Here is a 110,364-nt window from a genome sequence, read left to right as displayed (position 1 = left end):
CCGACGGTGGTGCACTTCGACGCCGTTCCAGAACTGCTGCCGGTCGTCCACATGCCGACCGCCTGGCAGCTGAATGCGCGCATCGAGCACACCGTGTCGACGACGGTAGTCGAAGACCAACCCGGTGCGCTCATCGCAGATCAGCACGCCGGTACGGTACGCAGCGGCAGCCGTCGCCGAACGGCCGCTAGCGCGTGCGATCGGTGCGCGTGCACTCAAGTGAAAAATGGCCATATGAGTTCTCTCAGGGTGTCGGGGCGCAGCCCTGACCGCACGTAATCCTGCGAAGGGGGATTACTCTAAGTGCGCCCTTCGGGGGCAGGCCGTCCGTGCCTTTCTTCCAATAGCCATTCGCAATATGGGCCAAATGAACAGGGGCAATCAGTACCGCGCAGCCCCACAGATGGCTCGCCGATTCCTACACTTGTAATGAGCAAACGTATCCAGGAACGGCCATGACATCCAGAAGCATCGAGTCCATTGACCTCAAACTGCAGCAGCTCAGAAACCAACGGTCTCAACTGCTAGCAAAGCAGTGCGACAAAGAGCGCAAACGCAGTACGCGCCAAGCGATCATCATTGGCAAATGGATCATGACCAAACAGGCCGTGCTCGCGGCAGCGATCGCACAGGAGCTGGAGCGTGATCAAGATCGCGCGGCGTTCGGCTTGCCGCCGAAAGCTGAAAAGACTCCGCGGATCCCGGGCAATACGCACGTAGACATCCTGCTTCCGCTGGACGACCACCCCGCATCTCCATCAACAGGTGTCCAGAACCCCGAGTAACCGCAACGCCCAGCGCGCCGAATGCCGCAGCTGGGCGGTTACCCGCCGCGCCGGCCCGCGTCAGCTCGATGTGAAGCCCATCGCCGGCCGACGATGCTGCGCGCCGTCCATGCGAAGTGCCGGCCAGTCCTCCGCGTTCAGATGATCCCGTTGTGCCATCACGGCGTGTGCGAATGCGATCTCCATCGCGAGCTTGATGGATCGCGGACTCATGCCAGCAATCTGCCGGTCCAGCGCGTCGGGCAGCTCTGCCGAAAACTGCACTCTCATCTTGCGAATCAGCTCGGCCAGGATTTCCCGGGCGATCGTGTTGAGCTGCGTCGGCGATGGCTGTGCGATGTGGAACACGAGCATTCGCGAGCGCAGCGGGGCCGGTACCTCGCTCAGGTCGTTGGCTGTGGCGACGATCCTGAGATGGCTGGCGTCGAACTCCAGGTCTGGCAGCGATTGGTCGACGAAATGCTTTGCTGTGTGCTCTTCCAGTAACGAATACAGCGGCCCAAGCGTGCTGTACCCGATGGTGTTGGCCTTGTCGATCTCATCGAGGACCACCAGGCCATTGGCCACAGGCGCATGCCCAGCTCGGCCCCACGCCAGCGATTCGAACAGCTGACCGGGCGAGGAGTTCGACCAGAAGGTGCTTGAGCCCGCGATCGTGCTGGAGTTCGTCTCCGCCGCCACCGACAGGAACAAGGGCGGCGGCGTGCCAAGAAGATCAGCCAGCGCATTGGCGAAACGCGTTTTGCCGATGCCCGGACCGCCTACCAGCAGGAGGGGCGCCAGCCGATGGGGCAGCCCTTCCGAACATAGCGCAATGTGCGGACGAATCGCAGTCTCGATCGCTTGCTCGAAATTCGGAAAGCTCTCTACCAGAGCATCAAGCCGACGCTGCCAACTGGCTGGGATCGATGCCATTGGCCGGCTGAGGCCACTGAGCGCGAGACGCTCCAGGGTCTGCGCGATTCTGCGGCCGGCATCGCCGTCACGCCCTTTGACACGCTGTTCAAGCTGCTCTGCATTCTCGGCGAATCGGAACACATCGATGGGGTTGCACTGACGCGGCCCGGTGACCAGTCCTAGCAGGTCGAATTCGCCCTCGACCGGAGGCAGATCGAGGTCCGGCACGTCCTCCATCGCCAGAGGCTTGGCCTCGCGAATCTCGGCGGCGAAGCGTCGGTTGTGCAGTTCCTGCAGGACGTCGGCCAAGCTCGTGAGGGTCGTATGTTCGAGATCACCACGGCGTGGCGAGAAGTCGAACATGATATGGAGCGCGCCGCACACCTTCACGCAGTTGACGGTGGCTCGACGCGGTTGCCTTCGCCCCAGAATCAGCACACACGAGCGGAGGAACAGTTCGCTCAGTTGCCTTCCGTCGCGCGTGAGTGCGGGGTCGAGCCGAACACTCAGCCAATCGGGGCATTGGAACAACGGCAGTACCTCGGCCACGCCGACGGTAGTCTCAAAAAGGTTTTCGGTCATCAGCATCTCGCAGTTGGGCGGACGAAGTCCGCGATGACGCCGTCAAGTGCGGCGCGCCAACTGGAGGTATGAATGACCTATCTCCGCAATCTGCGTATTCGGCGACCAGACAGCCACTGGCCGGCTGCCGTGAAACGGCATGACGTCAGGGTGGCGGGGGTGGATCGCATTGCGTAGTGGAGTTGACCAATGCCGTCACTGTACGGGCTGCCGAAGGTCAACGCAAGAAACTGCCGCGCTACTGGCGGCACCACGGCAACTACAGATCGTCCGGATCTTTGAACTGTTCCGGATCGACCAGGTCCTTGAGCGGCACACCGACCGCGTCGGCAAGCAGCGCCATGTTGTCGATGGAAATGTTTCGCACACCGCGCTCGACGCTGCTCACATAGGCCCGTGTCAGGCCTGCGTCGAACGCCATGACTTCCTGGGTGATATCTCTGTTGCGCCTGGCGCGGCGCAGATTTCGAGCAAATACGGCTCGCGCAGTCAATGTTTTTGCTGTCTTCTTCATACAGAAGAAGCGTGTGTTGCAGGCGCGCAAACCTCCACTCACTTTGCTGTACATAATGACAACTTTAAGATTCAATAAGTTTTACAATAGATTCAAAAAACAAACTCCTGTTGTCTTCATGACGACTTTGGGGATCAACACACCGCATGTCCAACGCCGCCCGCCCTGAAGCCTTCGCCGAGGCCGCCAAATCCGGCCTCACCGCGGCCAACGCCGCCACGCTCGCGACCTGTACCCTCGTTGGCGGGGCGCTGAGCGTGTTCGCAGATGTCGCGCCATCGGGCTGGAGCCACGTGATGGGCTTCGTCGCACTGGCAAGCTGGCTGTGCAGCATCACCCTGGCGCTGTACCTGGCCGGCCGCAGCACTCGGCCGCAGGAGCCCCGAGGCCTGCTCACGGCAGTGGCGGACGGCGTGAGACTGGCTGCAGCCAAGCCTGGCATCGCGGCCATGGCCGTACTGATGACGGCGGGGGCTGCCTTCACGGTCTGGTCGAGGATGCATAGCGATCAGGGCAGCGTGCTGCGCTCGCTGGTGGCGACGCAGGAACGCGCAGCTGCAGCCGCGGAAACCGCAGCGGAGCGCACTGCCGCAATCCAGGCCGACACACAGTCAATCCGTTCGGCCGTCGGCCGGCCAGCGACTCCAGCGGAGCTGCTCGTCCAAATGGGATACGGAACGGGCGACAACGACGTGTGCCGCGCGATCAGCACTGCTGCGGTCAAGGCGCTGCAACTCATGCAGCAGATCGCGGAGTTCAAAGCACGCCTGTCTGTGGCGCTGGGTGGCGGGCAATACGCACTGTGCATCGAAGAAGCGCTGGCAGAGCCTGCCCGCGGGCCGGCTGTCGCCCTAGCCCTTCAGGAGATCGACATCAGCCCCGAAGACGTCAGCCGGCTGTATGTCGCTCAAACGATCGGCTCCAGCAACTCTGGGGCACTGCGACCGCTTGAAGTGCTGGCGAAGCTGGGAATCGAGCGTGATCCACGGGCGAGGCTGACATCGGCTCGGGCTACGCCGCTGATGTATGCGGTCTGGACCGACAACCTGCCTGTGGCCGAGGCCCTGCTTGCCAAGGGCGCAGATGCGAACCAGACCAGCCGCTTCGACTATGCCCTCGGAACCAAAATGACCAGCGTTGCCGTCTCTCCGCTCGCTGAGGCGCAAAGACTGGGCCGGCCGGCCCTGCAAGAGATGCTACGGGCAGCCGGTGCCCGTGTGGAGATGCAGCAACTCCCCTATTTCAGATGACGTTCCCCGTCAGCGCTTTTTGTTTCAACCATAAGGGGTCGTCATGATCGAATCGCTTCTTCTCGTCTTCTACGCGGCTGCGTCCGTCGCTCTGGCGGTGTGGGTCCGCCGCACGTTCAGGCTGCGGCTGGACTGGGCACATCCCCGCATGCGCAAGCCCATTTTCGATGGGCATGTGCGCAGCACCGGCGGCAATGGAGCCCTGGGCGCAGCTGATGCGGTCAGCACTGCGGCTCTGGCCAGTGCGTCGCCAAACGCAGTGATGGTGTTCGTCATCATCGTCGCGGGTCTCATCGGCGGTGTCATCGGCGCCGGCGTGCTTCCTGCTCTCGTCGGTGGCGTCGGGCAGCCCGGATGGCTGGGCATGATGGCTCTGGTGGTAGCCACCCTGGCCTGGGTCTGGATCGGCGGATCCCTCGCGCTGCCCATTCTGGCCCTGGCCTTCGGCCTCGCGCCGATCCTGGCCGGCCTGGCGATGCTCGGGTTCATCGGCATGATGCTCGGGCAAACTTTCGGCTCCGGGCATCCAGGCCTGTTCGCCTCCACCGGAACATGGCAAGCTGGCTTCGGCGCACGGATGGACTACAACCTCTGCGCGGCCGGCACGGCAATGATCACGCTGGGGAACCCACAGGAGATCGCGCGGAAATGCAAACAGAAGGTCGTCGGCGCGCACCCCGTCGAGGGGCGATTCGCCGGCGTCTACAGCTGTCAGCCAGGCCAGCGCGTGGCGGCGATCGTGGAGGTTCGCCCCTACGGCCCCTTCCGGGACGGACTGAAGACTGCCGAGTTCAGTTTCGGCGATCGACCTGAGGCCATGTTTCCGACCGGAATGTTTGCAGGCGTTATCCGCCCGAGCGGCGCTGTGGGCGAATTTCGATCGGACGAGCTCAAGTGGATCCAGAAGCCTACAGCCGGCTGGGGCAAGCCGGATCAACTGGCCATCACTGCACAGCCGGCTGGCGGCATCAGCGTGAAGCTCCTGAATACCCCCTGCACAACACTCCAGGCTCAGCGATGCGAACCCGCCGAAGCCGGGCGGATCCCCACCTGCGAGAAAGAGCTCGCGCGGCAAGGCGTCAAGCTCTAAACGCCCAGGACGTTGGATGAACTGGGCAAGGTGATGGCCGATCAGGAGGCTCGGCAGGCCCGTACCCGCTGAGCCTCGCCAGATCACGCAGCGTGACGCTGATCGTGTGGCGCTGGAGCTGGAGCTGAGTCTGGAGTAGCGCCAGTGGCGTTCCGGGCTTCGCGCAGCTTTGCGATTTCTAGCACCTGTTCAGCGCAGAGCGTTTTCAGAGCAACAACCTCCGTGGAAAGTTGCCACATCTTCTGCTGTGTCAGCAGGTGAGCTTCCTGTGCCTCTTTTTGCTCGTCTTGCAGACGCTGGCGTTGCGTCTCGATCTTTCTTTCGCGTTCAGAAGCATCGTTTGCCCATTTCTCCTGCTGCTTCGCTTGCACTACTGCCACCGCTTCTGATTGCCTGGCCCGGGCAAGGGTCTCCTGACTAGCTTTCTCGCGTTCCTGGGAGTCCTTCAGCGCCTCCTTGAGAGGGATCAGTGACTTCACAATCTGCTCAGAGGTAGCGAGCTCCAGGCGCAGCGATTCAATACACGCACGTGCTTGGGAGAGTTGTGCTTCGGCATCAGCGTCCGCAGCAGCCAAGGAATTGCGCAACCGCTCGTTCTCACGATCACGCTCCTGCAGTTGCACTTGGCACTGGAGCAACTGCGCCTGCGCCGCAGCCAGTTCTTCTGAGTGGGCCATGAACAGGGCATCGAACTCGCGCACGTGGGCTGCAAGTGCGTTGAGGCCATCTTCCGCTGCTTTGGCGCGCAGCTCGGACTGTTCAGTGGCTTGGGCCACTGCTGTCTCGATATCGAAGACCATCATGCTTTCGATGGCGGGATTGAGCTTGATTTTGCTTTCGCTCTTCGCCTTCTCTGCTTCATTCAAGACCCGAAGTTGTTCGGCCACTGCGTTGATGTCGCGTCCCAGGAATTTGCTGAGCGAGCGCACGGTTACCTTCCAGCCGTTCTCTTCAAAATGTCGTTTACCGGCATCCACTTCGATGGGGTTGAGAGCCATGGTCGTAATGTCTTTCTGGTTGAATAACGATTGCGTTATGGGTTGTTCTTGGTCCGGTGTTATGGACCGTTATGGGTTATGCCGTGTTATGGCCGTCAGGTGATTTCATGAAGCCCGCATCCGGTGGTCCACGCGACGAGCCCCGCCTACATGGGAATCGCGCGCACGGCCGCTCCTGCCGCGATGCAACACAACTTGCTCGATACGTCGCATGTCCCCGGAGATGCGTGCAGATACAAGTCATGCCATCTCCATGGACCGGAGGTACGCCAGATACCCGTCTCGACGCAAGCTTTCGACAACGAGCCCGGCGCGGTGCGAATCGGAGTCGGCGACGTGTTTCAGGCGCAGCTGTGTCAACACGACGGACGCTTGGACCTCGTCTTCGGGAGCGATGTACCTGTAGATCCCGCTTCCGGAAAATGCGGATTTGCCATCCTCAGCATCCCTGGGATACAGCGCGCTGCCTTCGATCGTGTCGGTGTCCTTCACCACGGCATCAATCTCATGCTGGAGGTGCCTGCCATCCGTGAAGGTGCTGCCGCCCTTGACATACAGCGTGGCGAGGGGCGCACTGTGGCGTTCGGTGAAGGGCGATGCGGTCCACAGCACGTGCGCGGCACTGACCAGTCCGAGTGACCTCAGCACGTCCAATGCAGCGGCAGCCCTTTCTTCCGGCGTCTCTTGGCGACGACTGGGCAGGTCTTTGAACAGCTCGTCCGCATACTCAGCACTGATGCAGGGGAAACCGTTTTCCCGGACCAAGACCAGGCAATCTCCATCGTTGTGGAACAACGGCATGACATGTTCAAGATCGCGGATCGGCCCACCCCCGCTGTACGGCGACATAAGGCTGCAGGCGACCCGGGGATCCACTCCGGCATGGCGCTCCAGGTCAAAGTGCCCCAGCAAAGCGCAGTACAGCAGCAGGGCGTCCGTGAAGGGCCTCCCCCCGCGACGGCCGACCTGGGCGTACATCATGCGCATGAAGTCCGAATTCACACCCTTGACACTCCGCCGCACAGGACGCTTATCCGCCCCGTGGTAGGGATCCAGGAAGCGCTGGTCGATGTCGACAAGGTCGTCGATGCGCTCCGGATCGACCAACCAAGTGACGGCATGCCCGGCGGTCTTTGCGCTTGCCTCTTCCAAGTCAGCAACCGCGGGTGGCCGCTGAAGCGCATTGATGCCCAAGAGTTCCTCCACAAGATCAGGCACGCTGCTCTTGCGACTCAGCCCAGTGCGGTTCTCGACGGCTTTGGCGCCGTGGGTGCAGGCCCTTGGGTATTCGGTGTTCGTGTGGTCGACACCTGCCGCGAGTGCGAAGTACGCTGCGACCGCCCGCTCGCAAGCGTTTTGGTTCACGTAGCGCAGACCTGAGAAGGAGATCTGGAAATAGACACGGTCTTCTGACTCGTCTTCCAGCACCCCTGCAACTTCATCTGGCGTTTCGGCTGTTGTCATGCCACTGCGCCCTTCGAAACCCTTTTTGTCGCTTCCTTTGTGTTGGGTCGCGAAAAACGATGTGCGCTGACTTCTTTCCTATGAGCAATTGATGCTTGGAAAAATGGAAGCCTTGATTCCTCGAATGCTTGAATCGTTGAAGTGGGAAGGAGTTCGGATTCAGCCGCTCGCAGTGCGGGTTTCAGCGCATTTTGGATACAGCGGAGAACCATCCGAAAGACCGTCAAATGCATGGCGGAAAACCATGTGCCTTTGGGCGTGTAGGGTGGCGGCGAGCCCAGACGGTGGGGTGAAAAAAACATGGATTGATCCTGTCGTACGACCGCGGAATGCAGTCGATGCATCGCAGTCTGCCGACCGGTCTAGACGGGATCAATGATTTTTCGAGCCACCCAAAACGCCGAGATTTCTTGATTTTCCGGAATTATGAGATTCACTCAAATGCGAGTTACCTGAAGTGACTCAACGACTTATCTAAAAATATGTGATGTTGCTCAATGGTTTATGTTGTACTTGCTACTCCATCGGCTTGTTAATGTAAAGACACGAATGATATGTTGCAATAAAACAACACACAATGATGGATAAGCGTTTTGTGACTCTTAGCTCTGATCAAGATATATTTTTCGCCTGCAACGATAAACTTTGTAGCTGAATCGAACCGCACAGGCGGTCACGTCACCCGGTTGATGCCGCGTCTCGCGCATGGCAACTTGACCAGCAGATCGAGACGTGGCCGATGGCGCCAACTGGCAGTGTTGCAAAAAAGCGTCACGCCTTTGATTCCGCAAGTTCGCATTTCTTGACCAGTTCACCCATGTATCCAGATACTGGCGGCGTCCTTGAGCGAAAAAGAACCTGTTTCGGCAATGTGGGTGCACGGATCGCAGCATGTAGTGAAAGGACTGACTAGTGCACTGACGACGTCAGGGGTAGCCCCCTGATCCATGACGGAGCCCGGCGAACAAGATCTCCCGGGGCAATGGACGGTCGGAAATTGATAGATCCGGTTCGTGTCCTCTAATTCTGGGTAGGGGGATCAGGAGCGCAAAGTTGCGACGGACGGTGACCCGGTTCTCTTCCCCTCGGGGATTTTGAACCTTGGATCACCATGCACGAATGCCAGAAATCGGCCGGCCTCCCGAGCCATATCCTTCCTGTCCGTCTGTCGCGCACTGCTGTTTCCACAGCAGTCAGCAATTTGCGCTGCAGTTCAGCGCTCGAATCACCTCGCCAGGGATTTAATTCGCCGTGGCAAGCGCAAGTCGAAGAACTTCAGGACGGAATGAAGCGCCGTCCCGAGTGGTCACTGGGCCAACTGAGCGAAGGGCTCACTCGATGAGCGCGGCCCAAACCCTGACCGTCGACGCTGCAACCGGATTCGTGACTGTGAAGAAGGCTGCCGAGTTGACCGGCCTCTCGGTTAAAGCCATTCGCCGCAAGCGCGAAGAAGGCATCTGGCGCGAAGGACGCGAGATCGTGGTCGGCCCTGACAAGCGGATCTACGTGGACATCGAAGCCTTCCAGAAGTGGGTTCGGGGGCTGCAATGAAAACGGAAACCTCAATCAAGAGCCTCCCCGGTGTGGAAAAGCGCGGCAACTCGATCCGCATTTCGTTCACAACCCGGAACGGAACGCGCCACAAGAAGACCTACAAGCTCGACGGCATCGTGATGGCACCTACCGGGCCCAACATGAAAGCCGCGATGCGGCTGGTCCAAGAGATCAAATCAGAGATCAAGCTCGGCGTCTTCGACATGTCACGACACTTCCCCGACGACGTGGAGGTGCTCGCCGCCGCGCAGGCCGAACAAGCCAAGCGCCGTACAGTGGCGCAGCAGCTCGACATCTGGCGCTCATCTCTGATCGTCGCCCCCTCCACTGCGGAGGGTTACGACACCGCCGTGCGATTCTGGAAGAAGGCGCCGGCTGCTGCCCCCCTGGAGGGGCAGACGTGGCAGGACATGCCACTGATCGGAGAGGTGCCTATTGACGCCCTCGTGCTGTCGCAGGTCAAGGCGGCCTTGGCCAGCAAGGCCCACCGTTCAGGCAAGACAACCAACAACTACATCAGCGTGCTAAAGCAGGCGCTGGATCTGGCTGTTGGCGATCGGCTCATCCCTGATCACCCGGTGGTCGGCAAACCGGTGAGGCGCACATGGCAGGCCGGTACGCCTGACCCATTCTCCAAGGCAGAAGCCAGCCTGATCGTGGCGAACATGTGGTCGCACTACCCTCCACAGGTCGCAGCCATGTGCGAGTTCTGGTTCCTCACCGGCTTGCGGACGTCCGAGTTGCATGGTCTGCGGTGGGGATCGGTCGACCTTCGGCAGGGGACGATCCACATCCACGAAGTCATGGTGCGCGGCAAGTCCAAGGCGACGACCAAGACGAACAAGGATCGGCAGATCAAGCTGCCCCAGCGCGCTCTGGATCTACTCAAGGCGCAGAAGGCCAACACCTATCTGCGTGGAGAGCACGTTTGGGATGACCCGCGCAACGACGGTGGCCCCTGGGTCGACGAGCGCCCCTTCCGCCGGTCGTACTGGACGCCGACCATCAAACGCCTGGGCATCCGCTACCGCAAGCCCTACCAATGCCGCCACACGAACGCCACGATGCGACTGATGGCCGGCCAGCGCCTTGGTTATGCAGCGCAGCAGATGGGGCACACGGTAGATATGTTCGTGCACACCTACACACGCTGGATCAACGACGGGCACAGCGCGCTGGAAGACCAAAAGCTCGAGCAATTCCTGGCGCTAGAAACGCCGGACCAAAAGGCAACGGGAGGTATCGCTTGACCGATGCGCCTTCTACAACATCTAAAGCCACCAATTTGGATCTTAGGAAGGCCTGCCACCGCGTGAAGCCATAACCGGACATCAAGCCTAAGACCCCTCCCTTCATCCCAGAGTTCCGTCGTCAGCTAGCCTGGTAGCCGCAGACGGGCTCCCCTCATATTCTTACCCTGTATGTCGAAAGCACTTCGTACACGTATCCGCCGAAATCTAATCAGCTTGATCGATAGCCAAGGCAGCGTCAGCCTCGCTGCTCTGGCCATCGGAGAAAGAGGTGTCGCAATTTCCGGCCTTCGTAACTCTAGGCCCAAAACCACTTTTAGGTTTGTGTTCACAACGCAGCCTGATTTCATTGAGCTGCATGAGCGACATGCTGGCGTCAATGAGCTACTGCCGTCAACGCCGTCACTGCATTTTGGCCTTGAGAAGGGCGAGCGGGAATCGACGGAAATTCGAATCCTAGAAGATATTGCTGACCTACCGACTGACGATCGGTGGAGTACACGCATTGCGAAGGGTTTACAAGACGGCGAGGACGATATTTGGTTGAATGACTGGCTATCCGCCCTGATGGATGACTGCCCGGAAGCTCAAAGCAGGATTCGACGAGCGCTGATCAAGACGATCGACGAGCGGATGCTTGAGGACATCGAAGACGCTATTGCAAACGGTCTTGCTGCAATCGCCGAACACCGGTACGCGTAGGCTGGATCTGAACCGACCCGGGGCGGTTCACCACAAGGCCTTGGCCGCTTGGTCGCTCATCGACAAGGCCCTATGAGGCAGAGATCTTGGGCCAAGCGTCTCGCCCCAATTTTCAAGAATCGCCGTCATCCATGGGATACCAAGACTGATACCGCCCGGACGTAACGGGAGCACCGTCGCGCTTTTCATGCTGATTGCAGCGCACACATAGCAACTGCAAATTAGTGATGTCGTTCAAGCCCCAGCTCGATAGCGGAACGATGTGATCGTAGTTCTCGACGTTGTCGATGTTCAGCAGACCCGTAAGATCTGTATCGCACAGCACACAACGCCCGCGGTCGCGGAAGAACACCGCTCGCCGCGCCCAACTTGGAGGCCGCACGCGCGCAAGCTTGCCACTGGACGTTAAAAGCGAACGATCAATGTCTTCTGCCAGATCCCAATCGCCAAGTTCCAGGATCCTCGACGCGAAGACATTGAACATCATCATGAGTTCGCGGTTCTGAAAGAGAACGTGGAAGACTTCGTCCACCGTTTGCTCGATCAGTTCTCCATAGGCGGCCGATATCCAAATCTCGTTCATGTATTCGTAGATATCGTCCGCATCGGCAGACTCGAACTTCTTGCCCTCGTCCTTCAGGAATTCGAAGAAGGTCTGATGATCGATTCCATGGTGTTTGAAGGCGTGCTCGATAGGCAACTTGTGCGGCTGCAAGTCCGCGATCGCGGGCGGGATGTCCTTGAAGTTCGCATAGATCGACTTTTGCTTCTCGATGTCGAAGTCGTCAGCCTGCTCCGAGTGCACCCCTTGGATCACGAATCCAATGAACAAGTGCAGCACCGATCGCTTTTCATAGGGCGCGAGCCAGCCAGCCCATTGCTCGTCGCAGTGAAATCCTTCCAACCAAAGCAGGTGGTCAAACGGCTGCTTCAGAAATCCGCTGACCACATCGCACATGTTGTAGGTCTCGTAGAACCTGGCCTTGAACTGCATGTTCTTCCCTTCTCGGCCATCGGTCGCTCCGTGGGGATGAGGCCCACCTCTCCTGGCGGTCTCTCCCGCGCCGCTCTCAACCCCATGCGACCCAGCAAGCCAAATACTCGCCAATCACGATGTGGGCATAGTTCCCGTGGCCTTGGCCAACCAAATAGCGATAGCGCCCCTCCTGCACATCCAGCCAGCCGTCGGGCATCTGACCTCCCAACGGCAACGCCCTGAGGAAAGCGCGGGACCCCAGCTCTGGCCAGACCGCCATGGGCCCCGGCTCAGGGCACTCGAAGAATTCGCGGCTCTCGGCCGTCAAGACCGAAAGCGGCGCGATCTCAAAGACATCAGGATCGTCCCGCTCCTGAACGCTGAGCTCGAAATGCAGATGGCCGCGCGCGAGCTTCAGGACCACATTGCGCACGCGATCCATGTCCGGGTGCCAAGTCTTGCCCCCATTTTCGTCGACGGTAACGGTGGACTGAATTTCCGCGGCTAACCTCGGCGTCTTTGAGAGGATCCTTTTGATGTTCTCGCGACGCAGCTCCTTCGGCTCGGTCGACCCCCACATGACGCACTCCAAAAAGCACGCTAGGTATTGCTCGTCCAGCGAAAAGGACTTGTTGCATGCCAAGCAGGCCTCAACCACTGGCAGATTGGGCGGATAGGGCTCGTCCAGCAGAACCTTCGAGGGGCAATGATCCCTCGTATCAGGCATCGTCCCGCAGTAAACGCAAATCCCCGTCAGCCGCTCGTCGACGAAAAGCTTTCCTGGGTCTTCCATCATTCCCTTCTTGTGCGCGTCCCGGCCAATCACCGCGGCCTCATTCCCTGCCTCAGGCTTGCGGCGAATTCCCCTGCTCGTACCCGGCGCGCCCACCGCCTTATTCGGTGTGAATCCGGGCATCTACGCCCTGCTGTCCGGTAGGTTTGTAAGCGCAAAAAGACAAACTGGCCGCATCGGCCCCTTGGGAAAACGAGTGCTTGGCCAAGACCAGCGCCTCACCAAAGAGGATGACGACGCGGTCGCCAATCATTTCGCGCTGTGCCTCGCCGACCGGCACTTCTTGGTACGTCATGCCATCATGTGTAATCGACGCCGTCCAACATTCAAGGAATCTCGCGTCCCGGCTCAATCCATGTGTATGTGCCGCGACAGTTTCAGTTGCTTAGCCTCGAAACGAAGATGTCGCGACATGGCTGACATGGATTGCTGTGATCGGCGGTGTAAGCTGATGCCGGCCAAGTAAAGCTGCAGTGTGCTCGCATCGCCGATGCACTGGTGAATGCGAGCGAGCAGCGCTTCGAAATGCGTCTACCCCTGGCAGTTGAGCGTGGCGGTCTTGCGATGCTGCTGATTGGCAGCATCACACGGAACTCCTGTCGTTCCGCCGTCGGAGCCAAGCGTCAGGCAACCGCAGTTCCTTCGTGCTTGACCTTGAGCTTGGATTTGCTGGCAGAACGAGCTGCCGACTTGCGAGCCACACCGGACGCGCGCGCGCGATGTGGCGTCGATGACTTGGCCAGGGAGCTCAGGCTATCAAGCATGATCACGGTCCCCGCGCCCGTTCTGACAGCCACGGCCAGTTCTCCGCCCATGGCTTCCACGTACTTGCGCAGCGTCGAGAGCAGCAGGTCCGAACGCTTCTCCAGCTGAGCCACGGCGTTTTGTTTGACATTGAGCACTCGCGCCACTTCGTCCTGGGTCTTGACCAATGCCGCGCGGACCTCGGCCAGCGAGTCCGCGTGGCGAACCATCTCTTCGGCCAGGACACTCGCCTTGCTCTGGATGAGCTTCTGATCCTCAGCAGAAAACTCTTCGATAATGCTTTGCAGTGTGGTGCTCATGGTGACTCTTTCTTCGCCTTGGCGAGCTTCTTCAGGTGGGCGTCGAACCGCTTGTCGGCAGTCTTGATCAGGGTTTTGTAAAACGCTGCCTCGTCCTGTCCCTGCTTATCGCCAGCCACCAGCACATAGGCCTTTCGCTGGGGATCGAAGGCGAAAGCCGCCCGCCAGATCTCCGAGCCGTTGTGGGCCTTGAAGCGCAACTCCTTCATGTTGTCGTGCTTCGAGCCATTGAGCGTGTCGACATGAGGCCGTCCTGTCTTCGGTCCTGCCAGCTCGATGGCCTTGGCAGCAGCAGCCAGTTCGCGGCGTACGTCCAAGTCGAACGCGCGGAACTCCGGCAGGAATTCATCGTGAAAGATGACTTCCCACTTCTCCGAGGGTGCCGGTACAGCAGGTTCGGACGCCAACGACGATTTCTTGGATCTTCCCGCCATAATAATTTTAACGTGATATCACTTTAAAATTATCCCACAAGCAGAGCATGGCTGTCAGAGATCGCGCTGTCAAGACAGGCCCTGCCCGCAGCCTGCTCGACTCAGGACAGAGGATTCCACCTCGAAGCGACATATTGATGGCGACAGTCAAAGGCGACATGCATCCCGCATGACGTATTGAGGCAGTGCCTGCGGGCGATGCTTGAGCGAGTCGATCTGCTTAGACGCAGCAAAGACCCGTCGAAGTCTGGCAGTCCGATGAGGCCACCAAAGCACAGGACAACCGTCAGCGATTACCGCTTCGCCCCTGGCGTGCCCCTGAAACGAAACAAGGACCCGAAGGTCCTTGTTTTTACTGGCATTTTTTGGGGTGGCTGATGGGGCTCGAACCCACGACAACAGGAATCACAATCCTGGACTCTACCAACTGAGCTACAGCCACCGTAGATTCATATTATAGCCCGAGATTTTCACGTCCCGGGCTTCCCGGCTTAATTTTCTGCAGTGACCTGCGCCGTGGTGTCTGGACGCGGTGCCTTGATCTGCACCTTGAAGCGCTGCTTGAGCAGTTCGTAGTACGCCAGGCCTTCGGCCGTGGTCCACCACTGCACATACTGCTGGCGCTCTTGCTGGGCGCGCTGCGCGTCCGGTGCCTGGCGTGGGACCACGCGGTTCACCTTGACCACCGCGTAGCCTTCAGAGCCCAGGTCAACACCGGCAAAGGCTGGCAGGCCGTCCGACGGCGCGCGCAGGGCGGCGTCGATCACCTGGCGCGACTGGCCCTGGGGCTGCTCGCGCGAGATCTCCACCGCCGCAGGCAGGCCGGTGGCAGCCGCGGGGTTGGCCTTCCAGGCCGCCAGCTTGGTTTCGCCTTCCTTGCGCGCCTGCTCGGCCGCGCGCTGGGCGATGAACAGCGACTTCACGCGTGCGCGCACTTCGTCGAGCGGCAGGGCACGTGCAGGGGTGTATTCGGTGATGCGGCCTGCAGCCATCTGGCTCGTGCCGACTTCAACCGCTTCGGTGTTGCGCTTGTTCTGTACCGAGTCGGCGGAGAACAGGGCCTCCAGGAACTTGCTGTTGGCCAGCGGGCCCTGGGCGCCGGGGGTGGGCGTGCGCGTGACGCCGGTGGCCTTTTGCACCTTGAGCTTGAGCTTGTCGGCCACGGGCTGCAAGCTGTCGGCCTGCTCGTACACGCCGTTGGCAAACGACTCGGCCACCTCGGCGAACTTGGCTTGCGCCTGCTGCTGCTTGAGCTCGGCTTCCATCGAAGGACGCAGTTCCTCGAAGGTGGGCTGGCGGGGCGTCTTGATGTCGGTCAGCTGGATGATGTGGTAGCCGAAGTCCGACTCGACCACATCGCTGATCTCGCCCTTCTTGAGCGCAAAGGCCGCGTCCTCGAACGGCTTGACCATCGCATTGCGGCCGAAGAAGTTCAGGTCGCCGCCAGCGACGGCAGAGCCCTTGTCGTCCGACGATTTCTTGGCCACCTCGGCAAAGCTCGACGGCGTCTTGCGCACCTGGGCCAGCAGTTCTTCTGCGCGGGCCTTGGCCTTTTCGCGCTCGGCCGCCGGGGCGTCCTTGGGTGCGTTGATGAGGATGTGGCTGGCGCGGCGCTCTTCCTTGCCCGACAGGCGCGCGAGATTTTCCTTGTAGTACGTGCGCAGGTCGTCTTCGCTCAGCGAGATGCCGGCACGCACGCTGTCCAGGTCAAGCACCACATATTCGACAGCGGCCTGCTCGGTTTGCTGGAACTGCGCGGTGTGGGCCTTGTAGTAGGTCTCCAGGTCCGCGTCAGCAGGCTCTGCCTTGGATGCGAAGTCTGTGGCCTTGAAGCGCAGGATCTGCACTTCGCGCCGCTCGTAAAGCGGGTCCAGCGCCAGCTTGATCTGAGCATCGGTACCAAAGGCCGAACCCATCACGCCGCCCATGACCTGGTTGACCGACAGGTCGCGGCGCACGTTGGCTTCGAAACCTTCGGGCGTGAGGCCCTGGCTTCCGACCAGAGCGCGGTAGGCCTCGGCGTCGAGCGTGCCGTCAGCGCGCTTGAGGCCGGCGATGGCAGGGATCTCCTGCAGGCTGCGGGCCAGGCGTGCATCGCTGGTGACGAGGTGCATGTCTTTGGCTGCTGCAGCCAGCACGCGGTCGCGCACCAGGCGCTCCAGCGTGGAATAGCGGGACTGGGGCGAGTCCAGCAGCTTGGGATCGACCGTGGGAGACTGAGCGCGGATGCGGTCAGTTTCCATGCGATGAGCATTGTCCCAATCGGTTTGGTTGATCTTGTGGCCATCGACGCGGGCAACCACCGGGCTCTTTTCAGAGAAGTAGTTGCTGTCGATACCTACCAGCACAAACGATGGAATGATCAGCAAGAACAATAAGATCATGACGATCTTGGAGTGCTTGCGGATGGATTCAAACATGGTCGATCTTTCAGAAGACAAAAAACAAAAGGCGAACTTGCGTTCGCCTTTGTTCGGTGGGTGGTGGGTCCTGACGGTCTCGAACCGCCGACCTACTCCGTGTAAAGGAGCCGCTCTACCAACTGAGCTAAGGACCCCGCCTAAACTGATCCTCAGTTCAAGGCATCTTTCAATGCCTTGCCAGGACGGAACTTTGGAACTTTAGCAGCTTTGATTTTAATCGTATCGCCAGTACGGGGATTGCGACCGGTACGAGCGGCCCGCTTGCCCACTGCGAAAGTGCCGAAACCGACGAGCGAGACAGTGCCGCCCTTCTTCAGGGTCTTCTTGACGGCCTCAATCGTGGATTCCAGGGCACGCGCAGCAGCGGCCTTGGAGATGTCGGCGTTGGTAGCGATGTGCTCAATCAGTTCGGTTTTGTTCACAAGAAGCCTCTCGGGAAAGAGTTGATGGAATGTCTCGCGGATATCTGGTCTTCACACGTCCCAAAGCGCAGCCTGAATGAGACTGGTTGAAGGCAGACGGGGGAATGACTGGCATACACAGCAGTGGCTGCTGCATCAGATTAAAGCCATCGAGTTTCCGGGTGTCAATACAACACGCTGTTTTGCGGCAGCGTAGCGGTCAATTCTAGTCGTATTTCATGCTGCGACTGGGCGTGCGGACCGTTTTGTCTCATACATGCCGTATGGGCAGCATTCCGTATTGACACCCCTCCTGCAGCAAGGCACGCGGACGCAAAAGGGGCTTGAAATCCAGCGTAGAAAGGCGTTTGTGGTGCACGTGGAGTGCGTATCGGGCGCCGCAGCACCATCCAGGGCGGACGCTCGCACCACGGCAGTGCGCAGCAGACCATGCGGCCGCATCGATCACCGGCATCACCCGCCACCATGCCGCATTGACAAGCGTGGCAGCAGCCCCAAGAACCGCTGCATGACTGAACTCACAGCAGCATCACCCGGCCAAGCAGGCGCAGGCAGAGGCAGCCGCGCCAGAACTACTTCACGCGGGCCCGGATCTCGGGCAGTGCCTTTTGCAGGTAGTACACCATGGACCACACCGTGAGCACGGCAGACGCCCAGATCAGCCAGGTGCCCCACACCCCGGTGTCGATCATGCCGAACAGCCGGGCGTCGTACAGCAGGAAGGGGATGGCCACCATCTGCACCGTGGTCTTGACCTTGCCGATCATGTGCACCGCCACGCTCTTGCTGGCGCCGATCTGCGCCATCCACTCGCGCAGGGCCGAGATGGCGATCTCGCGGCCGATGATGATCAAGGCCACGAACACATCCGCGCGCTGCAGGTGCACCAGCACCAGCAGCGACGCGCAGACCAGGAACTTGTCGGCCACGGGGTCGAGGAAGGCGCCGAAGGACGAGGTCTGGTTGAGCTTGCGCGCCAGGTAGCCGTCGAGCCAGTCGGTGGCCGCGAACACCACGAACATCACCGTGGCGATGAGGTTGCGGGTGGCAGGATCCAGCGGCGCATAGAACACCCCCACGATCAAAGGTATCGCGACAATGCGCGTCCAGGTCATCAGCGTGGGGATCGTCCAGAACATGGCGGCGATTGTGTCACGGCCCGGGGTGGCCCCACGCGCCGCGTTGCATGCACGCACCGCCTGCACGGCCAATGTGATCGTGCAGCAACGCTCCAGGTCAGCGCAGCGCCCGGTAGATCTCTTCCGCCAGCTCGCGCGAAATGCCGTCCACCGTGGCCAGGTCTTCCACGCTGGCCGACGCTACGCCGCGCACGCCGCCAAAGCGCTGCAGCAGCCGCGCACGCTTCTTGGGGCCCACGCCGGCAATCTCCTCCAGCTGCCCGCCGCCCACCCGCACCTTGGCGCGCGCTGCGCGCATGCCGGTGATGGCGAAGCGGTGGGCCTCGTCGCGGATCTGCGCCACCAGCATGAGCGCGGCCGAATCCTTGCCCAGGTAGACCTTCTCGCGGCCGTCGGCAAACACCAGCTCTTCCAGGCCGACCTTGCGGCCCTCGCCTTTCTCGACGCCGACGATGCGCGTGAGGTCAAGCCCCAGGGCCGTGAAGACCTCGCGCGCCACGCCCACCTGGCCCTTGCCCCCGTCGATCAGCACCAGGTCGGGCAGGCGCGCCACGCCCTTGGGCTTGACGGCCCCCACAGCGGCCTCGGTGTCGGGCGGCGGGGCGGCGGCAAAGTCGATGCCCCCGGCTTCGCGCGCGGCCTCCACCACCTTGCTGTAGCGGCGCGTGAGCACCTGGCGCATGGCGGCGTAGTCGTCGCCGCCGGTAATGCCTTCGATCTTGTAGCGGCGGTACTCGCTGCTTTGCATCTTGTGGTGGTGGAACACCACGCACGATGCCTGCGTGGATTCGCCCGCCGTGTGCGAGATGTCGAAGCACTCGATGGTGAGCTGGTCCAGGTCCTCGGGCGGCAGGTCCAGCGCTTCGGCCAGTGCACGGGTGCGGGCCTGCTGCGAGCCCTCCTCCGCCAACAGGCGGGCCAGTTGCAGGCTGGCGTTCTTTTGCGCCATGTCCAGCCACGCGCGGCGCTGCTCGCGCGGCTGGTGCACCGCCGTCACGCGCAGGCCCGACTGCTGGGTGAGGGCTTCCATCAGCGCCTTGTCCACCGGCTCGCTCGTCACCAGCAGGGGCGGCACCGGCACCCCGATGTAGTGCTGGGCGATGAAGGCCTCCAGCACCTGCACTTCCACCGGCCGCGCCGGGGCCGCCGCCGTGCTGTCGGCGGCATCGTCCTCGGCCTCTTCGGCAAAGATGGCCGCCGCGTCTTCCACATGCACCGGGAAGTACGGCCGGTCGCCCAGGTGGCGGCCACCGCGCACCATGGCCAGGTTCACACAGGCACGGCCGCCCTGCACCCGCACCGCCAGGATGTCCACGTCCTTGTCGTCCGCGATCTCGATGGATTGCTGGTGCAGCACGCGCGACAGGGCCTGGATCTGGTTGCGCACCTCGGCGGCCTGCTCGAATTGGAGCTTGTCGGAGTGCGCCATCATGCGCTTTTCCATGGCCTGCAGCACCTCCTGCGTCTCGCCGCGCAGCAGCGCCTCCGCATGCTGCACGTCCGAGGCATAGGCTTCGGGCGAGATCAGGTCGACGCAGGGGCCCGTGCAGCGCTTGATCTGGTACAGCAGGCAGGGCCGCGTGCGGTTGGCGAACACCGTGTCCTCGCAGGTGCGCAGCCTGAAGACTTTCTGCAGCAGCTGGATGGTTTCCTTCACCGCCCAGGCGCTGGGGTACGGCCCGAAGTAGCGGTGCTTCTTGTCGACCGAGCCGCGGTAGTACGCCATGCGTGGAAACACCTGCCCCGGCGCCTCGCCGCGCGCAGCACCGCCGGCCACGCCGGTGATCTTGAGATACGGATAGCTCTTGTCGTCCCTGAACAGGATGTTGAACTTGGGGTTCAACGTCTTGATGAGGTTGTTTTCGAGCAGCAGCGCCTCGGCCTCGGAGCGCACCACCGTGGTCTCCATGCGCGTGATCTTGCTGACCATGTGGCCGATGCGCGTGCCGCCATGGTTCTTGGTGAAGTAGCTCGACACGCGGCGCTTGAGGTGCCGGGCCTTGCCCACGTACAGCAGCGCGCCCTGGGCGTCGAAATAGCGGTAGACACCGGGCAGCGCGGGCAGCGCAGCCACCTGCGCCAACAGTTCTTCGGAATGCACATCAGACATGGCGCGTATTGTGGCCCCACATCCGATCGCTATGAAAATAATAGCTACCAGCGCTTTCCTATCCAGCGACGGCAGCCATTTTCAGCTCACATCATTCAGCTTCGATCTTCGACGTCTTGACCACACCGGCCCAGCCCGCCAAATCGGCCTTGACCTTGTCGCCCAACTGCTGCGGGCTCTGGTAGTCGGCAGTGGCGCCCTGCTCCTGGGCCTTTTGCTTGAACGCTGCGCTCTGCACCACGGTGCGGATGTCGGCGGTGAGCTTGTCCACCAGGGGCTTGGGCACGGCGGCGGGCACGAACACCGCAAACCAGGAGGTCGCGTCCACCTTGGGGTAACCGGCTTCGGCGGTGGTGGGCACATCGGGCAGGCTGGGCAGGCGCTCCTTGCCGGTGACGGCCAGCACCCGCAGCTTGCCGCTGGCGATGTGGGGCATGAAGGGCGGCGCGGTGCCGAAGGTCAGGTCCACCTGGCCGCCCAGCAGGTCCTGCAGCGCGGGGCCGGTGCCCTTGTAGGGCACGTGGACCATCTTGATGCTGCCCTGCTGCTCCAGCATGGCACCGGTCACGTGCTGCAGCGAGCCATTGCCCGACGACGCGTAGTTGAGCTTGCCCGGGTTGGCCTTGGCATAAGCCACCAGTTCGGCCAGCGTCTTCACCGGCAGGTCGTTGCGCACCACGATGATCTGCGGGGCCGAGATCACGTTGGCCAGGGGCTGGAAGTCGCCCTGCTCCCACTGCTTTTGCTTGGTCAGGTGGGGCGAGATCACGTGGTAGCCCGAGTACTGCATCAAGAGCGTGTAGCCATCGGCCTCGGCGCGCTTGACGGCCGCCGCCGCAATGCTGCCGTTGCCGCCGCCCTTGTTGTCCACCACCACGGACTGGCCCAGCACCGGCGTGAGCGCCTGGGCGAGCATGCGGGCCGACAGGTCGGTGGTGCCACCGGCTGCGGTGGGCACGACCATGGTGACGGGCTTGCTGGGGTAGGCCCCCTGGGCCCAGGCAGAAGAGGATGCACCGAGCGCCAAGATGGCCAGGGTGGTGGCGCCCAGGGCGGCCCGTGCCGTGAACGGCCTGCGAGAGAAGGTGGTCATAAAGGTTTTGTCTCCGTTGTTGTGACTGTCAAGAAATGGTGTCGCTGACGGGGGCCCACGATCGAGTCGGCGCCTATCAACTGCAACCGTTCACGCCGGGCTTGTCGAAGCGCCGCGCAGGGCTTCGACCAGCTCAACCCGAACGGTGGGTTCGAGTTCAAAGATGCCGACGCAACATGCGCGCGTGCCGGCCGGCGGTCGGCGTTTCAATCCACCGTGGCGCCGGTCTCCTTCACCACGCGCTGCCAGCGGACCAGATCGTCGCGCACCAGCGCGCCGAGCTGGGCCGGCGTGCCCTTGAAGGGCTCGCAGCCCACGGCGGCGAGTTTGTCGACCACGTCCTTGTGGTCCAGCGCCTTGGCCACTTCGGCCTGCAGCTGCGCCACCACGGGCGCGGGTGTGCCGGCCGGGGCGAACATCGCGTACCAGGGCGCCTGGCCGAAGCCCTTCAGGGTCTCGCCGATGGTGGGCGCGTCGGGCAAGGCCGCCACGCGCTTTTCATTGACCACGCCCAGCACCTTGAGCTTGCCGGCCTTGATGAACGCAATGGCCGACGGCAGGCTTTGCACCGACAGCGGCACCTGCCCACCCACCACATCGGTCGCTGCCGCGGCCGAGCCCTTGTAGGGAATGTGCTGCAGCTGGATGCCCGCGGCCTTTTGCAGCATTTCGCCGATCAGGTGATTCAGCGTGCCGTTGCCCGCCGACGCGATCGAATACTTGCCGGGGCTGGCCTTGGCCAGCGTGATCAGCTCGGCCACGTTCTTGGCCGGGAAGGATGGGTGTGCCACCAGCACGTAGCCGGCGGTGGCGATGGGCGCCACGGGCTCGAAGTCCTTGACCGCATCGAAGCCCGCGTTCTTGTACAGCGCCGGGCCGATGACGTGGGCGCTGTCGGCCGTCACCAGCAGGGTGTAGCCGTCGTGCTTGGCACGCGCCAAGCCCGCGGTGGCCAGCGTGCCGCCTGCGCCGGGGCGGTTGTCCACCACCACGCTCTGGCCCATCTGCTCGGACAGGCGCTGGGCCAGCACGCGGGCGATGGCGTCGTTGGCGCCGCCGGCGGCCTGGGGCACGACCAGCGTGATGGGTTTGGATGGGAACTTGTCTTGTGCGTGCGCGCCAAGCGGCGCGCCGCACGCCATGGCGCCCACGAGCGCGCCCAGCAACAGGGCGGCGTGTCGGCGGTGGAAGGTGTTGGTTTGGGGCATGGTTGTCTCCTGTCGTTGTGTTGTGGTCTTTGCCGCGGTCAGATCAAATCAGGTCACGCTCCGCCGCGCTCGCGCTGCAGCGCCCGGTCGCGGATGGCATCGAAATCTGCAGGCACGGGGTGCAGGTGCAGCCGGGCGCCGGCCTTCACGATCTGGCTCGGGATGTCGTGCCCGATCAACCCTGGCAGGCGTTCCGCCGCTTCCACCAGCGCGGCCAGGTCCACGCCGGTGTCGTAGCCCATGAGGCCGAGCGCATGCACGATCTCTTCGCTGCACACATTGCCGCTGGCGCCCGGCGCATAGGGGCAGCCGCCCAGCCCGCCCAGCGATGCGTCGAACCGGTCCGCGCCCGCATCGATGGCGGCCAGCACATTGGCCAGCCCCATGCCGCGCGTGTTGTGAAAGTGCAGCGTGAAGTCCACGCCCGGCCAGCGCGCACGCGCCGCCGCCGTGATCTGCGCCACCTGGGTGGGAAAGGCCATGCCCGTGGTGTCGCATAGCGTGATGCCGCCCACGCCCAGGTCCACGAACCGCTGCACCCAGCCGAGCACCGCAGCCTCGGGCACGTCGCCCTCCATGGGACAGCCGAACACGCAGGACAGCGACACGTTGACCGCCACGCCCGCAGCCTGGGCCACGGCCACCACCTGGGCCAGCGCAGCGAACGATTGTTCTTGCGTCATGCGCAGGTTGGCGATGTTGTGCGTGGCACTCGCGGACATCACGAGGTTCAGCTCGTCCGTGCGCGCCTCGATGGCGCGCTCGGCACCGCGCAGGTTGGGCACTAACGCGGTGTAGACCACGCCCGGGCGCCGCTCGATCTCGCGCATCACGATTTCTGCATCGCGCAGCGCGGGGATGGCGGTGGGCGACGTGAACGAGGTGACCTCGATCTTGGCCAGGCCCGTGGCCGACAGCGCGTTGACGAGCGCGATCTTGTCGTCGGTGGGCACGAAGGCCTGCTCCATCTGCAGGCCGTCGCGCGTGCCGACCTCCTGCATGTGGATGCGGCGGCCATGGCCCTGCCAGACGCTGGCGCCGGTCGAACGGGTAGTGGTGGTCATTGGATCACTCCCTTGCTGCGCAGCAGACCGATCTGCTCTGCCGTCAAACCGGCCTCGGCCAGCACCGCATCGGTGTCGTCGCCCAGGTGCGGCGCGCTGCTGCGGATGCTGCCGGGCGTGCCCGAGAGCTTGGGCACGATGCCCGGCACCTGCACGCTGTAGCCGTCGCGCGTCTGCTGGGTCAGCAGCATGTCGCGGGCCTGGTAGTGCGGGTCTTCGGCAATGTCCCGGGCTGTGTAGACCTTGCCCGCGGGCACGCGGGCACCGCCCAGCGTCTCCATCACCTGCTGCACCGAGCGCGCGGCGGTCCAGCTGCCGATGGCGGCGTCGATTTCTGCCACCCTTGCCACGCGGCCTGTATTGCTGCCCAGATCAGGCGCGTCGGCCAGGTCCTGCCGGCCGATGGCCGCCATCAGCCGCTTGAAGATGCTGTCGCCATTGCCGGCCACCAGCACCCAGCCGTCGGTGCAGGGGTAGGCGTTGCTGGGCGCGATGCCGGGCAGTGCGCTGCCCGCGGCCTCGCGCACCGCGCCGAACGCGCTGTACTCGGGGATCAGGCTTTCCATCACGTTGAACACCGCCTCGTGCAGCGCCACGTCGATCACCTGGCCCTGTCCGCCGTTGACCTTGCGGTGGTACAGCGCCGTCAGCACGCCGATGGCGCCGTGCAGCGCGGCCAGCGTGTCGCCGATGGACACGCCCACGCGCACCGGCACGCGGCCGGGCTCGGCCGTCAGGTGGCGCAGACCGCCCATGGCCTCGCCGATCACGCCGAAGCCCGGCAGGTCGCGGTAGGGGCCGGTCTGGCCGTAGCCCGAGATGCGCAGGATCACGAGGCCCGGGTTGAGCGCGTGCAGCTCGTCCGGCGACATGCCCCAGCCCTCCAGCGTGCCGGGGCGGAAGTTCTCGATCAGCACGTCGGCCTCGGCGATCAGGCGGCGGGCGATATCCTGGCCCTCGGCCTGGCGCAGGTCCAGCGCCACCGAGCGCTTGTTGCGCGACTGCACCTGCCACCACACCGACGTACCCTCCTTGATGAGGCGCCAGTTGCGCAGCGGGTCGCCGCCGGGCACGCCGGGCCGCTCGGGGTCGGCCGGGGCTTCGATCTTGATGATCTCGGCGCCGAACTCGCCCAGCGTCTTGCCGCAGAAAGGGCCGGCGATCAACTGGCCCATCTCGATCACGCGCACGCCGTGCAGGGCGGACGACGAAAAGGGTGAATCCATGGAAATAGGTGTCTCCTCGAGGGTGAATGCACGACGCGCCACGCGCCCCAACAACCCCGCCCGTTCACGCCGAGCTTGTCGAAGCGCGGCGCAGAGTACGGCTTCGCCAAGCTCAGTCCGAACGGCGGGTGTATGGGCCAGCGCCGGGCGTGGCTCTCTGTACGTTGGCGCGAATGATGCGCACAGCCTGCCCGTCTGCAAAACGCTGATGCACGAAGCTGCCATCGCAAACCGGCATGGTGGCGGAGCACCAGCGTTACCATCGACACCCCCGCCCACCCGCACCGCCATGAAGCTCGACCCCGTCTCCCTGCGCCTCTTCGTTGCCGTGATGGAAGAAAGCACCATCGCCGCCGCCGCCGCGCGCGAGCACCTGGCGGCCTCGGCCGTGAGCCGGCGCCTGGCCGACCTGGAGGGCACGCTGGGCGTGGAGCTGTTCACCCGCAGCAACAAGGGCACCGAGCCCACCGCGGCCGCCTACGCGCTGCTGAACCTGGCGCGCGGCGTGCTGAACGACCTGGACGGCATCGCCAGCCAGATGCGCGAATACGGCGCCGGCGTGCGCGGCCATGTGCGCGTGGTGGCCAACATCTCGGCCATCACGCAGTTCTTGCCTGCGCAGCTGCAGAGCTTCATGGCGCTGCACCCGCAGGTGGACGTGCGGCTGCAGGAGCAGATCAGCACGTCGATAGCCCAGTCGGTGGCCGAGAACGCGGCCGACGTGGGCATCCTGAACCAGGGCCAGTATGGCGACCGGGTGGTGCAGCTACCCTACCGCACCGATGAGCTGGTGCTGCTGGTGCCCACGGGCCATGCGCTGGCACGCCGCAAGAGTGCCCGCCTGGCCGACGCCCTGCCCTACGACTTTGTCGGCGCGCACCCCGGCAGCGCCATCAACAACCAGCTGACCCGGGCCGCGTCCGAGGCCGGCCTGCCGCTGCGGCTGCGCATGCAGGTCACCAGCTACGACGCCCTGTGCCTCATGGTGGCCGCCGGCCTGGGCGTGGGCGTGATGCCGCGCGGCAGCGCCGCCCTGTACAAGGGCACGCAGCCGATCCGCGTCGTGACACTGGACGAGCCCTGGGCGCACCGCCAGCTGGTGCTGTGCGTGCGGTCGGAAGAATCACTCTCCAGCGTGGCACGGCTGCTGGTGGACCACTTGCGCGCGGGATGAGGCGGCACCGATGATCTCGTCCCAACCCCCCACCTTGCCTGCCGATCCCGCCCTGCGCGCCCTGCAGTGGGACGTGTTTTGCCGTGTCATCGACAACTTCGGCGACATCGGCGTGTGCTGGCGCCTGGCCACGCAACTGGCAGCCCACGGCCAGCAGGTGCGCCTGTGGGTGGACGATGCCTCGGCCCTTGCGTGGATGGCGCCCGGCGGGTGCCCCGGCGTGGAGGTGCGCGACTGGCATGCCCCGCCGCCCGCAGCCGCCGAGCGTGCGCCCGATGTGATGGTGGAGGCCTTCGGGTGCGAAATTGCTCCTGAATTCATAGCTTACAGCGCGCTCTCAGCAAGCGGTAGCGGCCAAAAACCTGTGTGGATCAACCTTGAGTACCTTTCGGCGGAAGGCTATGTGGAGCGCAACCACCGCCTGCCGTCGCTGATCATGTCGGGCCCCGCGGCGGGGTGGACCCGCTGGTTCTTCTACCCCGGCTTCACGCCCGCCACCGGCGGCCTGCTGCGCGAAGACGACCTGATGGACCGGCACGATGCGTTCGACCGCAGCGCCTGGCGGGCGGCGCACGCAGCCGCCACGGGCTCGGCGCCTGCAGACGGGGCCGACGGGGCCGATGCCTGCTGGATCTCGCTGTTCTGCTACGAGCCCCCGGCCTTGCCGGCGCTGCTGCAGCAACTGACCCGGCGGGTCGATGCGCAGCGCGTGCAATTGCTGGTCGCCCCGGGTCGTCCGGCAGCAGCGGTGCACGCCGCGCTGGCTGCCGGCATCCAGGGTGAAAACGGGCCGCAGCGCTTGCCAGATGAGCGCGAGCAGCTATCCATTGCATACCTGCCGGCCCGCCCCCAGCCGGCCTTCGACCACATGCTCTGGGCCTGCGACCTGAACCTGGTGCGCGGAGAGGATTCGCTGGTGCGCGCCCTGTGGGCCGGACAGGCGCTGGTCTGGCACATCTACCCGCAGCACGACAACGCCCACCACGACAAGCTGCGGGCGTTCCTGGACTGGCTGGACGCGCCGCCCTCATTGCGGGCTTTTCATGCGGCCTGGAACGCCGTGGACGACACCGCGCTGGTCGTGCCCGACACGGCCACCCACGCTGAATGGACCGCCTGCGTGCGGGCCGCGCGTGCCCGGCTGCTGAGTCAGGATCACCTCGTCACGCAACTTTTGGGCTTTGTCGCCGAAAAACGGTAAAATCCAAGGCTTTGCGCAAAACAGGTGCGGCACATCGGTGCACAGCGCTTGCGCATTCCCGCCGCGGAACATGCATCGGCACGGCGCGCCTTCTGCCTTTCCCAGAGAAAGCTGAAAGCCACCGGCCCGCGCGTTGAGCGGCCCCAACCCAAGCAACTCGCTATGAAAATCGCTCAAGAAATCCGCGCCGGCAACGTGATCATGCACGGCAAGGACCCCATGGTTGTCCTGAAGACCGAATACGCCCGTGGCGGCCGCGGCGCAGCCACCGTGCGCATGAAGCTCAAGAGCTTGATCGGCAACTTCGGCACCGAAAACGTGTTCAAGGCCGACGACAAGATCGACAACGTGATCCTGGACAAGAAGGAGTGCACCTACTCCTACTTCGCCGACCCCATGTATGTCTGCATGGACACTGAATACAACCAGTACGAAGTCGAAGCCGAAAACATGGGCGACGCACTGAACTACCTGGAAGACGGCATGTCCCTCGAAGTGGTGTTCTACGACGGCAAGGCCATCTCGGTCGAACTGCCCACCAGCGTCGAGCGCGAAATCACCTGGACGGAACCCGCCGTCAAGGGCGACACGTCCGGCAAGGTGCTCAAGCCCGCCAAGATCGCCACCGGCTTTGAAGTGCCCGTGCCGCTGTTCGTGAGCCAAGGCGACAAGATCGAAATCGACACCCGCACCGGCGAATACCGCAAGCGCGTCTGAACGCCCGAAGCTGCCCTCAGCTCAGCGCAGCTTCGCTTCGGCCCACAAAAAAGGCTTCCCTCGGGAAGCCTTTTTTGTTTTGTGTGCGGCTTTTTCTGATCCAGCGCTTGGTGGGCAAGCGCTGGCAGCTATTTAACCATAGCAAATCAGACAGCCCGGGCGATCGTCACACCGGCACGGCCACCAGGTCATGCCCCTGCGTGCCCACGATGCGCGCACGGGTGAACTCGCCCACCTTCAGCTGCTTGCTGATCTTCTCGGGCGGCAGCAGGTGCACCACGCCGTCGATCTCGGGCGCATCGGCATAGCTGCGGCCCCGGCCGCCCTTCTTGCCCAGCGCGGGGGCGTGGTCCACCAGCACCTGCATGGTCGCGCCCACGCGGCGCTGCAGCTTGGCGATGGAGACTTCTTCGGCCACGGCCATGAAGCGGGCGCGGCGCTCCTCGCGCACTTCCATCGGCAGCATGCCGGGCAGCTCGTTGGCGGCGGCACCGTTCACGTCGCTGTAGGCAAAGCAGCCTGCGCGGTCGATCTGCGCTTCGCGCACGAAGTCGAGCAGGTGCTGGAACTCGTCTTCGGTCTCGCCTGGAAAGCCCGCAATGAACGTGCTGCGGATCACCAGCTCGGGGCACACCTCGCGCCAGCGCTGGATGCGCTCCAGGTTGCGCTCGCCGCTGGCCGGGCGCTTCATGCGCTTGAGGACATCGGGGTGGCTGTGCTGCAGCGGTACGTCGAGGTACGGCAGCACCTTGCCCGTGGCCATGAGCGGCAGCACCTCGTCCACGCTCGGGTAGGGATACACATAGTGCAGCCGCACCCAGGCGCCGTAGGGCTCGGCGATCTCGCCCAGCGTCTGCACCAGCTCCAGCATGCGGGTCTTGACGGGCTTGCCGTCCCAGAAACCGGTGCGGTACTTCACGTCCACGCCATAGGCCGAGGTGTCCTGGCTGATCACCAACAGCTCCTTCACGCCGCCCGCGAACAGGGCCTTGGCCTCGCTGAGCACATCGCCCACGGGGCGCGAGACGAGGTCGCCGCGCATCGACGGGATGATGCAGAACGTGCAGCGGTGGTTGCAGCCTTCGCTGATCTTCAGGTAAGCGTAGTGCTTGGGCGTGAGCTTGATGCCCGCAATGCCGAAGCCGCCCGGCACCAGGTCGACGAAAGGGTCGTGCGGCTTGGGCAGATTCAGGTGGACGGCATCCATGACCTCCTGCGTCGCATGCGGGCCGGTCACGGCCAGCACGCTCGGGTGCATCTCGCGCACCAGGTTGCCACCGCCCTCGGACGCGCGTGCGCCCAGGCAGCCGGTGACGATCACCTTGCCGTTCTCGGCCAGGGCCTCGCCGATCGTGTCCAGGCTCTCCTTGACGGCATCGTCGATGAAGCCGCAGGTGTTGACGATGACCAGATCGGCGCCGTGGAAGGTTTTGGAGGTCTCGTAACCCTCAGCGCTCAGTTGCGTGAGGATGAGTTCGGAGTCGGTCAAAGCCTTCGGGCATCCCAGGGATACAAAGCCGACTTTGGGTGTTTTCGTGGGGGAGAGTACTTCGCTCATCCCCGTATTGTCCCAGTTCCGGCGTTGCACCGGTGAAGGTATCCCTCCATCGCAGGATTTACGCTGCCAGGGGATGCTTAAAACGGGCACGATTCAGGCCAGTGCCACCGTGGATCCGGCTGCGCCGGTCCACCGGAGGCGTCCCCCTTGGGGGAAGCCGCGCAGCGGCTCAGGGGGTCTTATCTTTTAATTCCAAACGCCCCCAGCATCTGCTCCGTCTGCTTTTGCATCTGCTCCTGCATCTGCGTCAGCATGGACTGCGACTGCTCGACGTAGTTGCCCATCATGCCCTTCATCATCGGCGACTGCAGGCTCATGAACTGGGCCCACATTTCGGGCGTCACGCTCTGCGATTGCTCGGCCAGCTTGGCCTGGATGTCGGTGAAGGCCTGCACATTCTTTTCCAGGTAGGCGCCCATGAAGCCCTGCATCGCATGGCCATAGAACCGGATGATGTTGGCCAGTACCGCCTCGGTGAACATCGGGGCGCCGCCGGCCTCTTCTTCCAGAATGATCTGCAGCAGGATGCTGCGGGTCAGGTCATCGCCCGTCTTGGCATCGCGCACCACCACCTGCTCGCGGTCCATGACGAGCTGGCGCACTTCGGCCAGGGTGATGTAGGTGGACGTGTTGGTGTCGTACAGGCGGCGGTTGGGGTATTTCTTGATCACGCGCTGGGCAGACTTGGCGGCAGCGGCGCTTTGCGAATCGGGCACGACGAACTCCTCGGGGTGGTACCCCTTGTATTGCAGTGCAGCAGATTCTAGAAGTCGAACCCCTGCAGGCGGCGCAGGATAACCCTAATGGGGCGAAAGCCGCGCCGCATGGCGCGCACGGCGTGGCGATATCGGTCTTGGCTGACATGGCCAGGCCGGGTGATTCCCGACAATGCATCCAGACCACATCACGCGGGAAAGCATCACCATGGCTGACAGCACCACAAGCAAAGTCGACAAGGCCGAGAAGGAAATCGGCAACGTCCTGGCGGACCTGGAAAACGAGACCGATTCGGAAGTCCAGAAGATCGCCCTGGAAGACATGGTGGAAGTCGACCCATCGACCGGCAAGCCGGCGGTGCACAAGGGCGTGGATGTCACCGTCACGCCACGCCCCAAGCGGCAATGGATTCGCTAGGCATGCCATCCACCGGCCTATCCATCACGCGATCACACCTTCGGGCATTGAGCACACCTGCAGCCTGCTGCCTCCGGCGCCTTTGCGATGCTTGAGTTTCCATCGCTCACTCCCTGGTCATCCACAGGGCTCATCGCCCTCGCCGCGGCCTTGGTGGCCGCTGTCGCCCACCGCATAGCCGCAGTGGTGCTGCGCCGGGTGACCACCCCGCTTCCCCTGGTGCACACCGTGGTGGTGGCGTGCATCCCTGTCATGTGCGTGTTGCTGCCGCTGATCGCACTGCAGGCGGTCTGGCAAGGCGCCAGCGACGACCTGCCGCACATCGCAGGGGTGCGGCATTTGAACGGGCTGGCGCTCATCGCGGGCACCTGCTGGCTGGCCATCACGGCGATACAGGCCTTGGCCAATGGCATCGTGGCACGCCACCCTGCGGACGTCGAAGACAACCTCACCGCCCGACGCATCGCCACCCAGGCGCGCGTGCTGGCACGCACCGCCATGACGGGTGTGGTGATGGCCGGCGTGGCGCTGATGCTGATGACATTTCCGGGCGCGCGCCAGGTGGGGGCCAGCCTGCTCGCATCGGCCGGCGTGGTGGGGATCGTGGCGGGCATCGCGGCGCGGCCTGTGTTCAGCAACATGATCGCAGGGCTGCAGATCGCGCTGGCCCAGCCCATCCGCATCGACGACGTGCTCATCATCGAAGGCGAGTGGGGCCGCGTGGAAGAGATCACGTCCACCTATGTGGTACTGCGCATCTGGGACGAGCGCCGGCTGATCATTCCGCTGCAGTGGTTCATCGAGCACCCCTTTCAAAACTGGACGCGCACGAGCTCTGAAATTCTGGGCACGGTGTTTCTGTACGCAGACTACCGCCTGCCCTTGGAGCCTTTGCGGGCCGAGCTTCAGCGCGTGCTGGCTACCGCGCCCGAATGGGACAAGCGGGTGAACGTGCTGCAGCTGACCGACGTCACCGAGCGCACCATCCAGATCCGGGTGCTGGTCTCGGCACGGTCCTCCGGGCTGGCGTTCGACCTGCGATGCAGGGTTCGCGAAGCGCTGGTCACCTTTATCCAGCGGGAGTATCCGGACTGCCTGCCGCAGGTGCGCATTCCCGAGGCGCCACCAGCCAGCTTGCACACACCATCGGCACACGCAGAGCCGTCGCGTCAGGCCCCCACAGCGGGTTGACCTTGCGTTGTCATCACAACACCGCAGCGAGGTCGGCATGTTGGCTGGCAGAACGCCCCGCGGCCATCGCCTAACGTCAGGTTTTGAACGCTTTATCCCTACCCCAAGGAACGACGCCATGGAAACACCAGCCCCCTCCCCTGTCCCGCCATTCCCACCCGTCGACAACCCGCCACCGTGGTCCCCGGAATCCCCGCAAGGAGACCCACCCGCCCAGCCCGGAACCCCACCGGTGCAGGACCCTCCTCCACATTTCAATTGAAGTGACTGCAAGGAAAAATGCCAGCCTCACGGCTGGCATTTCTTTGGGATGGAGTGTCTATTTGACGCAGCAGACAGTTACAGATGCAAGCGCGTCGCTGATGGGCCCATGGCGCGCGTTGCACGGTACCTCATTTGGTGTGAGCACCGCCACTGGTCAAGGCCGCATGATTGATCGCAATCACCTGGGCGATTCCCAGAATGTCCGCACGGGTGATGGCCGCGGACGGGAACAACTCCGTGGCAAGACTCTGCGCCTCCTGGATCTGCGCCGAAGCCAGCACACACGATTGGTGCAATGTGCGCGCCAGCGCGATGTTCGAATCTTGGGCCATGTGGGTTCCTCCGTGAGTTGATGAAGCAGTATGACCGGGGACGGCCCGGTCGATCAACACTGTTCCACAACTCCGTGCTCACGCACTCAGAATTGGTAGCCCATCTTGAAGTACGCCACCATCAAGACCGCCATCACCGACGCAAAGGCGGCCAGCCAGAACACGCGAATGTCGTACATGCCCATCTCGGGATCAGTGTCTACAACGTTGTGGCCAGAAGTCTGTGGGTTGGTAGAGAGATTCATGATGTAACCCTTTAGTCTGTGTGAGCCTAGAAGGTAACTTCCCGCCCTTCCCCGCACTGTCAGACAAAAGCCAATCGTCACGAGGAGTTACGGCCGTCACCACGAGACGGACGGGACGGGACGGGACGGGACGGGACGGGACGGGACGGGACGGGACGGGACGGGACGGGACGGGACGGGACGGGACGGGACGGGACGGGACGGGACGGGACGGGACGGGACGGGACGGGACGGGACAGGCTCAGAGAGCGACATGCTCGACGACGTGCCATGCGACTCGAATCCCGGAAACAAAAAAGCCGCTCTGCGGGAGCGGCTTGAATTTGTATGCCAAATTTTCAGATTATTGAAGCCTGGTCTGCTTCAAAAGAAAACTTGGTAGGCGCGATTGGACTCGAACCAACGACCCCCACCATGTCAAGGTGGTGCTCTAACCAGCTGAGCTACGCGCCTGTCGTTGTTTAGACCACGATTATAGCCATAAAAAACAGGCGTTTTGAAATGTGCAGCGAAATCATTGCAAGGCTGCTGCCATCACTCATCAACGCCGACGCGCCGAACGCACCCCCGGCACACCCGACACGATGCCCAGCACCTTGTTCAGACGCCCCGAGTCGGCGACCTCGACCGTGAACGTCATCCAGGCCGTGCCTTTGACCGACTGGGTCTGCACGCCGATCACGTTGGTCTTCTCGCGCGCAAAGACTTCCGAGATGTCACGCAGCAGCCCCTGGCGGTCTGCGGCTTCCACGGCCACGTCGACTGGGTAGACGGCAGCCTGGGCGGCGGTTTTGGGCACGCCCCACTCCACCTCGATCACCCGCTCCAAGCTGCGCGCCGCCATCTCGCGGAAGTTGCTGCAGTCCGCGCGGTGCACACTCACGCCGTTTCCGCGGGTGACGAAGCCGCGGATGTCATCCGGCGGCGCGGGCTTGCAGCATTTGGCCAGCTGCGTCATCAATGAATCGATGCCCACCACCAGCACGCCGCCCTTGGGCGCCGATTCGTTGGTGCGGGTCTTCTTGAGCAGCAGGTAGTCGTCGGGCTGCCGCACCGGCTCGGGCGGGCGCAGCACGGTCTCTATGTTGCGCAGCGAAAACTCGTCCTTGCCCACCACTTCGAACAATGCGTCGGCGGACTTGAACCCAAGCTGCGCCGCCAGGTCGTCCAGCCTCATGGCCGTCCTGCCTTCGCGCTGCAGCAGCTTCTCGACCGCTTCCCGGCCGCGGCCGATGGTTTCATGCGTGGCCTGCGCGTTGAACCAGGCGCGCACCTTGGCCTTGGCGCGGTGGCTGGTCAGGTAGCCCAGATCGGCGTTGAGCCAGTCGCGCGACGGGCGGCCTTCCTTGACGGTGGAAATTTCGACCGTCTGCCCGTTTTGCAGCGGGGTGTTGAGTGGCACCATGGCACCATCCACACGGGCGCCACGGCAGCGATGCCCCACGCTGGTGTGCACGGCATAGGCAAAGTCCACGGGGGTCGCGCCCTGCTGCAACTCGACCACAGCGGCGTCGGGGGTCAGCACGTAAATGCGGTCTTCGAAGAGGCCGCTGTTGGACTCGGTGGTGCCCGACAGGTCCCGCTCCCAGGCCAGCAACTGGCGCAGCACGGCGATCTTGGCGTCGTACTCGCCCGTGGCGGACACGCCCGCATAGCCCTTGCTGCCGGCCTCCTTGTAGGCCCAGTGGGCCGCCACGCCGTGCTCGGCATGGTCGTGCATGCCCTGCGTGCGGATCTGGATTTCGATGGGCTTGCCGTTGTCGTCGCGCACGATGGTGTGCAGCGACTGGTAGCCGTTGGGCTTGGGTTTGGCGATGTAGTCGTCGAACTCCTCGACGATGGGCTTGAATTGCTGGTGCACCCAGCTGAGGGCCGCGTAGCAGTCCTTGACCGTGGGCACGACCACGCGCAGCGCGCGGATGTCCAGCACCTGGTCGAAGTTGAGCGACTTGCCGCGCATCTTCTTGACGATGCTGTAGATGTGCTTGGGGCGGCCCTGCACGCTGGCGCTGATGCTGTGCGCGCGCAGGTCGGCCTCGACGCGCGAGCGCAACTGCACCATGTAGACCTCGCGCTCGCCGCGTTTCTCGTCGAGCAGACGGGCGACTTCCTTGTAGGTGTCCGGCTCCAGAAACCGGAACGACAGGTCTTCCAGCTCCCACTTGATCTGCCAGATGCCCAGGCGGTTGGCCAGCGGCGCAAACACCTGCAGCGACTCACGCGCCAGGCTGGGCGGAACGGGCCGCTTGCTGGCGGCATGAAAGCGCAGCGTCTGCAGGCGCGAGGCCAGGCGCAGCATGACCACCCGCAGGTCGCGCGAGAAGGCCAGCAGCATCTTGCGCACGTTCTCGGTCTGCAGCGCCTGGCCATCCACACGGTCCCCGGCGCGGGCCTGCTGCTGCACCCGCATGAGCTTGGTGGTCTCTACCGCCAGCGCGGCGAAGTTCTCGCCAAACGCTTTGGAGATCACGTCGTGCGGCTTGGCCAGGTGAATGCAGGCATGCACCAGGTAGCTGGCCGCCTGCATGGCTTCGGAGCCGCCGATGCCTTTGAGGATGGCCGCCACGGCGTCGGCATGGGCCAGCGTGTTCTCCCCCGAATCGAGGGTTTCGCCCGCCATCAACGGCTCGGCAAAGGCCCTTGCGCGCACCAGCGCATTCACCTGCTCCGGCAGCGTGTGCGCCGTGGCCGCGATGAGCTGAGGAACGGCGTCTGGCTGGGGGGATGCGGTCGCAGCAGCGGAAAGGTTGGTTTTCATTCCGCCGCCGCACCTTCTGCTGCCAGCAAGAAACCCGTGACGGCGGCGACCTGGTCAGCTGCCACCAGCGTGGGCGCATGCCCCACGCCTTCGAACTCCACCACATGCGCACGGGGACCGCGCTGCGTCATGGCCTGCGCCGTATCGCGGGACAGCAGATCGGACTGTGCTCCACGCAACAGCAGCGTGCGCGCCGTGATGTGGTCGTACAGGTGCCAGAGCGCCGCTTCGCCCGCAGCCGCCGAGTCTTGCGTCAATGTCTTGAAAGGCACGGCGATCTGGGGGTCGTAATGCAGCGTCACGCCACCGTCCGGCAGGGGCCGCACCATCGCCCGCGACAGATCGAGCCACTGGGCCTCGGTGTGCGGCCCGAAGCTCGTGGAGATCGCCCACATCGCCTGGGCCGCCTGCTCCACCGATTCAAAGCGGGCCATCTGCCCCAGGTACTGCCCGATGCGCTGCAGCGCCTGCCACTGAATGACGGGCCCGACATCGTTGAGCACCATGCGGCGCACTGGCACCGGCAAGGGCAGGCCCGGCTGGCCCGCAATGCCCATGCCGATGAGCCCCCCCATGCTGGTGCCCACCCAATCCAGGGTGCTGATGGGTGCCTGCTGGTGCAGTCGCGCCACCAGCGACAGCATGTCGGCGGCGTATTGGGGAATCTGATAGCCCATGGGGTCTGCCAGCCAGTCGCTGCGGCCCCGGCCCACCACGTCGGGGCACACCACGCGCGCATGGCGGGCGAGCTCTGCGGCCAAGGTATCGAAGTCGCGCCCCTGCCGCGAAAGACCATGCACGCAGACGATCACGTGCGGGTGCGCGGGGTCGCCCGTCGCATTCCACTCCCAGTACGCCATGCGATGCTGCTGTGCAGGAGCAGGCGCTGCGCCTGCTGACACCGGTGCGGCCGCAGGGCCGGGGCACAGTACGTAGTTCAGCGTAGGTTCAATCATGGGGGGCGGAATCCGGGAGCAGCGCTTGATAATCAGCTGCGTTGCATCGTAATTCATTCGGGAGAGACTCTCATGCTGAAAGGCAAAACCGCCCTCGTCACCGGCTCCACCAGCGGCATCGGCCTGGGCATCGCCAAAGCCCTGGCCCGCCAGGGCGCCAACATCGTGCTCAACGGTTTCGGCGATGTGGACGGCCCGCGCGCCGAAGTGCTGGCCGCCGGCGAATCTGCAGGCATACAGGTGGCCTACCACGGTGCCGACATGAGCCGCGCGGCGGACATCGAAGACATGATGAAGTACAGCGCCTCGCAGTTCGGACGGGTGGACATCCTGGTCAACAACGCAGGCATTCAGCACGTGGCCAACGTGGAGGATTTCCCCGTGGAGCGCTGGGACGCGGTGATGGCCATCAACCTCTCCAGCGCCTTCCACACCTCGCGCCTGGCGCTGCCCGGCATGAAGAGCGCCAACTGGGGCCGCATCATCAATGTGGCTTCGGTGCACGGCCTGGTGGGTTCGGCACAGAAATCGGCCTACGTGGCCGCCAAGCACGGCATCGTCGGGCTGACCAAGGTCACCGCGCTGGAGAACGCCACGACGGGCGTCACCTGCAACGCCATCTGCCCCGGCTGGGTGCTCACCCCGCTGGTGCAAAAGCAGGTGGACGCCAAGGCGCAGGAACACGGCCTGTCGAACGAAGACGCCAAGAAGCTGCTGCTGGGCGAAAAAGAGCCCTCGATGCAGTTCACCACCCCCGAGGAGCTGGGCGAACTGGCGGTGTTCTTCTGCTCCCCCGCCGCGAACAACGTGCGTGGCGTGGCCTGGAACATGGACGGCGGCTGGGCCGCGCAGTAAACCCGGCAGGCCTGCGGGTCGGGCGCCGTGGCGCCGTCCCAGAAAAAAAGCGCCAGCCAAGATGGCCGGCGCTTTTTCCTTGTTCCATTTGGCTTCACCCCCACGCGCCTTCAACGCCTGGTGGCGGGCCGTTCCGTCAACGCATCTGCACGGAGCCGGACACGTTCACGATGACCTGGGCCTTGCCGGCTTCCACCGGTACCGCGGAATCCGAGAACGAACCCATCTTGGCCTCGGCAGCCATCATGCGCGGGCGAGGACCAGGCATCGACTCGTTGCTGTTGACCGCCACTTCGCGCAGGCTGTAGTTGCTGAAACCAAAGCCCTTGGCCAGTTCTGCCGCACGCGCCTTGAACTGCTCGATGGCTTGCGTCTGGGCCTCGCCCTCGACCTTGGCACGCGCCTCCCGCGACAGGCCGAAGGCCACCTGGCTGATGGACATTGTCTGGATCTTGCCGGCAGTGGTGGTGATGCGCGAAAAGTCACGCCCTTCCAGCACCAGCTCCGCCCGGCCCTGCCAGCCATTGATCTTGCCGTCCTTGCCATAACGCGGGTACAGGCCGAACGGGCCCGTGCGCACATCCAGCTGGCCGGGCTGCGCATTGCGCTTGGCTTCGGTCAGGGCCGTGTCAAGCGCCTGCTTGAGCTGGGTCTGCACGGTGGCTGCGTCGGCTGCCTCCTTGCTGGTGGCCAGGTTGAGCACCAGCAGGTCCTGCTGCACTTCGACCGCGCCTGTGGCCGACAACTGCACCACATTGCGCGGCTCGGGCACGGGCGCAGCGGTTTGAGCAAAAGCGGCTCCAGCGCAAGCCAGCAAAGCGCTGGCAGCTATCATTTTGGTAGTTTTTTTCATGGTCTGAATGTCCTTCAAGGCAAAACACAGCCTCCATGCGGGCATGTGCGGGCTTCACCATAACCGCACGGGATGGCAGCACGTTTGAACCACGGCGCACCAGCGTGCGAAGCTGGGCAAAACTTGTAACAGTTGGTCAAACCACCCCCCAAAACCCGAACTTCGGCGTTCCAAGTGGTCAGAATCGGCTCTGTTACAAATTGGACTTGAGATCTACATGGCCACAACAACCAATCGCACCGACAAAGTTCTCGTGGTGGACGACGACGCCCGTATCCGTGATCTGCTGCGCCGCTATCTGACGCAGGAAGGCTTCGAGGTCATGGTCGCTGAAGACGGCAAGGCCCTGAACCGCCTGCTGCTGCGCGAGACGGTGGACATCATCGTGCTCGACCTGATGATGCCGGGCGAAGATGGCTTGTCGATCTGCCGCCGCCTGCGCGCCGCCAATGACCGCACCCCCATCATCATGCTCACGGCCAAGGGCGAGGACGTGGACCGCATCGTCGGCCTGGAAGTGGGCGCCGACGACTACCTGGGCAAGCCCTTCAATCCCCGCGAACTCTTGGCCCGCATCCACGCCGTGCTGCGCCGCCGCCCCGCGCAGGAAGCCCCCGGTGCCCCGTCGGGCGACAACGAGGTCGTCACCTTCGGCCCATTCACCTTCGACCTGGGCACGCGCGCCCTGCAGCGCAATGGTGAAGAACTGCCGCTGACCACCGGCGAATTCGCAATGCTCAAGGCGCTGGTGCGCCACCCGCGCCAGCCGCTGTCCCGCGAAAAGCTGGCCCTGCTGGCACGCGGCCGCGAGTTCGAGCCCTTCGACCGCAGCCTGGACGTGCAGGTTTCGCGCCTGCGCAAGCTGGTCGAAGTCGATGCGGCCGCGCCGCGCTACATCCAGACGGTGTGGGGCGTGGGCTACGTGTTCGTGCCGGACGGAACCAGCTGAGCCCCTCTTCATGCGAAAGAATGACGGCAAGCCGAGACCCCCTTTCCGGCAATCCGTGACCGCCCCGCCCGACGCCACCAGCCCCGCGCCGCTCGAAGCCCTGCGCCTTGCGCGGGAGCAGCGCGCGCGCGTGGGGCTCAACCTTTTCTGGCGCACCTTCTTCCTGCTGGCATTGCTGCTGGTGGGCAGTATCCTGGCCTGGCTGCAGACGCTGCGGGCGCTGGAGTTCGAGCCGCGCACGCTGCACACGGCGCAGCAGATCGCATCGCTGGTCAACCTGAGCCGCGCTGCACTGGTGCACTCGGATGCGATTGCACGCGTCTCGCTCATCAAGACCATGGCGGACCAGGAAGGTGTGCGCATCCTCCCGCGCGAGCCCAAGGACAAGTTCGAGCTGCTCGAAGGCACGGCCCTGGGCAACCGCCTCACCGACGAGCTCACCCAGCGCCTGGGGCCCGACACCATCGTGGCCCAGAACGTGAACGGCGAGACCGGCCTGTGGGTGGGTTTCAACATCAACGGCGACCCCAACTGGCTGCTGATGGACCGCTCGCGGTTCAGCCCGGCTGGCGGCCGCACCTGGCTGATCTGGCTCATCACCGCGGGCGCCCTGTCGCTGGCGGGTGCTGCGGCCATCGCGCGGCTGATCAACCGGCCGCTCAAGCAGCTCTCGTACGCTGCCAACCGCGTCAAGGACGGCGACTTCGCAGCCAGCCACCTGGATGAAGAGGTGGTGACCAGCGAAATCCGCGAGGTCAACATCGGCTTCAACCGCATGGCGCAAAAGCTGGCCAAGCTGGAGCAGGACCGCGCAGTGATGCTGGCCGGCATCTCGCACGACCTGCGCACGCCCCTGGCGCGCCTGCGGCTCGAAACCGAGATGAGCGTGAACGACGAGGTCGCCCGCGAGCACATGGTGGCGGACATCGTGCAGCTCGACGCCACCATCGACAAGTTCCTGGACTACGCGCGGCCCGACCACGTCACGCTCACCCCGGTAAACCTGCATGCCGTGGTGTCGTCGTGCGTCTACGCCGTGCAGGACCACCGCGAGCTGCAGATCACGATGTCGGTCCCCGAGGACCTGAACGTGCTGGCCGACGAGGTGGAACTGGCGCGCGTGATCTCCAACCTGCTGGAAAACGCGCGGCGCTACGGCAAGGCGGAGGACACCGGCATCACCAACGTGGACATCGCCGCCAAGGGGCGCGAGAACTGGGTGCTGGTCAAGCTGCGCGACCACGGCCCGGGTGTTCCGCCCGAGCAGTTGTCCAACCTGACCAAGCCCTTCTTCCGCGGCGACTCGGCGCGCACCGCAGCGGCGGGCGCGGGCCTGGGCCTGTCCATCGTGGACAAGACCGTGCAGCGCATGGGCGGCATCTTCGCGCTGGCCAACTCCAGCACAGGCGGCCTGGTGGCGCACTTGCAGTTGCAGCGCGCCACAGGGCTACCGGATGGCGCCGACCCCAAGCAGCGGCTGCAACGCCCGTCCGTCAAGCGCCAGTTGCCCCGGCGCCGGGCCGAAGACCGGACGGCCTGATCGGCGCTCTTTCCCCAATGCAAAAAGCCCCGGACTTCGGGGCTTTTTGCATTGTGCCGTGCCGCACCTGGGCTGAGGTGGCTCTTTACGCTTTGCTCAATGCCGCGAGTGCGACACGACGGGGTGACGACGCACCAGCGTCTACCGTTCAACGCACCATGCACGGCGATTTGTTGTTGAACTTCCAGCCCGGAATCAGGTACTGCATGGCGATCGCATCGTCGCGCGCGCCCAGGCCGTGCTCCAGATACAGGCGGTGGGCCCGCTCGACCTCGTCCATGTCCAGCTCCACGCCCAAGCCGGGCTTTTTGGGGAGCTGGATGAAGCCGTCCTTGATCTGGAACGGCTCCTTGGTCAGGCGTTCGCCGTCCTGCCAGATCCAATGCGTGTCGATGGCCGTCACGCGGCCGGGGGCGGCGGCGCCCACGTGGGTGAACATGGCCAACGAGACATCGAAGTGGTTGTTGGAATGCGAGCCCCAGGTCAGGCCGAAGGCCTGGCACATCTGCGCCACGCGCACCGACCCGGCCATGGTCCAGAAATGCGGGTCGGCCAGGGGGATGTCCACCGACTGCAGGGCCAGGCTGTGGGCCATCTCGCGCCAGTCGGTGGCCACCATGTTGGTGGCGGTGGGCAGGCCCGTGGCGCGGCGAAACTCGGCCATCACCTCGCGGCCCGAGAACACGCCTTCGGCGCCGCAGGGGTCCTCGGCATAGGCCATCACGCCGTGCAGGTCGCGCGTGATGCGGATGGCGTCCTTCAGCAGCCAGCCGCCATTGGGGTCCAGCGTCACACGCGCTTCCGGAAAGCGCTCGTGCAGCGCGCGGATGGCCTCGACCTCTTCCTCGCCGCGCAGCACGCCGCCCTTGAGCTTGAAGTCGGCAAAGCCGTAACGCTCGTATGCGGCCTCGGCCAGGCGCACGATGCCGTCGGCGGTCATGGCCTTCTCGTTGCGCAGGCGGAACCAGTCGTTGTCGGCACCGGGCTCGGTGCGGTAGGCCAGGTCAGTCTTTTGGCGGTCCCCCACGTAGAACAGGTAGCCCAGCATCTGCACCGATTCGCGCTGCACGCCATCGCCCAACAGCGCGGCCACGGGCACGTTCAGGTGCTGGCCCAGCAGGTCCAGAAAGGCTGATTCCACGGCGGTGACCGCGTGGATGGTGATGCGAAGATCAAACGTCTGCAACCCGCGCCCGCCTGCATCGCGGTCGGCAAACTGCGCGCGCATGGCGTTGAGCACGGCGTTGTGGTGCCCGATGGGGCGGCCCACGATCAGCGCTCGCGCATCCTCGATGGTCTGGCGAATCTTCTCGCCGCCGGGCACCTCGCCCACCCCGGTGTTGCCCGCGCTGTCACGCAGGATGAGCAGGTTGCGCGTGAAGAACGGGCCGTGCGCGCCGCTCAGGTTCATGAGCATGCTGTCGTGGCCCGCCACGGGCACCACGCGCAGTTCAGTGACGACGGGGGTGCTGGCGGCAGAAGGGTTGGAAGAGGTGGTCATGGTGTTCTGGAATATGGGGGGAGCGCCCCCCGGTTCTTTCGTGTCAAAGCGGCTCACAAACCTCGGCGAAGCGGTTCTGGCCAGGCGCTACGTCGCAGGCAATGCGAGGAGCACGACAAGACGGAGCAACAACGCCACAAGAGGTTTTTGAGTCGCGCTCAATCGGCAGTGATCTTGCGGGTCTCGATGACTGTCTTCCAGCGCGCGAATTCGCGCGCCTGGTAAGCGGTGAAGGCTTCGGGCGTGCTGGCCACGATCTCCAGGCCCTGGTCGAGCATGCGTTTCTTCACGGTCGGGTCGTTCAGGGCGGCGATGGCTGCGTCCGAGAGCTTCTTCTTGAGCGCTGGCGGCAGGCCCTTGGGCGCGGCCATGCCTTGCCACGAGTACACCTCGGCACCGGCCACACCGGCCTCGGCCAGGGTGGGCACGTCGGGCAGCACCGGGCTGCGCTTGTCACCGGTCACAGCGATTGCATGCAGCTTGCCGCCGCGGATGTGCTGCAGCACGGCGTTCACGTTCTGGAACGAGAACTCCACCTGCCCGCCCAGCAGGTCGTTGATGGCCGGAGCGCCGCCCTTGTAGGGGATGTGCAGGCCTTCGGTGCCGCTTTGCTGCCAGAACACTTCGGCCGAGAGGTGGTCCGACGAGCCGTTGCCCGAACTCGCAAAGCTCACCTTGCCGGGGTTGGCCTTGAGCTGGGCGATCACTTCCTTCACGGTGCGCGCCTTCTGGCCAGGGGCGGCCACCAGCACGTTGGGCGCCTGCACCGGCACGGTGATGTAGTCGAAATCCTTGAGCGCGTCGTACGGCACGCTCTTGAGCAGGTGCGGCGCTACGACGAAGGCGCCCAGCGAGGACACCAGCAGCGTGTAGCCATCGGCCGGCGCGCGCTTGACCATGCCAGCGCCCAGCGTGCCCGTGGCACCGGGGCGGTTGTCCACCACGAAATTCTGGCCCAGTTTGTCGCCCATGTGCTGCGCCATGGCGCGGGCCACCATGTCGGTGGAGCCGCCGGCCGGGAACGGCACGACGATGGTCACGGGCTTTTCAGGCCAGGCTGCGGGTGTACCGGGCGCGGCCGTCTGGGCCGATGCGGCGAAAGCAAAAGCCAGGCTGCACGCGCTTGCGGTCAGCAGCAGTTTCTTGATGAACATGGTGGATGTCTCCGAAGTTGGATGGTTGACACAGCCCTCTGCGGGGCCTGGGTCGGGTCTTGCGTGGAACGGGATGGGGTCGGGCTGGGCGCGTAGTGCGGTTACTGCGGGCCTAGCTTGTCGATGAGCGCCTTGAGCTCTTCCATCTCGCTGGGCTGCAGGTCCGTCAGCGGCGCGCGCACCGGGCCGCCGTCGTGGCCCACGATCTTGGCGCCCGCCTTGATGATGGAGACGCCATAGCCTTCCACCCGGTTGCGGATGGCCAGGTAGGGCATGAAGAACTCCTTGAGCAGCTTGTGCTGCGTGGCGGTGTCGTCCGCCGCCACGGCCTTGTAGAACTCCATCGCGGTCTTGGGGATGAAGTTGAAGACGGCGGACGAATACACCGGCGTGCCCAGCGCCTTGTAGGCAGCCGCATAGACCTCGGCCGTGGGCAGCCCGCCCAGGTACGAGAAGCGGTCGCCCATCTTCATGAAGATCGAAGACATGGTCTCGATGTTGCCCACGCCGTCCTTGAAGCCGATCAGGTTGGGGCAACGGTCGGCCAGGATGGCCAGGGAATTGGCCGTGAGCTTGGTGCGGTCGCGGTTGTAGACGATGACGCCGAACTTCACGCTGTTGCACACCTGGGCCACATGCTCGATCAGGCCTTCCTGGCCGGCTTCGGTCAGGTAGTGGGGCAAGAGCAGGATGCCGTGGGCGCCCAGACGCTCGGCTTCCTGGGCATGGGCGATGGCGGTGCGGGTGGGGCCGCCGGCACCGGCAATGATCGGCACCTTGCCGCGGCAGGTGTCCACCGCGGTCTTGACCACCTGGCCGTACTCGGGGCCCGACAGCGAGAAGTACTCACCCGTGCCGCCGGCGGCGAACAGGGCGCTGGCGCCGTAGGGGGCCAGCCACTCCAGGCGCTCGATGTAGGTCTTGGGGCGGAATTCACCCTGCTCGTCGAAGTCGGTGATGGGGAACGACAGCAGGCCGGAGCCCATGATGGATTTGAGTTCTTGCGGGTTCATGGTCATCCAGTCAGATCAGATCGGTGGGTGGGAGATGGCAAAAAAACAGGCATCAGCAGCAGCGTCGTCGGCCGCGGCAGAAGTCATACAACCGCCTTGACGCGTCCGCACGTACCTGGGAGATACGCTCGATTTGCATTTTTCAAGCCAAATGTTAACGTTAACAAAATCATTCGATACTAAGGTTAACCCTTAGTCATGGGATCTCTTTGGCTATGCCGTGAAGCCTCCCAAAAAATGCTTTGCTATATTTTTAATAGCTTAAAACGCTTGACCATCAAGCGGTAGCAGCCATGTTTATTCAAAATCGCAGACAGTCAGGCAGCGGAAATCACCCTGGGGGACGCTTTCTGGACGCTGACCCTCACAGCGGCAGCTACGCCGGCCAATGCCACACTGAGTCGCGCCAGGCTCACCGCCGACCCCGTCCACGAGGCAATTCCATACTGCTTGTCGATAGACTCCGACCATGCAAGCCCCCCCCACTCCCGCCACAGCATCCCCCGCACCGCGCGACCGCCCTGCGGTCACGCTGCGGGAGGTGGCCGAGCGCGCGGGCGTGTCGATGATCACCGTCTCGCGCGCCATCAACACACCGCACCAGGTGTCGGAGGCGACGCGGGTGCGCGTGCAGGAGGCCGTCTCCAACATGGGCTACGTGCCCAACCTGGTGGCCGGGGGGTTGCGCTCGGCGCGCAGCCATGTGGTCACCGCGCTGGTTCCTACCCTGACCGGGCCGCTGTTTGGCGAGATGGTGCAGTCGCTCACCGATGCGCTGGAACTGCGCGGCTTTCAGGTGATGGTGGGCCAGGTCGGCTATGCGCACTCGCGCGAGGACGAACTGCTGCGCGCCATCGTCGGCCGGCGCCCCGACGGCATCGTGGTCACCGGCGTCATGCACTCGCCCGAGGGGCGCCGCATGCTCATGGCATCGGGCATCCCCATCGTGGAAACTTGGGACTTCACCGACACCCCCATCGACATGCTGGTGGGCCTGCGGCACGAAGCACTGGGCGCCGCCGTGTGCGAGCACCTGGTCGCCAAGGGCCGGCGCCACCTGGCGCTGCTCAGCGGTGGTGACGAACGCGCCGCCCGCCGTGCCCGCGGCTTCCAGGCCGCGGCCCTGCGCCTGGGGCTGCGCGAGCCGGCGGTGCGGCTGGGCAAGTCCCCCACCACGCACGCCGACGGTCGCGACGGCCTGGCTGCACTGCTGGCCGACGCGCCGGACATCGATGCCGTGTTCTGCAGCTCCGACATGCTGGCGTTGGGTGTGCTGACCGAGGCACGCGTGCGCGGCATCACCGTGCCGGGCCGGTTGGCCGTAGTGGGCTTTGGCGATATCGACTTTGCGCAGACGGTGAGCCCCAGCCTCACCACCGTGCGCATCGACGGCACGCGCATGGGGCAGATGGCGGCTCAGTTGATCGCCGACCGTGCCGACGGCAAGTCCGTGGCGGAGCCGGTGGTGGACATCGGCTTTTCCATCGTGGAGCGGGAAAGCGCATAGCCGCATCCGCCCAGGCGGCACATGCAATTTGTGGTGTATTGTATTGACATCATGCGCAGCACCGCCAGCTCTCCGCCGGACCTCGACCAGTTCCTCGACCACTTGGCCCACAAGGCCCAACCCGGCGAGCGACTGCCCACCATCCGCGAGCTGATGAAGCGCTTTGGCGCATCACAGATGCTGGTGCAGCGCGCTTTCCAGGGTCTCAAGGACCGGGGCCTGATCGACTCGCAGGTGGGGCGTGGCACCTACTTCCGCGGCACCGGCGCGCACCCTGCCGCAGCAGCGCCGGCCGACGGCGAGCGCCCCCGGGCTCACGCGGCGGGCGCCGCCCTCCCCACCGTGAAATCGGTGCTGCTGCTGCGCCGCTCCATCAGCATTGCGCGCGGCCGGGTACTGGTGGAAGGGCTGCAGCGCCGCCTGGCGGCCGAAGGACACCGGGTGCTGGAGCTGTCGTACAACGACCCGGACCATGCACTCACCGTGCTCAAGGGCCTGCCGCGCTTCGATGCCTGCGTGGTGCAGTCCACCTTCAAGGCCATTCCCATTGCCCTGCTGGCCGCGCTGCGCGACAAGTGCGAGGTGCTGGCCGTTGACGGCGCAGCCCTGGTGGGTGCCGACGTCGAGGCCGTCGGCACTGAATGGGGCGAACCGCTGGCCGCCGCCATCGAACAGCTGGTGCAGCAAGGGCACCGGCGCATCGCCTATGCCACGACGGCCCACCCCTATCTGGCCACGCAACTCGGGCGGCGCCGCTTTGCCAGCCTGCAGCACACCCTGCCCGGCGTGGAGCTGATCGAGATCACCCAGGACCAGCTCCCACACGAGGACTACGCCACACGGCTGGTGCAGCAGTTGCAGGCCAGCGCCGGTGGCAGCGGCGCCCTGCCCTTCACCGCGCTGGTGGCCTGGGGCATCGAGGACGGTGCCCTGTTTCAGCGCCTGCTGACCCATTCCGGCATCGCCGTGCCCGCGCAGCTGAGCGTAGTGCTGCTGGGCCGCACCGACCTGGCCAACGAGCATGCCGATTTCTTCGACGTGGTGGGCTGCAGCGTGGCCGATCAGGTGGAGGCCCTGCACGGCGCCATTACCGCGCGCTGGGCGGATGCCGACAGGCCCTACGGCATCCACCTCACGCCTGTGGTGCGTCGCGTGGGCACATCGGTGGCGGCTTTAGCCTGACAACCTGTTCACGAGCTGCCTGAGGTCTCTCATCGGCGAACTGGCTCCAAGCAGCCGGGTGCCACACGCGCCACCGTCTGCACCGTGAGCGCCGCCGACTCGCCCACATAGGTCTTTGCATCCAGCGCCCGCAGCAGGTCGGCCGGCAGGGCACCGCCGTCAAACGGTGGCAGCGCACGGATCGCCTCCACGAAGGACACGCCCTCGGACTGCGCGCGCTGCGCTGCCGCGTAGAGCAGGCGGTGCGCTTCATGCCGGCCCATGCGCTGGGTCAGCCGCATCATCACGGCTTCGGATGCGATCAGGCCCTGCGTCAGCCCCAAATTGCGCGCCATCGCCTCTTCGTCCACGACCAGGCCGCGGGCCAGGCGCGCCAGCGTTTCCGTGACCGAGGCGGCGATGATGGCGATCTCGGGCAGCAGGGCGTCCGCCACGTTGGTGGCCGATGAATCGCCCTCGTCCATGCGCACCATCGTGTCCTGCGCGGCCTGCACGCGGGTGCGCAGCATGCGTGCCAGGCTCACCAGCAGCAGCGCGGTGGAGGGGTTGCGCTTTTGCGCCATGGTGGAGCTGCCCACCTTGCCCAGGTGGAACGCCTCGGCCACCTCGCCGATCTCGGTGCGCTGCAAAAAGACGACATCCTGCGCGATCTTCTGGGCCGTGCCAGCGAGCAAGCCCAGCGCAGCCAGGTAATCACCTGCCCGGTCGAAGGACGACCGCAGCGGCAGCGGCGCTGCCAGCAGCCCCAGTTGCGCCGCCAGCCGTGCCTGGACCGCCGGCCCCAGCGGCCCGGTGGCGGCAAAGGTGCCGATGGCGCCGCCCATGCTGGCCGGGAAGCATGTGGCCAGCCGCTCGGCCAGGCGCTGGCGGCTGCGGTCGAGCTCGTCCACCCAGCCCGCGAGCTTGAAGCCCAGCGTCATGGGCAGCGCATGCTGGCCATGCGTGCGCCCTGCCATGGGCGTGGCCTGGTGCGCCAGGGCCAGCGTGGCCAGCGCATCGATGGCGCCATCCAGGTGCCCCGCCAGCAGCGCGTGCGTGCGCTGCATCTGCAGCGCGCTGGCGGTGTCGAAGATGTTCTGCGTGGTGGCACCCCAGTGGATGTAGCCGGCTGCCGGCTCGCCGCACAACTGCTCGAAGCGGTGCAGCACCGGGACCAGTGGGTGCTGGGCAAAAGCGATGGCCTCTGCGAGCTGCGGCAGGTCGAACAGCTCGGCACGGGCGTTCGCGGCAATCACGGGCGCCGCCTCGGACGGGATCACGCCCAGCTCGGCCTGCGCACGGGCCAGCGCGGCCTCCACGTCCAGCCAGGCTTGCAGCGTAGCGCCATCGCTCCAAAAGGCCTTGGCCTCGGCACTGAACCAGTGGCCCGTGATGAAGGATTCGAACATTCCGACCGCCATGTGTGCTCCGTTCATACAACCTAGGGTATGTCCCTGGATTGCACTTGTATTGTATTGATTTGATTAGAAAAATCTGAATAGATTCAGCATCGAATAGCACCAGGCACGCCTTCGATTGAGTTGCATTGTATTGCATTACAAAAAATCAATACATACAATTTGACTGTCAGCTACAAACCCCATCCCATCGGAGACAAGTCCATGACAAGGTATTCCCCGGCAGGTGCCCCCGCCTGCTCCACCTCTCTCGCGCTGTTACTGGCCTTCGCCGGCCTTGGTGCCTGCGGTGCAGCGCAGGCGCAGTCCTCGCTCACCATCTACGGGATCGTCGACCAGGGCCTGGCCCGCGCCAACGGCGGCACCACGCCGGGCGCGCTGCTGCCCGGCCGCGGCGTGACGCCCCTGGTGTGGACGCTCAAGGCCGGCAACACCTCGCGCCTGGGCTTTGCGGCGCGCGAGGACCTGGGTGGCGGCCTGTACTCGCGCTTTCAGCTGGAGCACCGCTTTGCCGCCGACACCGGCGCGCCCAGCAACCCCAATGTGTTCTGGCTGGGCCGCTCGGTGGTGGCCGTGGGCAGCAAGGATTGGGGCGAGGTGTATGCGGGCCGCGAATACTCGGCCGCCTACACCGTGGCGCTGAACGCCGACCCCACCTACTGGAGCTATGTGAGCCAGCTCGGCTCCGCCTACACCTATGCCAACTACACGCCGGTGGCCGCCACGGTGGAGGCCTCCAACATCCGTTGGGCCAACACGGTCGGCTACAAGTCGCCCACCATTGCGGGCGTCAGCGCAGAGGTTGCCGCAGCACTGGGAGAGGGCACACGCAGCAACGCCACCTCGGGCAACCTGCAGTACAAGAACGGCCCGGTGTGGCTGGGCGCCGCATTTGACCGGCTCGACGCCAGCACCCACTTGGCACTAGTGGCGGGCGGATACGATTTCGGCGTGGTGCAGGCCAAGGCCAGCGTCAGCCGCGCCAAGGGCGGCCTCAACGGCGATGCCACTGCCTACAGCGTCTCGGCCCTGGTGCCGCTGAGCTTCGGCCGCACCTATGTGATGTACGGGAAGCTCAACCCAGCGACGAACCTCGATTCGCAGATGATCGGCGTGGGCCTGCAGTACGACCTGAGCAAGCGCACTTTGCTCTACACCAACCTGGGTACCGCCCAGCGCGACGGGCTCACACGCACCACGGCGATCGATTTCGGCGTGAAGCACACGTTCTGAACAGGAGGCATGCCATGCAACGCAGAGAACTCCTGAATCAAGCTGCCGCCATCGCAGCAGGCGCACTGGCCCCCAGCCTTGCAGTCCATGCCCAGGGCGACAGCAAACCCATCTCGCTCATCGTGGGTTACTCGGCCGGCGGCAGCGCCGACCTGGTGGCGCGCGTCGTGGGCACAGAACTGGGCAAACGCCTGTCACGCACCGTCATCGTCGAGAACGCGGCCGGCGCCAGCGGCATGCTGGCCGCTCAACGCGTGCTCAACGGGCCCACCGACGGCAGCCTGCTCTACATGGGCGGCACCGACACGGTCGTGGTGCCCATGGTCAACGCCAAGGTCAAGCTCGACTGGGAGAACGACCTGGTGCCCGTGGGCCGCATGAGCACCGTGCCCATGATCTTCGCCGTGCCCAAGGCGGCCCCCTATGCCAGCCTGGCCGACCTGGTGGCGGCACTGCGCAAGGGCGGCAAGGACAGCATCAACTTCGCCACGCCGGGCATCGGCACCATGCAGCACCTGTACGGCGCGCTCATCAACAAGCAGGCCAAGGTCGCCATGCTGCACGTGCCCTACCGCGGCGGCACGCACATCACCAACGACCTGGTGGGCGGCCAGGTGGACAGCGCCATGCTGGTGCTCTCTACCGCGATGCCATTCCTCAAGGACGGCAAGATCAAGGCCCTGTCGGTCTCCGACACCGTGCGCGTACCCCAACTGCCCGACGTCAAGCGCATCGGTGAGGAAGACGGCTTCGCCGGTATGGCTTTGCCGCTGTGGCAGGGGTTGTTCCTCAAGGCTGGCACACCCGCCACCACCGTGGCCGCATACGACAAGGCCCTGAAGGAGACGCTGGCCCAGCCCGAGCTGCGCCAGAAGCTGCTGGACGCAGGCATCACCGTGGCACCCATGGGCGGGTCCGAGTTCAAGGCCTTCATCAAGCCCCAGGCTGCGCTGTACCGCGACATCGTGACCAACTCCAAAATCACGATGGAGTGACGGCAGACAGCAAGGCCGCCGACTGTTTGCGCAAGGCACCGCACCCTCCTGGTGGCGCTGGCGGTGCCTCCTTCGCCATGGCGGGTGGGACGACGGGGCGGACTCAGTTGCGCACCGCGCCCGCCAGTTTTTTCACCACCGGCGCCGTAGGCTCTCGTATATCGGTCACTGCGCTTGAAGCACCCGAATGCTGTGACAAGGCCTGGTGCGTGTCGTCGAAGCGGCACGCTGATGCTGCAGGCACAACGCCCGGTCACATTACCCGTCCAACACCGAGCGGCCGTCGGTTTTGGCGCGCAGCGCCTCAGGCTTTGTAGATCAGCGCCGCGGCCCGCGCTTCCATCGCCAGCCCCTGACCCACGGGCCCCAGGCGTTCGGCGGTCTTGGCTTTCACATTCACCTGGCCCGGCTCGATGGCCAGCGCCTTGGCAATGCACTCGCGCATGCCGGGAATGTGCGCAGCCAGGCGCGGGGCCTGGGCCACCACGGTGCTGTCCACATTGCCGATGGTGTAGCCCGCCGCGCGCACGCGGCGCGCGGCTTCCGCCAGCAGCACGGCAGAGTCTGCCCCGCGGAACTGCGCGTCGGTGTCCGGGAAATGGGTGCCGATGTCACCCAGGCCCGCCGCGCCCAGAATGGCGTCGGTGATCGCATGCAGCAACACGTCGGCATCCGAATGGCCCAGCAGACCCATGGTGTGGGGGATGGTCACCCCGCCGATCACCAGCGCGCGGCCTGGCACCAGCGCATGCACGTCCCAACCTTCTCCAATCCTGAAATTCATGTGTGCCTTTCGTTAGCGACTTACCCAGCTCTTGTGGCGTCGTTGCCCCGCCGTGCCGTACGTGCGTACTGCCTGCGGCCAAGCGCGTCGCCAGAACCGCAGGGCTGAGCTGGTGAGCCGCTCCTGTTCCGCTGCGTTGATAAATCCGAGTCTCGCACCAGCGAATCCGCGCGCGATGTGCTTCAAAAAATAGTCTTGCGCCCCGTCTCGGTGGCGCCCTGCCCGCGCTCGCCGCCGAAGCGCGCCAGCGTGGTGCCGTGGCCGCGCTGGGCCAGCACGGCTTCGGCCAGTGCAAAGTCGTCGGGGTAGGTCACCTTGAAGTTCTGCGCGCCGCCAGGCACCAGGCGCGGGTGCAGGCCCATCGCCTCCATCGCGCTGGCTTCGTCGGTCACGTTCGTTCCCACCTTCGCCAGGGCATCCTGCAGCGGGCCGATGCGGAACATCTGCGGCGTCTGCGCCAGCCACTTGTTGCTGCGGTCCACCGTGGAGGACACGCGCACGCCGCCCGGGCCGTCGGTCGATGTCTTGAGCGTGTCGGCCAATTGGTGCGCCAGCAGGCCGCCCACGCTGTCGTGCGCGCACACGTCGATGAGCCGGTCGATCTGCTCGGCCGTGACCAGGCAGCGCGCTGCATCGTGCACCAGCACCCAGTCGTCGCGCTGGGCGCCCCGCGCCTCCAGCGCTGCCAGCCCGCCCTGCACCGTGGCGGCGCGGGTGGGACCGCCGCAGTCGACCACAAAGAACGAGGGATGCGCGTGGGCCTGCAGAAAATGATCCCCAGGCGCCACGGCGACCAAGATGCCGGCCAGGCGGCCCACACCCGCAAATGCCGCCAGCGTGTGCATGACCATCGGGTAGCCCGCCACCAGGTGGTACTGCTTGGGCAGGGGTGGCAGCGCGGCTGGCTCGCCCGCCGCGGCAGCCAGCGCGCCGAAGGCCGACACGGTGGAGCCCGCCGGCGCGGCAGGCGGTGCTGCCACCGCCCGCGACCCGGTGCCCGCGCAGGGCACCAGCGCCCAGAACCGCCCCGGCGCCACTGGAGGGGCGTGGGACGTGGCGAGCGAGGATTGCAGCAGCGGATCGATGGTCATGAGGGTGCCATTTTAGGAGGGGCGGGATGGTGCACCGTCCACTGCGTCCTGGGCGCTGCCGCAGGCGGCGGCGGGCAAGCGCGTGCGCGGGCCCGGCAGAGTTCATGCGCAGGTCCTAGAATGCTCCGTTGCCCCCGAAACAGCCCGTGCGCTTTCTGCGCCCAACGGGTGCGGCGGGCCCACCGACGACACGTACCGTCCGCATGGAACTGCCCAAACTCTCCCCCGGAAAACGCTTCACCCTGCCCCGCCCCGTGGGCAGCGCCGATTCGCTGCTGCTGGCCCGCCTGGCCGAACGCGACAAGGCCGCCGGCCGCACCACCGCCATCGTCACGGCCGACGCCACCGATGCGCAGCGCCTCATCGAGGAAATGGCGTTCTTCGCGCCCGGGCTGCGCTGCGCGCTGTTCCCGGACTGGGAGACGCTGCCCTACGATACGTTCTCGCCCCACCAGGATCTGATCAGCGAGCGGTTGGCCACCCTGTGGCGCATCAGCCAAAAGGACAAGGACACCGGCGCCGACGTGGTGCTGGTGCCCGCCACTACGGCGCTGTACCGGTTGGCGCCGCCGTCCTTCCTGGCGGGCTACACCTTCCACTTCAAGGTCAAGCAAAAGCTCGACGAGGCCAAGTTCAAGGCCCAGCTCACGCTGGCGGGCTACAGCCACGTGTCGCAGGTGGTCAGCCCCGGCGAATACGCGGTGCGCGGCGGGCTGATCGACCTGTTCCCCATGGGCTCGCTGGTGCCGTACCGGGTGGACCTGTTCGACGACGAAATCGACAGCATCCGCACGTTCGACCCCGACAGCCAGCGCAGCCTGTACCCCGTGCCCGAGGTGCGCCTGCTGCCCGGCCGCGAATTCCCCATGGACGACGAGGCACGCGCCAAGTTCAGGAGCCGCTGGCGCGAGATGCTGGAGGGCGACCCGACCAAGAGCCGCATCTACAAGGACATGGGCGCGGGCGTGGCCACGGCCGGTATCGAGTACTACCTGCCGCTGTTCTTCGATGACACAGCGACGGTGTTCGACTACCTCGGGTCAGAGGCCACCGTCGTGCTGCACGGCGACCTGGAGCCCGCCTTCCAGCGCTTTTGGCAAGACACGAAAGACCGCTTTCGCCTGGTGCAGGGCGACCCCGAGCGTCCGGTGCTGCCGCCCGAGGAGCTGTTCCTCTCGGCCGACCAGTTCTACACGCGCGCCAAGGAGCATGCGCAGCTGTCCATCCGCCCTGGCGTGGAGGACATTGCCGACAACCCGCACTTTCAGAAGCTGGGCGACCTGTCGGTAGTGCGTGGTGCCGAAGACCCGCTGGCCCGCCTGCACGCCCACATCCGCAACACCCAGCACCGCGTGCTGCTGCTGGCCGAAAGCGCGGGCCGGCGTGAGAGCCTGCTCGACTTTCTGCGCGCCAGCGGCGTGAACCCGCCGGCCTTCGACTCGCTGGCCGAGTTCCAGGGCACGGCCGACGAAAAGGTGGGCATCGCCACCGCCGGCCTCACGGTGGGCTTCAGTTGGATCGAGGACGGCATCGACTTCGTCACCGAGACCGAGCTCTTCGCCGCCGGCCCCACCACGCGCCGGCGCAAGAAGCAGGAGCAGGTGAGCGACGTCGAGGCCTTGATCAAGGACCTGGCCGAGCTGAACGTCGGCGACCCCGTGGTGCACAGCGCGCACGGCATCGGCCGCTACCGCGGCCTCGTCAACATGGACGTGGGCAACAAGAACCCCGACGGCACGCCCGCCATGCAGGAGTTCCTGCACCTCGAATACGCCGACAAGGCCGTGCTCTACGTGCCCGTGAGCCAGCTGCAGCTGATCAGCCGCTACACCGGCGTGAGTGCCGACGAAGCGCCGCTGCACAAGCTCGGTAGCGGCCAGTGGGAAAAGGCCAAGCGCAAGGCCGCCGAGCAGGTGCGCGACAGCGCGGCCGAGCTGCTCAACATCTATGCCCGCCGCGCGGCGCGCGAAGGCCACGCCTTCCGCTACAGCCCGCAGGACTACGAGACCTTTGCCAACGACTTCGGCTTCGAAGAAACCGCCGACCAGAACGCCGCCATCCACGCGGTGATCCAGGACATGATCAGCCCCCGCCCCATGGACCGCCTGGTCTGCGGCGACGTGGGCTTCGGCAAGACCGAGGTGGCCCTGCGCGCGGCCTTCGTGGCCGTCACCGGCGGCAAGCAGGTGGCCTTTCTGGCGCCCACCACCCTGCTGGCCGAGCAGCACTACCAGACGCTGGTGGACCGCTTCAGCAAGTGGCCGGTGAAGGTGGCCGAGGTGTCGCGCTTTCGTTCGGGCAAGGAGATCACTGCCGCCATCAAGGGCATCGGCGACGGCACGGTGGACATCGTGGTCGGCACGCACAAGCTGTTGTCTGAGTCCACCAAGTTCCACAACCTGGGTCTGCTCATCATCGACGAGGAACACCGTTTCGGCGTGCGCCACAAGGAGCAGATGAAGGCCCTGCGCGCCGAGGTGGACGTGCTGACGCTGACGGCCACGCCCATCCCGCGCACGCTGGGCATGGCGCTCGAAGGCCTGCGCGACCTGTCGGTCATCGCCACCGCGCCGCAGCGGCGCCTGGCGATCAAGACCTTCGTCCGTAACGAGGGCACGGGTGTGATCCGCGAGGCGGTGCTGCGCGAATTGAAGCGGGGCGGGCAGGTGTACTTCCTGCACAACGAGGTGGAGACCATCGAGAACCGCCGCCAGAAGCTCGAAGAGATACTGCCCGAGGCCCGTATCGCCGTGGCCCATGGCCAGATGCCGGAGCGCGAACTGGAGCGCGTGATGCGCGACTTCGTGGCCCAGCGCTACAACATCCTCTTGTGCTCGACCATCATCGAGACCGGCATCGACGTGCCCACGGCCAACACCATCATCATGAGCCGCGCCGACAAGTTCGGCCTGGCGCAGCTGCACCAGCTGCGCGGCCGCGTGGGCCGCAGCCACCACCAGGCGTACGCCTACCTCATGGTGCCCGACACCGAGGGCCTGACCAAGCACGCCGCGCAGCGGCTCGACGCCATCCAGCAGATGGAGGAACTGGGCAGCGGCTTCTACCTGGCCATGCACGACCTGGAGATCCGCGGCGCCGGCGAGGTGCTGGGCGAGAACCAGAGCGGCAACATGCTGGAGGTGGGCTTCCAGCTGTACAACGAGATGCTCAACGAAGCCGTCAAGGCACTCAAGGCCGGCAAGGAGCCGGACCTGCTCAGCCCGCTGAGCGTCACCACCGACATCAACCTGCACGCCCCCGCCCTGCTGCCCGACGACTACTGCGGCGACGTGCACCTGCGCCTGTCGTTCTACAAGAAGCTGGCCACCGCCAAGACGCCCGACCAGATCGACGGCCTGCTCGAAGAGATCGTGGACCGCTTCGGCAAACTGCCGCCGCAGGCCCAGACCCTCATCGACGTGCACCGCCTGCGCGTGCTGAGCCAGCCCTACGGCGTGGTGAAGGTCGATGCCGCCCCGGGCGTGATCAACATCACCTTCAAACCCCAGCCGCCCATCGACCCGATGCGCATCATCGAGCTCATCCAGAAGAACAAGCACATCAAGCTGGCGGGCAACGAGAAGCTGCGCATCGAGCGTGAGTTGAAGGACCCGAAGGACCGCGCGCAGATGGTGCGGGATATCTTGCGCTCGCTGGGGCAGCCGGTGGCTGTGCCGGCTTGACGGGTTGCAGACTCTCCTCGCGCTGCGGGCAGTGGTGAATCCATGTTGACCGACACCGCGCGCAGGGCGTGGTCCGCCGCGTGGGCGCTGCTGCTGGTGCTGTGGGTGGTTGCAGCCTGGAGCGCGCAAAGCGGGTTCTCGTCCAGCGGCCCGATGAACATTCATTGGTCGCCCGGGTTTTTGGTGGTTATCAGCATCCCGGTCAGCGTGCTGGCCCCCCGGGCTGCCCTCAAGCTCGGAGCCCGGTTGCATCGAGCGGCCGCATCTATGGTGGTGGCGCTCACGTGCTGGTGGCAGTTCTGGCTACCCGCCACGATGAGGGACATCGGCTATTCAGTCCGCTATGACATCCCCGACCCGTACATCTGGCCAGGCACGCCGGGCTCTGCCGCGCTGGCTCTGAGCGTGGCGCTGTGGCTTTTCGCTCCGCTGGCGCAATGGACCGGGCGGCGGTGCTTGGTGAGCGGGGCGGTGGGTGCGGCGTGCACCGCCGCGGCAGTGCTGGCACTGGACGGGACGAATTGGTCGTATGTCCCGTGGCCGGCAGCTCTGGGCGGCGTCGTGGGGATCATCGTGCTGGTTGCGGCACGGCACCGCGTGTGGCCCGCATACCCGATGCTGCGGTGGCTGAGCCTGTGGTGTGCCGGAATGCTGGGGCTGATCGTGTTCTGGTTTGTCACCGAGGCTGTGGCGGGATGGGTCCCGCATTCAGTGAATGGGTGGTTTACAAGATGGCTGTACTCCTGAGACAAGGCCCTGTCTCTGCAGCAGTGTTTCGGTCAACCACGCCCGGTGGGTACCGCTGGGCAGATTAGACCCAAAAAGGCCGCTACCGCTGACCGTCCCGGGCCGAGTTGCTCAAACCTTCTTCCAGATGCCACTGCATGAAAAAGGTCAGGGCCAGGCCCAGAACGATGCCCGAGCCCCCCATCACCGCCGAAAAACGCGCCCGAACACTTCGAAACGGCGAAACCCGGTTCAAAAACCTGTTGATCATGGCGCCCCTCCAGGAGAACCATTGTGAGTCGCGATCGCCAAATCGCTAAGCGTTTTGTTACACGCGCGACGTGCGCCCGAAAGACTTGACGCAAGTCAAGGAAAAATCCCGCCACCGTCCGCACACTCGCCGCCTGGCACGACCAGGCCGCGATGCGCGGAGTTCCACGTCAGGACGACGTCAGAGGCTGGCCGTAGGATGCGCGCTTTTTGGAGCCTGGATGGCGCCGCGCACAGCGCCGCAGCAGGCAGTACGCAGATTGCACTTGCCGGTGCCTACAACGAAACCCAGAATGGGCAGTGCATGAACACGAGCATCCTCATCGTTGATGACAATTCCGCCATGATCCAGGTGATGGCGGGCATGCTCAAAGGGGTTGCCCAACTGCGGTTTGCCACGCGTGGCGGCGACGCGATGGAACAGATGGCACGCAGCATTCCCGACCTGGTGCTGCTGGACGCCGAGATGCCCGGCATGAGCGGCTATGAGGTCTGCGCGGCCATGAAGGGGGATGCCCGGCTGGCGAATGTGCCCGTGATTTTTGTGACCGGCCACGGTGAGACGGAATCCGAGGTCCGGGGCCTGGAGGCCGGTGCCGTCGACTTCATTACCAAGCCCGTGAACGCGGCCTTGCTGCTGGCGCGCGTACGCACGCAGTTGCGCATCAAGAGCCTCACCGACGAACTGCGCAATCTGGCCACGACCGACGGGTTGACCGGCGTGAGCAACCGCCGCCATTTCGATGAACTGCTGCTGCGGGAATGGCAGCGGTGCGCGCGCAGTGCCACGCCCTTGTCGCTCCTGATGGTGGACGTGGACCATTTCAAGCGCTACAACGACCACTATGGACACCCTGCGGGTGACAGTTGCCTGAAGGCCCTTGTGCAAGTCCTGCTGTCCGCGGGCCAGCGACCCGGGGATCTGGTCGGCCGCCTGGGCGGTGAAGAGTTCGCCATCATGCTGCCCGAAACGGATGCGGCGGGTGCGCAGGAGGTGGCAGAGCGCACCGTACAGGCGGTGCGCATGCTGGGACTGCCGCACGCAGCATCCCTTCATGCAGACCATGTGACGGTGAGCGTGGGCGTGGCGACCCGCTCGGCGCACGCACAGTCCCAGGCCGAGCCCGTGGATGACGAAGACCTGTGGGGGCTGGTGGGCCGCGCCGACAAAGCGCTCTACGCCGCCAAGAACGATGGGAGAGACTGCTGGCGCGCGTGGCGCCCAGGGTACTGAACCGATGGCTGCCGACCCGCGCCAGTCCAGCCAGAATGCCACCAACGTGGCGAGGATGTCGATCCTCGTGGCGTTGGTGGTGATGTGCATCACCCTGGTTGCAGCCGTGGTGGCCTACGACCAGCAGGTGCAGCAAAACCGGGAGGCCCTGGACAAGCGCTTCGACGGGCTCAAAGGCCGGGTCATGGAAGAGATCGCCGTGCGCATGCGGCAGTATGAGTACGGCCTGCGCGGCACCCGGGGAGCCGTGGCGGCGGCGGGCGACGACCTCGACCACAAGGCCTTCATGCGCTACAGCCAGAGCCGGGACTTCGCGCGCGAGTTCCCGGGGGCCCGCGGCTTCGGGTATATCCACAGGGTCGCCAGACAGGACGAGGTCGCCTTCGTGCGCAAGGTGCGGGCAGAAGACTGGATCGATTTCAGCGTGCACCAGTTCGAGCAGCATGCTGGCGATCTCTACGTCATCCAGTACATCGAACCCCTGGAACGCAACAATCCGGTGGTGGGGCTGGACATCGCTTCAGAGCCCTTGCGCCTGGCCACCGCTGTGACGGCCATGCGCTCCGGACAGGCCACGTTGAGCGGCCCCATCACGCTGCTGCAGGACGCGGGCACACCCTCCCGAGGCCTGCTGCTCATGCTGCCGGTCTACCGGTTTGGTGCCGCAACGGACACGACCGAAAGCCGTGAGCAGGCCCTGCGGGGTTGGGTGTATGCGCCGCTGCAGATGGACGAGGTGCTGCGCGGGCTCGATGTGGAGTCGGGGCATTTCATGCTGCGCATCCGCGACCGCCTCGCACCCGAGGGCCAGTGGCTGTACAGCAGCCATGCCGAGATGCCGGCCGAGCCAGGCATTGGAAGGCTGACCGCCCTGCCCCTGTTCGGCCGCGAGTGGGAGGTCGACATGCGGCCCACTCCCGCATTCGTTGCATCGCTCAACCTCGCACCGCCGCAACGCGAAGCGGTCATGGTCGTGCTATTGGGCCTGGCCGCGACGGCGCTGGCCATCGCCGTGCTGCACCTGGTGCACCGCTCGCGCAGCCAGTTGCTGGAACAGGCCAGGCGCGCGGCCATCGTGCAGGGGTCCGACGATGCCATCATCGTGCAGACCTTGCAGGGCATCATCACCGACTGGAACGACGGGGCCAGACGGCTCTTCGGGTACGAGCCTGACGAGGTGCTGGGCCACACCGCGCAGGAGCTGCTGGTACCCGCAGGGCGCGAGGGCGAAGACGAGTCCATGCTGGCCATGGTGGCCAAGGGGCAGCGGGTCAAGGCGTACGAGACATCGCGGCGCCATCGAGACGGCACGCTGATCGATGTCTCGGTCTCCGCCAGCCCCATCGAGGACAGCCATGGCCGCATCGTGGGCCTGGCCAAGACCTTGCGCGACGTGCGTGAAGTGCGGGCTGCAGCACTGCGGGTCATTGAACTGAACGCCACCCTGGAAGACCAGGTGCGCGAGCGCACCAGCGACCTGGAATCCGCAAGGCACGCCCTGCAAACCGTGCTGGACGCGATGCCATCCCAGATCGGCTACTGGGGCCCGGACCAGCGCAACCGGGTGGCCAACCGGGCGTATGGCGAATGGTTCGACATGGACCCCGCCCTGGTGCCGGGCATGCACCTGCGCGAGCTGATCGGCGAGAGCATGTACGAGATGTCTGCGCCCCACGTCCAGGCGGCGCTGCGGGGCGAGGCCCGCATGTTCGAGCAGACGCGTCGCGGCAACGAAGGCGAACGCCAGCGGCACTCTCTCGTGCACTATCTGCCGGACATTGCCGAGGGCCAGGTCAAGGGCTTCTACGCCTTCGTGCACGACGTGACGGAACTCACCGAGAGCCGCCTGCAGCTCGCCGCCGTCCAGCGGGACAATGCGGCGCTGCTGGAAACCCTCAACAAGCACACCATCGTGTCTGTCGCCGACCGCTGGGGCCGCATTGTGGATGTGAACGATGCGTTTTGCCGCATTTCCGGGTTCGAGCGGGACGAGCTCATGGGGCGCAACCACCGCATCGTCAACTCCGGTACGCACGCGGCGTCTTTCTGGGTGGACATGTGGCGCACCATCAGCGCGGGCCACAGTTGGCGGGCAGAGGTGTGCAACCGCTCGAAAAGCGGCGCTCTGTACTGGGTGGACAGCGTCGTGGCGCCGTTTCTGGATGCCCAGGGCCGGGTCGAAAAATACGTGTCCATCCGCACCGACATCACGGACCGCAAGCGCACCGAGATGCAGTTGCAAAGCACCCTCACGCTGCTGCGCACCGTCCTGGAGGCGTCCACACAGGTCGCGATTGTGGCCACCGATGCGCAGGGCGTGGTGACGGTGTTCAATCGCGGAGCCGAACTGCTGCTGGGGGAGCCAGCGCAGCAGATCATCGGACACCGCAATGCCTCGGATTTCGTCGAGAACGGCGATCAGGCCTCGGACCCAGGACCTGCGCCGATGCGGCAAGACCCCATGGACAGCATTGCTCCCGAAGTGAGAATGGCCCTGATCCACACCGCCAGCCAAGACCCCTTGCGCCAGTGGCGCCTGGCGCGGGCCGACGGAGGCCGGGTGCCGGTATCGCTGGCGGTGACGCGCATGGCCGATGCGACGGGCTCGTTCGTCGGGTATCTGGGCATCGCCCATGATGTGAGTACGCGCCTGGAGCAAGAGAAATCTCTGCGCATTGCCATGCAACAGGCGCGGGAGGCGAGCGACGCCAAGAGCCGCTTTCTGGCGAACATGAGCCACGAGATCCGCACCCCGATGAACGCGGTGATCGGACTGTCCTACCTGCTGGCACGCACCGCGCTCGACGGCGAGCAGCAACGCATGCTGCAGCAGGTGCAGGTGGCAGGCAAAGCCCTGCTGGCCGTCATCAACGACGTGCTCGATCTGTCCAAGATCGAAGCGGGCGAAGTGACGCTGGAGACGCTTGCGCTGGACATGGGCCAGGTGGTGCGCGATGTGTCCGCATTGATCGAGCCCCAGGCCCAAGCCAAGGGCATTGCCTATGTGGTGGATGGCGCAGGGCCGCCCGACATCGCGCTGGAGGGCGACAGCACACGCCTGCGCCAGGTCCTGATCAACCTGTTGAGCAATGCGGTGAAGTTCACCGACCAGGGTGAAGTGCGGCTCGAGGTGCGCTTTCAAGAACTGACTGCCGACACGGTGGAAGTCCGCTTTGTGGTGAGCGATACCGGCATCGGGATCTCCGAGGAATCCAGGCAGCGGCTGTTCGCGCCTTTTGTGCAGGCGGACACGTCCACCACACGCCGGTTCGGCGGCACCGGCCTGGGCCTGTCCATCGTCAAGCAGTTGGTAGAGCTCATGGACGGGCACATCGAACTGCACAGCCAGATCGGCCAGGGCAGCCAATTCATGGTGGCGCTGCCGCTGCACCGCGCGGCAGGCAGCCAGCCCGCAACGGCACCGGACGCCCCTGTGCCTGAGGGGCAAGGACTGCGCGGCATGTCACTGCTGGTCGTGGACGACAACGAGGTGAACCAGGAGGTGGCTGCCCGCATCCTGACCAGCGAGGGTGCCCAGGTGTCTGTCGCCCGGCATGGGCAGGCGGCGCTCGACCTGCTGGCACAGCATCCGGACCGCTTCGATGCAGTGCTGATGGATGTGCACATGCCGGTGCTCGACGGCCTTGATGCCACCCGCCGGATCAGGACCTCCCTGGGCCTGCTGCAACTGCCGGTCATCGGACTGACGGCCGGAGTCTCGTCGGCCGAGCGCGAAGAGGCCCTGGTCGCGGGCATGAACGCGATTGTGGGCAAGCCGTTCGATCCGCCCATGCTGGTGAGGACCATTCGCCGCCATCTGCCGGGCCACGATGACCTGGCCGTCCAGCACGCACTGCCACCTGCCGCTGAGCCCCCCGCCGACTGGCCGCGGGTGGAGGGGGTGTCCGCGCAGCTGTCCTTTTCTCGGCTTCAAGGCTCCACCGAGCTTCTGTGGCAAATGCTGCAACGCATTTCCGCCACGCTGGACAACCTAGCCGGGGCGCTGAACACAGCCATGCCGGAGTCCGCCACCGACGCCCGTCTAGCGGCTTCCCGGAATGCGGCCGCAGTGCTGCACGACCTCAAGGGCATGTCCGGAACGGTGGGTGCCGAGCAGATGCATGCCTTGGCCTCGCAAGCGCAAGCGTCGGCGCGCCGTGGCGACACCACAGGCATTGCTGTGCTGACGGCGCAGATGCAGGACATGGCCCGTCAGTGGGCGCTGGACCCCACGATCAGCGTGCAGCGAGATTCCACAGTTGCGCACGGCCACGCGGCGGCGCTGTCGCCTGGCACCTGGGAGCAGATCATGTACCTGCAGCATCTCCTGGCCACCCAGGATCTCGACGCTCTTGAGTGGACGCGCAAGCTCGAACCCGTGCTCACCGCGCAACTGGGAACGGCGTCGCTGGCCAGCCTGCAACGCCACATGGCCGACCTCGATTTCGCCAGTGCCAGCGCCTTGCTGGCTCGCGTGGCGCCACCATCCGCAGCACCGGAGCGGGGGGCTTGAGCTGTCGGCCAAATGACCCACAACCGGCCGCACCGACATCACCCCTGCATGCTGATCGAGCCCTCTCGGCGGGACCGAGCGCTCAAAGCACTGTGAGCGCGCCCCTGGAAAGCGCTGAATGCTATAAAAACAGAAGCAACTGAAGCGTGAACAGGTCGGCGACCGACGCAATGCCAGCCTCTGGTGCAGGAATTGCTTGAGAAGAAAACCCGCGGCAAGCCCGCAAGCAGCAGAGGCTTACCTGCCCAGCAGCGGCTTTCCCCCACTTCCCTACCGCCTCTTTGGTTCATCTTCTGGGAGTTGTTCATGCAATTTCGGCGTCTCATTCCGGCCCTGGCCTGCACCTGCTTTGCGGCCCTGTGCACCACCGCACCTGCCATCGCGCAGGGCGCCTACCCCGACCGCCCGGTCAAGGTCATCGTGGCCCTGCCCGCCGGCGGCAGCGCCGACATGATCGCGCGCGTGGTCACGCAGAAGATGGCGGCCGAGCTGGGCCAGCCATTCGTGGTGGACAACAAGGCCGGGGCATCCGGCCAGATCGGCACGCCGCTGGTCTCGCGCGCCGCGCCCGACGGCTACACGCTGATGGTCTCGCCCGCGTCCTTCCTCACCACCAACAAGAGCATCTTCAAGACCCTGCCCTACGACCCCGAGGCGGACTTCGTCCCCATCACCAAGTTCGTGAATCAGCCCATGGTGCTGGTGGTCAAGGACAAGCAGAAATTCCCCACCGTCGCCGCGGTGATCGCTGCGGCCAAGGCGGCGCCCGGCAAGCTCACCTACGCCTCGTCCGGCGACGGCAGCCCGCAGCACCTGGCGGGGCTGATGTTCACCACCCGCACCGGCACCGACCTGCTGCACGTGCCCTACAAGGGCGGCGCCCCGGCCATCAACGACGCCCTGGCGGGCACGGTGGACATGTTGTTTGCGGTACTGCCCGAGGCCTTGCCGCACATCCAGTCCGGCAAGCTGCATGCACTGGGCCTGATGGCCGCGCAGCGCACCGGCACGCTGCCGCAGACTCCCACCATGGCCGAGGCGGGCGCGCCCGAGATGAACCTCTCGGCCTGGGTCGGCCTGCTGGCCCCGGCCAAGACGCCCCAGCCCGTCATCGACCGCCTGCAGCGCGCTGCGCATGCGGCCCTGGCCGACCCCGACACCCGTGCCAAGCTGGCTGCCAGCGGCATGGAAGTGGCGCCGGGCAGCAGCCAGCAGCTCAAGGACGCGATCTCGCACGAGATCAAGGTCCATGCAGAACTGGTGAAGGCGGCTGGGCTGGTGCCACAGTGAGCGATATTGCTGGTCGGTGGCACCGCCGCGTAATCGTGATCGAAGGCACCGCTGCACGCCACGCGCCCACAGGCTGCCCCGCTCAGCGTCAGCGTCCGGGCCTCTGACGCAGACCACTCAGCAGCCTTCAGCCCACCATTTCAGCGGCCGCCGAAGGCTTCCGACAGAAATTCCGCCGTGGCCCGCACCCGGGCCGTGCGCTGCAGGTCGGGGTGCATGACCTGCCAGACCTCGTGCTCGCTGGCGCGGCGGCGCTGCGGCCATACCCGCACCAGGCCTTCGCGTTCTCCCAGGTGCACGGGCATCTCGCCCAGGCCGATGCCCGCCGCCACCGCCTTGCGCAACAGCAGGCTGGAATTGACGGCCATGGCAATCCTGGCCTGGCGGGCCGGCACCTCCACCACCGTGGGAAACGGACTCTGGTCCAGGTACGGGCGGTAGGCCACCAGCAGGTGGGCGCACAGCTCGTCATCGGGCACGGGCTCGCCGAAGCGCGCCAGGTAGGCGGCGCTGGCAAACAGGCCCACCGGCCAGGCGGCGACCCGGCGCACCACCAGGTCCGGCGACTCGGGCCGCACGTTGCGAAACGCGATATCGGCCTGCCGTCGCGTCAGGCTGAGCACCTGGGTCGAAATCTCCAGGTCCACGCGGATGGTGGGCCAGCGCTGCTGCAGCCGCTCCACCGCCGGCAGCAGGAATTCGATGGCGATCGAATCGGAACTGGTGACGCGCACCAGCCCGCCGGGGTTGTCGTCCTGGCCTTCGATCTTGGTGCGCAGGTCCAGCGCCGCGCTTTCCATGCGCCGCGCTGCGGCCAAAGCGGTCTCGCCCGCGGCCGTCAGCAAGTAGCCGTCTTTGGCACGCAAGAACAGCTTGGCGCCCAACTCGGCCTCCAGCGCGTTCAGTCGCCGCCCCACTGTGGCCTGGTCGATGCCCAGGCTGCGGGCCGCGGCGCGCAACGAGGGTGCGCGGGTCAGCGCCAGAAAGATGCGGGTGTCATCCCAGTTCATGGTGGTTTTGGTGATGCAAATTTGCATCACTGTAGAGCGAAATCGCTGCATTTCAAAGGTGTCGTGGCGACTTAACCTTGAGGCATCGACATCCATCCAACGCAAGGAGCCTCCATATGCCTGCACCCACCCTGCCCCCTGCAGCAAGCCAGCCCACCATGCAGGCCATCGTGTTCGACGACTTCGGCGGGCCCGAAGTGCTGGTGGCCCGCCAGATCACGGCCCCCGAGGTGCGCCCCCACGACCTGCTGGTGCGCAACGCCGCCATCGGCGTCAACCGCGCCGACCTGTCGCACCGCAAGGGCGCCTATGGCCGCGCCTACTTCGGCGATGCGGACACCATGGGCCTGGAGATCGCCGGCACGGTGGTCGAGGTCGGGCCGCAAGTGCGCGGCTTCAACGTGGGCGACCGGGTGATGGGCATCGTGGGCGGCGGCGCCTACGCCGAGCTCTCGCGCATCGACCACCGCATGGCGATGCACGTGCCCGCGGGCCTGGATCTGATCGCTGCGGGCGCGGTGGCCGAGGTCTTTGTGACCGCGCACGAAGCACTGTTCCACCTGGCCCGCCTGCAGCCCGGCGAGTCGGTGCTGATCCACGCCGCCGCCGGTGGCGTCGGCTCGGCGGCGGTGCAGTTGGCCCACGCAGCCGGTGCCCGCGTGTTCGCCACGGCCGGGGGCGACAAGCGCGGCGCGGTCGAAGGCTTCGGGGCGGATGTCTGCATCGACTACCGCAGCGAGGACTTCGCGGCCGTGGTTGCCGAGACAACGGGTGACCAAGGCGTCGATGTGGTGATCGACTTCATCGGCGCGCCGTACCTGGAGCGCAACGTGCGCTCGCTGGCCGTGGGCGGGCGCCTGGTGGCCGTGGGCCTGCTGGGCGGCGCGCAAGGGGCCGCACTGCCGATGGACGCGGTGCTGTACCGCCACCTGCAGATTTTTGGCACGGTGATGAAGTCGCGCCCGCCCGAGGTCAAGCAGGCCATGGTCCAGCGCTTTGCCCAGCGGTGGCTGCCGGCGCTGGCGGACGGCAGGATCCGGCCCGTGATCGACAGCACCTACCCGCTGGCGGAGGCCGCGCAGGCGCACCGGCGCATGGAGTCGGGCCTCAGCGTGGGCAAGATCCTGTTGCTGCCGGGTGGCACCGGCCCATGACATGCACCCAGGCCTGCATTGCGCGCCCTAGCCCAGGGCCAGGCTGTCGGCATCGAAGGACGGGGGACGCAACAGGTCCTCGTCGATGCCCATCACCTTGCTGGCGCGCTCCAGCGCCTGCCACAGGGGCGCAGGCATCTGCAGGATGTCGTCGGGAGAGGCGGAACGCGCAATCCACGCGCTGATGTCCACGTGCTGCTCGGCGGTGAGCAAGTCCAGGTGCAGCATTTCGTCAATGGTCTTCATCTGTGGCCTATCGGTGGAGGGTCTTGCCGGCGAATGCCCAAGGCTACCTGACAAACCTCCACATGCGGCCAAAACCGCCCATGTCAACCGCAGGCCACGTGAGCTGCACCGGTGCTCATCCGCGCTTCCACGCCGCATGAAAGCCGAACGGCACCACCTGCGGCAGGTGCAACGTGGCCAGGCACTGCATGCTGGACGGGTCGATCACGCCGATCACCGTGCCCTCGTCCCCCTCGGCCAGGGTCGGCACCAGCAGCACGCCATCGTCCTCGGCGGTCGAGCCGGGGCGGTCCACGAACAGGGGCTCCAGCTGCACGGCCGCCTTGCGCTGCCAGGTGCCGGCAATGCGCCCGGCGTCCAGGTCCAGCTTCACCGTGCGGTCGAACAGGGGTGCCTGGCCCTCAGGGTCGAAACCTGCGAACCACGCGTGGCGCGACCGCTGGCGCCCCCAGTACGCGCCGTGCACCGAGGGCAGCTCCACGCTGGCCCCGTCCACCAGCGTCTGCGGCTGCGCGCCGCTGTGGCCGGGCTGCAGCCGGTAGCGCTGCACGCGGTGTGTCACACCCACGGGCTCGCCGGCACGCAGGCGCGCCAGGCCCAGAGCGCTGAAGATCTCGGGGCCATTGGTGGTGCACAGGTCCAGCACCAGCGTCGCGGGTGAGCGCCCGCCGGGGCTGGGCTCCTCCCAGGCCTGCACCGCGTGGAAGCTGGCCATCGCGGGTACCGCCCAGCTGCGCACGCTGCCATCCACCAGCGAGATGGCATCGATGCGCGAGCCTGCGGCAGCGTTCCACTTGAAGTTGTCGATGAAGCCCTTGCCCGACAGCGCCAGCTGGATGGCATGGACCCGCAGGGCCGGCTGCCACACCAGCGCGTGCGTGGGCGTCATCGCAAATGCGTGCAGGTAGCCGGCCTGGCGCACGGCCCAGCGCGCAATCACCTCGCGCGTGCGGCTGCCCGCCACGATCTTGAACAGCTTGTAGGTGCACTGGGGGCCCATCTCCACACCCACGTTCCAGTAGGTGCCTTGCGCATCCGTCATGCCATGGGCCGACATCACGTGGATCACCTCGGCGTCGTCGTACTCGATGCGCCCGGTGGTCCTGAGCGTGTCGGGGTCGAAGCTGGTCAGCAGCGGCGTCTCGGTCTGCGCCACCCACTGCGAGCCGATGCGCGCCATCACCACCGCGCCGTTGTCGGTGACCACGGGGTGCCGCAGATGACGCAGCCGCTGGAAGAAGCCCCTTGGGTCCGGGGTGCCAAAGGCTGCGCGCGCCGGCTTGCGCGCGGCCAGGCTCTCGCGCAGGTCATCGGTCTGCAGATAGCGGCTGCGGTAGGTTGCACTGGCACCGCCCATGTCGCCCGGCGCGAACCGGATGCGGTGCAGCATGGCCAGCCCGTCGAACCAATGCTGGTAGCTGCCGTGCGGCAGGTCCCACAGCGCAGGGCCGTTGAGCAGCAGGCTGCCGCCCAGCAGCCAGGGCGGTATGTGCCCGCGGATTTCCACAGGGGCGTCGGTGAGTTCGCGGGCTTCGGACTGCAGGCCGCGCAGGCGGGTGGCAAACCCCGCGGGCGCAGCGCGAACAGCCGTGGAGGCAGTGGTCATGGGGCGTTTCAAGCAACAGGCAGACGGCCTCCATCATGACCCAGGTCCCGCCATCGCCCCAGCGCTGATTGGCCACTGACAACGGCCAAGGACGACCGCGCCGCGCCGCAAAGCAGTTCAAACAACCCTGTGGGCGCGTCTCCATGACGACCCGCCATGAAATCCGGGAGCGGGTGTTCATTATTTGCAGAATCAACTGCACAGGGTATTAACACCCACCATTATTGAAAGCCAAACGAAAGTCAATTGAAAGGATTCTCAATTCCCAGGGTTCCTACCGATCTTCACCTGCAAAATCACTACAAACATATTCCATCCAATGCATTAACCTTGCACCCACCGAATACTTCCAGGCGAATCAGCCTGCAAAGCATTCCGGTTTGCAAAAATAATGACAGGAGATATTGAATGGTGAATATGAACGCTGCGCACAGCCGCCGGCAGTGGCTGGCCGCCGGCGGCCTGCTGCTGGCACAAGCCCATGGCCTGGCCGCACCGCCTGCTGCGCAGGCGCAGGGCGGCACCCGCAAATCGCCGCTGGTCTTTGCCGTGATCACGCCGCGCGGGGCCGATGCCGCGGTGGCTTCGTGGAGTTCATTCATCCAGCGGATTGCGCAGGAACTGGGGCAGCCGATCAACCTGCGCACGTGGGAATCGCCGGACTCCAGCGCCCTGGCGAGCGCATTTGCCAGCGGGGAGATCGACCTCGCCTGGGTGGGCAATTCCACGGCGCTGGCCGTGGTCGAGCGCGGAGTCGGCGAGGTCTTCGCGCAGATGGTGACCGACACCGGCAGCACCGGCTACCACGCCATCATCGTCACCCACAAGGACAGCGGCCTGAAGACTCTGGACGCTGCCCAGCAGCCCGGCAAGGGCCTGATCTTCGCCGACGGCGAAACCAAGAGCTTCTCGGGCCACCTGGTGCCGCTGTACTACGCGTTCGTCAAGCGGGGCATCAACGACCCGGCCAGCCTGTTCAGGGAAGTGCGCCGTGGCAGCCATGTCGAGAACCTCACCCTGGCAGCGCAGCGCAAGGTGGATATCGCCACGGCCAACGACGAAGAGCTGGCCATGTTCAAAGCAAAGAATCCCGCACTGGCCGGCCAGCTCAGCATCTTGTGGACATCGCCGCTGATACCGCAGTCTCCGCTGGTATGGTCCACCGCCCTCCCCCTGGACCTGCGCCGCAGGCTCCAACACATCGTCACCTCGTTCGGCAAGGACAACGCCCTGGACGGGCAGATTCTCAAACAGGTCAACAACCTCTCGGCGTTCAGAAAATCCAGAAACTCGCAGCTGATCACCGCCGGAGACATCGACATGTTCGTGGCCTGGCAGCAGGTCAACCGCAGCAAGGACCTGTCGGACGCGGACAAGGCGCACCGCATACGGGCCATCAGCGAGCGGGCCTCGCGGCTGGAACTGCGCCTGAAGCTGCCGCCGAGCGTGTCATAGGCACCGGGGCAACGTGCGCGTGAAGCGCGTGCAGCGCAGGGGTGCGGAGGCGTGGGCGATACCATTGCGGGTTTGCGGCCACGCCCAGCACCTTCTTTCTTCCAAGCCATGACCCACGCCACCGAATTCGCCCCCGGCCTTGTTGTCCAGGGCATCGAGCCCCCGCTGTCCCTGTCGAGCTACAAGCTCATCGCCTTCGACATGGACTCCACCCTCATCAACATCGAATGTGTGGACGAGATCGCCGACGCCGCGGGCCGCAAGGCCGAAGTGGCCGCCATCACCGAAGCCGCGATGCAGGGCGTGATCACCGACTACAAGGAAAGCCTGCGCCAGCGCGTGGCCCTGCTCAAGGGCGTGACGGTGCAGCACATGGAGCAGGTGTTCACCGAGCGCCTGCGCTTCAACCCCGGCGCCAAAGAACTCATCACCGCCGCCAAGGCAGCGGGCCTGACCACGCTGCTGGTCTCCGGCGGCTTCACCTTTTTTGCCGACCGCGTGAAGGCGGGGCTCGGTATCGACTTCGCCCGCTCCAACATGCTGGAAGTGGACGCCGGCCTGCTCACCGGCCGCATGGTGGACCAGCCCTGGGGCGACATCTGCGACGGTGCCGAAAAGCGCCGCACCTTGCTGGAAGTGGCGTCGCTCATGGGCATTGCCCCATCGCAGGCCATTGCCGTGGGTGATGGCGCCAACGACCTGCCCATGATGGGCGCCGCCGGCCTGTCCGTGGCCTACCACGCCAAGCCCGCCGTGCGCGCGCAGGCCAAGGTGGCCATCAACGAGGGCGGGCTCGACCGGCTGCTGGAAGTGCTGCGCTGAGCAACGCCTGCTGAAGGCCCTGGATGGGGGTATGCGACAGCCTGCCTCGGGTGTTTGCAGGACACCGAAAATACGCTGCAGCCAGGAGCGCCAAACCGCCCCGGTCGCGCTGACGCTGCTGCAGCCTGCCGCTGTGCGCGGCTACTTGTCCTTCTTGGTGCCGGGCGTGAAGAACAGCGCCACGCCCACCGCAATCAGCGCCACCGGCCACCACACCCGCAGCAGCTCGCGCAGGCTGATGCTGATGAGCCCCAGGTTGGTCAGCAGAAAAAACACGCCCAGCACGACCAGAACGATCGCAGCAATATTGCCCTTCATGTGCATTCCCTCGGAGTTGTTGGTGTGGTCTGAGCGCGATTATGGCGGGACTGGAAAGCGCCGCGCCTACGGTGCAGGCCGACCTGCGGCGCCGGCGCGCAGCGGCGTGAGCAGGTCGGACAGGCCGTTGTGGTCGATCTCGCGCATCAGCGCCAGCAACTGCCCGAGCTCACCCTTGGGAAAGCCCTCGCGCGCAAACCAGTGCAGGTAGTTGCCGGGCAGGTCGGCCAGCAGCGTGCCTTTGTACTTGCCGTAGGGCATCTGCACGGTGACCAGGCGGTGCAGCTTGTCGGGGTCAATGGTCTGCATCGCTCACCTCGTGGGGTTGTTGTGCACGTGTTGCTGCAATCGGCCTCGCGCATTCTGCGCGCCGTGCCAGGAGATATGGGTAGCTTGCCATGAGGGAAGTGAGGCGTTGGTCAGCTTTCAAGATTAACGCCCGCAGGCGAGGAATCTCGCACTTTTGTCGAGAGCGGCAAGGCGGCGCGCGCAAAGAGCTGGCCGCAACGCGCGTGATCAAATAGGCATGGGCTGGAAAATGCTACAAGAAATTCCCCGCCGGTCTATTGCAGCCGACCCTCCGCGTTCTCAGATCTCGCCATGAATACTCCTTCGGACCTCACGCTCTGTGACCAAGAGCCCATTCGCATACCCGGCGCCATCCAGCCGCATGGCCGTATGCTGGTTCTTGACGGTGAAACGCTGGCCCTGCAAGCCTGGAGCGCCAACTGGTTCGATGCAGCTGCCGATGCCCTGGCTGCCATGGACCATCAGGCCCTGCATGCCACACCACCCGGCGGCGTGTCCATGCAGGTGGGCGTGCTCCACATCGATGCCCAGATGCACTCCTGCTGGGCGCATCGCAACGCCACACAGCTGATTCTGGAGTGCGAGCCCACCCCTCCCCAACAGCGGCCGGAGGAGCCCATCTATGGCGTGGCTCGCGATTTTCTGCCCCGTCTTCAAGAGGCCGACACGGTCCAGGCACTGGCCCAGCTGGCCGCGGAAGAATTGCAGCGCCTGACGGGATTCGGTCGCACCCTCGTCTACCGGTTCGACGCAGACGGCCATGGCGAGGTGCTGGGTGAGGCCGTAGCGCCGGGGTACGACAGCTATCTGGGGCTGCACTTCCCCGCGACGGACATTCCGCAGCAGGCCCGAGCGCTCTATCTGTCCAACCGGTTCCGGCTGATTCCGGACGCCAACTACCAGGCGGTCCCCCTGCTGGCCGTGCCCGGTGGGCCGACGGCACACGATATCGATCTGTCCCAAGCGTTCCTTCGCAGCGTGTCGCCCGTGCACCTGGAGTACATGCGCAACATGGGCACCCTCGCGTCGATGTCGGTATCCATAGTGGTGGACGGCAAGTTGTGGGGACTGGCCTCGTGCCACGACCACGCGCCCCGGTATCTGGACTCCGGCATGCGCGCGGCCTGCTCGCTGCTCGGCCAATTCCTCTCCATGCAGATCGATGCCAAACAGGCCACCGCAGAAGTGGCGGCGCGGCTGGAGCTGCGCAAGCTGACCCTGCAGTTGGTTGCGCACCTGTCGGACAGCGACGCCAGCCTGCGCCGCATCGTGGACGAGCCGTCGCTCCTGCTGCGCCTGGCCCGTGCCACGGGTGCGGCCGTGGTGCTGGACGACCAGGCATGGACTGCGGGCGAGACGCCGCCCACCGATGCGCTGCTGGATCTGGCGAACTGGGTCGCGGGCATGGGCCATGAGGTCTATGAAAGTTCGCAGCTCACCGCCCACTACCCGCAGGCAGCCGAATGGCAGACCACCGCTTCAGGCGTCTTGGCCATTTCCATTTCGCAGGTACATCGCCACGTCATCTTGTGGTTCAGGCCCGAGCTCGTCCAAACGGTGACGTGGGCAGGCGATCCGCGCAAAAGTCGCCAGCCCGATGCGACAGGGCGGATCCACCCCCGCCACAGCTTTGCAAGCTGGGTGGAGCAAATCGGCGGCCATTGCCTCCCCTGGTCCGCGGCAGAGATCGGCACGGCCGGTGAACTGCGCCAGGCGCTGATCGGGGTCGTGCTGCGCCGCGCAGAGGAGTTGGCCGCCATCGCCAGCGAACTGGGCCGCGTGAACAAGGAGCTGGAGGCTTTTTCGTACACCGTATCGCACGACCTGCGGGCGCCCATGCGCCATATCGCTGGCTATGTGGACCTGGTGATGGAAACCGAAGGCACGGCGCTCACCGCCCGTGCGCACCGCTACATGGGCCATGTCAAGGATGCGGCGGCATTCGCCGGCCAGTTGGTGGATGCCTTGCTGGATTTTTCCCGCATGGGCCGCACGGCGCTCAAAATCAAGCGGGTGGACTGCAACAGCCTGGTGGAAGGGTTGGTGCGCGAAATCTCCCGGCACGAACGCGATCGGACCATCGAATGGCGTGTGGACCCGCACCTTCCCGTGCTGATGGCCGACCCGCTGCTGCTGCAAGTGGCGGTGCGCAACCTCATGGGCAACGCCGTCAAATACAGCCGCGACAGCAAGCCCTGCGTGGTCACGGTGCGGGCCGTTCGCAACGCCGAAGGACAGGGCCTGGAGGTGCAGGACAACGGCGTCGGCTTTCAGATGCAATATGCAGCCAAACTGTTCCAGGTATTCCAGCGCCTGCACCAGGCCGAAGAGTTCGAGGGCACGGGCATCGGGCTGGCCAACGTGAAACGCATTGTGGAGCGGCACGGGGGCCGCGTGTGGGCCCACAGCGACGTAGGACATGGCGCCACTTTTGGGTTCGAGATCCCCGAGCCCGGGCACAATGCTGCCAATTTTCAATCTGTCGGGAACGAGTCCGATCATGCTTAAGCCGATTCTTCTGGTCGAGGACGACCTGCGCGACCAGGAACTGACGCTCCTGGCCCTGGAGCGAAGCCAGCTGGCCAACGACGTCGTGGTGCTGCGCGATGGCGCCGCAGCGCTCGACTACCTGCGCCGCGAAGGCGAATATGCAGACCGCGCCGAAGGCAACCCGGCGGTGATCCTGCTCGATCTGAAGCTGCCCAAGGTCAACGGACTGGAGGTGCTGGAAGCGGTCCGCCAGAGTCCGGCACTGCGCAGTGTTCCGGTGGTGATGTTGACCTCTTCGCAGGAAGAAAGCGACCTGTTGCGCAGCTACGAACTGGGTGTCAACGCGTACGTAGTCAAGCCTGTCGAATTCAAGCAGTTCGTGTCTGCCATCGCCGATCTGGGCGTGTTTTGGGCAGTGCTCAATGAGCCGCCCCCAGGGTCCCTGCGCACCAACCGCAGGTACGAGTAGATCTTGGGCACCATGGTCCGATCGGAGCACCCGCTGAGGGTCGTGTTGCTGGAGGATTCCGCGTTCGACGCTGAACTGCTCCAGGAATTCTTGCTGGGTATCTACCCCCGCGCCCACATCGTATGGGTTCGCAATGCCCAGGGCTTTGCGGGCGCGCTGGAGCGCGGCGGTTTCGACGTCATCCTGTCCGACCACGAACTGGGCGGCTTTACCGGCACCGAGGCGCTCGACCTGGCCCGCGAGCGGATGCCGCTGGTTCCCTTCATTTTTGTATCCGGGGTGATCGGCGAGGACAACGCGGTAGAACTGCTCAAGCGCGGCGCGACCGACTATGTGAGCAAGTCGAGGTTGCCACGGCTCGCGTCCGTGCTGGACCGCGCGCTGCGCGAGGTGGCAGAGCGGTCAGCCCGCATCGCGGCAGTGGCCGAGATGCAGACCGCCAAGGAAGAAGCCGAACGGTTGACGGTGGAGCTGGCCCAGCGCGTGCGCGAAGTGGAAACAGGGCAGGCGCGGCTGCGGGCCGCCACCGATGCTGGCGAGCTGGGCGTATGGCAACTGGACCTGGCGCGGCAAGAGCTGATGGCCTCAGGCCACTGCAAGGCCAACTTCGGCCGCGACGAATCCCTGCCGTTTACCTACGCCGAACTGCTGGGCGCCGTGCACCCCGATGACCTGGCACGCATGCAAGCCTCGGTCGCCCACACGATCGCGACCGGCGAGGACTACCGCATCGAGTACCGGATCGTGCGGCCGGATGGCCAACTGGCGTGGGTGCGGATCATGGGCCGCCTGGAGCGTGACGCGGAGGGCCAACCCGCCTACATGGCCGGCATCTCGCAGGAGATCACCGACATCGTGCTGGCCGGCCGGCGTGCGCAGCTGATGGAGCTTCTGGAACGCGATGTCTATGGCGTCCCGCACGAGCCGCATGAAATCGCCTACCGCGCCGCCGAGGCCCTGGGCCGGGTGCTGGACGTGAGCCGTGCTGGCTACGGCTTGATCGACCGCGAGGCAGAGACGATCACCATCGACCGCGACTGGAACGCGCCGGGCATTGCGACCTTGGCAGGCACGCTTCATTTTCGGGACTTCGGCAGCTACATCGAAGACCTCAAGCGGGGCGAGACGGTGGTATTTGCCGATGCCCGCACCGACCCGCGCACGCGCGATACGGCCGATGCGCTGATCGCCATCAGTGCGCAGTCGGTCATCAACATGCCGGTGAATGAGGAAGGCGGCTTGGTGGCATTGCTGTACCTGAACCATGCCACCTTGCGGCATTGGACGGCGGACGAAATGAGCCTCATCCGCGAGGTGGCGCACAGAACCCGCCACGCGGTGGAGCGCCGGCGCGCCGAACAAAACCTGCATGCGCTGGCGAACTCGCTCGAACGCAAGGTCAAGGAGCGCACCGCTGAACTCATGCGGACCGAAGCCGCACTGCGGCAGTCCCAGAAGATGGAAGCCGTGGGCCAGCTGACCGGCGGCCTGGCGCATGATTTCAACAACCTGCTCGGTGCGATCTCGGGCAGCCTGGAGCTGCTCAAACGGCAGGCTGGCAAGGAATCTCCGTCCTTGCGCTACATCGAGATGGGCCAGACCGCGACCAAACGGGCAGCCGCGCTCACGCACCGTCTGTTGGCCTTCTCCCGCCAGCAGACGCTCGAGCCCAAGGTCGTGCAGGTCAATCAATTGATCGGCGGGTTCGAGGACCTCATTCGCCGCTCCATAGGACCGCAGGTTGCGCTGGAAGTACTTGCCGGGACCGGCGTGTGGCCGGTGCTCGCCGACCCCGGACAGCTCGAAAATGCGCTGCTGAACCTGTGCATCAATGCCCGCGATGCCATGCCCGATGGCGGCCGCCTGGTGGTGGAGACCACCAACCGGTCCATCGATGAACGCACCGCCAGCGACGAAGGCATGCGGCCGGGCCAGTACGTGTCGATTGCCGTGACCGACGACGGTACCGGCATGCCCGCCGAAGTGATCGCCCGCGCGTTCGACCCCTTTTTCACGACGAAACCCCTGGGAATGGGGACCGGCCTGGGTCTTTCCATGGTCTACGGCTTCGCGCGCCAGTCAGGGGGGCAGGCCAGGATCCACTCGGAAGTGGGCGCAGGCACCACCGTGTGCATCTTCTTGCCGCGGCACCTGGGTGAAGACACTGTCCGCAGTGAGCACACCGCGCAGACGCCACCGCTCGGTAACACCGGGCTGGGCGAGACCATTCTGGTGGTCGATGATGAAGCCTCGGTCCGCGCGTTGATGGCGGAGGTCCTGCGTGAGATGGGCTACCGCGTGCTGGAGGCAGAGGACGGGCTTGGCGCGGTCGAGCTGCTGCAGCACGACCCCTCCGTGACGCTGCTCGTCACCGACGTAGGCTTGCCCGGCGGAATGAATGGCCGCCAAGTGGCCGACGCGGCCCGCACGACGCATCCGGCGCTCAAGGTGCTGTTCGTGACAGGATATGCCGAAAATGCGGTACTCAGCCACGGACACCTGCCCACCGGCATGCAGGTGCTGACCAAGCCTTTCGAGTTGCATGTGTTCGGCCAGAAGGTGCAGACGCTGGTCAAGGCTGCGTTCTAGTCGCCGCGCTCCGCCGCCCCCGCCGATCCGGTCGTCGGCGACGCCGGCCTTAACCGCCCGCGCGCTTGACCTTGTGGCCCAACTTCTGCAGCGCGGCCATCACGCGGTCCACGTGGTCGCCCTGCACTTCGATCACGCCGTCCTTCACCGTGCCGCCGCTGCCGCAGGCGGCCTTGAGCTGCTTGCCCAGCTGCTCCAGCGCGGCGGCGTCGACCAGCACACCCTTGACCAATGTCACGGCCTTGCCGCCGCGGCCCTTGGTCTCGCGCGACACGCGCACGATGCCGTCGCCCGTGGGCAGCGGCTTGTTCTGGTGGCAGACGCACTGCGCCACAGGCTGGCGGCAGCCCGGACACATGCGCCCCGCGTCGGTGGAGTACACCAGCCCGCCCAGGTCCGCGAACGACTTCATCGCTTGTGCTCCACTTCGTTCTGCAGCATGTGAAAGTCCAGCAGGCGCGTGGCCAGCAGCGTTTCGGTCAGAAAGCACACGAGCGCGAGCAGGAATGAGGCCACCCCTGCCAGGAAGCCCGCCACCGCCAGCCGGTTGGACTGGAAGTTCGTCGTCTCGCCCAGGAACAGCAAGATGATGGTGATGCCGATCAGGAAAGCGCAGAACGTGAGCAGCCCGATGCAGCCATTGGCCAGCCGCCCGCGCAGCCGCAGGTCGGCCAGTTCCTTGTAGGCACGGGCCAGGAATTCGGGCTCGGTGTTGGCGCGTGCGCGGTCTTCCACCACACGCGCTCGGTCGATGATGCGGGCCAGGCGGCCGGCCACGGCGCCGATCATCCCGGAGACGGCGGTGAGCAGGAACACCGGCGCCACCGCGAGCTGGATGCCATGGGTGATGTTGGACGGATCGAGGGTCAGGGCCATGGTTGCGAAGAAGAAGTGACGAAAAAGCAGGCGGCCTGATTATCGGTGCCACCGCCCGCAGCCGGGCAGCCCCTGTGCTTGCGCCGCAACTGCGGCGACAATGGCGCCTTCCCTTCCTCCACGCGCAGCGCCCTTCGGCCCCTTCCGGATGTGCCTTGAGTGCGCCCGCCCTGCCCCCTGCCCATGCCCTTTGCTTCCCTCGGCCTGTCCCCGGCCCTCGTCCATGCCGCCACCCAGCTGGGGTTCACTGCGCCCACGCCCATCCAGGCCGAGGCCATACCGGCCATTTTGCAAGGCTCGGACGTGCTGGGCGCCGCGCAGACCGGCTCGGGCAAGACCGCCGCCTTTGCCCTGCCGCTGCTGCAGCAGCTGGCGCTGGCCGCCACCCAGGGCCCGCGCCGCGTGCGTGCCCTGGTGCTGGTGCCCACGCGCGAGCTGGCCGCGCAGGTGGGCGAGGTGCTGCGCAGCCTGGCCCAGCACCTGCAGCAGCCGCTGAAGGTGGCCATCGTGTTCGGAGGCGTGTCGATCAACCCCCAGATGCTGGGCCTGCGCGGCGGCGCCGACATCGTGGTGGCCACGCCCGGGCGCCTGCTGGACCTGGTGGAGCACAACGCGCTGCGCCTGTCTGCCGTGGCGCACCTGGTGCTGGACGAAGCCGACCGCCTGCTGGACCTGGGCTTTGCCGAAGAACTGCAGCGCGTGCTGGAACTGCTGCCTGCAAAGCGGCAGAACCTGTTTTTCTCGGCCACCTTCCCGGCCGCGGTGCAGGCGCTGGCCGATGCACTGCTCAAGAGCCCCGTGCGGGTCGAAGTACCCCACACGCCGGGCAACGAGCCTTCCATCGAGCAGCGCGCCATTGCGGTGGATGCTGCCCGCCGCACCCAGCTGCTGCGCCACCTGGTCAAGGAGCACGGCTGGTCGCGCGTGCTGGTGTTCGTGGCCACGCAGTACGCGGCCGAGCATGTGGCTGAAAAGCTCTACAAGGCCGGCATCTTCGCCTCGCCGTTCCATGGCGGGCTGAGCCAGGGCGCCCGCAACCAGGTGCTGCAGGAGTTCAAGGATGAACGCTGGCAGGTGGTGGTGACCACCGACCTGGCCGCACGCGGCATCGATATTGCGCAGTTGCCCGCAGTGGTCAACTACGACCTGCCGCGCTCGGCCGTGGACTATGTGCACCGCATCGGCCGCACGGGCCGCGCGGGCGAAAGCGGCGTGGCCGTGAGCTTTGTGACGGCCGAGGCCGAGGCGCACTTCCGGCTGATCGAAAAGCGCCAGCACCTGGCCCTGCCGCTGGAGCAGATCGCAGGCTTCGAGCGCACCGAAACGGCCCCTGCGGCCGCGCCCGATGCGCAGTCACCCGCCGGCACGGGCGGCATCAAGGGCAAGCGCCCGAGCAAGAAGGACAAGCTGCGGGCCGCTGCTGCCGCGGCGGCAGCAGCCGGCGACGCCGAGCACGGGCCCGGCAAGGCATAAGCGCCTGCACAAAACAAAAAAAGCGCTGGGGCATGCCTCCAGCGCTTCGTGATACGACCCTGTCACCCAATTTGAGCGGTGACCCGGTGACCGGGCCACCAAGCGGTCAGGGGTTCATTGGGGCCAGTCGGTCAGGCCTCTTCGTCGTCCATCCCCTCATCGCCCTCGCCTTCAGGCTCTGCGCCGGGAGGCCGCGCCTTGCGCTGGCCGGGCTTGGCAAAGATCTCGACATAGAACTGCGGGCCACCCTCGGCGGCCACCGCGTTGATGCGCTCGGTCAGCGCAGACAGGTGCACCACCTCGGCGTCGTCTTGGGTGCGGCCGAAGCGGCAGTCGAAGTCCCAGTAGTCGGCGCCTTCAGGCAGATCGCGGCGGCGTTCGCGCTTGATGTACTTGCGGATTTCGTGCTTGACGGCATCCAGGATGCGGTCCGGATTCTTGCCTTCGGCGTGGAGTTGAAAAGTTTTTCTCATGGCTGATGGTAGCGCCCCCGGCACAAACCCATTCCCAGTTGAAAACCCAGATGCCACAATGGCGTACAACATCTGGTGACAAACCACACCCATGCACCCCTCCATCGATCTGCTGCAAGCGCTGCCGGCGGCGGTATTGGTCACGCAGAACGGGGCCATCCGTTTTGCCAATGCGGCGGGTGCGCAGTTGCTGGGGTTTGACAGCCCAGAAGGCCTGATCGGTCAGGTGCTCGCCGAGTTCGTGCACCCCCTGGATCAGCGCCGCTCCAACCGGCGCGTACAGCAGGTGGCGGGGGCCGAGCAGGCCCGCCGGCCCAACAAATCCTCCGAATTCCGCGTGCGCACGCAGCAGGGCCAGCTGCGCATGGTGCTGGTGAGCAGCGTCGCCATCGACTGGGAGGGCGCCCCCGCCGTGCTGATGACCGGCCTGGACATGACGCACCAGAGCGAGATCGAGGCCGAGCTGCGCGAGAGCGAGCAGAGCTATCGCCGCCTGTTCGAGAACATGCAGGACGTGTACTACCGCACCAATGCGCAGGGCGTGGTGCAGCACGTGGGCCCGGCCGTGCGGCGCGTGCTGGGCTACGAGCCGCACGAGATCGAGGGCCGCACGGCCGAGTCGTACTACCCGCAAAGCTCCGACCGCGATGCGTTCAAGGCGGCCATCCTCGCGCAGGGCGAGGTCTCGGACTTCCCCGGCCAGATGGTGCGCCGCGACGGCCAGGTGATCGACATCTCCATCAGCAGCCACGCGCTGTACGACCACGCCGGCCATTTTGCGGGTGTGGAGGGCATCTACCGCGACGTGACGCAGCGCAAGAACCTGGAGCGCGAGCTGCAGCGCCTGGCCACCACCGACATGCTGACCGGCATGGCCAACCGGCGCGCGTTCCTGGAATGCGCCGAGTCGGTGTACGCGCATTCGCTGCGCAATGGCGAGCCCATCACCCTGCTGATGCTGGACCTGGACCACTTCAAGTCCATCAACGACCGCTTCGGCCACCTGGAGGGCGACCGCGCCCTGGCGGCGTTTGCCCAGGCCGTCAAAAGCCAGCTGCGCGCGAGCGACGTCGTGGGCCGCCTGGGCGGCGAGGAATTCGGCGTGCTGCTGCCGCTCACCGCCATCGACGAGGGGCTGGAGGTGGCCACGCGCATCCTCGCCAGCATCCGGGCGCTGCAACTGAGCGACGATGCAGGCCAGCCCTACGGCATCACCGCCAGCATGGGCCTGGGGGCCTTTCGGCAGACCGACCGCAGCCTGCGCGATGCGCTCGACCGTGCGGACCAGGCGCTGTACCTGGCCAAGCACCGGGGGCGCAACCAGATCGCATCGCTGGAGCCCACCGGTCCGCAGCCAGAAACGCCGGGCCACTGACCGCACCCTCCGGCCGCGCGGCCATCGCCGCCGGGCCACGGCGGGCCACCGCGGGCCCCGGTCAGATCCGCATCCGCTCCTGCTGCAGGTTCCACAGGCAGGCCGCGATGCGCAGCAGCATCTCCATCACGTGCTCGGCGCCGCCGTGCGACAGCTCCAGGTCGTCGATGATCATGGCCAGTTGCGCGATGGCGTCTTCGGGCGTGGCGGCGCCGCCCGTGTGGGCGATCTCTGCAATGGCGATGAGGACGTCCGTCCGGTTCATGGGGATGGGCACGGGGTGGTCGGCGCGGGTGTTCACCGGGGCGCCATGGACAGCCGGGGCCGTACTGCTGTGTCCGCGCCGGCCAGGCGCAGCGGCTCGTCGCCGGCTGCGCCAGCCTGCGGGCCCAGCTGAAACTGGCGGATCACATCCAGCAGGCGCCGGGCCTGGTTCTTCATGCCGGTGGAGGCCGACGAGCTGTCGTCCACCAGCGCCGCATTCTGCTGCGTGGCCACATCGAGCTGGCGCACGGCCTCGCCGATCTGCGCGATGCCGCGCGCCTGCTCCTGGCCCGCGCCCTGGATCTCGCTGATCAGCTCCACCACCTGGTCCACATGGCGCACGGTGTTGGCCACGCGCTCGCCCGCCTGGCCGACCAGGGTGGAGCCGCGCTCCACACCCCGCACGCTGGCGGTGATGAGGCCGCGGATCTCACGCGCCGCGGTGCTGCTGCGCTGCGACAGACCCCGCACCTCGCCCGCCACCACCGCAAAGCCGCGCCCCTGCTCGCCCGCCCGGGCCGCCTCCACCGCGGCATTCAGCGCCAGCAGGTTGGTCTGGAAGGCGATGTCGTCGATGACCTTGATGATGTCGTTGATCTTGCGCGACTGGGCGTTGATCTCCTGCATGGTGGCGATGACGTCCTGCATCACGCTACCGCCTTCGTTGGCGACCTTGCTGGCCTCTTGCGCCAGGCGCGTGGCGCGGCCTGCGTTGTCGGTGTTGTGCTGCACGGTGGCGGTCAGCTGTTCCATCGATGCGGCCGTCTCCTGCAGGCTCGATGCCTGCACCTCGGTGCGGCGGGCCAGGTCTTCGGCACCGCCCGCGATCTGCACCGCGTCGCGCGCCACGGTCTCGGTGCTGTCGCGCACCTCGGTGATCACGCGCACCAGCTGGCCGTTCATCTCGCGCAGGGCGCCCAGCAGCTCGGCGGTCTCGTCGGTGCCGCGCACCTCGATGCGCGCGCTCAGGTCGCCCCCGGCCACCGTGCGCGCCACGGCCACGGCCTGCTGCAGCGGCCGCGAGATGGACCGGGTGATGACCACCGCCATCGCCGCGCCTGCCAGCAGCGCCAGCGCGGTGGCCGCCAGCATCCACACATGGATGGTCTCGCTCATGGCGCGTGCAGCGCCGAATTCATCGGCCGCCACGCGCACCTGCAGTTCCACAAGCCGCTGCACGGCGTCCTGCACCTTGGCGGCGTGGGGCCGGATCTGGTTGATGTACAGCTCGGAGCCGTCGTCGTACTTGCCGCCCACCAGCGCGGCGGCGGCGGGGATCAGCCCCTGGTCGAGGTAGGTGACATTGGCCTGTGCGAACGCGCGGGCCAGTGCGTCTTCTTCGGCACCGAGCGGCTGGGCGGTGTAGGTCTTCCACAGCGTGCGGATGCGCTCCACGTTCGCTGTGAGCGCCGCGTGGGTGGCCTGGTTGGCAGTGCCCGGGTCCATGAGCATGTCCATCACCAGCACGCGGTTGCGCTGCGTGAGGTGGCTGATCTCCGCCAGCACGCCCAGCGGCACCGTGCGGTCGCCATACAGCGCCGCGCTGCGCTCGGTCAGGCGCTTGGCGCCGCTGATGCCGCCTGCGGCCAGTGCCGATAGCAAGAGCAAAAGCACCGCGAACGCCAAGGCCAGGCGGGTGCCGATTTTCATGGTCTGGAGCATGTGAACTTTCTGGTCGACCCGGCGGACTGGCAGCCTTGGGAAGCGGCTGCCTGTGCGACATATCCGCCGGTGTTCAGATACTATTTGTTTCAAGTGACAAAATCATGACTTGGTATTCATTCGCCCCTTGATAATCCATTCACGATAATTTCATTATCTTGAAATTGATTATCTGCAACAAAGCAATGCACCGTACCTGGCATCTACGCCATGTAGCATGACTGCACAGGCAGCGGTTCCATCGCCAACGCCCGGCCAGCACCGCACTCCACGATAATTCGCACTCACAGAAAATATCCCGGGCACCATGGAAATCGAATTCAAGTTCTGCATTCCCCCAGCGCAACTGGCCGCCGTCACCGCCGCCGTTCGCCGCGGCCGGCACACGCCCATTCGCATGGAGGCGCGCTATTTCGACACGCCCGATGCCGCCCTGTCGTCCCGCGGCATCGCGCTGCGCCTGCGGCGGGAAGGCGACCGCTGGGTGCAGACCGTGAAGGCCCTGGGCGAGGGCCCGCTGGACCGCCACGAGCACAACGTGGAGCGCGGCGCGGCCAGCCCGGCTGGCGCACCCGCGCTGCAGCCCGACCTGCATGCGGGATCGCCGGCCGGAGACATCCTGATGCGCGCGCTGCAGGGCGCGGCCGGCCCCCTGGCAGAGACGTACGGCACCGAGATGGACCGCATCACCCGCGACATCCGCTTTGCCGGGGGCATGGCCGAGCTGGCACTCGACACCGGCCGCGTGGTGGCCCGCCGCGGCACCCCGCAGCAGCAGGAGGCCCGCATCTGCGAGCTGGAGCTCGAACTTAAAACAGGCCCCGTGGCCGGCCTGGCCGGGCTGGCCGACACCTGGGCACGCCAGCACGGCCTGGTGCTGAGCACCATTTCCAAGGCTGAACGCGGGGAGCGGCTGCTGGCCCCGCAGTGGGTGCGCCCGGCGGTGTCGGCCCGCCCGCTGCGCGCGGGCAGCGCCGCGCCGTTGTTGCTGGATGCGGCCCACCTTCAGCGCACCGTGCTGTCCCACTGCCTGGTGCAGATCCTGGCCAATGCCAGCGAAATCGTCGAAACCACGCTGCCCACCACCGACCTGGCCGAGCATGTCCACCAGCTGCGCATCGGCATCCGCCGCCTGCGCACCGCGCTGCGCGAGCTGGACGCCCTGGCCCCCGGGCGCTTTGCCCCGAACTGGGAGTCCGCACTGCGGGACGTGTTCCAACGCCTGGGCAGCCTGCGCGACCGCGAGCAGATCCTGCGCGGCTTCAACGCCGAACTGCGCGATGCGGGCGCACCGGCCTCGCTGCTGATGCCGCTGGGCGACGCCCCAGGCCATGCCGCGGCGGACATCGTGCGCACGCCGGCCTTCCAGTCCGCGCTGGTCGAGCTCATGGGCTTCACCGCCGACAAGGCGGAGCCCACCGACGGCGCACAGGCCCTGCCCCCGAAGGACGTGCGCCGCACACTCCAGAAGAAGCTCCAATCGCTGCGCACCCAGGTACTCGCCGACGGGCGCCGCATCGACACGCTGGCCGCGCCCGCGCAGCACCGCCTGCGCAAACGCTTGAAGCGCCTGCGCTACCTGGCGGAGTTTCTGGTGCCCGCCTTCGATGGCGACGAGGGCGATGCCTTTCTGCAGAGCCTGCGCCCCGCCCTGGCCGCGCTGGGCCGGCTGCACGACGAACGCGTGGCCAGCGACCTGTACACCGAGATCGCCACCCGGGACGCCCGCGCCTGGTTCGGCGTGGGCTGGCTGGCCGCCCGCCTCCCGCGCACCACCACGGCCAGCCGCCAGGCGCTGGCGCGCATCGCAAAGGCGCCGCGACTGCACAAGCCCAAGACCCCGAAGGTCCCGAAGGCAGCAAAGGCGCGCAGGCCCTGACCCCGCCGCCGGGCACCGGGCACAATCCCCAGCATGACGGCCCCCACCCCACCCCGGCGCGCAGTCGCGCACGGGCAGACCCAGACCCCTTCCCCCACCACCGCCGACACCGCCGACACCGCCCCCCACGGCCGCGCGCACCCATCGCACCACCAGGCCATCCCCGGCAAGGAGCAGATCGCCCTGCTCGACGCCTTCGAGCGGCTGGGCATGGACAGCATCACGCTGGTGCGCACGCCGGAGCAGGCCGACCGCGCGCGCGACGCGCTGTGCGCCGCCACGGCCTGGGGGTTCGACACCGAATCCAAACCCACCTTCGTGCAGGGAGAAGCATCGGACGGCCCGCACATCGTGCAGCTGGCCACGCTGGAGCACGCCTGGGTGTTTCAGTTGCAGGATGCCGGATGCCGTGCGCGAGTCGCCGAGCTGCTGGCCCTGCGCGGCGTGACCAAGGCAGGCTTCGGGCTGGGGGACGACACCAAGCGCATCAAGGCCAAGCTGGGCGTGGAGCCCGCCGATGTGCTGGAGCTCAACACCGTGTTCCGCCAGCGCGGCTACCGCAAGGACATGGGCGTGAAGGCCGCCGTGGCCGTGCTGTTCAACCTGCGCTTTCTCAAATCCAAGAAGGCCGCGACGTCCAACTGGGCCAACGACCGGCTGACCGAAGCGCAGGTGCTCTACGCCGCCAACGACGCCTGGGCAGCGCTGCGGGTGTTCCATGCGCTGCAGGTGCCTGCCGCACCCGCTGCCTAAGACGTAGCAGGCCAGACGCTATAAAAACAATAGCTGCTAGCACTTACCTATCAAGCGGTAGGGCCGTTTTTTTACTAAATCCACTGCCTGAACCGCCCGTGGCGTCACCCTACTGAAGTAGCGTGGTGGGTGCCAGCCCCATCACAACCGCGCAGCCAGCCGCGCCGCCTGGTCGATGGCGCGCTTGGCATCCAGCTCCCCCGCCTCCAGCGCACCGCCGATCAGGTGCGGCTTGCGACCCTGGGCCTCCAGCGCCTGCGCGAGGCTGGCCAGCGGCACCTGGCCCGCGCACAGCACCACGGTGTCGCAGGCGATCCAGGCGGGGTCCTCGCGCTTCTCGCCGTACGACACCAGCAGGCCTTCGTCGGCAATGCGCTCGTAGTTCACGCCACCCACCATCTGCACGTCCTTCATCTTGAGCACCGTGCGGTGGATCCACCCCGTGGTCTTGCCCAGGCCGCCACCGAGCTTGCCCTTCTTGCGCTGCAGCAGCGTGACTTGGCGCGCCGGCGGCGTGGCGTGCGGCCCGGCAGGTGCCAGGCCGCCGCGCGCCTCGGCGGGGTCGGTGATGCCCCATTCGGCCTGCCACGCGGACACGTCGAGCGTGGTGGACGGGTGCTCGCCGTGCGTCAAAAACTCGGCCACGTCAAAGCCGATGCCGCCCGCGCCGACAATGGCCACCCGCTCGCCCACCGGCTTGCCGTGGCGCAGCACGTCGATGTAGCTCAGCACCTTGGGGTGGTCCTGCCCGGGGATCTGCGGGTCGCGCGGCAACACGCCCGTGGCCACCACCACCTCGTCGAAGCCAGCCAGGTCCGCAGCCTCCACCGCGCGGTTCAGGTGCAGCTGCACGCCGGTGTCCTCCACCCGCGTGGCCAGGTAGCGCAGCATCTCGTGAAACTCCTCCTTGCCCGGAATCACCTTGGCCATGTTGAGCTGGCCGCCGATGGCCGGCGCTGCGTCGAACAGGTGCACCTCGTGCCCCCGCTCGGCCGCCACCGTGGCCGCCGTCAGGCCTGCAGGCCCGGCGCCCACCACGGCGATGCGCTTGCGGGCCGACGGTGTGGCGATGGGCCGGTAGACCAGTTCGGTCTCGTGGCAGGCGCGCGGGTTGACCAGGCAACTGCTGGTCTTGTTCTGGAACACATGGTCCAGGCAGGCCTGGTTGCAGGCGATGCAGGTGTTGATGCGGTCGGCCCGGCCCTGGGCGGCCTTCTTCACGAAGGCGGCATCGGCCAGCAGCGGCCGCGCCATCGACACCATGTCGGCGCAGCCGTCGGCCAGCACGGCTTCAGCCACCTCGGGCGTGTTGATGCGGTTGGAGGTGACCAGCGGCGTGGCAATGCCTGCCGCCGCGAACTCGGCCTTCATCTTCTGCGTGACCCAGGCAAACGCCGCGCGCGGCACGCTGGTGGCAATGGTAGGCACCCGCGCCTCGTGCCAGCCGATGCCGGTGTTGACGATGTTCGCCCCGCCCGTGGCCACGGCCTTGCCCAGGGTGACGATCTCGTCCCAGCTGCTGCCGCCGGGCACCAGGTCGATCATCGACAGGCGGTAGATGATGATGAAGTCCGGCCCCACGGCCTCGCGCATGCGGGCCAGAATCTCCACCGGCAGGCGCATGCGGTGGCTGTAGTCGCCGCCCCAGGCATCCTGGCGCAGGTTGGTGGTCTGCGACAGGAACTGATTGATGAAGTAGCCCTCCGAGCCCATCACCTCCACGCCGTCGTAGCCGGCCTCGCGCGCCTTCACGGCGCAGTTGACGAACGCGCGGATCTGGCGCTCCACCCCGCGGGCCGACAGTGCGAACGGCGTGAACGGCGAAATGGGCGACTGCAGGCGCGAGGGCGCCACCGCCAGCGGGTGGTAGGCGTAGCGGCCCGTGTGCAGGATCTGCAGCGCGATCTTGCCGCCCGCCTCGTGCACGGCCCGCGTGACCATCTGGTGGCGCCGCGCCGCGCCCGACGTGGACAACGTGCCCGCAAAAGGCTTGGCCCAGCCCGCGATGTTGGGCGCAAAACCGCCGGTCACGATCAGGCCCACATCGCCCTCGGCCCGCTCGCGGAAATACGCCGCCATGCGCGACAGGTCGCGCCCGTCCTCCAGCCCCGTGTGCATGGAGCCCATGAGCACGCGGTTCTTGAGCGTGGTGAAGCCCAGGTCGAGGGGCGCGAGCAGGTGCGGGTACAAGGCTGCGCCGGGCGTGGCGGCGGCGGCTGCAGGGAAGGCTGTGGGAGCGGCGGAAGAAGACTGCATGGGCACCATCGTGAACTAGAAATATTTTCTAGAACTTTATTCTAGAATTACATGCCATGGCAAGCCGCACTTCCCCCAACCCGCCCGCCCCTCCGACCGAAGCCACCGCAGACCGCCGCCAGGACATCCTGAACGCCGCCCTCGCCTGCGCGGCCGAAGGCGGCGTGGACGCCGTCACCATCGACGGCGTGCGCGCCCGCTGCGGGGCCAGCGTGGGCAGCATGTATCACCACTTCGGCAACCGCGACGGCATCGTGGCGGCGCTGTTCTTCGACATCTTTCACGACCAGTCGCGCAGCGTGCAGGCGCAGCTCGATGCCTCGCGCGGCGTGGAAGCCGGTGTGCGCGCCCTGGTCACGGGGTATCTGGACTGGGTGGTGGCGCAGCCCGGGCGGGCGCGCTTCATGTTCCAGGCCCGGGGCGCCGTGGCGGCGGGCCCGCGCTCGCCCGACCTGGCCGAGGCGGCCCGTCGCCGCAACCAGGCGCTGGTGGCCTGGTTCGAGCCGCAGCGCCGCGCCGGTGCGGTGCTGGACTTGCCGTGCGAGCTGATGCCGTCGCTGGTGATGGGGCCGGTGCAGAGCTACTGCCGGGCCTGGCTGTCGGACCGCGCCGGGCCGGGCACGCTGCCGTCGCCCGAAACCTACCGCAGCGAGCTGGCCGCGGCAGCGTGGCGCTCGGTCAAGGCGTAGCAGCGCGGCCCTGGCGGGTGTTGCGACTGCCGGTCAGCCCGCTGCGCCCGCCTTGCGGCGCCAGGCCCAATGCACGGCCCCGGCCAGCAATGCTCCCGCCGGGCCGATGATGACAAGGTTCCACAGCGGCATGAACAGCAGGCCCAGCGCTGCGGTGGAGCCCGCCGGGGCCACGAAGACGCTGTAGTGCATGTACACGTCTGCCACCAGGCACGCGGCAGCCGCCCCCAGGGCCCACGCCGCCCAGCGGCCCCGTGCCAGCCAGGCAGAGATGGCGTACGGCGCGCACGAGAAGACCCACAGGCCGATAAGGAATGCGCTGGCACCGGCGCCCTCCTCGCCGCCCGCTGCCTTGAACACCACCGTGTAGAGGTGCAGCGCCGCGCCTGCGCCGCACAGGGCCAGGGCCGATGGGGTGAGCATGGAGGAAGGCATGGGCGACCTTTCTGCGTGGAAGCGCGGTGTACGGTGTACGGCGGAGTGGGCCTTTGGTCGTCAATAGTGCGGCGGCAGCTCGTCGCGCGGGTTGCGCGGTGCCGCGGCGCCACCGCCCTCCGGCGCTTGCTGGCGCAGCTCGATCACCTCGCGCGCCAGCCGGTCGATCAGCTCCTGCTGGCGGTAGATGGTCATGTTGAGCTGGTCCAGCAGGTCTTCGGTGAAGCTGGCCTTGATCTCCAGGCTCTCCAGCCGCTCGATGATCTGCTGGTGCGCGTGGTCGTCCATCACACCGCCTGGCCCAAGCGCGCCACGCCTTCGCGGATCTTCTCCACATCGGCCGTCGCGAACGACAGGCGCAGCGTAGCGTGGTCGGGGTTGGCGCAGAAGAACGGCGTGCCGGGCACGAAGGCCACGCCCTTTTCGATGGCGCGCTTGGCCAGCACATTGCCGTCGGCCACCTTGCCGCCCGCGCCGGTCAGGCGTGCCCACACGAACAGGCCGCCCTGGGGCTGCACGAACTCGATGGCGTCGCCCAGTTCCTTGCGCAGCGCATCGCCCATGGCCTGGGCACGCTCGGCGTACACCTTGCGCACGTTGGCCAGCGTGGCGGGCATGCGGCCGGCCTTGAGGTACTGGGCGGCCGTGGCCTGGGCGAAGGTGCTGGTGTGCGCATCGCTGAACTGCTTGCACATGGTGGCCTTGGCCAGCAGCTCGGCCGGGGCGATCATCCAGCCCACGCGCAGGCCGGGCGACAGCACCTTGCTCAAGCTGCCGCAGTGCACCAGCAGCTCGCGGCTGCCGGGCACGCTGGCCGACAGGTTGAGCAGGCTGGGGGGTGGCGCGTCGCCAAAATACAGGTCGCCGTAGGGGTCGTCCTCGACGATCAGGGTGTCGTGCTTCACGGCCATCTCCAGCACGGCCTTGCGGCGCTCGGCGCTCAGCATGGCGCCGCTGGGGTTGCCGAAGGTGGGGATGAGGTAGACGAACTTGGGCTTGTGCTCGGCGATCAGCTTTTCCAGCTCGTCGGTCTTCACGCCGTTGGCGTCTATGGGTGCGCTGATGAGTTCGGCGCCGTACAGGCGAAAGCACTGGATGGTGGCCAGGAAGGTCGGGCCTTCCACGATGACCTTGTCGCCGGGGCTGATGAGCGTCTTGCCCAGCAGGTCCAGCGCCTGCTGGCTGCCGGTGGTGACGATAAGGTTGTCGGCCGCGACCGCCGTGGCACCCTTGGATGCCATGAAGGCGGCCAGTTGCTCGCGCAGCGGGTTGTAGCCCTCGGTGGCGCCGTACTGCAGCGCGGCGCCGGGTTCTTCGGCCAGCGCGGCGTTGCTGGCAGCGCGGATGCCATCCACGTCGAACATCGCGCTGTCCGGGAAGCCGCCCGCAAAGCTGATGATGCCGGGCTTGCCCAGCAGCTTGAAAAGCTCGCGGATGGCGGAGGTTTCTACATTGTTCAGGCGGTCGGCGAATTGCATGGCGTCAACAAGGTGGGTGGCAAAGAATCTGCCATTGTCGCCAATTGCCGAGCAGGTTTCCTGCGACGGGCAAGGTGTTTACGATGCAAGGCGCCGCGTTGTCGGCCATCACCCGACTGAAAGACCTGCCCCATGCCCCTCGAAATCCGCCAATTGCCCCGCATGCGCCTGGCCTACATGCGCCAGACCGGCCCCTACGGCCCGTCGCTCACGCACCTGTGGGACCGCTTTGGCCGGTGGTGCCAGGCCCATGGCCTGGCCGAGCCGCGCCCCAAGTACTACGGGATCAGCCTGGACAACCCCGCCTGCACCCCGCCCGAGCAGTGCCGCTACGACGCCTGCGTGCAGGTCGGCGTGGGCTTGCGCACGGGCACCGAGGCGATGGTGCAGGACTTTGCGGGCGGCGACTACGCCTGCCTGCAGTTCGTGGGCACCGGGCCCGAGATCGGCGCGGCCTGGGCGGGCATGATGGCCCCGGGGCAAATCCCCGCCGGCTGGGAAGTGGCCGCGCAGCCCGCCGTCGAGGTCTATGACGAGCACTTTGCCGTCAACCCCGCCACGGGCGCGTTTGCCTGCTGGCTGTGCCTGGCGGTGCAGCGCACGGCCTGAGCACGCCCCCCGCGCCCCAGCGCGCCCGCCTTCTTGATCAATCGACGCGGATGTCCGCCCGCGCCGCCACGGCGCGCATCAGCGGCAGTTCACGCTCGATGCGGGCGCGCAGCGCGTCGCCGTTGCCCCAGGCCGGGGTCATGCCGATGTCCACCAGCTTCTTCTTGAATTCGGCAGACGCCATGGTGTCGGCCAGGGCCTTCTCCAGCTTTTTCTGCACCGGCGCGGGCAGGCCGGCGGGCGCGACGAACGCGAACCACGAGCCCATGTCGAAGCCCGGGTAGCCGCTCTCGGCCACCGTGGGCACGTTGGGCAGCAACGCCAGGCGCTGCGGGCTCAGCACGGCGATGGGCTTGATCTTGCCGGCCTTGATGAGCGGTGTGGAGGCCACCACCGTGTCCACCGCCAGCTGCACCTGCCCGCCCATCAGCGCAGTCAGGTTGGGCGAGCTGCCGTTGAAGGGCACGTGCAGCATCGGAAAGCCCGCGGTGGCCTTGAGCATCTCGGCGCCGAAGTGCACCGACGAGCCCGTGCCGTAGGACCCGTACGAGAACTTGTCCGGCGCGGCCTTGGCCTGCGCCACGATGTCCTTGAGCGTGCTGCCCTGCACATCGTTGTGGGCCACCAGCAGCAGCCCCATGTCCGCCACCAGGCCGATGGGCGCGAAGCTGCGCACCGGGTCGTACGGCAGGTTGGTGCGGATGGCGGGGTTCATGGTGAGCGTGGTGTTGGCGCCCAGCAGCAGGGTGTAGCCGTCGGCCGGTGCCTTGGCCACCAGCGATGCGGCCACCACCGTGCCCGCGCCCGGCCTGTTTTCGACCACCATCGGCTGGCCCAGCCGCTCGCCCATCGCCGTGGCCAGCAGGCGCCCCAGGATGTCCGTGGCGCCGCCGGGGGCGAACGGGACGACCAGCTTCACGGGCCGGTCGGGATAGGTCTGCTGCGCCCAGGACACGGCGGGCGCCGCCAGCACGAATGCGCTGGCCAGGAGACACGATACGAAGCGGGAGCGCGGCAGGGACATGGTGGGTTCTCCGGTCAAAAAAAGCGGCAAGGGCAGGATGGCGGTAAGGGCGGGATGGCGAAACGATGGAAAAAAACAGCGCGCATCAACCCAGCAACGGGCTCGGCACCCGGGCATGAACGCTGGCCTGGTCGTACGCATGGCCGATCTGCAGCACGGCCGCATCGGACTGCGCCGGGCCGATGATCTGCAGCCCCGCCGGCAAGCCGCCGGGCCCGAAGCCCGCAGGCGCAGCCAGTGCGGGCAGGCCGGCCATGGTGGCGGGCACCACGGCCTCCATCCAGCGGTGGTAGGTGTCCATGGTGCGCCCGCCGACCTCGTGCGGCCAGTCCAGGTCGGCATTGAACGGGAAGACTTGCGCGGCCGGCAGCACCAAAAAGTCGAACTGCTCGAACAGGCCGCGCAGCACCTGGTACCAGGCACTGCGCACACGGGCGGCGTCGTACACCTGCAGGGCCGACAGGCGCATGCCGCGCTCGATCTCCCACACCGCCTCGGCCTTGAGCAGTGCGTGCGTGTCCGGGTTGCGGTACAGGGCCGCATTGGCCCCCGCCACGCTGAAGCTGCGCAGGTCGATCCAGGCGTTCCACAGCTGGGCCATGTCGAACGCAGGCACCACGGATTCCACCGTGCAGCCCACCGTGCGAAAGTGCGCAAGCGCCTGCTCGCAGGTGGCCAGCACGCCGGGCTCGGTGGGCAGGTGCCCGCCCAGGTCGCCCAGCCAGCCGATGCGTGCACCGCGGAAGTCGCGCTCCAGCGGCCGCCCCAGCAAGGCAATGTCCTCGTGCCGGCGGGTGAGCGGCAGCCGCGCATCGAAGCCCGCCTGCACCGACAGCAGCAGCGCCAGGTCCGGGATGTTGCGCGCCATGGGACCGGCCACGCTGAACTGCTGGAAGAACACCTCTTCCGTCGGGCCGTGCGGCACCAGGCCGAACGAGGTGCGCAGCCCGTACACGTTGTTGAACGCCGCCGGCGTGCGCAGCGATCCCATCATGTCCGAGCCGTCGGCCACCGGCAGCATGTGCAGCGCCACGGCCACCGCCGCCCCGCCGCTGCTGCCGCCCGCCGACACGGCCGGGTCGAACGCATTGCGCGTGGTGCCGTACACGGGGTTGTAGGTGTGCCCGCCCAGCCCGAACTCGGGCGAGTTGCTGCGGCCGATGAACAGCGCGCCGCCCGCGCGCATGCGCTCGAACACCACGGCGTCGGTGGTCGACACCTGCCCCGCGAAGATGGGTGAACCGCGCGTGGTGACCATGCCGGCGGCGGGCATGATGTCCTTGGGCGCCTGCGGAAAGCCGTGCAGCGGCCCCAGGCTCTCGCCGCGCGCCAGCTGCGCATCGCGCTCGGCAGCCTGCGCACGCAACACGTCACGTTCTGCCAGGGCCACCAGCGCATTGACCACGGGGTTCAGGCGGTCGACCTGGGCCAGGTAGGCGTCGAGCACCTCGGCGCACGACACGTCGCGGGCATGGATGGCGCGCGACAAGCTGGTGGCCGTGTGGCCGACGATGCCGCCCGGTGCCCTGCTCTGGGCAGGCTGCGCGGGTGTGGTCGATGTGGCTAAGCTGGAGGATTGTGTCATTTGCAAGTCAGCATAAGCAGCCCCTTGCGTTTCGACAATCGACGATTTCTGAGGTTATCGTTGCGTTTTATGCAACCCACACCCCAAGTCAGACCCATGCTTTCGACCCGGCTTCAGGACACGGCACTGCGTTACTTTCTGGAGGTCGTGCGCAGCGGCTCGGTCAGCGACGCCGCCACGCGCCTGAACGTGTCGCCCTCGGCCGTCAGCCGGCAGGTGGCCGCGCTCGAAGACCTGCTCTCCGTGCCGCTGTTCGAGCGGCGCCCGCGCGGCATGGCGCCCAGCGCCGCCGGCGAACTGCTGGCGGCCTACGCCCGGCGCGGCGCGCTGGAGGCGGACCGTGTGGTGTCAGACATTGCGGCGCTGCAGGGCCTGCACACCGGGCTGGTGCGCGTGTGCAGCTCGGCCGGCTTTGCCATCGAATTCCTTCCCCGGGTGATGGCGCAGTTCCGCACGCAATACCCCGGCATCCAGTTCCACCTGCGCGTGGTCAGCCCCGCGGCCGTGACCACCGCCGTGCTCAACGGCGATGCCGACATTGGGCTGACCTACAGCCGATCGGCCGAGCGCGACATCACCGTGCAGCACCGCCAGGCATCCCCCGTCATCGCCATCATGCGCAAGGACCATACGCTCGCGCGCTTCGCGTCGGTCACGCTGGCGCAGATGCATGGCTACCCCATCGCCCTGCCCGAGCGCGACAACACGGTGCGCCAGCTGTTCGACATCGGCTGCAGCCAGCGCGGCCTGGTGTTCGAGCCCGCACTGGTGTGCAACCACTTCGAGACCCTGATGCACTTCGTGCTGCACGGCGGGGGGCTGTCCATCTCGGGCGAGGTCACGGTGCGCGACCGCGTGCAGCGCGACGAGCTGCACGCCGCACAGATCCGCGAGCCTGGCATGGGCGCGCGCTATACCGAGTTGCAGACGCTGCACGGCCGCACCCTGCCGGCCGCCGTGCGCATGTTCCTCGAGTTCCTGCGCGGCCAGCTGCGGGACAATGGAGCGACACCACCCGTGCCTTCCAGAAAAAAGACATCCCCACCCAAGTCCAGATGAAGACCTCCGACATCGAGCCCTTCTTCGCCACCCTCAAGGCGGCCAACCCCATGCCCAACACGGAGCTGGAGTACACCACCCCGTTCGAGCTGCTGGCCGCCGTGCTGCTGTCGGCCCAGGCCACCGACGTGGGCGTGAACAAGGCCACGCGCAAGCTGTTTCCGGTGGCGGGCACGCCCCAGGCCATCTGGGACCTGGGCCTTGAGGGCCTGGAGGGCTACATCAAGACCATTGGCCTGTACAAGAGCAAGGCCCGCCACCTGCTGCAGACCTGCCAGATCCTGGTGGAGCAGCACGGCGGCCAGGTCCCCCGCACCCGCGAAGCCCTGGAGGCCCTGCCCGGCGTGGGCCGCAAGACGGCCAACGTGGTGCTCAACGTGGCGTTCGGCCAACCCACCATGGCGGTGGACACCCACATCTTCCGCGTGAGCAACCGCACCGGCCTGGCCCCGGGCAAGAACCCACTGGCCGTGGAGCTGCAGCTGATGAAGCGCGTGCCCCCCGAGTACGCCGTGGACTCGCACCACTGGCTCATCCTGCACGGCCGCTATGTGTGCCAGGCGCGCAAGCCGCACTGCTGGGAGTGCGTGGTGGCACGGTATTGCGATTTCGAGCCGAAGGTGATGGCGCCTTGATCCATACGGCCTGCCGCTACAGATTCGATAGCTGCTCGCGCTTAACAGTCAAGCGGTAGAGGCCTCAAAGCCTTCATGCTTGGCGAGCGACTGCATGTTTGCGCAGCCAGGCTGCAAAGACTTCTTCCGAAATGTCCCCGGCCGCGACGGCGAGCATGGTCAAAGTCGCGTCAGTCTGGCTGACCTGCAAACGCATGCCATTCAGGTAGAGGAACAAACCCACCGCAAGGAATGCAGCACGCTTGTTGCCATCTACAAACGGATGGTTCTTAGCCAATCCCACGCCATAGCTGGCAGCCAGGGTAGCTACATCCAGCATGCTTTCTGGGCCGGCATACGCGACGACGTTCTGCGGCCGCATCAGCGCGGATTCCAGCAAGCCTTCATCGCGCATACCTTCTCGTCCGCCATGGGTGGCGAGACTTTCCCCGTGCAGGAGAACAAGGGCCTGCTTACTGATCCAGCGCCACCTCATTTGGCCAACTGGTGGAACGTGTCGCGGAAGTCGTGCATGAATTCACGGCCTGCCTTGATTTCCTCTTCAAGAGCAGGGTCGTAGGGAGTCAATGCATAGCCGTCGGGTGTTTCCGTCAAAAAGATGGATTCACCCTTGCCCAGCTTCAAACGAGCCAGTGCTTCTTTGGGCAATACGACACCCACGGAATTGCCGATCTGAGTGAGTTTGAGCATGTGCATAAGAGTATCACCCTTGTAATTACATTTGTAATACTAACTCTCTTGCCCGCATCTCGTCAAACCGGAGATGCCATACCCAACTTCACCATATCGGCCGACACTCCGCTCCACGCGACATTAAACCCCGCCACCCGCCGCTCGGGCGGCACCGGGTGCGCCCGCAGCGCCCAGGTCGCACCCGCCACCACGCTGTCGATCACCGGCACGCCCACCTGCGGCTGCACGGCGGCGGCCATGCCGGCCAGGCCTGCACCGCCCAGGATGACGGCCTGCACACCCATCTGGCGCACCACGTCGCGGCAGGCCTGGGCCAGCAAGGCGCGGGCGGCGTCCGGGTCGGCGGCAAGTTGGGCCCCTGTGGGCGCCACGGTGTGGATGCCTGCCAGCCCGTGCGCATGCCCCAGAGCCTGCGCCAGGCGCTGCAGCATGGGGCCCCAGCGTTCGCCACCGGTGACGATGGCAAAGCGGCCGTGGCGGGCGGCTTCGATGAAGGAGGCTTCGGCCAGGCCGGTCACGGGCACGGGGCTGCTTTCACGCAGCGCCATCAGGCCCGGGTCGCCAAAGCAGCCGATCAGCACGGCATCGGGCGGCTGCTGTCTGCCCTGCGGCTGGGCCAGGTCATGGGCCCAGGCGTCGAGCGCGGCATGCGCTGCCACGGCGTAGCTCGCCTCGCAGGCGATGTACGGCGCACCGAAACGGGCGGTGGCAGTGCGCACTGCCACATGCGAGCCGGCAGCGGCCTGCACGTGGTGCTGCAGCAGCGTGCTCACGCTGGCGGAGGTGTTGGGGTTGATGACCAGCAGTTGGCGCACGGTTAAAGAAGGTCGTGGAGGTCGGGTCGATGCGTTCAGGCCGCGCGGCCCAGCAGCAGACCGATGAGGTCGGGCGCATCGCTGGCGGGCGGGGTGAACTCCAGCTGGGACTCGATGCGTTTCAAATGGTCCAGCATCAGCCGCGCCGCCTCGCGCGCGTCGCGCAAGCGGATGGCGTCGATCAGCGCGCGGTGCTCCCGGCAGCCGCAGGCCGTGGCCTCCTCGCGCTCGCGGGCATGGCTGGGGCTATAGGTCATGAGGATGAGCGAGGTGCGCGAGACCAGTTCGCGCAGGATGCGCCCGAGCGTCTGGTGGCCCGCGGCCTGGGCGATGTGCAGGTGAAAGTCGCCCGACAGGCGGATGGCCCGGCGCATGTCGCCACCGGCGCGCGCAGCCTCTTCGTCGTCGATGCAGGTGCGCAGCGCGGCAATGTCGGCGTCGGTGGCGTTGGCGATGAAAAGCTCGACCAGCCGCGGCTCGAGCAGGCGACGGACCTCGAAAACTTCGCGCGCCTCTTCCGGTGTCGGCTGGGCGATGGACGCGCCCCGGTTGGGTGTGAGCGTGACCACCTGCTCGTTGGCCAGCCGCACCAGCAGCGGCCGCACGCGCGTGCGCGACACGCCGAAGGCCGCTGCCAGCTTGTCTTCGACCAGCTTGGTGCCGGGCGGCAGGCGGTGGTCCAGAATGGCCGACACCATGCGGTCGTACATGTCGTTGTCGCTCAGCTGGCCCGGGACCTCGGCCATAGGCGACTGCATGGTCGACTGAACGGGCGATTCGGCGGGCGCGGAGGCGGGGGCAGAAGCGGCAGCCTGGGCTGCGCGCCGGGGTTTCTTGGCAGTCGTGGTCATAGATGTGCCGTTTTTACCCCGAACGGCCCTTGCGCCCGCGGCCCAATGCCCACACCAGGGCGAGCGTGATGCCCATCACCACGAACGACACCACCGTGGTCAGGGTGCCCAGCGCGTAGATCGACGGCGTGGTGACCGTGCTGGTCAGGCCCTGCAGCTCCAGCGGCAGCGTGTTCACGTCGCCGATGGCCTGCGAGGTGCGGGCGATCTCGTCCCAGCTGAGCGTGAAGCCGAACATGCCGATGCCCACCACCGAGGGCGCGATCAGCGGCAGCACCACATGGGCAAAGCCCTGCCAGGGCGTGGCGCCCAGGTCGCGCGCGGCCTCTTCGTACGCCGGGTTGAAGCGGTTGAACACCGCGAACATGATCAGCAGGCCGAACGGCAGCGTCCAGGTCAGGTGCGCACCCAGGGCCGAGGTAAACAGGCCGAGCGACGTGCCGTAGCCCTCCAGCGCGCTCTCCATGCCCAGCCATTCGAGCGCGGCCTTGATGCCGTTGTCGATGAGCCGGAACTCCAGCCCGATGCCCAGCGAGACGATGATGGACGGCATGATCAGGCTGGCCACGACGATGAAGAACAGCGTGTTGCCGCCCGCCAGCCTCTTGCGAAAGGCCAGGCCCGCCAGCACCGACAGCACCACCGTGCACAGCATCACCGCCACACCCAGGCCCAGCGAGCGCCACAGTGCCGCGCCGATGTCCACCACGCCCAGGCCTTCGGCCAGCTTGTAGAACCAGTGCAGCGACACGCCGCGCATCGGAAAGGTCAGCCCGCCCTCGGGGCCCTGGAAGCTCAGGATGAAGATGACGAACATGGGCCCGTACATGAACAGCACGAACAGGCTGAACACGATGGCCAGCAGCCAGAAGCTGGCGGGGCGGGATTCGCGGATGCGGTTTGCCATCACAGTTCCTTTCGGATGTCGACGAGGCGCGTGAGGCCCCAGATGATCATCAGCACCACCGCCAGCAAGATCACCGCATTGGCCGCCGCCAGCGGGAACTGCAGGTACGAGGTCTGCACCTGGATGATCTTGCCGATGGAGGCGATCTGCTGGCCGCCCATCACGCCGATGGTGACGAAGTCGCCCATGACGATGGTGATCACGAAGATGGACCCGATGATGATGCCGGTGCGCGACAGCGGCACGATCACGTTCCACAGCGTCTGCCAGCCGCTGGCCCCGCTGTCGCTGGCGGCCTCGATGAGGCTGCGGTCGATGCGCATCATGCTGTTGAAGATGGGCACGATCATGAACATGGTGTACAGGTGCACGAAGGCCAGCACCACCGAGAAGTCCGAGAACAGCAACCATTCGACGGGCTGATCGACCAGCCCCGCCCCCACCAGGGTCTGGTTCACCAGCCCGTTGCGCCCCAGCAGCGGCACCCACGAGATCATGCGGATCACGTTCGACGTCCAGAAGGGAATGGTGCACAGCACGAACAGCAGCGTCTGCATGCCCGACGAGCGCACATGAAAGGCCAGGAAATAGGCCACCGTGAAGCCGATCACCAGCGTGATCAGCCACACCAGAAAACTGAACTTGAGCGTGGACCAGTACGTCTTGAGCGTGACGCACAGGCCGTCTGACGCATCGCCACAGCCCGCAAAGATCGACACGTAGTTCTTGAACGTGAAGCCCGGCAGCAATTCGTACTCGTTGAAGTCCCAGAAGCTGACCATCACGATCAGCGCGAGCGGCACCAGGAAGAACAGCACGAACACCAGCGTGAACGGCGCGGCCTGCCACCAGGCGGCAATGCCGCGCCCTGGGGCGGCGCTGGCAGGCAAGGTCGGAGTTTGGGTGGTGCTCATGGTGGTGCGGTTCAGCCAAATTAGCGCAAGAGAACGTGACTATTCACAAGGATTCGCGTTCGATCGATCCGAGCCGTTCGGGCTGAGCCTGTCGAAGCCTCGTGCGGCGCTTCGACAGGCTCAGCGTGAACGGGTTGGGAGTTTTCCAATGACGGATCGGCACAAAAAGTCATGCTGAGCCCTCACTTCGACAAGCTCAGTGCGAACGGTTGGGGGTGGATTGGGGTCGGATTGGGGGTTGCGGTGAACACACGCCCTCCCCCAAACCGTTCGGGCTGAGCCTGTCGAAGCCAGGCCCCGCCCTTCACTCCGTCAGGCCGCGACGAATTCATTCCACTTCTGGACCATGTAGTTGTTCTCGTCCATCAGCGCGTTCCAGCAGGCGATGCCACCCATGCGCGACTCATAGCTGCCGCCGTCGCGCACCGCGCCGGTCTTGGCCAGCACGTCGCCATTGGGGCTCTTGATGTCCTGCGTGGCGGGCTTGCCTTCCATCCAGTAGGCCCACTCGTAGGCTTCCATCTTGGACTTGGCGGTCTCCAGCACGGCGCTGTAGTAGCCCTGGCGGTTCAGGTACGCGCCGGCCCAGCCGTCCAGGAACCAGTTGATGAACTCGTACGCGCCGTCGAGCTTGCGGCCGCTCAATGTGGCCGGCAGGCCGAAGCCTGCAGCCCAGGCGCGGTAGCCTTCCTTGAGCGGCTGGAAGTTGCAGGCGATGCCCTTGGTGCGCACGGCGGTGACGGCCGGGCTCCACATCGACTGGATCACCACCTCGCCCGATGCCATCAGGTTGACCGACTCGTTGAAGTCCTTCCACAGCGCGCGGAACTGGCCCTGCTTCTTGGCTTCGATCAGGGTCTTGATCGTGAGGTCGATCTCCTTCTTGGTCATGTTGCCCTTGTCGGGGTACTTGTAGATGCCCATGGCCTCGACCACCATGGCGGCGTCCATGATGCCGATCGAAGGAATGTTCAGGATCGCGGTCTTGCCCTTGAACTCGGGGTTCAGAAGCTCGGCCCAGGAGCTGATGGGGCGCTTGATCAAATCGGGGCGGATGCCCAGCGTGTCGGCGTTGTACACGGTGGGGATCAGCGACATGAACTGCGTGGGCGCGGTCGCGAACTTCTTGGATTTTTCGCCTTCCAGGTAGATCACCTTCTTGGGCGCCGTGCCCTGGTCGCCCACGGCCTTGCCGGCCACCATGCCGGTGGTGAACAGCGTGGTGATCTTGTCCGCGTTCTTGATGCGCTTGGTGTCGATGCCCTTCAAGTTGCCCGTGGGCACGATCTTTTTCAGCGAGAAGTACTCGGTGTCGATCAGGTCGAAACTGTTGGGCGCGGTCACGGCGCGCTTGGTCACGTCGTCCGTGGTCACGGCCACGTACTGGATCTCGATGCCGGTGTCGGCCTTGAACTTCTCGGCAATGGCCTTGTCCTGGTTCACCGCCGTGCCCAGGTAGCGCAGCACGATCTTCTCCTGCGAATGGACGGCCGGGAACACGCCGGCGGCCAGGATGCCCGCCGTGCCCTTGAGCAGCGAGCGGCGCTGCATGCCGCCGGTGGTGTCGGAGGCGGCGGCAGCAACAACAGCGGGGGAATCAGCACGAGAGTCGTCGGACATGGGAAAGCTCCTTGGTTGGCGAAGTGGCAGGGGGTTGGAAACGAGAGGACGAACGATCAAACGAAAAAGGGTCAGGCCGGCACGGCCTGCGCAGTGGCCGCATCAGCAGCAGCAGGCGCGGATACCGGCACCGTGCGGGGCGACAGCGGGTGCGCCTGCTCCGGCGTCCAGTGCAGCTGCACGCCCTGGCCCACCGCATACGGCTGGGTGGCAAAGGCGGCCTCGGACACCATCACCGAATACGCCGCCGTGGCGTTGGCCGACAGGGCCACGCCCTGCTTTTGCAGGCCCAGCAGCACATAGGTGCCCTGGTACTCCACGTCGGTCACCACGGCCTGCATGCGCTGGGCGCCCCAGGGCAGCTCGGCACTGGCAGGGGCGATCTGCAGGTGGTCGGTGCGCACGCCGACCTTGCCGTCCAGCGTATCGATCACGTTGTGGCCGCCCATGAAGCGCGCCACGAACTCGCTGGCCGGCCGGTTGTAGACCTCGTGCGGGCTGCCCACCTGCTCGATCACGCCGTGGTTCATCACCACCATGGTGTCGGCCAGGGCCATGGCTTCTTCCTGCGAGTGGGTCACGTGGATGAAAGTCAGGCCCAGCTCCTTTTGCCAGCGGCGCAGCTCGGCGCGCATCTGGATGCGCAGGAAAGGGTCCAGCGCGGAAAGCGGTTCGTCCAGCAGCAGCACGCGCGGCTGGGTGATGAGCGCGCGCGCCAGCGCCACGCGCTGCTGCTGCCCGCCCGACAGCTCGGCCGGCTTGCGATCGGCCAGGTGGCCCATGGCCACGCGCTCGAGCAGGTCGCGCGCCTTGGCTTGGCGCTCGGCCTTGGCCACGCCCTTCATCTTCAAACTGAAGGCCACGTTGTCCAGCGCCGACAGGTGCGGGAACAGCGCGAAGCTCTGGAACATCATGGCCGTGCCGCGCGCTGCGGCGGGCAGGTCGGTGATGTTGCGGTTCTCCAGCAGGATGTCGCCACTGGTGACCGACTCGTGCCCGGCGATCATGCGCAAGGTCGTGCTCTTGCCGCAGCCCGAAGGGCCCAGCAGGCAGCAGTAGCTGCCGCTCGCAATGCGCAGGTTGATCGCATCCACCGCGGGTTTGCCGTGGGCATACCGCTTGGTGAGTGCGACGATTTCGATGGCGGCCGGGGCCTTGGCAGGGGCTGGGACTTGCATGCACTGCCTATTGCAAGCGCCGTGCCAGTTTTGTACACAATCTTTTATTCACTTTGAGTACAAAATGCACCAGCATCGTGCGCACAGCGCACCAGTTGCACGAACCGCCGGCACCGCGCCCGCACGGTGCAGCCTTTTATTGGTGCGAAAACGTTTGCGCGGCGCGCCTTGCTGGTGAGCCGCTTGACGCATGGCTATACTGAAACCGAGGCAGACACAAATACTTACCTTTACAAGAGGCGCCACCTCCCCCCACGCCGGATGACGCACCTCGACCCGCGCTCCATGATCGCCATGGCGGGCTTCATGTCCGCGGTCATGGCCATCGTGCTCCTGTTCATGCGGCGGCACTACCCGCCATCGATCCGTGGCGTGGGCGCCTGGGCGGTGGCCCCGCTGCTGTGGCTGGCCTCCACCGTGCTCTTCAGCGTGCGCGGTTTCGTACCCGACTGGCTGAGCCTGGTGCTCGCCAACGAACTGCTGGTGCTGGGCACCGTCACCTACTACATGGGCACGCGCAGCTTCATGGGGGCGCCCAGCACCTGGCGCGTGTGGGCCTGGGTCATGGCCGCCAGCACGCTGGTGTTCATCGTGCTCACCTACTGGGTCCCGCACTACGCGCTGCGGGTGGCCTTCTTCTCGGCCATGATGGGTTTCATCTACGCCGCGCAGCTGCGCTTCATGCTGCGCCATGGCGAGCAGACCTTTCCGGTGCGCCTGGTGGAGGCGGTGCTGGCCCTGCACATGGCCGTGCTCGCCCTGCGGCTCGTCTCCATCGCCATCGGGCATGCGGGGGCCAACCTGATGGAGCCCTCGATGTTCCAGACCTTCTACATCGGCGCCTACGTGCTGACGGTGCTCATGCTGTCCATCGGCGCGGTGCTGATGGCCACCGACCGGCTGCGCACCGAGCTGGAACACCTGGCCACGCACGACTCGCTGACCAACACGCTCAACCGCCGCGCGCTGCTGCAGCGCTGCGAGGACGAACTGGAGCGCGCCCACCGCTACGGCCAGGGCCCGTCCATCATGATGCTGGACCTGGACAACTTCAAGGCCGTGAACGACACCCACGGCCACCAGCACGGCGATGCGGTGCTGGTGCACTTTGCCGACAGCACGCGGCAGGTGCTGCGCCGGCAAGACCGCCTGGGCCGCTACGGCGGGGAGGAATTCATGGTGCTGCTGCCCGGTGCCGATGCCGCAGCCGCCGCGCAGGTGGCCCAGCGCATCCACGCCGCCCTGGCCGCGGGCCACGCCCTCGACTGCCAGGTCAGCATCGGCGTGACCAGTTGGCAGGGGCCGGACGAGACGCTGGACGCGATGCTCTCGCGCGCCGATGCGGCGCTGTACCGCGCCAAGGAACAGGGGCGCAACCGCACCGTGGCGGCCTGACGCAGGCAGCCCGTCAGGCCGTCTGCGTGGCCACGCCGGCCGACTCGAAGCTCGCCATCTCACCCAGCACCGCGCAGGCCGACTGCAGCAGCGGCCAGGCCAGCGCCGCGCCCGAGCCCTCGCCCAGGCGCAGGCCCAGGTCCAGCAGCGGCTCGGCCTGCATCTGCGCCAGCATGAGGCTGTGGCCCCGTTCGCCCGAGCGGTGGGCGAACACGCAGCGCTGCAGCACATGCGGCTGCAGGCGGCTGGCCACCAGCACAGCAGCACTGGTGATGAAGCCGTCCACCACGATCACGCGGCGCTCGGCCGCCGCCTGCAGCACCGCGCCGACCAGTGTGGCCACCTCGAAGCCGCCCAGGGCCGCCAGTGCATCGAGCGCACTGGTGGCCTCGGCGTTCACATCCAGTGCCTGCTGCAGCACGGCGCGCTTGCGCTCGATGCCGGCGGCGTCGAGCCCGGTGCCCGCACCCGTCACCTCGGCCAGCGGCAGGCCGGCCAGGCGCGCGAGCAGCAGCGACGCCACCGACGTGTTGCCGATGCCCATCTCGCCCAGCAGCAGCGCATTGCCGGGCAGGCCGCGCACCACCTCTGCGCCATTCGCCAGAGCCTCGCTGCACTGCGCTGCCGTCATCGCAGGGCCCACGGACGCATCTTGCGTGCCCAGCGCCACCTTGCGCAGCAGCAATTGCGGCTGGCCCGGCGCGGCATCACGCGCCGCGATGGGCTTGCCCACGCCGCAGTCCACCACCGTGAGGCCCAGGCCGTGCTGGCGCGCCAGCACGCTCACGGCGGCGCCACCGGCCAGGAAGTTCTCGACCATCTGCCAGGTCACGTCGCTCGGAAACGCCGACACGCCCCTTGCGGCCAGCCCGTGGTCGCCCGCGCACACCAGCATCTGCGGCGCATGCAGTGCAGGTGTCTCGGTGCCCTGGATGACGCCCAGGCGCAGCGCCAGGCGCTCCAGCGCGCCCAATGAACCGAGCGGCTTGGTCTTGTAATCGATCACATGCTGCAGGCGGGCGGCCAACGCGGCATCATGCAAATCATCAACGGACGGTAGAACGAAAGGTGCAGTCATGGTGGTAGTGAACACAAAGAATGACGCTGTGCACGCTGCGGCACAGCAGGGTTACGCGAAAGAGGCCCAGGCCTACGCGCGCGGCCGGCCGGACTACCCGGCGGCGCTGTCGGACTGGCTGGCGCACACCCTGGGCCTGGGCCCGGGGCGGCAGGTGGCCGATGTGGGTGCGGGCACGGGCAAGTTCACCGCGCTGCTGGCGACCACCGGGGCCGATGTGGTGGGCGTGGAGCCGGTGGACGCGATGCGCGCCAAGATCGACGCGCGGCAGTTGCCCACGGTGCGCACGCTGGCAGGCACGGCGCAGGCCATCCCGCTGCCCGATGCCACGCTCGACGCGGTGGTCTGCGCGCAGTCGTTCCACTGGTTCGCGGGCACCGACGCGCTGGACGAGTTCCACCGCGTGCTGCGCCCCGGCGGCAAGCTCGGCCTGGTCTGGAATGTGCGCGACGAGTCCGTGGACTGGGTGGCCGAGCTGACCACCATCATCACGCCCTTCGAAGGCGATGCCCCGCGGTTCTACAAGGGCGACTGGAAGCAACCGTTCCCCCATCCCGGCTTCAGCGCCCTGGCCGAGACACGGCTGCAGCACGAACACATAGGCCCGCCAGAGCAGGTCATCGTCGACCGCTTCATGTCGGTGAGCTTCATCGCAGCGCTGCCCGATGCCGAGCGCCAGCAGGTGCGTGCGCAGATCGAAGAACTCATCGCCCGCCATCCCGCGCTGCGCGGGCAAGACACCGTGCGCTTCCCGTACACCACGCTCGCGTACCACTGCGAGCGGCTCTGAGGTGGCGCGCACCGTCATGCCGCAGCAGGCGTAGTGCCGGGCGCCGGGCGCGCTATCAACGCCGCCAGCACGCCGGGCGCAAAGCAGGCATCGGCGGACCGCGCCAGGCCGTCGAACACGCTGTCGAGCGTGAGGGCGCGCGTGCCGAACAGCGCGTGCAGCACCGCCGTGTCTTCGAACAGCCCGTGCAGGTACACCCCCAGCACATTGCCCGCCGCATTGGTCCAGGCCAGGCGCGGCATCACCTCGCGCGCCACATCCCCCCCGGCGGCCATGGCCGGGTGCTGCGCGGTCTGCCCGTGGTGGATCTCGTAGCCCGACACCTCCACCCCTGACAACGCGCTCCATGCGCCCGCCAGCGTGCCCCAACAGGTATGCGTGAGCCGCACCGTCTTGTCGCGCGCAAAGGCGGTCACCAGCGGCAGCAGGCCCAGGCCCGGCGCGTTGCCGTCGATGCCGTCGGTGTCGATCAGCGCCTCGCCCAGCATCTGCAGGCCGCCGCACACGCCCAGCACCCGCCCGCCGCGCGCGGCATGGGTGGCGATGGCCCCGTCGAGCCCCTGTGCACGCAGCCAGGCCAGGTCCGACGCGGTGGCCTTGGAGCCGGGCAGCACCACCCAGTCCGCAGCGCCCAGCGCCGCCAGGTCGGCCGGGCTGCGCACCCACTGCAGGCGCACACCAGGCACGTTCTTGAGCGGCTGGAACTCATCCAGGTTGCTGATGCGCGGGTAGGCGATGACGGCCACGGTCGTCTGCACCGCACCCGCTGCGGTGCTGCGGTCGTCGAATACGCCGTCCTCTTCCGGCAGCCCGTGGTGCCACTGCATTGGGATGGTGGCGACCGTGGGCACGCCGGTCAGGTCCTGCAGCATCTGCGGCGCGGGCGCAAGCAGGCTGGCATCCCCGCGAAATTTGTTGAGTACAAAGCCGTGGATGAGCGCGCGCTCGTCTTCGGGCAACAGCGCCCAGGTGCCGTACAGGTGCGCAAACGCGCCGCCCCGGTCGATGTCCGTCACCAGCAGGCAGCGCGCATCGCTGTGGCGGGCCACGCGCATGTTCACGATGTCGCTGGCGTGCAGGTTGATCTCCGCGGGCGAGCCCGCGCCTTCGATCACCACCACGTCGTTCTCTGCGCGCAGGGCGTCCAGCGCGGCCGCGATCTGCGGCCACACCCGCTCGCTGCGGCCGCGCCAAGGCAGCGCGGTCAGCTCGGCGCTCACCTGCCCCATCAGCACCACCTGGCTCTTGGTGTCGGCCTCGGGCTTGAGCAGCAGCGGGTTCATGCGCACCTCGGGCACGGCGCGGGCCGCCAGGGCCTGGAAGTACTGCGCGCTGCCGATCTCGCCCCAGGCACCAAAGCCACCCGCATCGGCGCCCGTGCCGCCGGGGCCGGGCACCACGCGTGCGTTGTTGCTCATGTTCTGCGCCTTGAAGGGCGCCACCTTCAGGCCCTGGTTGCTGTACCAGCGGCACAGGGCGGTGGTGAGCCAGCTTTTGCCGGCGCCGCTGGTGGTGCCCAGCACCATGACGCAGCGGGCCAGTGGAGGATGTGTCGAAGACTCGGTCATGAAAGATGGGGACGGCAGGCAGCGGTCAGCGCAGGGTCAGCGCGGTAGCAAAGGCCGCACCATGCGGTCCATGATGTGGTCGAGCGCCGCTGCCGCATCGGTGCAGCGGCCGGTGTGCACCGGTGAGGTCTGGATGATGGCGCTGCGCCGCGCCGTCAGCCAGTGAAAGCGCGAGCGGAAGGGCAGCTGCGCAATCGGCCCGCAACCCGCCTCGCCCGCGCAGATGGCAACGATGGCCGACAGGTGGCGGCGCACGGTGTCGATGTCCACCTGCGGGTCCATGGCCAGCAGGCGCGCCTCGTCGAGCGCGATCGCCGCCTGCAGGAAGCCGCTGCGATGGCACGACAGGATCACGCCGGCGTTGATGAATTCTTCGCGCTCCACACGCGGCACCACGCGCACGACGGCGTAGTCGTACACGTCCATCTCAGCGCTGCGCATCGAAGGCTCCCTTCAGCGCGTCCACCCAGGCGGCACGGCCTTCCAGGCGCGCGCAGAAATGGTCCACATAGGCCTGGCGGTGGCTGGCCGGTGCCGACAGCGGGCCCTCGGTGTGCTCGGCCCCGGCAAGGGCCAGGAACTCGTCGGGTATGTCAGCCAGGATGGCAGTGAGCACATCGCGCGTGAGCAATGCGGCCAGCTCGCCATCGATCTGCGCAATGGCGGTGGCGCGGTGCAGCAGGACGTGGTCGGCCATGGGTGCAAACGGCTTGGCCGGTTGCGCCACCGCGCCGTTCCACGCGTGGTGAAAGGTCAGCGATGCGCCGTGGTCGATGAGCCAGGGCTTGCGGTGCCACATCAGCAGGTTGGTGTTGCGGGCGGTGCGGTCCACATTGGCCACCAGGGCGTCGAACCACACCAGGCGCGAGGCGAAGTCGTCGGTCACCTCGTCGACCGCCGGGTCGAAGTTGAGCGCACCCGACAGGTAATCGAGCCCCACGTTGAGGCCGCCGCTGGCGCGCACCAGGTCCTGGATCTCGGGGTCGGGCTCGGTCTGCGCGAGCGCCGGGTCCAGGTCGGCCAGCACGATCTCGGGCACCGGCAGTTGCAGGGCGCGCGCGATGCCGCCCGCGATAAGCTCGGCCAGCAAGGCGCGCACGCCCTGCCCTGCCCCGCGGAACTTGAGCACGTACAGGCCCAGGTCGTCGCCTTCGACCACGGCGGGCATGGAGCCGCCTTCACGCAGCGGCGTGACATAGCGGGTGACGGTGATGGTTCGCACGACGTGGCGCTCCTCAGGGGTTGGGTGAATCGGGCATGGTAGCGGCGGCGCGCTGCACATCGTGGAAGGCGCGGGCCAGCGCCTGCTGCGCAGCGGGCGCGAGCACCCCCAGCCGCACGTGGCCGGGCAGGCCGAACGAGCTGCAGTCGCGCAGCTTGATGCCGTGGGCGCGCAAGCCGTGCAGGACACGCTCTGTCTGCTCCGCATGGGCGAAGGGCCACTGCGCCACGACATAGTTGGCCAGGCTGCCGGGCACCACGCGCCAGCCCAGGGCGGTGCACAGCGCCTGCTGGGCAGACTTCCACCCGCGCAGCGTGTCCAGGCTGTGCTGCAGCCACTGCTGCACGGCGGGCTGCGCCCAGGCGGTGAGCATGGCCACGCCATGCGCGCCCACGGGCCACGACGGCGCCAGGCCCTGCAGCGCGGCGATGCGCCCGGGCGTCTCGTGCGCCGGGGCTATCGCATAAGCGGCGCGCACGCCGGTCAGGCCCAGCGCCTTGTTGGGCGTCCACAGCTGCCAGGCCGACGGGGGCGCGTGGGTGGGCTGGCCGTCCAGGCGCAGCGGCGCGTAGGCGCAGTCCAGCACCTGCAGGGCGCCTGCCGTTCCGCAGCCGTGTGCGTGCCACAGGGCCAGCGCCGGGTCCACCTGGCCCAGCGGGCTCGACGGCTCGCACGCCCAGTGCAGGCCTGCAGCGGCCTGCAAGCCGCCGGCTGCGGCATGCAGCACCTGCAGGCCCCAGGCCTGCGCCGCGTGCGCGTAGTCGCCGTAGCTGTGCGCCGGCACGGCCACGTGGGTGGCACCCTGGCGCGCTGCCCAGGCCGTGGCGCGGTGAATGAATTCGCTGGCGCTGCCAGCCAGCACGATGCGGCCCGGGTCCACGGCATGCAGGCCGGCCAGTTGGACCCGCAGCGCCGTGTACGCAGGGTCGGGATAGCGGCTGGCATCGGCCGCCTGCACGCTGCACAGCGCCTGCGGGCACGGGCCGCAGGCATTGCTGTTGGTCGAAAAATCGTGCAGCGGGACGCCCCCAGCGTCCGGCCCGCCGTGCAGCGGCAAGGCTGCGACAGCGGTGTCGATCTCCATGGGCGTGACCGCGTTCATGGCCTGGCCCCGCCCATCAGCGCCATGGCCGCCAACGCCACCAGCACCTGCAGGGCCACCACCACCGGCACCAGCATCAGCACGACCTTGTCGCCCTGGCGCGCAGCGCGGCGCGTGTCCAGCGGCCCGGGGGAGCGTGCCGCGCCGTTGAGCGCATACACACCGGGCTTGGCCAGCCGCACGTTCAGCGACAGCGCCATGGCCGCCATGGGCCAGCCGCTGTTGGGCGACGGCGTCTTGCGCGCCTGCCGCACCAGCGTGCGCAGCGGCAGGCCCCCGGCGGCCAGCGCCAGCAGCAGCGCCGCGATGCGGGCAGGCACCCACGACAGCCCGTCGTCCGCCCGCGCCGCCCACTTGCCGGCCCATTGCCAATACCGCCCGCCGCGCATGCCCGGGTAGCCCCACATCGCATCCGCCGTGTTGGCCATGCGGTACAGCGCGGCGCCGGGCAGCCCCAGCAGCGCAAACCAGAACAGCGGCGCCACCACCGAATCGTTGAGGTTTTCAGCCAGCGACTCGATGGCCGACTCGCGCACCTCGTCGGCCGTCAACGCGCTCACATCGCGGCTCACCAGCCGCGACAGGCGCTCGCGCCCTGCGGGCAGCGACTGGCCCAGCGCAATCTCCACCGCCAGCACCTCATCGCGCAGCATGCGCCAGGCCAGCAGGGGCTTGAGCAGCAGCGCCAGCAGGGCCATGGCCAGCAGCCCATACAGCGCCAGCGCCGCATGCTGCGCCAGGCCAGACACTATCAAAACAATAGCTGCCAGCGCACACCAGAAGAGCGCTGCTAGCCAAAAACGCTTCCAATCCGCTGCCACGGGGGCGGTGGGCGCAACCTGGTCGCCACCGTACTGCAGCGCCTTGCCCATCCACACCACAGGGTGGCAGGCCGCGGGC

General features: G+C 66.2%; 102 protein-coding genes and 3 tRNA genes (2 of these 105 cut by a window edge). 39 read left to right on the top strand and 66 right to left on the bottom strand.

Going from position 1 to position 110,364, the window contains the following annotated elements:
• Nucleotides 1-234: the beginning of a MobA/MobL family protein gene (locus ACSQ3D_RS06695; protein ID WP_436126328.1), read on the bottom strand. The gene continues 756 nt to the left of window position 1, outside the view; 234 of the gene's 990 nt are visible here — the first part of the coding sequence; the start codon lies at nt 232-234; its stop codon lies beyond the left edge, outside the window.
• Between the two features lie 221 nt (nt 235-455).
• Between ACSQ3D_RS06695 and ACSQ3D_RS06690 the strand changes: the two genes are divergently transcribed.
• Nucleotides 456-785: a hypothetical protein gene (locus tag ACSQ3D_RS06690; protein WP_436126327.1), complete on the top strand. Its 330-nt coding sequence runs from the start codon at nt 456-458 to the stop codon at nt 783-785.
• 60 nt (nt 786-845) lie between these two features.
• On the opposite strand, the gene ACSQ3D_RS06685 is transcribed toward ACSQ3D_RS06690, so the two are convergent.
• Nucleotides 846-2,264, bottom strand: a complete 1,419-nt coding sequence (locus ACSQ3D_RS06685) for an AAA family ATPase (protein WP_436126326.1) — start codon at nt 2,262-2,264, stop codon at nt 846-848.
• A 259-nt stretch (nt 2,265-2,523) separates the two neighbouring features.
• Nucleotides 2,524-2,778: a helix-turn-helix domain-containing protein gene (locus tag ACSQ3D_RS06680; RefSeq protein ID WP_284406290.1), complete on the bottom strand. Its 255-nt coding sequence runs from the start codon at nt 2,776-2,778 to the stop codon at nt 2,524-2,526.
• A 146-nt stretch (nt 2,779-2,924) separates the two neighbouring features.
• Here ACSQ3D_RS06680 and ACSQ3D_RS06675 point away from each other — a divergent pair, with 146 nt between their 5' ends.
• The gene (locus ACSQ3D_RS06675; RefSeq protein WP_436126325.1) at nt 2,925-4,028 is read left to right on the top strand and encodes a hypothetical protein; all 1,104 of its coding nucleotides are present in this window, start codon (nt 2,925-2,927) and stop codon (nt 4,026-4,028) included.
• A gap of 43 nt (nt 4,029-4,071) precedes the next feature.
• A complete protein-coding gene (locus ACSQ3D_RS06670) occupies nt 4,072-5,118 on the top strand; it encodes a hypothetical protein (protein WP_436126324.1) in 1,047 nt (348 codons plus the stop codon).
• An 83-nt stretch (nt 5,119-5,201) separates the two neighbouring features.
• Here the strand turns inward: ACSQ3D_RS06670 and ACSQ3D_RS06665 are convergent, their stop codons facing one another.
• The 3 genes from ACSQ3D_RS06665 to ACSQ3D_RS06655 all read right to left on the bottom strand — a co-directional run bounded on the left by ACSQ3D_RS06665 (nt 5,202) and on the right by ACSQ3D_RS06655 (nt 7,882).
• On the bottom strand, nt 5,202-6,116 hold the full coding sequence (locus ACSQ3D_RS06665; RefSeq protein WP_436126323.1) for a hypothetical protein: 915 nt from the start codon (nt 6,114-6,116) through the stop codon (nt 5,202-5,204).
• 240 nt (nt 6,117-6,356) lie between these two features.
• Entirely contained in the window at nt 6,357-7,580 is a 1,224-nt protein-coding gene (locus ACSQ3D_RS06660; protein ID WP_436126322.1) for a hypothetical protein, read from the bottom strand.
• The gene (locus ACSQ3D_RS06655; protein WP_436126321.1) at nt 7,577-7,882 is read right to left on the bottom strand and encodes a hypothetical protein; all 306 of its coding nucleotides are present in this window, start codon (nt 7,880-7,882) and stop codon (nt 7,577-7,579) included. Before ACSQ3D_RS06655 ends, ACSQ3D_RS06660 begins: the two co-directional genes overlap by 4 nt.
• Before the next feature lie 1,036 nt (nt 7,883-8,918).
• Between ACSQ3D_RS06655 and ACSQ3D_RS06650 the strand changes: the two genes are divergently transcribed.
• The 3 genes from ACSQ3D_RS06650 to ACSQ3D_RS06640 all read left to right on the top strand — a co-directional run bounded on the left by ACSQ3D_RS06650 (nt 8,919) and on the right by ACSQ3D_RS06640 (nt 11,086).
• Entirely contained in the window at nt 8,919-9,131 is a 213-nt protein-coding gene (locus ACSQ3D_RS06650) for an excisionase (protein ID WP_436126320.1), read from the top strand.
• Nucleotides 9,128-10,384, top strand: a complete 1,257-nt coding sequence (locus ACSQ3D_RS06645; protein ID WP_436126319.1) for a tyrosine-type recombinase/integrase — start codon at nt 9,128-9,130, stop codon at nt 10,382-10,384. The genes ACSQ3D_RS06650 and ACSQ3D_RS06645 overlap by 4 nt, the downstream gene beginning before the upstream one ends.
• A 171-nt stretch (nt 10,385-10,555) precedes the next feature.
• Nucleotides 10,556-11,086, top strand: coding sequence for a hypothetical protein (locus ACSQ3D_RS06640; protein ID WP_436126318.1), 531 nt, complete (start codon nt 10,556-10,558; stop codon nt 11,084-11,086).
• Between the two features lie 112 nt (nt 11,087-11,198).
• Here ACSQ3D_RS06640 and ACSQ3D_RS06635 read toward each other — a convergent pair whose 3' ends face one another.
• From ACSQ3D_RS06635 to ACSQ3D_RS06565, 15 genes are all read right to left on the bottom strand, one after another.
• Nucleotides 11,199-12,080 (bottom strand): HNH endonuclease, encoded by an 882-nt coding sequence (locus ACSQ3D_RS06635; protein WP_436126317.1) that lies wholly within the window; start codon nt 12,078-12,080, stop codon nt 11,199-11,201.
• 76 nt (nt 12,081-12,156) lie between these two features.
• The gene (locus ACSQ3D_RS06630) at nt 12,157-12,978 is read right to left on the bottom strand and encodes a hypothetical protein (protein ID WP_436126316.1); all 822 of its coding nucleotides are present in this window, start codon (nt 12,976-12,978) and stop codon (nt 12,157-12,159) included.
• Entirely contained in the window at nt 12,956-13,150 is a 195-nt protein-coding gene (locus tag ACSQ3D_RS06625) for a hypothetical protein (protein ID WP_436126315.1), read from the bottom strand. The genes ACSQ3D_RS06630 and ACSQ3D_RS06625 overlap by 23 nt, the downstream gene beginning before the upstream one ends.
• A 328-nt stretch (nt 13,151-13,478) precedes the next feature.
• The gene (locus tag ACSQ3D_RS06620; protein WP_007858653.1) at nt 13,479-13,919 is read right to left on the bottom strand and encodes a helix-turn-helix domain-containing protein; all 441 of its coding nucleotides are present in this window, start codon (nt 13,917-13,919) and stop codon (nt 13,479-13,481) included.
• Nucleotides 13,916-14,326: a type II toxin-antitoxin system RelE/ParE family toxin gene (locus tag ACSQ3D_RS06615; RefSeq protein ID WP_436126314.1), complete on the bottom strand. Its 411-nt coding sequence runs from the start codon at nt 14,324-14,326 to the stop codon at nt 13,916-13,918. Before ACSQ3D_RS06615 ends, ACSQ3D_RS06620 begins: the two co-directional genes overlap by 4 nt.
• Before the next feature lie 393 nt (nt 14,327-14,719).
• Nucleotides 14,720-14,795 (bottom strand) — tRNA-His (locus ACSQ3D_RS06610).
• A 49-nt stretch (nt 14,796-14,844) separates the two neighbouring features.
• The gene (locus ACSQ3D_RS06605) at nt 14,845-16,773 is read right to left on the bottom strand and encodes a SurA N-terminal domain-containing protein (RefSeq protein WP_436126313.1); all 1,929 of its coding nucleotides are present in this window, start codon (nt 16,771-16,773) and stop codon (nt 14,845-14,847) included.
• Nucleotides 16,774-16,834: 61 nt separating this feature from the next.
• Nucleotides 16,835-16,910: transfer RNA gene (locus ACSQ3D_RS06600), tRNA-Val, on the bottom strand.
• A gap of 15 nt (nt 16,911-16,925) precedes the next feature.
• Nucleotides 16,926-17,198: an HU family DNA-binding protein gene (locus tag ACSQ3D_RS06595; RefSeq protein WP_056164954.1), complete on the bottom strand. Its 273-nt coding sequence runs from the start codon at nt 17,196-17,198 to the stop codon at nt 16,926-16,928.
• A 572-nt stretch (nt 17,199-17,770) separates the two neighbouring features.
• A complete protein-coding gene (gene pgsA, locus ACSQ3D_RS06590; RefSeq protein ID WP_056421153.1) occupies nt 17,771-18,337 on the bottom strand; it encodes a CDP-diacylglycerol--glycerol-3-phosphate 3-phosphatidyltransferase in 567 nt (188 codons plus the stop codon).
• Between the two features lie 97 nt (nt 18,338-18,434).
• Complete coding sequence (uvrC, locus tag ACSQ3D_RS06585; RefSeq protein ID WP_056421151.1) at nt 18,435-20,447, bottom strand: excinuclease ABC subunit UvrC; 2,013 nt, start codon at nt 20,445-20,447, stop codon at nt 18,435-18,437.
• 91 nt (nt 20,448-20,538) lie between these two features.
• Entirely contained in the window at nt 20,539-21,540 is a 1,002-nt protein-coding gene (locus tag ACSQ3D_RS06580; RefSeq protein WP_436126312.1) for a Bug family tripartite tricarboxylate transporter substrate binding protein, read from the bottom strand.
• Nucleotides 21,541-21,746: 206 nt separating this feature from the next.
• A complete protein-coding gene (locus tag ACSQ3D_RS06575) occupies nt 21,747-22,748 on the bottom strand; it encodes a Bug family tripartite tricarboxylate transporter substrate binding protein (protein WP_056421148.1) in 1,002 nt (333 codons plus the stop codon).
• Nucleotides 22,749-22,801: 53 nt separating this feature from the next.
• The gene (locus ACSQ3D_RS06570; RefSeq protein WP_436126311.1) at nt 22,802-23,812 is read right to left on the bottom strand and encodes a hydroxymethylglutaryl-CoA lyase; all 1,011 of its coding nucleotides are present in this window, start codon (nt 23,810-23,812) and stop codon (nt 22,802-22,804) included.
• Nucleotides 23,809-25,038, bottom strand: a complete 1,230-nt coding sequence (locus tag ACSQ3D_RS06565) for a CaiB/BaiF CoA transferase family protein (RefSeq protein WP_056164943.1) — start codon at nt 25,036-25,038, stop codon at nt 23,809-23,811. The genes ACSQ3D_RS06570 and ACSQ3D_RS06565 overlap by 4 nt, the downstream gene beginning before the upstream one ends.
• Before the next feature lie 289 nt (nt 25,039-25,327).
• Here ACSQ3D_RS06565 and ACSQ3D_RS06560 point away from each other — a divergent pair, with 289 nt between their 5' ends.
• The 3 genes from ACSQ3D_RS06560 to efp all read left to right on the top strand — a co-directional run bounded on the left by ACSQ3D_RS06560 (nt 25,328) and on the right by efp (nt 28,130).
• A complete protein-coding gene (locus ACSQ3D_RS06560; protein ID WP_056164942.1) occupies nt 25,328-26,212 on the top strand; it encodes a LysR family transcriptional regulator in 885 nt (294 codons plus the stop codon).
• A gap of 10 nt (nt 26,213-26,222) precedes the next feature.
• Nucleotides 26,223-27,413 (top strand): elongation factor P maturation arginine rhamnosyltransferase EarP, encoded by a 1,191-nt coding sequence (earP, locus tag ACSQ3D_RS06555; protein WP_436126310.1) that lies wholly within the window; start codon nt 26,223-26,225, stop codon nt 27,411-27,413.
• 162 nt (nt 27,414-27,575) lie between these two features.
• Nucleotides 27,576-28,130, top strand: coding sequence for an elongation factor P (gene efp / locus ACSQ3D_RS06550; RefSeq protein WP_056421144.1), 555 nt, complete (start codon nt 27,576-27,578; stop codon nt 28,128-28,130).
• 166 nt (nt 28,131-28,296) lie between these two features.
• Here the strand turns inward: efp and rimO are convergent, their stop codons facing one another.
• Both rimO and phaR read right to left on the bottom strand, forming a co-directional pair.
• Nucleotides 28,297-29,688 (bottom strand): 30S ribosomal protein S12 methylthiotransferase RimO, encoded by a 1,392-nt coding sequence (gene rimO / locus ACSQ3D_RS06545; protein WP_436126309.1) that lies wholly within the window; start codon nt 29,686-29,688, stop codon nt 28,297-28,299.
• 179 nt (nt 29,689-29,867) lie between these two features.
• On the bottom strand, nt 29,868-30,404 hold the full coding sequence (gene phaR, locus ACSQ3D_RS06540; protein WP_056421142.1) for a polyhydroxyalkanoate synthesis repressor PhaR: 537 nt from the start codon (nt 30,402-30,404) through the stop codon (nt 29,868-29,870).
• Nucleotides 30,405-30,612: 208 nt separating this feature from the next.
• Here phaR and ACSQ3D_RS06535 point away from each other — a divergent pair, with 208 nt between their 5' ends.
• Together ACSQ3D_RS06535 and ACSQ3D_RS06530 are read left to right on the top strand one after the other, a co-directional pair.
• Nucleotides 30,613-30,822, top strand: a complete 210-nt coding sequence (locus ACSQ3D_RS06535) for a hypothetical protein (protein ID WP_200912471.1) — start codon at nt 30,613-30,615, stop codon at nt 30,820-30,822.
• An 87-nt stretch (nt 30,823-30,909) separates the two neighbouring features.
• Nucleotides 30,910-32,013, top strand: a complete 1,104-nt coding sequence (locus ACSQ3D_RS06530) for a mechanosensitive ion channel family protein (RefSeq protein ID WP_436126308.1) — start codon at nt 30,910-30,912, stop codon at nt 32,011-32,013.
• A gap of 392 nt (nt 32,014-32,405) precedes the next feature.
• Here ACSQ3D_RS06530 and ACSQ3D_RS06525 read toward each other — a convergent pair whose 3' ends face one another.
• The 5 genes from ACSQ3D_RS06525 to ACSQ3D_RS06505 form a co-directional block, all read right to left on the bottom strand.
• Nucleotides 32,406-32,609 (bottom strand): hypothetical protein, encoded by a 204-nt coding sequence (locus ACSQ3D_RS06525; protein ID WP_056421134.1) that lies wholly within the window; start codon nt 32,607-32,609, stop codon nt 32,406-32,408.
• An 86-nt stretch (nt 32,610-32,695) separates the two neighbouring features.
• Nucleotides 32,696-32,854 (bottom strand): hypothetical protein, encoded by a 159-nt coding sequence (locus ACSQ3D_RS06520; RefSeq protein WP_436126307.1) that lies wholly within the window; start codon nt 32,852-32,854, stop codon nt 32,696-32,698.
• A gap of 376 nt (nt 32,855-33,230) precedes the next feature.
• Nucleotides 33,231-33,307, bottom strand: a tRNA-Val gene (locus ACSQ3D_RS06515).
• Between the two features lie 88 nt (nt 33,308-33,395).
• Nucleotides 33,396-35,612, bottom strand: a complete 2,217-nt coding sequence (locus tag ACSQ3D_RS06510) for a RelA/SpoT family protein (protein WP_436126306.1) — start codon at nt 35,610-35,612, stop codon at nt 33,396-33,398.
• Nucleotides 35,609-36,568, bottom strand: coding sequence for an alpha/beta fold hydrolase (locus ACSQ3D_RS06505; protein ID WP_436126305.1), 960 nt, complete (start codon nt 36,566-36,568; stop codon nt 35,609-35,611). The genes ACSQ3D_RS06510 and ACSQ3D_RS06505 overlap by 4 nt, the downstream gene beginning before the upstream one ends.
• A gap of 72 nt (nt 36,569-36,640) precedes the next feature.
• Here ACSQ3D_RS06505 and ACSQ3D_RS06500 point away from each other — a divergent pair, with 72 nt between their 5' ends.
• Entirely contained in the window at nt 36,641-37,423 is a 783-nt protein-coding gene (locus ACSQ3D_RS06500) for a 3-hydroxybutyrate dehydrogenase (protein ID WP_056421130.1), read from the top strand.
• Between the two features lie 136 nt (nt 37,424-37,559).
• Here ACSQ3D_RS06500 and ACSQ3D_RS06495 read toward each other — a convergent pair whose 3' ends face one another.
• A complete protein-coding gene (locus ACSQ3D_RS06495; protein ID WP_436126304.1) occupies nt 37,560-38,276 on the bottom strand; it encodes an SIMPL domain-containing protein in 717 nt (238 codons plus the stop codon).
• A gap of 217 nt (nt 38,277-38,493) precedes the next feature.
• On the opposite strand from ACSQ3D_RS06495, the gene ompR reads away from it, so the two are divergent.
• Both ompR and ACSQ3D_RS06485 read left to right on the top strand, forming a co-directional pair.
• Nucleotides 38,494-39,225, top strand: coding sequence for an osmolarity response regulator transcription factor OmpR (gene ompR / locus ACSQ3D_RS06490; RefSeq protein WP_010460834.1), 732 nt, complete (start codon nt 38,494-38,496; stop codon nt 39,223-39,225).
• A gap of 10 nt (nt 39,226-39,235) precedes the next feature.
• Nucleotides 39,236-40,765 carry an ATP-binding protein gene (locus tag ACSQ3D_RS06485; protein ID WP_056421127.1) on the top strand — a complete coding sequence of 510 codons (1,530 nt, stop codon included), beginning with the start codon at nt 39,236-39,238 and terminating at the stop codon, nt 40,763-40,765.
• Nucleotides 40,766-40,913: 148 nt separating this feature from the next.
• Here the strand turns inward: ACSQ3D_RS06485 and gudD are convergent, their stop codons facing one another.
• The 3 genes from gudD to kdgD form a co-directional block, all read right to left on the bottom strand.
• Entirely contained in the window at nt 40,914-42,266 is a 1,353-nt protein-coding gene (gene gudD, locus ACSQ3D_RS06480) for a glucarate dehydratase (protein ID WP_436126303.1), read from the bottom strand.
• A 158-nt stretch (nt 42,267-42,424) separates the two neighbouring features.
• Complete coding sequence (locus ACSQ3D_RS06475; protein WP_436126723.1) at nt 42,425-43,414, bottom strand: Bug family tripartite tricarboxylate transporter substrate binding protein; 990 nt, start codon at nt 43,412-43,414, stop codon at nt 42,425-42,427.
• A 107-nt stretch (nt 43,415-43,521) separates the two neighbouring features.
• Nucleotides 43,522-44,433, bottom strand: coding sequence for a 5-dehydro-4-deoxyglucarate dehydratase (gene kdgD / locus ACSQ3D_RS06470; RefSeq protein WP_436126302.1), 912 nt, complete (start codon nt 44,431-44,433; stop codon nt 43,522-43,524).
• 469 nt (nt 44,434-44,902) lie between these two features.
• On the opposite strand from kdgD, the gene ACSQ3D_RS06465 reads away from it, so the two are divergent.
• Nucleotides 44,903-45,940, top strand: a complete 1,038-nt coding sequence (locus ACSQ3D_RS06465; RefSeq protein WP_436126301.1) for a LacI family DNA-binding transcriptional regulator — start codon at nt 44,903-44,905, stop codon at nt 45,938-45,940.
• 51 nt (nt 45,941-45,991) lie between these two features.
• A complete protein-coding gene (locus tag ACSQ3D_RS06460) occupies nt 45,992-47,122 on the top strand; it encodes a GntR family transcriptional regulator (protein WP_436126300.1) in 1,131 nt (376 codons plus the stop codon).
• A 29-nt stretch (nt 47,123-47,151) separates the two neighbouring features.
• On the opposite strand, the gene ACSQ3D_RS06455 is transcribed toward ACSQ3D_RS06460, so the two are convergent.
• Nucleotides 47,152-48,522 (bottom strand): adenylosuccinate lyase family protein, encoded by a 1,371-nt coding sequence (locus ACSQ3D_RS06455; protein ID WP_396504454.1) that lies wholly within the window; start codon nt 48,520-48,522, stop codon nt 47,152-47,154.
• Between the two features lie 201 nt (nt 48,523-48,723).
• Between ACSQ3D_RS06455 and ACSQ3D_RS06450 the strand changes: the two genes are divergently transcribed.
• Both ACSQ3D_RS06450 and ACSQ3D_RS06445 read left to right on the top strand, forming a co-directional pair.
• The gene (locus tag ACSQ3D_RS06450; protein ID WP_396504453.1) at nt 48,724-49,752 is read left to right on the top strand and encodes a porin; all 1,029 of its coding nucleotides are present in this window, start codon (nt 48,724-48,726) and stop codon (nt 49,750-49,752) included.
• A gap of 14 nt (nt 49,753-49,766) precedes the next feature.
• Nucleotides 49,767-50,747, top strand: coding sequence for a Bug family tripartite tricarboxylate transporter substrate binding protein (locus tag ACSQ3D_RS06445; RefSeq protein WP_396504452.1), 981 nt, complete (start codon nt 49,767-49,769; stop codon nt 50,745-50,747).
• A gap of 304 nt (nt 50,748-51,051) precedes the next feature.
• Here ACSQ3D_RS06445 and ispF read toward each other — a convergent pair whose 3' ends face one another.
• Both ispF and ACSQ3D_RS06435 read right to left on the bottom strand, forming a co-directional pair.
• Nucleotides 51,052-51,531, bottom strand: coding sequence for a 2-C-methyl-D-erythritol 2,4-cyclodiphosphate synthase (gene ispF, locus ACSQ3D_RS06440; RefSeq protein ID WP_056418421.1), 480 nt, complete (start codon nt 51,529-51,531; stop codon nt 51,052-51,054).
• Nucleotides 51,532-51,713: 182 nt separating this feature from the next.
• Nucleotides 51,714-52,622, bottom strand: coding sequence for an IspD/TarI family cytidylyltransferase (locus ACSQ3D_RS06435; RefSeq protein WP_436126299.1), 909 nt, complete (start codon nt 52,620-52,622; stop codon nt 51,714-51,716).
• A gap of 203 nt (nt 52,623-52,825) precedes the next feature.
• Between ACSQ3D_RS06435 and mfd the strand changes: the two genes are divergently transcribed.
• Nucleotides 52,826-56,305, top strand: coding sequence for a transcription-repair coupling factor (mfd, locus tag ACSQ3D_RS06430; protein WP_436126298.1), 3,480 nt, complete (start codon nt 52,826-52,828; stop codon nt 56,303-56,305).
• Between the two features lie 42 nt (nt 56,306-56,347).
• Nucleotides 56,348-57,052, top strand: a complete 705-nt coding sequence (locus ACSQ3D_RS06425) for a hypothetical protein (RefSeq protein ID WP_436126297.1) — start codon at nt 56,348-56,350, stop codon at nt 57,050-57,052.
• 82 nt (nt 57,053-57,134) lie between these two features.
• On the opposite strand, the gene ACSQ3D_RS06420 is transcribed toward ACSQ3D_RS06425, so the two are convergent.
• Nucleotides 57,135-57,302, bottom strand: a complete 168-nt coding sequence (locus ACSQ3D_RS06420; protein WP_396504448.1) for a hypothetical protein — start codon at nt 57,300-57,302, stop codon at nt 57,135-57,137.
• A gap of 303 nt (nt 57,303-57,605) precedes the next feature.
• On the opposite strand from ACSQ3D_RS06420, the gene ACSQ3D_RS06415 reads away from it, so the two are divergent.
• The 3 genes from ACSQ3D_RS06415 to ACSQ3D_RS06405 all read left to right on the top strand — a co-directional run bounded on the left by ACSQ3D_RS06415 (nt 57,606) and on the right by ACSQ3D_RS06405 (nt 64,338).
• Nucleotides 57,606-58,535 carry a diguanylate cyclase domain-containing protein gene (locus ACSQ3D_RS06415; RefSeq protein ID WP_436126296.1) on the top strand — a complete coding sequence of 310 codons (930 nt, stop codon included), beginning with the start codon at nt 57,606-57,608 and terminating at the stop codon, nt 58,533-58,535.
• Nucleotides 58,536-58,539: 4 nt separating this feature from the next.
• A complete protein-coding gene (locus ACSQ3D_RS06410; protein ID WP_436126295.1) occupies nt 58,540-63,048 on the top strand; it encodes a PAS domain S-box protein in 4,509 nt (1,502 codons plus the stop codon).
• 306 nt (nt 63,049-63,354) lie between these two features.
• Complete coding sequence (locus ACSQ3D_RS06405; RefSeq protein WP_436126294.1) at nt 63,355-64,338, top strand: Bug family tripartite tricarboxylate transporter substrate binding protein; 984 nt, start codon at nt 63,355-63,357, stop codon at nt 64,336-64,338.
• Between the two features lie 140 nt (nt 64,339-64,478).
• On the opposite strand, the gene ACSQ3D_RS06400 is transcribed toward ACSQ3D_RS06405, so the two are convergent.
• Nucleotides 64,479-65,348, bottom strand: coding sequence for a LysR family transcriptional regulator (locus ACSQ3D_RS06400; RefSeq protein ID WP_436126293.1), 870 nt, complete (start codon nt 65,346-65,348; stop codon nt 64,479-64,481).
• Nucleotides 65,349-65,464: 116 nt separating this feature from the next.
• On the opposite strand from ACSQ3D_RS06400, the gene ACSQ3D_RS06395 reads away from it, so the two are divergent.
• Nucleotides 65,465-66,502 carry an NAD(P)H-quinone oxidoreductase gene (locus ACSQ3D_RS06395; protein ID WP_436126292.1) on the top strand — a complete coding sequence of 346 codons (1,038 nt, stop codon included), beginning with the start codon at nt 65,465-65,467 and terminating at the stop codon, nt 66,500-66,502.
• A gap of 27 nt (nt 66,503-66,529) precedes the next feature.
• Here the strand turns inward: ACSQ3D_RS06395 and ACSQ3D_RS06390 are convergent, their stop codons facing one another.
• Nucleotides 66,530-66,748: a hypothetical protein gene (locus ACSQ3D_RS06390; RefSeq protein ID WP_396504442.1), complete on the bottom strand. Its 219-nt coding sequence runs from the start codon at nt 66,746-66,748 to the stop codon at nt 66,530-66,532.
• 115 nt (nt 66,749-66,863) lie between these two features.
• Nucleotides 66,864-68,354, bottom strand: coding sequence for a carotenoid oxygenase family protein (locus ACSQ3D_RS06385; protein WP_436126291.1), 1,491 nt, complete (start codon nt 68,352-68,354; stop codon nt 66,864-66,866).
• Nucleotides 68,355-68,762: 408 nt separating this feature from the next.
• Here ACSQ3D_RS06385 and phnD point away from each other — a divergent pair, with 408 nt between their 5' ends.
• Nucleotides 68,763-69,809: a phosphate/phosphite/phosphonate ABC transporter substrate-binding protein gene (gene phnD, locus ACSQ3D_RS06380; RefSeq protein WP_436126290.1), complete on the top strand. Its 1,047-nt coding sequence runs from the start codon at nt 68,763-68,765 to the stop codon at nt 69,807-69,809.
• 108 nt (nt 69,810-69,917) lie between these two features.
• The gene (gene serB / locus ACSQ3D_RS06375) at nt 69,918-70,631 is read left to right on the top strand and encodes a phosphoserine phosphatase SerB (RefSeq protein WP_056418443.1); all 714 of its coding nucleotides are present in this window, start codon (nt 69,918-69,920) and stop codon (nt 70,629-70,631) included.
• Between the two features lie 141 nt (nt 70,632-70,772).
• Here the strand turns inward: serB and ACSQ3D_RS06370 are convergent, their stop codons facing one another.
• Nucleotides 70,773-70,949: a LiaI-LiaF-like domain-containing protein gene (locus ACSQ3D_RS06370; protein WP_200912439.1), complete on the bottom strand. Its 177-nt coding sequence runs from the start codon at nt 70,947-70,949 to the stop codon at nt 70,773-70,775.
• 66 nt (nt 70,950-71,015) lie between these two features.
• Complete coding sequence (locus tag ACSQ3D_RS06365; protein ID WP_056170603.1) at nt 71,016-71,249, bottom strand: DUF3820 family protein; 234 nt, start codon at nt 71,247-71,249, stop codon at nt 71,016-71,018.
• 300 nt (nt 71,250-71,549) lie between these two features.
• Here ACSQ3D_RS06365 and ACSQ3D_RS06360 point away from each other — a divergent pair, with 300 nt between their 5' ends.
• Genes ACSQ3D_RS06360 through ACSQ3D_RS06350 form a run of 3 tightly spaced genes read left to right on the top strand, consistent with a single transcriptional unit; the run spans nt 71,550 to nt 76,806 of the window.
• Nucleotides 71,550-73,766, top strand: a complete 2,217-nt coding sequence (locus ACSQ3D_RS06360; RefSeq protein ID WP_436126289.1) for an ATP-binding protein — start codon at nt 71,550-71,552, stop codon at nt 73,764-73,766.
• Nucleotides 73,759-74,217, top strand: coding sequence for a response regulator (locus ACSQ3D_RS06355; RefSeq protein ID WP_056169456.1), 459 nt, complete (start codon nt 73,759-73,761; stop codon nt 74,215-74,217). The genes ACSQ3D_RS06360 and ACSQ3D_RS06355 overlap by 8 nt, the downstream gene beginning before the upstream one ends.
• Before the next feature lie 12 nt (nt 74,218-74,229).
• Complete coding sequence (locus ACSQ3D_RS06350) at nt 74,230-76,806, top strand: response regulator (protein ID WP_436126288.1); 2,577 nt, start codon at nt 74,230-74,232, stop codon at nt 76,804-76,806.
• A 49-nt stretch (nt 76,807-76,855) separates the two neighbouring features.
• On the opposite strand, the gene ACSQ3D_RS06345 is transcribed toward ACSQ3D_RS06350, so the two are convergent.
• Nucleotides 76,856-77,218 carry a translation initiation factor Sui1 gene (locus ACSQ3D_RS06345; RefSeq protein WP_056169459.1) on the bottom strand — a complete coding sequence of 121 codons (363 nt, stop codon included), beginning with the start codon at nt 77,216-77,218 and terminating at the stop codon, nt 76,856-76,858.
• Complete coding sequence (locus ACSQ3D_RS06340; RefSeq protein ID WP_056169461.1) at nt 77,215-77,682, bottom strand: DUF2721 domain-containing protein; 468 nt, start codon at nt 77,680-77,682, stop codon at nt 77,215-77,217. The genes ACSQ3D_RS06345 and ACSQ3D_RS06340 overlap by 4 nt, the downstream gene beginning before the upstream one ends.
• A 183-nt stretch (nt 77,683-77,865) precedes the next feature.
• Between ACSQ3D_RS06340 and ACSQ3D_RS06335 the strand changes: the two genes are divergently transcribed.
• Nucleotides 77,866-79,155: a DEAD/DEAH box helicase gene (locus ACSQ3D_RS06335; protein ID WP_436126287.1), complete on the top strand. Its 1,290-nt coding sequence runs from the start codon at nt 77,866-77,868 to the stop codon at nt 79,153-79,155.
• Between the two features lie 131 nt (nt 79,156-79,286).
• On the opposite strand, the gene ACSQ3D_RS06330 is transcribed toward ACSQ3D_RS06335, so the two are convergent.
• Nucleotides 79,287-79,628, bottom strand: coding sequence for a DUF6172 family protein (locus ACSQ3D_RS06330; protein ID WP_436126286.1), 342 nt, complete (start codon nt 79,626-79,628; stop codon nt 79,287-79,289).
• A gap of 91 nt (nt 79,629-79,719) precedes the next feature.
• On the opposite strand from ACSQ3D_RS06330, the gene ACSQ3D_RS06325 reads away from it, so the two are divergent.
• Nucleotides 79,720-81,003: a sensor domain-containing diguanylate cyclase gene (locus tag ACSQ3D_RS06325; RefSeq protein WP_436126285.1), complete on the top strand. Its 1,284-nt coding sequence runs from the start codon at nt 79,720-79,722 to the stop codon at nt 81,001-81,003.
• A 61-nt stretch (nt 81,004-81,064) separates the two neighbouring features.
• Here ACSQ3D_RS06325 and ACSQ3D_RS06320 read toward each other — a convergent pair whose 3' ends face one another.
• Both ACSQ3D_RS06320 and ACSQ3D_RS06315 read right to left on the bottom strand, forming a co-directional pair.
• Nucleotides 81,065-81,304 (bottom strand): hypothetical protein, encoded by a 240-nt coding sequence (locus ACSQ3D_RS06320; protein ID WP_427244497.1) that lies wholly within the window; start codon nt 81,302-81,304, stop codon nt 81,065-81,067.
• Nucleotides 81,301-82,917, bottom strand: coding sequence for a methyl-accepting chemotaxis protein (locus ACSQ3D_RS06315; protein ID WP_436126284.1), 1,617 nt, complete (start codon nt 82,915-82,917; stop codon nt 81,301-81,303). Before ACSQ3D_RS06315 ends, ACSQ3D_RS06320 begins: the two co-directional genes overlap by 4 nt.
• A 319-nt stretch (nt 82,918-83,236) precedes the next feature.
• Between ACSQ3D_RS06315 and ACSQ3D_RS06310 the strand changes: the two genes are divergently transcribed.
• On the top strand, nt 83,237-84,808 hold the full coding sequence (locus tag ACSQ3D_RS06310) for a CYTH and CHAD domain-containing protein (RefSeq protein ID WP_436126283.1): 1,572 nt from the start codon (nt 83,237-83,239) through the stop codon (nt 84,806-84,808).
• 33 nt (nt 84,809-84,841) lie between these two features.
• Entirely contained in the window at nt 84,842-85,561 is a 720-nt protein-coding gene (locus tag ACSQ3D_RS06305) for a 3'-5' exonuclease (RefSeq protein ID WP_436126282.1), read from the top strand.
• Nucleotides 85,562-85,702: 141 nt separating this feature from the next.
• On the opposite strand, the gene ACSQ3D_RS06300 is transcribed toward ACSQ3D_RS06305, so the two are convergent.
• Nucleotides 85,703-87,817, bottom strand: coding sequence for an FAD-dependent oxidoreductase (locus tag ACSQ3D_RS06300; RefSeq protein ID WP_436126281.1), 2,115 nt, complete (start codon nt 87,815-87,817; stop codon nt 85,703-85,705).
• Nucleotides 87,818-87,873: 56 nt separating this feature from the next.
• Between ACSQ3D_RS06300 and ACSQ3D_RS06295 the strand changes: the two genes are divergently transcribed.
• Nucleotides 87,874-88,506 (top strand): TetR/AcrR family transcriptional regulator, encoded by a 633-nt coding sequence (locus ACSQ3D_RS06295; protein ID WP_436126280.1) that lies wholly within the window; start codon nt 87,874-87,876, stop codon nt 88,504-88,506.
• A 33-nt stretch (nt 88,507-88,539) separates the two neighbouring features.
• Here ACSQ3D_RS06295 and ACSQ3D_RS06290 read toward each other — a convergent pair whose 3' ends face one another.
• The 3 genes from ACSQ3D_RS06290 to ACSQ3D_RS06280 are packed head-to-tail and all read right to left on the bottom strand — an operon-like array spanning nt 88,540 to nt 90,419.
• On the bottom strand, nt 88,540-88,941 hold the full coding sequence (locus ACSQ3D_RS06290) for a hypothetical protein (protein ID WP_436126279.1): 402 nt from the start codon (nt 88,939-88,941) through the stop codon (nt 88,540-88,542).
• A gap of 60 nt (nt 88,942-89,001) precedes the next feature.
• Nucleotides 89,002-89,229: a SlyX family protein gene (locus ACSQ3D_RS06285; protein WP_436126278.1), complete on the bottom strand. Its 228-nt coding sequence runs from the start codon at nt 89,227-89,229 to the stop codon at nt 89,002-89,004.
• Nucleotides 89,229-90,419 (bottom strand): PLP-dependent aminotransferase family protein, encoded by a 1,191-nt coding sequence (locus tag ACSQ3D_RS06280; RefSeq protein WP_436126277.1) that lies wholly within the window; start codon nt 90,417-90,419, stop codon nt 89,229-89,231. The genes ACSQ3D_RS06285 and ACSQ3D_RS06280 overlap by 1 nt, the downstream gene beginning before the upstream one ends.
• A gap of 132 nt (nt 90,420-90,551) precedes the next feature.
• Between ACSQ3D_RS06280 and ACSQ3D_RS06275 the strand changes: the two genes are divergently transcribed.
• Entirely contained in the window at nt 90,552-91,028 is a 477-nt protein-coding gene (locus ACSQ3D_RS06275) for an AraC family transcriptional regulator (RefSeq protein WP_436126276.1), read from the top strand.
• A 37-nt stretch (nt 91,029-91,065) separates the two neighbouring features.
• On the opposite strand, the gene ACSQ3D_RS06270 is transcribed toward ACSQ3D_RS06275, so the two are convergent.
• Nucleotides 91,066-92,052, bottom strand: coding sequence for a Bug family tripartite tricarboxylate transporter substrate binding protein (locus ACSQ3D_RS06270; protein ID WP_436126275.1), 987 nt, complete (start codon nt 92,050-92,052; stop codon nt 91,066-91,068).
• Nucleotides 92,053-92,137: 85 nt separating this feature from the next.
• Entirely contained in the window at nt 92,138-93,637 is a 1,500-nt protein-coding gene (locus tag ACSQ3D_RS06265; protein WP_436126274.1) for an amidase, read from the bottom strand.
• Between the two features lie 96 nt (nt 93,638-93,733).
• On the opposite strand from ACSQ3D_RS06265, the gene ACSQ3D_RS06260 reads away from it, so the two are divergent.
• Together ACSQ3D_RS06260 and nth are read left to right on the top strand one after the other, a co-directional pair.
• The gene (locus tag ACSQ3D_RS06260; protein WP_436126273.1) at nt 93,734-94,696 is read left to right on the top strand and encodes a LysR family transcriptional regulator; all 963 of its coding nucleotides are present in this window, start codon (nt 93,734-93,736) and stop codon (nt 94,694-94,696) included.
• On the top strand, nt 94,693-95,331 hold the full coding sequence (nth, locus tag ACSQ3D_RS06255; RefSeq protein ID WP_436126272.1) for an endonuclease III: 639 nt from the start codon (nt 94,693-94,695) through the stop codon (nt 95,329-95,331). The genes ACSQ3D_RS06260 and nth overlap by 4 nt, the downstream gene beginning before the upstream one ends.
• A gap of 73 nt (nt 95,332-95,404) precedes the next feature.
• Here nth and ACSQ3D_RS06250 read toward each other — a convergent pair whose 3' ends face one another.
• The 8 genes from ACSQ3D_RS06250 to ACSQ3D_RS06215 all read right to left on the bottom strand — a co-directional run bounded on the left by ACSQ3D_RS06250 (nt 95,405) and on the right by ACSQ3D_RS06215 (nt 102,309).
• Complete coding sequence (locus ACSQ3D_RS06250) at nt 95,405-95,806, bottom strand: type II toxin-antitoxin system death-on-curing family toxin (protein ID WP_436126271.1); 402 nt, start codon at nt 95,804-95,806, stop codon at nt 95,405-95,407.
• Nucleotides 95,803-96,027, bottom strand: a complete 225-nt coding sequence (locus ACSQ3D_RS06245) for an AbrB/MazE/SpoVT family DNA-binding domain-containing protein (RefSeq protein WP_436126270.1) — start codon at nt 96,025-96,027, stop codon at nt 95,803-95,805. Before ACSQ3D_RS06245 ends, ACSQ3D_RS06250 begins: the two co-directional genes overlap by 4 nt.
• Nucleotides 96,028-96,083: 56 nt before the next feature.
• The gene (locus ACSQ3D_RS06240; protein WP_436126269.1) at nt 96,084-96,839 is read right to left on the bottom strand and encodes an aspartate/glutamate racemase family protein; all 756 of its coding nucleotides are present in this window, start codon (nt 96,837-96,839) and stop codon (nt 96,084-96,086) included.
• A gap of 35 nt (nt 96,840-96,874) precedes the next feature.
• Nucleotides 96,875-97,690 carry a GntR family transcriptional regulator gene (locus ACSQ3D_RS06235; protein WP_436126268.1) on the bottom strand — a complete coding sequence of 272 codons (816 nt, stop codon included), beginning with the start codon at nt 97,688-97,690 and terminating at the stop codon, nt 96,875-96,877.
• A 13-nt stretch (nt 97,691-97,703) separates the two neighbouring features.
• The gene (locus ACSQ3D_RS06230; protein ID WP_436126267.1) at nt 97,704-98,597 is read right to left on the bottom strand and encodes an ABC transporter permease; all 894 of its coding nucleotides are present in this window, start codon (nt 98,595-98,597) and stop codon (nt 97,704-97,706) included.
• Nucleotides 98,597-99,511 carry an ABC transporter permease gene (locus ACSQ3D_RS06225; RefSeq protein ID WP_436126266.1) on the bottom strand — a complete coding sequence of 305 codons (915 nt, stop codon included), beginning with the start codon at nt 99,509-99,511 and terminating at the stop codon, nt 98,597-98,599. The genes ACSQ3D_RS06230 and ACSQ3D_RS06225 overlap by 1 nt, the downstream gene beginning before the upstream one ends.
• Nucleotides 99,512-99,823: 312 nt before the next feature.
• Entirely contained in the window at nt 99,824-101,131 is a 1,308-nt protein-coding gene (locus tag ACSQ3D_RS06220; RefSeq protein WP_056169512.1) for an ABC transporter substrate-binding protein, read from the bottom strand.
• Nucleotides 101,132-101,202: 71 nt separating this feature from the next.
• On the bottom strand, nt 101,203-102,309 hold the full coding sequence (locus tag ACSQ3D_RS06215) for an ABC transporter ATP-binding protein (RefSeq protein WP_436126265.1): 1,107 nt from the start codon (nt 102,307-102,309) through the stop codon (nt 101,203-101,205).
• Between the two features lie 261 nt (nt 102,310-102,570).
• Here ACSQ3D_RS06215 and ACSQ3D_RS06210 point away from each other — a divergent pair, with 261 nt between their 5' ends.
• The gene (locus ACSQ3D_RS06210) at nt 102,571-103,704 is read left to right on the top strand and encodes a GGDEF domain-containing protein (RefSeq protein WP_235507408.1); all 1,134 of its coding nucleotides are present in this window, start codon (nt 102,571-102,573) and stop codon (nt 103,702-103,704) included.
• A gap of 13 nt (nt 103,705-103,717) precedes the next feature.
• Here the strand turns inward: ACSQ3D_RS06210 and cobT are convergent, their stop codons facing one another.
• The gene (gene cobT / locus ACSQ3D_RS06205; protein ID WP_436126264.1) at nt 103,718-104,782 is read right to left on the bottom strand and encodes a nicotinate-nucleotide--dimethylbenzimidazole phosphoribosyltransferase; all 1,065 of its coding nucleotides are present in this window, start codon (nt 104,780-104,782) and stop codon (nt 103,718-103,720) included.
• On the opposite strand from cobT, the gene ACSQ3D_RS06200 reads away from it, so the two are divergent.
• Complete coding sequence (locus ACSQ3D_RS06200; protein ID WP_436126263.1) at nt 104,781-105,572, top strand: class I SAM-dependent methyltransferase; 792 nt, start codon at nt 104,781-104,783, stop codon at nt 105,570-105,572. The two genes, cobT and ACSQ3D_RS06200, sit on opposite strands and share 2 nt — an antisense overlap.
• Before the next feature lie 14 nt (nt 105,573-105,586).
• Here ACSQ3D_RS06200 and ACSQ3D_RS06195 read toward each other — a convergent pair whose 3' ends face one another.
• The 5 genes from ACSQ3D_RS06195 to cbiB form a co-directional block, all read right to left on the bottom strand.
• Nucleotides 105,587-107,098 carry a cobyric acid synthase gene (locus tag ACSQ3D_RS06195; RefSeq protein ID WP_436126722.1) on the bottom strand — a complete coding sequence of 504 codons (1,512 nt, stop codon included), beginning with the start codon at nt 107,096-107,098 and terminating at the stop codon, nt 105,587-105,589.
• A gap of 78 nt (nt 107,099-107,176) precedes the next feature.
• Nucleotides 107,177-107,581: a DUF3037 domain-containing protein gene (locus ACSQ3D_RS06190; RefSeq protein WP_436126262.1), complete on the bottom strand. Its 405-nt coding sequence runs from the start codon at nt 107,579-107,581 to the stop codon at nt 107,177-107,179.
• Nucleotides 107,568-108,362: a HipA family kinase gene (locus tag ACSQ3D_RS06185; RefSeq protein ID WP_436126261.1), complete on the bottom strand. Its 795-nt coding sequence runs from the start codon at nt 108,360-108,362 to the stop codon at nt 107,568-107,570. The genes ACSQ3D_RS06190 and ACSQ3D_RS06185 overlap by 14 nt, the downstream gene beginning before the upstream one ends.
• A 13-nt stretch (nt 108,363-108,375) precedes the next feature.
• Nucleotides 108,376-109,464, bottom strand: a complete 1,089-nt coding sequence (locus tag ACSQ3D_RS06180; protein ID WP_436126260.1) for an aminotransferase class I/II-fold pyridoxal phosphate-dependent enzyme — start codon at nt 109,462-109,464, stop codon at nt 108,376-108,378.
• On the bottom strand, nt 109,461-110,364 hold the 3' portion of the coding sequence (gene cbiB, locus ACSQ3D_RS06175) for an adenosylcobinamide-phosphate synthase CbiB (RefSeq protein WP_436126259.1). 107 nt of this gene lie beyond the right edge of the window; only the last 904 of its 1,011 coding nucleotides appear in the window; the start codon falls outside the window, past its right edge; its stop codon occupies nt 109,461-109,463. Before cbiB ends, ACSQ3D_RS06180 begins: the two co-directional genes overlap by 4 nt.

Origin of the sequence: Acidovorax sp. LjRoot117 (assembly GCF_964252695.1) — a bacterium.
Taxonomy (GTDB): Bacteria; Pseudomonadota; Gammaproteobacteria; order Burkholderiales; family Burkholderiaceae_C; genus Acidovorax.
Note: the sequence above shows the minus strand (reverse complement) of the source record. Positions and strands in the feature narration are given on the sequence as shown.

Excerpts from the sequence above, each read along its gene's own strand:
- ACSQ3D_RS06195 (WP_436126722.1), bottom strand. The coding sequence starts at position 107,098 with ATGGTGCTGGGCACCACCAGCGGCGCCGGCAAAAGCTGGCTCACCACC.
- ACSQ3D_RS06200 (WP_436126263.1), top strand. The coding sequence starts at position 104,781 with ATGGTGGTAGTGAACACAAAGAATGACGCTGTGCACGCTGCGGCACAG.
- ACSQ3D_RS06425 (WP_436126297.1), top strand. The coding sequence starts at position 56,348 with ATGTTGACCGACACCGCGCGCAGGGCGTGGTCCGCCGCGTGGGCGCTG.
- ACSQ3D_RS06275 (WP_436126276.1), top strand. The coding sequence starts at position 90,552 with ATGCCCCTCGAAATCCGCCAATTGCCCCGCATGCGCCTGGCCTACATG.
- ACSQ3D_RS06575 (WP_056421148.1), bottom strand. The coding sequence starts at position 22,748 with ATGCCCCAAACCAACACCTTCCACCGCCGACACGCCGCCCTGTTGCTG.
- ACSQ3D_RS06535 (WP_200912471.1), top strand. The coding sequence starts at position 30,613 with ATGGCTGACAGCACCACAAGCAAAGTCGACAAGGCCGAGAAGGAAATC.
- ACSQ3D_RS06280 (WP_436126277.1), bottom strand. The coding sequence starts at position 90,419 with ATGCAATTCGCCGACCGCCTGAACAATGTAGAAACCTCCGCCATCCGC.
- ACSQ3D_RS06235 (WP_436126268.1), bottom strand. The coding sequence starts at position 97,690 with ATGACCACGACTGCCAAGAAACCCCGGCGCGCAGCCCAGGCTGCCGCT.
- kdgD (WP_436126302.1), bottom strand. The coding sequence starts at position 44,433 with ATGAACCCGCAAGAACTCAAATCCATCATGGGCTCCGGCCTGCTGTCG.
- nth (WP_436126272.1), top strand. The coding sequence starts at position 94,693 with ATGAAGACCTCCGACATCGAGCCCTTCTTCGCCACCCTCAAGGCGGCC.
- ACSQ3D_RS06630 (WP_436126316.1), bottom strand. The coding sequence starts at position 12,978 with ATGCCCGGATTCACACCGAATAAGGCGGTGGGCGCGCCGGGTACGAGC.
- ACSQ3D_RS06210 (WP_235507408.1), top strand. The coding sequence starts at position 102,571 with ATGACGCACCTCGACCCGCGCTCCATGATCGCCATGGCGGGCTTCATG.
- ACSQ3D_RS06350 (WP_436126288.1), top strand. The coding sequence starts at position 74,230 with ATGGTCCGATCGGAGCACCCGCTGAGGGTCGTGTTGCTGGAGGATTCC.
- ACSQ3D_RS06270 (WP_436126275.1), bottom strand. The coding sequence starts at position 92,052 with ATGTCCCTGCCGCGCTCCCGCTTCGTATCGTGTCTCCTGGCCAGCGCA.
- ACSQ3D_RS06650 (WP_436126320.1), top strand. The coding sequence starts at position 8,919 with ATGAGCGCGGCCCAAACCCTGACCGTCGACGCTGCAACCGGATTCGTG.
- ACSQ3D_RS06385 (WP_436126291.1), bottom strand. The coding sequence starts at position 68,354 with ATGACCACTGCCTCCACGGCTGTTCGCGCTGCGCCCGCGGGGTTTGCC.
- ACSQ3D_RS06400 (WP_436126293.1), bottom strand. The coding sequence starts at position 65,348 with ATGAACTGGGATGACACCCGCATCTTTCTGGCGCTGACCCGCGCACCC.
- ACSQ3D_RS06295 (WP_436126280.1), top strand. The coding sequence starts at position 87,874 with ATGGCAAGCCGCACTTCCCCCAACCCGCCCGCCCCTCCGACCGAAGCC.
- ACSQ3D_RS06215 (WP_436126265.1), bottom strand. The coding sequence starts at position 102,309 with ATGCAAGTCCCAGCCCCTGCCAAGGCCCCGGCCGCCATCGAAATCGTC.
- earP (WP_436126310.1), top strand. The coding sequence starts at position 26,223 with ATGATCTCGTCCCAACCCCCCACCTTGCCTGCCGATCCCGCCCTGCGC.
- ACSQ3D_RS06625 (WP_436126315.1), bottom strand. The coding sequence starts at position 13,150 with ATGACGTACCAAGAAGTGCCGGTCGGCGAGGCACAGCGCGAAATGATT.
- ACSQ3D_RS06180 (WP_436126260.1), bottom strand. The coding sequence starts at position 109,464 with ATGAACGCGGTCACGCCCATGGAGATCGACACCGCTGTCGCAGCCTTG.
- ACSQ3D_RS06675 (WP_436126325.1), top strand. The coding sequence starts at position 2,925 with ATGTCCAACGCCGCCCGCCCTGAAGCCTTCGCCGAGGCCGCCAAATCC.
- ACSQ3D_RS06285 (WP_436126278.1), bottom strand. The coding sequence starts at position 89,229 with ATGGACGACCACGCGCACCAGCAGATCATCGAGCGGCTGGAGAGCCTG.
- ACSQ3D_RS06530 (WP_436126308.1), top strand. The coding sequence starts at position 30,910 with ATGCTTGAGTTTCCATCGCTCACTCCCTGGTCATCCACAGGGCTCATC.
- ACSQ3D_RS06330 (WP_436126286.1), bottom strand. The coding sequence starts at position 79,628 with ATGAGAAAAACTTTTCAACTCCACGCCGAAGGCAAGAATCCGGACCGC.
- ACSQ3D_RS06220 (WP_056169512.1), bottom strand. The coding sequence starts at position 101,131 with ATGTCCGACGACTCTCGTGCTGATTCCCCCGCTGTTGTTGCTGCCGCC.
- ACSQ3D_RS06360 (WP_436126289.1), top strand. The coding sequence starts at position 71,550 with ATGAATACTCCTTCGGACCTCACGCTCTGTGACCAAGAGCCCATTCGC.
- ACSQ3D_RS06635 (WP_436126317.1), bottom strand. The coding sequence starts at position 12,080 with ATGCAGTTCAAGGCCAGGTTCTACGAGACCTACAACATGTGCGATGTG.
- ACSQ3D_RS06260 (WP_436126273.1), top strand. The coding sequence starts at position 93,734 with ATGCTTTCGACCCGGCTTCAGGACACGGCACTGCGTTACTTTCTGGAG.
- ACSQ3D_RS06340 (WP_056169461.1), bottom strand. The coding sequence starts at position 77,682 with ATGGCCCTGACCCTCGATCCGTCCAACATCACCCATGGCATCCAGCTC.
- ACSQ3D_RS06620 (WP_007858653.1), bottom strand. The coding sequence starts at position 13,919 with ATGAGCACCACACTGCAAAGCATTATCGAAGAGTTTTCTGCTGAGGAT.
- ACSQ3D_RS06420 (WP_396504448.1), bottom strand. The coding sequence starts at position 57,302 with ATGATCAACAGGTTTTTGAACCGGGTTTCGCCGTTTCGAAGTGTTCGG.
- ACSQ3D_RS06655 (WP_436126321.1), bottom strand. The coding sequence starts at position 7,882 with ATGTTTTTTTCACCCCACCGTCTGGGCTCGCCGCCACCCTACACGCCC.
- ACSQ3D_RS06465 (WP_436126301.1), top strand. The coding sequence starts at position 44,903 with ATGCAAGCCCCCCCCACTCCCGCCACAGCATCCCCCGCACCGCGCGAC.
- ACSQ3D_RS06690 (WP_436126327.1), top strand. The coding sequence starts at position 456 with ATGACATCCAGAAGCATCGAGTCCATTGACCTCAAACTGCAGCAGCTC.
- ACSQ3D_RS06670 (WP_436126324.1), top strand. The coding sequence starts at position 4,072 with ATGATCGAATCGCTTCTTCTCGTCTTCTACGCGGCTGCGTCCGTCGCT.
- ACSQ3D_RS06410 (WP_436126295.1), top strand. The coding sequence starts at position 58,540 with ATGGCTGCCGACCCGCGCCAGTCCAGCCAGAATGCCACCAACGTGGCG.
- ACSQ3D_RS06310 (WP_436126283.1), top strand. The coding sequence starts at position 83,237 with ATGGAAATCGAATTCAAGTTCTGCATTCCCCCAGCGCAACTGGCCGCC.
- ACSQ3D_RS06460 (WP_436126300.1), top strand. The coding sequence starts at position 45,992 with ATGCGCAGCACCGCCAGCTCTCCGCCGGACCTCGACCAGTTCCTCGAC.
- ACSQ3D_RS06345 (WP_056169459.1), bottom strand. The coding sequence starts at position 77,218 with ATGAAGTCGTTCGCGGACCTGGGCGGGCTGGTGTACTCCACCGACGCG.
- serB (WP_056418443.1), top strand. The coding sequence starts at position 69,918 with ATGACCCACGCCACCGAATTCGCCCCCGGCCTTGTTGTCCAGGGCATC.
- ACSQ3D_RS06250 (WP_436126271.1), bottom strand. The coding sequence starts at position 95,806 with ATGAGGTGGCGCTGGATCAGTAAGCAGGCCCTTGTTCTCCTGCACGGG.
- ACSQ3D_RS06640 (WP_436126318.1), top strand. The coding sequence starts at position 10,556 with ATGTCGAAAGCACTTCGTACACGTATCCGCCGAAATCTAATCAGCTTG.
- ACSQ3D_RS06230 (WP_436126267.1), bottom strand. The coding sequence starts at position 98,597 with ATGGCAAACCGCATCCGCGAATCCCGCCCCGCCAGCTTCTGGCTGCTG.
- ACSQ3D_RS06245 (WP_436126270.1), bottom strand. The coding sequence starts at position 96,027 with ATGCACATGCTCAAACTCACTCAGATCGGCAATTCCGTGGGTGTCGTA.
- ACSQ3D_RS06605 (WP_436126313.1), bottom strand. The coding sequence starts at position 16,773 with ATGTTTGAATCCATCCGCAAGCACTCCAAGATCGTCATGATCTTATTG.
- ACSQ3D_RS06525 (WP_056421134.1), bottom strand. The coding sequence starts at position 32,609 with ATGGCCCAAGATTCGAACATCGCGCTGGCGCGCACATTGCACCAATCG.
- ACSQ3D_RS06265 (WP_436126274.1), bottom strand. The coding sequence starts at position 93,637 with ATGACACAATCCTCCAGCTTAGCCACATCGACCACACCCGCGCAGCCT.
- ACSQ3D_RS06305 (WP_436126282.1), top strand. The coding sequence starts at position 84,842 with ATGACGGCCCCCACCCCACCCCGGCGCGCAGTCGCGCACGGGCAGACC.
- rimO (WP_436126309.1), bottom strand. The coding sequence starts at position 29,688 with ATGAGCGAAGTACTCTCCCCCACGAAAACACCCAAAGTCGGCTTTGTA.
- ACSQ3D_RS06680 (WP_284406290.1), bottom strand. The coding sequence starts at position 2,778 with ATGAAGAAGACAGCAAAAACATTGACTGCGCGAGCCGTATTTGCTCGA.
- ACSQ3D_RS06450 (WP_396504453.1), top strand. The coding sequence starts at position 48,724 with ATGACAAGGTATTCCCCGGCAGGTGCCCCCGCCTGCTCCACCTCTCTC.
- ACSQ3D_RS06225 (WP_436126266.1), bottom strand. The coding sequence starts at position 99,511 with ATGAGCACCACCCAAACTCCGACCTTGCCTGCCAGCGCCGCCCCAGGG.
- uvrC (WP_056421151.1), bottom strand. The coding sequence starts at position 20,447 with ATGTCTGATGTGCATTCCGAAGAACTGTTGGCGCAGGTGGCTGCGCTG.
- pgsA (WP_056421153.1), bottom strand. The coding sequence starts at position 18,337 with ATGTTCTGGACGATCCCCACGCTGATGACCTGGACGCGCATTGTCGCG.
- ACSQ3D_RS06580 (WP_436126312.1), bottom strand. The coding sequence starts at position 21,540 with ATGACCACCTTCTCTCGCAGGCCGTTCACGGCACGGGCCGCCCTGGGC.
- ACSQ3D_RS06570 (WP_436126311.1), bottom strand. The coding sequence starts at position 23,812 with ATGACCACCACTACCCGTTCGACCGGCGCCAGCGTCTGGCAGGGCCAT.
- ACSQ3D_RS06325 (WP_436126285.1), top strand. The coding sequence starts at position 79,720 with ATGCACCCCTCCATCGATCTGCTGCAAGCGCTGCCGGCGGCGGTATTG.
- ACSQ3D_RS06500 (WP_056421130.1), top strand. The coding sequence starts at position 36,641 with ATGCTGAAAGGCAAAACCGCCCTCGTCACCGGCTCCACCAGCGGCATC.
- ACSQ3D_RS06645 (WP_436126319.1), top strand. The coding sequence starts at position 9,128 with ATGAAAACGGAAACCTCAATCAAGAGCCTCCCCGGTGTGGAAAAGCGC.
- ACSQ3D_RS06495 (WP_436126304.1), bottom strand. The coding sequence starts at position 38,276 with ATGAAAAAAACTACCAAAATGATAGCTGCCAGCGCTTTGCTGGCTTGC.
- ompR (WP_010460834.1), top strand. The coding sequence starts at position 38,494 with ATGGCCACAACAACCAATCGCACCGACAAAGTTCTCGTGGTGGACGAC.
- ACSQ3D_RS06560 (WP_056164942.1), top strand. The coding sequence starts at position 25,328 with ATGAAGCTCGACCCCGTCTCCCTGCGCCTCTTCGTTGCCGTGATGGAA.
- ispF (WP_056418421.1), bottom strand. The coding sequence starts at position 51,531 with ATGAATTTCAGGATTGGAGAAGGTTGGGACGTGCATGCGCTGGTGCCA.
- ACSQ3D_RS06685 (WP_436126326.1), bottom strand. The coding sequence starts at position 2,264 with ATGACCGAAAACCTTTTTGAGACTACCGTCGGCGTGGCCGAGGTACTG.
- ACSQ3D_RS06665 (WP_436126323.1), bottom strand. The coding sequence starts at position 6,116 with ATGGCTCTCAACCCCATCGAAGTGGATGCCGGTAAACGACATTTTGAA.
- ACSQ3D_RS06520 (WP_436126307.1), bottom strand. The coding sequence starts at position 32,854 with ATGAATCTCTCTACCAACCCACAGACTTCTGGCCACAACGTTGTAGAC.
- ACSQ3D_RS06395 (WP_436126292.1), top strand. The coding sequence starts at position 65,465 with ATGCCTGCACCCACCCTGCCCCCTGCAGCAAGCCAGCCCACCATGCAG.
- ACSQ3D_RS06390 (WP_396504442.1), bottom strand. The coding sequence starts at position 66,748 with ATGAAGACCATTGACGAAATGCTGCACCTGGACTTGCTCACCGCCGAG.
- ACSQ3D_RS06355 (WP_056169456.1), top strand. The coding sequence starts at position 73,759 with ATGCTTAAGCCGATTCTTCTGGTCGAGGACGACCTGCGCGACCAGGAA.
- ACSQ3D_RS06190 (WP_436126262.1), bottom strand. The coding sequence starts at position 107,581 with ATGCGCAGCGCTGAGATGGACGTGTACGACTACGCCGTCGTGCGCGTG.
- ACSQ3D_RS06660 (WP_436126322.1), bottom strand. The coding sequence starts at position 7,580 with ATGACAACAGCCGAAACGCCAGATGAAGTTGCAGGGGTGCTGGAAGAC.
- efp (WP_056421144.1), top strand. The coding sequence starts at position 27,576 with ATGAAAATCGCTCAAGAAATCCGCGCCGGCAACGTGATCATGCACGGC.
- ACSQ3D_RS06300 (WP_436126281.1), bottom strand. The coding sequence starts at position 87,817 with ATGCAGTCTTCTTCCGCCGCTCCCACAGCCTTCCCTGCAGCCGCCGCC.
- phnD (WP_436126290.1), top strand. The coding sequence starts at position 68,763 with ATGGTGAATATGAACGCTGCGCACAGCCGCCGGCAGTGGCTGGCCGCC.
- ACSQ3D_RS06435 (WP_436126299.1), bottom strand. The coding sequence starts at position 52,622 with ATGACCATCGATCCGCTGCTGCAATCCTCGCTCGCCACGTCCCACGCC.
- ACSQ3D_RS06565 (WP_056164943.1), bottom strand. The coding sequence starts at position 25,038 with ATGGATTCACCCTTTTCGTCGTCCGCCCTGCACGGCGTGCGCGTGATC.
- ACSQ3D_RS06485 (WP_056421127.1), top strand. The coding sequence starts at position 39,236 with ATGCGAAAGAATGACGGCAAGCCGAGACCCCCTTTCCGGCAATCCGTG.
- ACSQ3D_RS06290 (WP_436126279.1), bottom strand. The coding sequence starts at position 88,941 with ATGCCTTCCTCCATGCTCACCCCATCGGCCCTGGCCCTGTGCGGCGCA.
- ACSQ3D_RS06510 (WP_436126306.1), bottom strand. The coding sequence starts at position 35,612 with ATGAAAACCAACCTTTCCGCTGCTGCGACCGCATCCCCCCAGCCAGAC.
- mfd (WP_436126298.1), top strand. The coding sequence starts at position 52,826 with ATGGAACTGCCCAAACTCTCCCCCGGAAAACGCTTCACCCTGCCCCGC.
- ACSQ3D_RS06445 (WP_396504452.1), top strand. The coding sequence starts at position 49,767 with ATGCAACGCAGAGAACTCCTGAATCAAGCTGCCGCCATCGCAGCAGGC.
- ACSQ3D_RS06405 (WP_436126294.1), top strand. The coding sequence starts at position 63,355 with ATGCAATTTCGGCGTCTCATTCCGGCCCTGGCCTGCACCTGCTTTGCG.
- ACSQ3D_RS06315 (WP_436126284.1), bottom strand. The coding sequence starts at position 82,917 with ATGAAAATCGGCACCCGCCTGGCCTTGGCGTTCGCGGTGCTTTTGCTC.
- ACSQ3D_RS06455 (WP_396504454.1), bottom strand. The coding sequence starts at position 48,522 with ATGGCGGTCGGAATGTTCGAATCCTTCATCACGGGCCACTGGTTCAGT.
- gudD (WP_436126303.1), bottom strand. The coding sequence starts at position 42,266 with ATGACCACCTCTTCCAACCCTTCTGCCGCCAGCACCCCCGTCGTCACT.
- ACSQ3D_RS06505 (WP_436126305.1), bottom strand. The coding sequence starts at position 36,568 with ATGATTGAACCTACGCTGAACTACGTACTGTGCCCCGGCCCTGCGGCC.
- ACSQ3D_RS06370 (WP_200912439.1), bottom strand. The coding sequence starts at position 70,949 with ATGAAGGGCAATATTGCTGCGATCGTTCTGGTCGTGCTGGGCGTGTTT.
- ACSQ3D_RS06415 (WP_436126296.1), top strand. The coding sequence starts at position 57,606 with ATGAACACGAGCATCCTCATCGTTGATGACAATTCCGCCATGATCCAG.
- cobT (WP_436126264.1), bottom strand. The coding sequence starts at position 104,782 with ATGACTGCACCTTTCGTTCTACCGTCCGTTGATGATTTGCATGATGCC.
- ACSQ3D_RS06335 (WP_436126287.1), top strand. The coding sequence starts at position 77,866 with ATGCCCTTTGCTTCCCTCGGCCTGTCCCCGGCCCTCGTCCATGCCGCC.